The following is a 115,343-nucleotide window of genomic DNA, read 5'->3' as shown; positions in this document are numbered from 1 at the left end:
AGAAGCTCAAGATCTTGGCGTTTTAGACGGAGTAACCACCAACCCTAGCTTAATGGCTAAAGAAGGTATTTCTGGGGAAGAAAATGTAATCAATCACTACAAAGCTATTTGCGATATCGTTGATGGAGACGTAAGTGCAGAGGTAATTTCTACAGATTACGAAGGCATGATCAAGGAAGGCGAGGCATTAGCAGCGTTAGACAGCAAGATTGTTGTTAAAGTTCCGATGATCAAAGACGGTATTAAAGCGATTAAATATTTCAGTAAAAAAGGCATCAAAACCAACTGTACGCTAGTTTTCTCTGCTGGTCAGGCGCTATTGGCGGCTAAAGCAGGCGCTACTTATGTATCTCCATTCATTGGTCGTCTAGATGATATTTCTGTTGATGGCTTAGGATTAATCGAAGAAATCCGTGAAATCTACGATAATTACGGGTTTGAAACACAGATTTTAGCGGCATCAGTACGCCATAGTGCACATATTTTAGGCTGTGCTAAGATCGGTGCAGACGTTATGACTGGTCCTTTATCAGCTATTTTAGCTTTATTGAAGCATCCATTAACTGATAGCGGATTGGCTCAATTCTTAGCTGACCACGCAAAAGCAGCAGTTAAATAGTCTACTATTTGCTGATAAAATATAAGGCCTCCAATGTGAAATTGGGGGCTTTTTTTATACCCAATTTAATTGTGTAAATTTATACCATGAAAGCGGATATGAGCACGGAATTGGATCCGGAAAAACTAGAAGAATTCAGCCAGGTATTAAAGGCAAATCAACTTAAAATCACCCAACCGAGACTAAGGGTTTTGGATATTATTTCCACCAAACTTTCAGCAATTTCACAACCCGAATTGGAGAAGATTTTAGGTTCAGAAATAGACCGTGTAACCCTCTATAGAATCTTGGCAAGCTTTGAAGAAAAGGGTATCCTCCATAAGGTTTTCGACCTGAATGGAACTGCGACTTATGCCTTCTGTTCGACGAAGTGCTCAGCGGACCATCACCATGATCAGCACGTTCATTTCATCTGTTCAGTCTGCAATTCTGTCTACTGTCTGGAGGAGATAGCCTTACCCAAAATCAACCTTCCAACCGATTTTTCTTTGCACTCCATTGCCATAAACGCTGTAGGAATCTGCGACATTTGTAACGAGAAATCCTCGTAAATATTCATATTTTTTTTATAAATTGCTCTTGAAATTTCATGACCCAAAGAAATTTCAAGAGTATTTTTTTTACTCCAAAACCTTAAGCTAAATCACTTTTTATTTCTTGCTAATATTTAGTATTTAATTATATAGATGTTTATTTTATAAGCATTTACGTATTCGAACATTCTACAACAGTTCAATATATTCATTTTAGCACAAAGCAAGGTTTTACCCACCAAAACCCATTTACAACTAATATACAACAACTTACGAATACAACCCGTAAAATATGTTTTAGCAAAATTCATTTACCATGTTATTTATCAGCTATTTATGATAGATAAAATACACATTAAATTAATATACAAATGGGATCAAAAATAAAACAGCCATTTTCAACCCTATGAACCAATAACCGACAGTTTTCAGTATATTAGATTCGGGTTTCAGAGGAGTACAAAAAATACTGACTGGCAAACCATTTAGTTCCACCCTCTCCCCTCTCCTTCCCTTAAAGATTTTCAACGGAAGGAACAGACAAAACGACAGACTATGAAATCAAAAAAAGAGAATCCTTACAAAGAAGTTTTAACCCAACTGATCGTAGACATTTTTGAAAAATCCGGAAACACCTCACTTAACTATAAGCAAGTAGCTGCCAAACTTAACATAACCGACAGCGACTCGAAAGCCACCATTTCAGACATCCTTTCGGATGGTTCAAGACTAGGTCTTTTCCACCAACCTGAGAGAGGAAAATTCCAACTTAAACAACTGCATGTTTATGTCACTGGAAAGGTTGACATGACTGCCGATGGATCAGCCTATATCGTTCCTGATGACGACAGTGAAAGCGACATCTATGTAGCCCCTCGAAAACTGAGACAAGCACTGCACAATGACATCGTGAAAGTCCATGTCTACGAAAGGAAGAAAGGAAGAAAACGAGAAGGCGAAGTGGTGGAAATCTTGCAACGTGCAAAGACAGACTTTACCGGTACCATAGACATTTCAAAATCCTATGCCTTCTTCCAACCGGACGACCGAAAAATGCTGCACGATATTTTCATCCCACTGGACAACCTGAACGGGGCGAAAAACGGAGAGAAAGTTTTGGTGTCTATTTTGGAGTGGCCAAAGAATGCAAAGAACCCTATCGGTATTGTAAAAAGCGTCCTTGGTAAAAAAGGCGAAAACAACACCGAGATGAACGCGATCTTAGCGGACTTTGGATTCCCCCTCGAATTCCCTAAAGCAGTAGAAGACGCAGCGAATTCAATTTCGGACTCCATCTCTGCAGAGGAAATTTCAAAGCGTCACGACTTCAGGTCGACGACCACCTTTACGATCGACCCTGCGGATGCAAAAGATTTTGACGATGCGATTTCATTCAAGAAACTGGAAAACGGAAACTATGAGGTCGGCATACATATCGCTGACGTTTCGCACTACGTGACTCCTGACTCCACTTTGGACAAAGAAGCATTTGAACGCGGAACTTCGGTTTACTTGGTTGACCGCGTAATCCCTATGCTTCCAGAGAGACTTTCTAACAACCTTTGTTCATTGCGCCCTAATGAGGACAAGCTATGTTTCTCAGCCGTATTTGAAATGGACGAGAAAGCAAATGTGATCGACCAATGGTTCGGAAGAACGGTTATACATTCAGACAGAAGATTCAGTTATGAAGAAGCGCAAGAGATCATCGAAGGAAAAGAAGATGAATTATCTGAAGCAATCTTAAAGCTGAACGAACTCGCCTTTATCCTGCGCGACCGTAAATTTAAGGCTGGAGCGATCAGCTTTGAATCCGAAGAGGTAAAATTCAATCTCGATGAAAACGGAAAACCTCTTGGCGTTTACACCAAAGTGAGAAAAGAAGCCCACAAGTTGATCGAGGACTTCATGTTGTTGGCCAACCGCAAGGTCGCTGAATTCATCGGGAGAATGGGAAAAGGAAAGAACAAGCTTCCTTTCGTTTACAGATTCCACGATGTACCCAATCCGGAGACCCTGACCAGCTTTTCTCTGTTTGCCTCTAGGTTTGGGCACCGCCTGAGCATCAAGACCGACAAAGAGACCGCAAAGTCCTTAAACGCGCTGTTGACAAAAATCGAAGGCTCCAAAGAACAGAACCTTCTGACCTCATTGGCGATCCGATCGATGGCAAAGGCCATCTATACTACCAAGAAGACTTCTCACTACGGGCTGGCATTTGATTATTATACGCACTTTACCTCCCCTATCCGTCGATATCCAGACGTGATGGTACACAGACTGCTTCAATTCTATCTGGACGGTGGTAAAAACGTGAATGCGGAGCATTATGAAAAAATGTCTGAACATTCCTCCCAAATGGAAAAGAAAGCTGCAGAGGCAGAGAGAGCTTCCATCAAGTACAAACAAGCCGAGTTCTTACAGGATCAGATCGGCATAGAATACACCGGAATCGTCTCTGGAGTGACCGAATGGGGTATGTACGTAGAGATCGAAGAGAACAAATGCGAAGGGATGGTACGTTTGAGAGATATCACTGACGATTTTTACACCTTGGACGAAAAGAATTTCGCCATTATTGGGCAGCGAAAGAAAAAAGTTTACCAATTGGGGGATGAGGTTCAGATCAAGGTCAAGAAAGTGGATCTTGAAAAAAGACAGATTGACTTCACGTTATTGAGCTAGACCTTAGGAATATCCTATCAAAATAAAATACTTGCCCTTTAGTTTTCTAGAGGGCATTTTTATGTGGATCAGACGGGGTTACGGAGATTTAACAATAAATTTTTGACAAATAGGCATTTATTTCAAAAAACTTAGCACACAACTCTTTACAGTTTAGATTATTCTTTATATCTTTGCGGACTTAAAAACATTTTTTAACAAAAACAAAAAAGAAAAACAGGTAAATGCCTACTATTCAACAACTAGTTAGAAAAGGTAGAGTAGCTCTGGTAGACAAGAGTAAGTCACCAGCGTTGGACTCATGTCCACAGCGAAGAGGTGTGTGTACACGTGTATACACTACTACCCCTAAAAAACCAAACTCAGCAATGCGTAAAGTAGCTCGTGTTCGTTTAACAAACGGTAAAGAGGTGAATGCTTACATCCCAGGAGAAGGCCACAACTTACAAGAGCACTCGATCGTATTAATTCGTGGCGGTCGTGTTAAAGATTTACCAGGAGTTCGTTACCACATCATTCGTGGTGCATTAGATACTTCAGGTGTTGCCGGTCGTAACCAACGTCGTTCTAAATACGGAACAAAACGTCCTAAACCAGGACAAGCAGCTGCTGCACCAGCAAAAGGTAAGAAAAAATAAACGGAGGAAAAGAAAATGAGAAAAGCAAAACCAAAAAAGAGAATCATTTTACCTGATCCAAAGTTTAACGATGTTCAGGTAACTCGTTTCGTAAACAACATGATGGTAGACGGTAAGAAATCTATCGCCTATTCAATTTTTTACGATGCAGTTGAATTAGTAGAGCAAAAGACTCAAGAGAATGGTCTTGAGACTTGGAAAAAAGCTCTTAACAATGTAATGCCAGCCGTAGAGGTTAAATCTCGTCGTGTTGGTGGTGCAAACTTCCAAGTACCTATGGAAGTTCGTCCTGAGCGCAAGATCGCTTTAGGTATGAAATGGTTAATTTCTTATGCTCGCAAACGTGGTGAAAAAACTATGTTTGAGAAATTGGCAGGAGAGATCATTTCAGCTTCTAAAGGTGAAGGTGCTGCTGTTAAGAAGAAAGAAGATACGCACAAGATGGCGGAAGCTAACAAAGCGTTCTCACACTTCAGATTCTAATTTTGAACAAAAAGAATCAAATATGTTTACACCGACTTTAGATAATGGAATTTTCAATTATCAAAGTCGGTGTATTTATTTCAAAGGAAATAACAATCAGCCAATAGGCAAACTGCAATAAAAAACATGGCAAAAGATTTAAAATTAGTAAGAAATATTGGTATCGCTGCACACATCGATGCTGGTAAAACTACAACTACAGAGCGTATTTTATTCTACTCAGGTGTTAACCACAAGTTAGGAGAAACTCACGAAGGTTCTGCTACAACTGACTGGATGGCACAAGAGCAAGAGCGTGGTATCACCATTACCTCTGCTGCTGTAACAGTATTCTGGAACTACCGTAACAAAAAATACCAAGTAAACGTAATTGATACACCGGGACACGTTGACTTTACTGTAGAAGTAAACCGTTCATTACGTGTATTAGACGGATTAGTATTCTTGTTTTCTGCTGTTGATGGTGTTGAGCCTCAATCAGAGACTAACTGGCGTTTAGCTGACGGATACAAAGTTCCTCGTATTGGTTTCGTCAATAAAATGGACCGTTCTGGTGCTGACTTCTTAAAAGTAGTTAAGCAAGTTAAAGATATGTTAGGTTCTGAAGCTGTAGCGCTTCAATTGCCTATCGGTGCTGAAGACAACTTCACTGGTGTTGTTGACTTGATCAACAACCGTGGTATCGTTTGGAATGAAGCTGATAAAGGTATGACCTTTACTGAAGTTCCAATCCCTGACGATATGCTTGAAGAGGTTGCTGAATACCGTGAAAAATTATTAGAAGCTGTTGCTGGATATGATGAGTCATTGATGGAGAAATTCTTCGATGATCCAGATTCATTAACAGAACGTGAAATCTTAGACGCTTTACGTAAAGCAGTATTGGATAACGCTATCGTTCCTATGGTTTGTGGTTCATCTTTCAAAAACAAAGGTGTACAAACAATGCTTGACTTCGTTATGGAGTTATTGCCTTCTCCATTGGATCAAGAAGCTGTTAAAGGTACTGACCCACGTACTGGTGAAGAGATCTCCCGTAAACCTTCTGAAGCTGAACCATTCGCTGCATTAGGTTTCAAAATCGCTACTGACCCATTCGTAGGTCGTTTGTGTTTCACTCGTGTATATTCAGGATTCTTAGATGCTGGTTCTTATGTATTGAACACTCGTTCAGGAAACAAAGAGCGTATCTCTCGTATCTTCCAAATGCACGCGAACAAACAAAACCCGATCGAAAGAATCGGAGCTGGTGATATCGGTGCTGTTGTTGGATTCAAAGACATCAAAACTGGTGACACCCTTTGTGATGAGAAAAACCCAATCGTTCTTGAGTCTATGGTTTTCCCTGAGCCAGTTATTGGTTTGGCGATCGAGCCTAAAACTCAAGCTGACGTTGATAAATTAGGTATCGGACTTAACAAATTAGCTGAGGAGGATCCAACCTTCGTAGTTAAGACGGATGAAGATACTGGTCAAACAGTTATTTCAGGTATGGGTGAGCTTCACTTAGATATCTTGATCGACCGTTTGAAACGTGAGTTCAAAGTAGAGGTTAACCAAGGTGCTCCTCAAGTAGCTTACAAAGAGTCTATCAACGGAACTACTGAACACCGTGAAGTTTACAAAAAACAATCAGGTGGTCGTGGTAAGTTCGCGGATATCAAAGTGGTTATCTCTCCTGCTGATGAGGATTGGGATGTAGTTAAAAACCCTCTTCAATTCGTTAATGAGATCGTTGGTGGTTCTATTCCTAAAGAATATATCCCTTCAGTTCAAAAAGGATTTGAAGTTTCTATGAAGAATGGTGTTTTAGCTGGTTACCAATTGTCAGGTATGAAAGTTCGTTTGATTGATGGTTCATTCCACGCAGTCGATTCAGACTCTCTATCTTTCGAATTAGCAGCTAAGATGGCTTACCGTCAAGCTCTTCCTAAATGTTCTCCAGTATTGATGGAGCCTATCATGAAAGTGGAAGTATTGACTCCAGAAGAAAACATGGGTGATGTAATGGGTGACTTGAACCGTCGTCGTGGTCAAATGCAAGGTTTGGATTCACGTAATGGTGCGCAAGTAATCAAAGCATTAGTACCTCTTTCTGAAATGTTCGGATATGTAACGCAATTACGTACCATCACTTCAGGACGTGCTACTTCTACAATGGAATTCGATCACTATTCTGATGCACCTCGTAACGTTCAAGATGACGTAATCGCGAAGTCTAAAGGAAAAGTTAAAGGTATCGAAGACTAATAATTCATACGAATAAAAACAAACCGATCCCTGGTTGCAAATAGCTCTAACCAGGGGTCATCTTAAAAACAAATTCATATAATGAGCCAAAGAATCAGAATCAAATTGAAATCATACGATTACAACTTGGTTGACAAGTCAGCTGAGAAAATCGTAAAAACAGTAAAACCTACAGGTGCAGTTGTTAGTGGTCCTATTCCATTGCCTACTGAGAAAAAAATCTATACCGTTTTACGTTCTCCACACGTTAACAAAAAAGCACGTGAGCAATTCCAATTGTGTTCTTACAAGAGATTGTTAGACATCTACTCATCTAACTCAAAAACAGTTGATGCGTTGATGAAATTAGAATTACCTTCAGGTGTTGAAGTTGAAATCAAAGTGTGATAGATTTCTTTTGAAAAAAACAAGAAAGCCCATTGAAAAATGGGCTTTTGTTTTTTTCAAGATTTGAGATATGAGAAATGAGACATGAGAAATTTGAAAGAATTTTTAGACTCCAATCTGGATAATAGCATAAAACCAACCCATTGCTCTTAAGCTGTACTTTGTTCCCCTTAATATCTCAAATCTCATATCTCACATCTCAATACTATCAACGCTAAAACTGAAATCCTACACCAAAGTTCAACGTTCTGCTTGAGAAATCTTTGGATTTACTTGCTGCATTCAGGTTGCTTAAACCTAAGCCATAGCCAGCTTGGATCAAGAATCCATTGGAAAGCTTATACCCTACTGCAAAATTTACCCCAGCGTCCCAACGATTCATCATTTTATTATTTCCGCTGAACTCTACATCCCGTGAACTGGCCGTCTTTAAATTACGCGTTGAATTTTTCAATTTTCCACTGAGGTTATAGCCTAAATAAGGACCTGCAGAAAGGAAAACATCGCCAGTCCCAACAGGAATGTAATAAACTGCATTGACTGGGATTTCGATCGACATCACATTGAGACTAGAGGTATTGAGGTCAGTTGCGGTTTGATCCCAATTGGGAATGGCGTCTACAAATTTAGTCCCTTTGCTTTGTAGGGAAATCCCGGGTTGGATAGAAAATCTACCAGATAACGGTATATCTGCGAAACCTGTCACAAAATAGGAAGGATTAAATTTTTGGGAATCATAGCTCGTGATTTTCCCAAGGTTCATTCCGGCCTTAAGGCCATAGGAAGTTTGGGCATTTGCTGCACAGATTGACAATCCAGCGATGCCAAGTAAGGATAAAAATGTTTTCATACTTAATATTTTTAGTTTATGAATCAAAACTAAACAGCATCGACCAAGTTAATTGTTATCGTTTAGTTAATTAACATTATTTCACAATTACATTATTTTCTTCATATAAGAATTTAAAGCAAAATAATAGGCTCCATTTTAAATTAAATATCAACCCAAATGATACAACAAAAAAAGGCAGCCCAACAGGACTGCCCAATAATTTATTCACTAAGGCTGTTAAGCCTTTTCAATTTCGACTAGAATTGGAAACCTAATCCAAATGATAATGTACGAGTAGAGAATTTATCTCCATTCGAATTAGGGTTAAGATTAGTTAATCCTAATCCATATCCAGCGTTAACCAATAAACCGTTGTTGAATTTGTAACCAGCCATAAAGTTAGCACCAGCATCAATTAGGTTCATGTCTTTGTTATCACCAGAGAATTTCAGATCACGTTCTCCTTCAGCACCAAAATCACCTAAATTACCTTTGTTTTTAGCTTTTCCAGAAACGTTGAATCCTACATAAGGACCAGCGCCTAAGAATACATTACCTGAACCTGCAGGAATATAGTAAACTGCATTTACTGGAATCTCAACTGACATTAAATTCGTAGTTGAAGAACCATCCAGTCCATCACCATCAAATTTGTATTTATTTCCTTTTCCTTGTAGGGAAACTCCTGGTTGAATGGAGAACTGAGGAGCTACAGGTAGATCAGCAAAACCAGTTACATAGAATGAAACATTATTAGATTGGTAGTCTTTCGCTAGATCAGATTGATTAGAGAATTTACCTAAGTTCACACCAGCTTTTAAACCATAACTAGTTTGAGCTTGAGCTCCAGCTGCTAATAAAAATGCAGCACCAAATGAAAGTAATAATTTTTTCATAGTCTTATTATTTTATCTTTTTGTTATGCTCCCCCTAACACATGTTATCGAGAGACACCCAAGTCTTGCAAAGTTTAGACCAAACTCTATTTTAGCAAATTTATTTCGCGCAAATAATTAATAATCAAAGTATTAATTTTAAAAAATTTATGAAACATCCATTTCCTTCAAAGCTAATTTTTAAGCATTAAATTCAAAATCAAGGCTTTAAGGGGGCTAAAAGCAATTAGAAAAACAAAAAGCGAAAAAGGTTTTTTTATTTTAAAATTTAATCCTATTTTTGCATGCCTGTAAAGGTAAAAGGGTCGGATGGCCGAGTGGCTAGGCTGAGGTCTGCAAAACCTCCTACAGCGGTTCGAATCCGCTTCCGACCTCGTTAATAACAATTAAAAATATTTGATCACAATGGGAGTTACACGTTTAAAAAGAAAAGATAGAAGAAATAAAACTGTTGCACGCGTTGAAGTACAGTTTTTAAAACTTGGCCGTAATATTGAACCAGGTTCAAAAAGCAAAATGCCGAAGAACAGCCAAATCACTAAGAACAATGATATCTTAGATAAACTTTCAGCAGACGCTAAATAAGTTTAGAAAACATTATATTAAAAAGCCTGTAGACATTCTACAGGCTTTTTATTTGCTCTACGATCTGCTCGACCTTCTCTTTCGAACTATAGATTTCATCCTCGTCCATCCCTGTTACCGAGTCCGATCTATATTCCATCTTTGATCTTACCACGACCTTTGCTGAAGAATGTATGCTATTCGCCTTTGTGTATTTCAATATTTCCTTCACATTGCCTGCATCAACCCCCGACCCCGGCATAATCTCTATCCGGCCGGCAGCCTGTGCTATCAACTCTTTTAAAAGGTCACGTCCTTGCCATGCTGTATTTTGCAGGCCAGAAGTCAATATTCGGTCACAGCCCAAGGCAATGATATCTTCCAATGCTTGTTTAGGATCCTTGCAACGGTCGAAAGCCCTATGGAACACGACACACATGGGTTTGGCCTCCTCCACTAAAACCTTCATCCTTTCCATGTCTACAGAACCATCTGCCCTTAATATCCCGATAACAACCCCATCACAACCGACCTCCTTACAGTAACGGAGGTCCTCAACAATTTCCTGAAACTCTTCCTCGGTATAGAGAAAATCACCTGACCGCGGCCTGATCAATACATGGACTCCAATTTTTAGGGACTCCCTGGTCAATTTGATCTGCCCATATGAAGGCGTTGTACCGCCATTTTCCAGATTTTGGCACAGCTCTACCCTACTTGCACCACCGGCCTGGGCTTGCTTTGCCGAGTATATCGAATTGGAGCATATCTCCAATTGAATTCCATTTATCCTAGCTTCGTTCATATACCCAAATATATTCTTTTTGCTGCTGTAATTAGCTGATGATTTTTTAATTCACAATAAATCAATAAATTATTAAAACAAAATTGGGGTTACACTTGTTGAAAATTTTGCGAGCATCCAAATTCCATCATTATGCCACTTATTTCAAAACAACGAGAGGTACAGATTCATTTATCATCCATGTATGATAATTTGCAAATCAGTGTCGAAAAAATGAAAAAGGAACTCAAGACGCACCGGTCAGAATATGAGGACGCCTGTCATATGCACATCAAGTCGGGATTTCAATTGGAAAAACTTTGGTTGAGGGCAGATCAGAACTATCAGAACAAGTTCCGTGAGTTCGAAACCCATTGTTTTCTACTGGATATCCTTACCGACTATCGCGATGAAGAAGGCAATTTTATCCATCTCGAGGAATTCATCCTAACCCTAGAAACCCTTCTGCAACAATTTGTCCTTCAGGAGGCTTACGAGACCTGTGCCGTGATCAAGAAATGGCATGATCACATAAAGGGTAATCTTTTTATAAATCGGTAACGCTTTAAATCCTTAATTAGCTGGACTGACTTCATTAAAAATCTTATGGAGGATTTCCCAATTCCGGTTCTCTTCACTGAGGAGATCGCGTGCCGAAATCCCATAATTATTCTTAAGGTCTGGGTCAGCTTGATATTGGAATAAAATGTAAATAATATTGACATCAACATTGTCCATCATCGCACGCCAAAGTGCGGTATTTCCAAAATGATCCTGAAGATCAACGGCTACCCCCTTTTGCAACATGAAGGAAACTAACTGGTATTGATTTCTTTCAACTGCGATATGCAAAGCACTTAAACCCTTTTTATCCTGATGGTTGACATCGGCATGTCGGTTAATGGCCCATTTAGCTAATTCAATTTCACCGTACAAAATAGAATTCATCAACAAGGTCCGGTTGAATCGATCCGGCTTGTTGATATCCACGTTGCTATAATAGTCCTTCACTATTTCTATCTCACTTTTCTTAATAGTCTCAAGAATGCTATCTATCCTTTTTATTTTTAAACTCAAAGCCAAACTCCTTTCTTTTATGCTCTGTAAATAGTCCAAATACTTCGATTGGATCAGATTTAAGCCTTAGCCGTCTATAAATAAGTTAAGAAATAATTGACAAACATCAAAATAACACATGCTTAATAAGGATCGTGGGGGCGAACGATTCCTGCATTTTCTCTTACTACCACATAGTAATCCTGACGCAGAAAGGATCTCAGAATAATACGAAAATCAAGTTTTAATCATAAAGGTTTGCATTGGCGAAAGGTTTGTGCACTTTTTGCCTTGATGACATGTTGAGGCACGAAACATCTCGGAACTTAACAGTCATTTTGTTTTAATAAATCAATAAGGATTTCAATGGCGTACAGTTCCTGCACCTTAGGTGCAGCGTGGCAGGACCTGTTGGAAGAGAACCGTACAGATTCCTCAAAATAGTTCAGAAGAAAAAGCGCTAAAGAGGGATTCAGAGTGAAACGAAGAATCTATTTTTTGATTTTTTTTGAGGTGTTTGTCATTCTGTTAACGTAAGATGAGGAAACCATTTCAAATGTAGTATGTATAGTTCCGAGCCCCTTCCGGAAACGGTCAGGGTGACACGAAAAGGTTACAGAACAGAAAGACCCCACCCCAACTGGATAAATACCTGATTTCAGGGATGTTCCGAAAATTGAAACATCCCTACATTTGATTAACCTTTCATCACACGGGTTAATATGCCTTAAAAGGTTCAAATTTCAATCATAAACAAAATCAAAATAGCATGAAAAATATCGGTTCAATTTTATTTATTTATGGCATATTGGCCATCATTATGAATTTCTTCAATGCAGTACCTCGCATCCTGCTTTGGATCTACAATTGGGGAGAAGGAACAGCATGGTTAATTAAAATAGCATTCGTACTCGTAGGAGCTGCAATATGGTGGTTTTCCGGTAAGGATGAAGTCAAGGATGAGACACCAACAGATCAGCCAACTCAGCCATAGCGAAGAAAAAAATGGATTTCTATAAAGGTGGTTGGAAGAATTACGACCACCTTTACTGTCCATTTACCTGACAGGAAACTCTTAGAGATTTATCTTACATTTTCATATTAACCTTGTTCGAAATTCACTTAGCACATTGTGATTCTGAACGATTTTGAAGAATCTGTACGGTTCTCCTCCAACAGGTCTTGTCATTCTGTACCGAAGGTAGAGGAACTGTACGCCAATGCAATCTTCATTGAATAATAATGATACGCATGTATTCTTCGAAGATATTTCGTTCCTCAAAACGAAAGGAAAAGGGAAAAGTTGAAAGAACTGTTTACAAATGCAATTGAAAATAATAACATCAATATCTTCCCCACTTATTTATCCCCTAAAACAATGGTCCGTTTCTCCTTCGCAGATTTCATTGCTGCTTCCAAGATCTCCACAGCAGTTACATTGACTTGCAGACCATATTGATCCAATGGATCCAAAACAACCGAATCATTAACCACCGCAGCAAGCAATGAAAAAGGGTCATTGAATGGTGCTGGTCTAGCATCCAATTTTACGATCTCTTCTGGCTGATTTTCTTGCAAGCGCGTTTTTAAGGTTTTTGCATCGGTGGCTATGGCATAGCCTTTATTTCCATAAACCTCCATATCCTTACGTGAATAGGTCCAATTCCAAGATCCTTGAATGACACATTGGGCTTCGGGATATTGCAGAATGATGGTAGCCTCATCATCTACCTCTCTATATATCTCGGGCTTATTCTGTTGCACTACCGCAGTCACTGAGGTAGGTCTTTCGCCATTCATCAACCAAGTCATCAAGTTGGCACCATAGCAACCAAAATCAACCAAGGCTCCTGCCCCATTTTTCGCAGGGTCAGTCAATATCTCGAAGAACTCCTTGCTTACTCCTATCTCTTTAGGTCCCTGATGACCATCATTGACCATGACTTTCCTGATCTCTCCTAATTTCCCTTCAGTCAAAAGACCTTTAATCCTTTGATTACTTTCATACCAAGAAGTTTCAAAATTGGTCAGGACATGGATATTGTTATCCTTTGCCAAGGTTTCAATTTCTTTGGCATCGGCAAGGTTGGTCGCTAAAGGCTTCTCTACCATAACATGGACTTTTTTGGGTGCACAGACCCTTACTACCGTGATATGCTCTGAGATCTCTCCAAAAGCCGAAACCGCATCCGGTTTGACCTTGTCCAACATCTCGTCCAAATTCGTAAAGAACAAGGATCTATCCAATTTATAACGTTTGATATATCGCTCAACCAATTCCGGATTGGTTTCATAGATCCCAACAACCTTCATATCCTGCTTATCCTTTCGATTGAATACCCAATCCACATGTCCATGGCTCAATCCAGCTACCGCCAACTTTAATGGCTTTTGCGCAAATAATGGAGCGGAACAAACGATTATGAAAATACTGAGCAAGAATGATTTCATGTTTTCTAAAGTTTAGGTGATGGTCTATGAGACGAATATTTCCCATCTAATTTATATAAAATCAACAACAATAATCCCTACCCATTTCATATTTATCCATTGATAACAAAATTGTTCCATAACATGGGAGTGGCAATCTTAAAATATCCTAGATTAATTTTTTAACTTTAACAACAGTGAACCAAATATAAATTTTATGGAACTACCATGGGCAGAGCCCTATAAAGTAAAGATGGTTGAAGAAATCTTTATGTCTAGCCGAGAACAACGTGAACAGTGGATCGAAGAGGAAGGAAACAATCTATTTAACTTAGCAAGCGACCGTGTTTTTATTGATCTATTAACGGACTCCGGAACGGGAGCAATGTCTGACCGACAATGGGCAGAAATCATGATGGGTGATGAAAGCTACGCTGGATCTCAATCCTATCTGAAGCTCCGTGAAGTCGTACGGCATACACTTGGATTTCCCTATTTCTTGCCAACACACCAAGGAAGAGCTGCCGAGAATGTACTTTTCAGCATCCTCGTGAAAGAAAACAATGTGGTACCTGGAAACTCTCATTTCGACACGACTAAAGGACATATCGAATTCCGCAAGGCTCATGCAATTGACTGCACCATTGATGAAGCATTTGACATCAATAATCTACATCCTTTCAAAGGCAATATAGACCTCCAAAAACTCGAAGAAGTCTATAAGGCCCATCCTAAAGAAAACATTCCGTTCTGCATGATTACGGTTACCTGTAACTCTTCTGGGGGTCAACCGGTATCTATGCAAAACATTAAGGATGTCAAGGCCCTATCTGAGCAATATGGAATCCCGGTATTCTTTGATGCAGCTAGATTTGCCGAAAATGCATATTTCATCAAGGAGCGCGAAGCTGAATTCAAAGACAGAACTATCAAGGAAATCGTGAAAGAAATGTTCTCCTATGGGGATGGATTTACGATGTCTGCCAAAAAAGATGGTTTGGTGAATATAGGTGGGCTTTTAGGGATGCGAAACGAACAGCTTTACCGTGCCTGTGGAAATATGGGAATTATCTACGAAGGATTTATCACTTACGGAGGTCTTGCAGGAAGAGACTTGGCAGCGTTGGCACAAGGGCTTTTGGAATCGACCGAGCTCCCCTATTTAAAAGCTAGGATCGACCAAGTAGAGTATCTAGGCAATAAACTTATTGAATACGGAATCCCGATCCAAAAACCTATTGGAGGACATGCTGTATTTGTGGATGCCTTAAACTTCCTGACCCATGTACCGCGCGAGGAATATCCTGCCCAAACTCTAGCGATCGAGCTCTATAAGGAATCCGGTGTTCGCGGAGTTGAAATTGGGACCTTGCTTGCAGATCGAGACCCGGAAACAAGAAAGGATCGTTTTCCAAAGTTAGAATTACTCCGATTGGCAATACCAAGAAGGACCTATAGCTACAAACATCTGGATTACGTCGCAGCGGCCCTAAAAAACATCTTTGAAAGAAGAGAAGATATTAAATCAGGTCTAGAAATCGTGTGGGAGTCAGAGATCTTGAGACATTTCACTATCTTGCTGAAAAAGAAATAAAAAGCATAAAAAAGAGTGAACATTAAGGATATATCCCATGTTCACTCTTTTTTGCATATAAACCAAGCCTTACTTATTTATAGAAATTGATTAGAATATAAAGACCAATACAAATAATTGTTGGAATGAGGATTGATCTTGACCTGTACTCGAGGTCTTTCGGAATAAAGTTCTTATTGAACAAGGAAATGATAGCCAAACCGAAGGCAGAAACCAAAACCCCAACAATAAATCCTAAAATATCATTTGACAAAGAGACCTTCGTCATGAGAAAGCCAATAAAATAACTAGAAATAGAAAATGCAGTAATACCGATTGCCAATAACAAAAAAGCTAAACCATACTTTTTCAGGATTATATAATTTATCATGGCCAAGATAAAGCCATATAAAACACCAAATATTATACTGATGACGAAGATGAAAAAATTGGTATACAGTGCCACAGCACTTTGATCATCTGTCAACTGCTTATCCATTGCTTTTCTTCTGGTTAGATCTTCTTGGTATTCGGTTTGGATCTGCTCTTCGATTAAACTTTCAACCTTGATTTTCTCCTCCTCTGAAAACATGCGTCCTCTTTCAACCAAAATTTCATAAGCCATCTTTTTCGCCTCAGGAACCTTTCTCGAGCCAGGTTGAATAAATCCTTCAAGCTCCTTGTCTGAAAGCTTTTCTAATACACTTTTTTTAACCATAAAAATCCAATAACCATCAAGCCTGCTTGATATGAAATCATACAACCAACAAAGATATAATCCAATAGAAATAGAATTAAATTATTGTTACATTGTTAATAAATAGGTAAATATAATTCTACAAAACTTATATCAAAGAGATCAATAAGTATTTTCCTCTTCGATTTCGTTCCTAATACGTTCATTTACATTCAGCTTTGCACCTATAAAAGAAAAGATGCCTGTTCCATATTCCCTTGCATAGGGGTTGTCAATTGAAGCAGCTAAATGTGACCTCTCAAAGAAGGCCCCAGTTTCGGCTAACTCTTTCTCAACTTCGGAAGCATTCTTAATACGTATGATGTTTCTATAAGGGATATCCAAATCAAACCAATTCAGATAGTCGGCATTAAAAGAAACGGCTTGGATGCCTAACCTTGAATAATAATTTATTGCTCCGGCCTGTCCATAATTATCGCATAATACTAGGGTATTCTGAGCTTCAGGCATTGTTTTATACAAAGAATCTACCTTACGAGCTAATTCAGACCAGCCCAGCATATCGGCAAAATCCTGTGGCAATTGATGCTCTTGCCCATCTTCCCATCGCAACATTCCAAACTTTCTGTAATATTCTGGATGTTTCACTATATATTCAGGGGTTTTATTCGGAAAGGCAATAAAAAACAAAGGAAGGAATAGCACAAGACATAAAACTAAGATGACTGGCTTTAACACTTTTGTCCAAACTTTCTTTTCTAATAAATTCGATAAGTATACTGCTCCAAAGGCAAAATAAATAGGATAAAGTCCTAATGCATAATAATCCTTGGCCTTTAAGAACAGGAATATGGCGAGGACAAAGAAAAAGGTCCAAAAGAAAACCTTGTATTTTTTAAACGCTGGATATTTCATCAGGCCATAAAGCCCAATAAAAAACAACAGAAAGGTACCTGGAAAGAACATCAATTGAGAACGGATAAAGCCCCACCTGTCCACATGAACGAGTTGGGTTTCGGACAATTCCTTCATATGGCGCAAGACAGGGAGATCATTACTGTATTGCCAAATGATATTGGGAAGGACCAAGAGGAATGCCACAAGGATACCGTAATATAAAATACGGTTCCCAAAGATTCTCCTTTCTGGCACAAGCATTAAGGCTGGGATCAATCCCAACACAAGAAATAGGATATTGTATTTGTTCAAGAAACCTGCAGCAAAGGATAGGCATAGGTAAAAAAGCCATTTGATTTCATTTCTGTTCAGGAATTTGATCAAGAAATAGAACATCAAGGTCCAACAAAGCACATCCAATGAATTAGGCTGATAAAGGCTATTCAATCGCAGGTAAACGGAGAAGGTGACACAAGTAGCGCCCAATATCAGTGCAAATAGATTTCCTTTTAATTCTTCTATGGCTTTCCAAACTACCAATACCGTCAATGCTCCAAAAAGTACAGGAAAGAACCGAACCCAAAAGACTCCATTCCCCAAGAACTTTATGATTAGGGAAATCCAAGAAGTCATCGGTGGTACAGACTGGAAACCCCATGCCAGATGATTGGCTTGATCTAAATGTAAAAACTCGTCACGTTGGAGGTCATAGATTGGGTGAACCAAAGAATATTGCAGGATAAACTTTAATATAATAAAGCTGATTAGGATAATAATGTTAGTCTTGGTCATAATTCAAAGACAGAATAGCAATGCAATTTATTACATAGCAATGCAAAATAATCTGAATGAGTTTATTGACCCAAGTTACTAAAATTTAAGATTAATTTGAGGTAGTATATTGATTTTAAATAAGTTGCAAATAGAATTATAATTTACTCAACAACTTGATAGACTCCCTTTTCAGGACCGAAGGTAACTGTATTCGGTACAAAATAAGGAATGCCCATATAGATCAATTCAGTGCCTTTACCCGAAAGATATTGATCGTTTTTGGCCAGTAATGCAAAGGCTTTACGTTTTTTATCACGCCAACCAAACGGGGTATAATAGAGGCTTCCCAACAATGTATCAGCTTTGATCTCGCCCTCGACCTCCCCAGTTACGAGATAATCACCAGGACCATTAACTGTATACTTCCCTACAAAACGCTTCTGATGTAGCATCAAATCAATCGTGACGGTATCTCTACCTTGATAAGAGATTAGTTTTTTTTCAATTAAATCCTTTTGTTTCGATTCCGAACAGCCTTGTAGGAAACCGACTGAAAAAGCAATAAAGATGGATCCTAAAGATATTAATGTGTTTTTCACTTCTTAAATATAAGTTAATTTTAGGACTAGTTCCTTTAAAAACAAACGAATAAAAATAAGACGGCAATTTCTTGCCGCCTTAATTATTCTCCATTAAAACTTTACTCCTTGTGCATTCTTACAATCTTTGGTATAAACTTTCCCTGGATATCGACTAGTTCCTTTTGTGCCAACATAACCTGTTCAATATCCTTGTAAGCCAAAGGATTCTCTTCCACCGATCCCCCGATCAGTTTAACATTTGCATTGGATATCAGCTTCTTCATAGCAGAATTTGTCATATTATCCTTTGCTTTTTGGCGACTCATTGCACGACCAGCGCCATGGGAAGCCGAATTTAAGGCATGCTCATTTCCTCTGCCCGAAACTAAATATGCCGCGGTTGTCATACTTCCAGGGATGATTCCTAACTCTCCTTGATGGGCAGGGGTTGCACCTTTTCGATGTACTATGATCTCCTTTCCATTAGAAAGACTATCCTTCCAAGCAAAATTATGATGGTTCTCCACCAATGCCATCGCCTTCAGTCCCAAGGCAGATAACAGGTTTTTATGGATTCGATCATGACAAGCTTTGGCGTAATCACCGGCTAAATTCATGGCTAGCCAATATTCCTGTCCTGCTTCAGTATCTATATCCAACCAAGCTAATTGCTGTGCATGCCGAGGCAATTTACAGGTTTCCATAGCGATATGGGTGTACTGTTTGGCAATTGCGGCTCCTAGCCCTCGGCTACCAGAATGCGTTAGCAAAGCGGTGTAGACCTTGGGCTCCAGGCCAAGACTATTATTTTCCAATAACTCGATTTCTCCAAACTCCACAAAATGGTTGCCATTGCCTGAAGTCCCCAATTGTCTGGCGGCCTTTCCTCGCAAAGGCTTGAGAAAAGGAATTTCATTGAATAGCGGATGGTCGAGGATTTCATGATCCTGCCTGATTGCCAAGCCTCCTTCCATACCAAAATGAGTATGGTTTTTCATGGCTTGCATGATCTGGAACTCATTCCTTTTGGTAAATCCTTCTGCAGCATCTAAAATGGAGAGTGCCATGCGGCATCCAATATCCATCCCCACAGCGTATGGAATAATGGCTTGATCTGTTGCCAAAACCCCACCTATCGGTAAACCAAAACCCATGTGGGCATCCGGCATTAATGCAGCCTGTACACTTACTGGCAACATGCAGGCTATCTCCATCTGCTGTTTGGCGGAAGACTCAATCCCCTTACTACCATAAACCTTGCAGGAGCTTGGTTCTTCTCTTAGTTCATAAGCTTTAAAACTTACCTCCTTCAATTTTCCGATAACCTTTTCTGCTATTTTACGAGTCTCTTCGTTTTCTAAAAATGCCTCTGGATCATTTTTAATATCCACAAGCAAATCAAGCAATTCTTGTTTACTGTGATGCTTGAAATTTTTGCTGGCTATGTTAATGACCAAGCTTCTCAGCTGATCATTGTGATAACCTATCTTACTTAAATCTTTTGTTCTTAAATTGCCCATTGGCTCTAAATATCTAATTCCAGGAATCGTTCTTTGGAACTGTACCTGGGAATGTTTTTAATCCTGTTTTTATACTTCGGTTTCTCGTCAAGAAAGCGATTACCTCGATAGCCTTTACCGGAAGTCAAGCGATCGATCCTAGGCCATAGAAAATTCCTATTGATATGATTATTGACTAATGCCAACTCACGCTCTACTTCAACATCGAGCTTTCTTGCATGCGTCACAAAATGTGGAGAAACTTTCAACTTATAGCGCCACGGTTCAGTAAACACATAGCTGATACTCGTCCGTTTCGCATATACATTGTAGGTTTCCACTTCCATGAAATAGGCTTTCTCTTCTTCAGTCAACTTCATTTTATTTTCAAGCCATTCATAAGAAGCGAACTCACGAAGGTATTGTCTTCTATATTCATAACCTGAACGCTTTCTTTTTCGTTTCTTATACTTAAAATCCTTATCATGATGGTATTCCACCGTGTTGATCTTTTCCAATAATGCTTCGTAGAAATCCTTTTTCGGATTATACCTTAAATCATCTTGCAACACAAAATATCGCTTCCAACCACGTTGATAAGGCTGTTCAAGTTCGACGAAAGGCAAGCTCCATTTGTATTTACTGAGTTTGCTATAACGACGCCACAATGCAATCAACCTTCTGTCTCGGTCTTTCCTGACAAGTTGCTTTTTGCGTCGTGCAGATTTCATACCGCACGACCAATCCAAATTGCTCATCGCAATGAATTACATGTTTTTGAATTTGATTTTCTGATTCTGTTCGTCCTTGATTAGGATATACCCTTTTGAAAATGCTCAGAAAACCCAAGGATATTAAGGCAGCAGCATTGTTGATAAACAATACTCACTATATATTAAAATATAAGGGATTTGACTGCCTTTTTAGGCAATGAGCGAAAGGGATGATATGTTGTTGTGCTCTGTCATGATTTCTTTAGATTAATGGATGATTGAATCAAAGAATTATGGGCAAAAGTATGTAATTGTTTAAAAGTCTGCAAATTAAACTTTCAAAAAGACGCTCTATTAATCAAAAATGCCCATTTTCTTTAAACTCAGCTACAATTTATCCCTTTAAAAAATAATCATTATTTTTTTTCCTTGTGTAACTACTGTAACCTAGAATCACTTCGCCATATCTGAATTTTGCATTATTAATTAAATACGATCAGGTATGTATAAAAGATTTATAGTACTAATTATTATCCTTTCTTCATGGAGCTCATATTTATTGGCACAGCAGCCACTAAGCTTAGAAGAAGCGATCAGCCAAATGAAGCAGAATAATTCGCAGCTTCGGGTACAACAAAAAGATATTGATTTTTCAAATGCAGAACTGGAAAGTACGAAATCTGGATTTCTCCCGAAGGTTTCTGTGAGCCACACGGCGTTTTTTACCAATGACCCCTTGAATTCTTTCGGGTTTAAGCTTCAACAAAAAGTTTCCGGTTGCGTATTTCGAGATAGGTATGGTAAAAGTTTCCCAAATCAATATTAAAGGCATTTTCAAAATATTCCGCTATCAACCTAATATCCGTATTGCCATTATCGAGAACGCTTTGGTAGTATAGGGAGTAAATGAGTTCTGTCAAAGCAGCTTTACTACCTGTCCAGTTCAGCCCCGAAATAGCAGTTCGTTTTATAAACAAACGCTTGTAGGTGCAGTAAAGCTGGTCTTCGAGATACACCTGTATCAAATCATTCGCCATTATCTTGGCTACCTTATAATCGTGGGAAGTAGAAAAAGATTGGTCGGACTGAAAATAATAGGTATCCAGCCACAGTTTTATATCGTGCTTGCCCCGAACAAACATTTTCTCGTCAAGAAACGAGTTGTTGCTTCGGTAATATTTATAAAAATCAATGTTATTGTCGAAAAACCTTTTTAGCTTCTTCAATTCTTTTTTAAGATATTTTCTAATGCGCTTAGCCCCGTAGGGCTTCCTCGTCTCGATTTTGTAAATGGCATTATAATAAATCAATTTTGAAACAATGACTGGCTTTTGATATTTAAAAAATCGGATTTCTTCATCAACATTTGTAAATCCTCGTTTCAAAACATAATCTTTAATTTCGGACAGACATTCCACAATCCGGTATATAATGGCTTCTGTCCGTTGTACCGGGTTATCGTTTTCAATCTCCAGTTCTTGGATTTCTGTTTCCAATTTAAGATATGTTTCATTGTAAAATTTATCCATTCGTTTCATTTTGATAAATATGATACTGATTAATATAGAAATGCTAATACTGCTCGTATTAGCCCATGCAACTACATGAAAGAACAACCAGTATGATGCTGGTGGTGGAACTGTTGTATTGTCTGATGGGTTGTAGTATGATGCAGGTTAATCCAAACGAATTATACCCCGCATCACCCACTGTATTTTGCCGTAATTTTACGGTTTGCAGTTTACAACCATCCGGTATTTTATTTTAATATGTCAATGCAAGCCCTACACCAAATCCCATATCACTATCATAGTGGGTACGTATACCTATATTTTTATTGATGATATACCTAAGCTCCCCCATATATTCTAAGTCGGTATTTACCATGAAGCCACCTCTTAATCTTTTTGAAATTGGAATATCTTCGCGCATTAACTGCAATCTTACAATTCCATCGTGATATACTTCTGCCTGGAAATTGACCAGCATAGGTAACGTATACATAAACCCTAAACTGAACGCCTTGCGGGTGTCTTTCTTGTTGGTTTGTCCAAATATGTTCTTTTCGTGCTCATCTTCTCCCATTTTCCGGTAACGAAAATCAAAACCTACAAAGGGCATGAACCATTGCATCTTTCCAATGTATCTACCTAAGTGAGTTTCTACTTCATACCCGTGCATACTATTATAGCCTAAGCGCCATTCTGTTCCTAATTGATAGCGTGCATTCATTAGCATAGCTTCTCCATCATTACCATTGGTTGCAAAATCGTTTTGTGCCATAAAATGGGGCATATTACTTTCTCTTTGCAATTCTTTATAGGCTTTTGCCTTGTCAGGTAAATAGGGGTTATTGTAGTCTCCAACTTCAAACACCCTGTTCATTCCCGCCATCATGTGATATAATATATGGCAATGAAAGAACCAATCACCTTCCTCATTTGCTAAAAACTCAATGGTATCCGTTTCCATAGGCATGATATCCAACACATTTTTAAGCGGCGATTTTTCGCCTTTTCCGTTTATCACCCTAAAATCAAATCCGTGAAGATGCATAGGATGCCGCATCATCGAATTATTATAAATGGTAATCCGTAGGATTTCTCCTTTTTTTACAGGTATTTTGTCCGTTTCCGAAAGTATTTTATTATCCATGCTCCATACATAGCGGTTCATGTTGCCAGTAAGTGTGAACTTCAACTCTTTTACAGGCGCATCTTTTGGAAGGGAGGTGTTGTAAGGCGATTGCAACATAGCATAATTTAATGTTTTGATGTCTCCCAAGGCATTAGCGTTGTAACGGTTAGGGTCGTCATCCATGTTCATACCTTCATGCTTGCTGTGGTCTGATTTCTTTGCTGCATCTCCGGTAATTTCGGGATACATCACTACATTCATGTCCATTTGGTTCAGGCTCATCTTCATGCCCATATCGTCCAAATCGCCATTCATTTTCATCATATCGTTCATCATCTTCATCCCCTCGAAATACTTCAATCGTGGGAGCGGGGAAATAAGCTGTTTGACCCCATCACCTATAAAGTAGCTTGCTGATTGTGTTCTGTCCTCGGTTGTTGCTAAAAACTCATATGCTAACCCATCTTGAGGGATAGTCACTACAATATCGTAAGTTTCAGAAACTGCAATGATTAATCTATCCACTTCTACAGGCTCAACATCATTTCCATCATTCGCTACTACTGTAATTTTCCCTCCAGCATATCTTAGCCAGAAATACGAAGACGCCCCGCCATTGGAAACGCGTAATCTGACTTTGTCACCTGCTTTTAGCTTTTTACCACCAATTGTTTTCAAATCGGTGCTATGGCTACCATTTATTAGGATTTTATCATAGTAAACATCACTGACATCCATCGCCAGCATCCGTTTCCACTCATTTTTTACCTTTACGCCTAATTTTCCCTCCTTAATAGCTTCAACGTACGATTGCGTAGCACCTTTCTTAATGGCCGCCCAATCATTTGCATTGTGTAGCATACGGTTGATGTTATCCGGGTTAAGATTTGTCCACTCACTTAATATAATCGGGACGGTCGGCAAATCGTCAATTCCTTTTCTAAAGGTTTTATCGTCGCCTCTTTTTTTCATGATAAAACTACCGTACATGCCTATCTGCTCCTGCAAGCCTGAGTGCGAATGATACCAGTGCGTGCCATGCTGGATAATCGGAAAACGGTAGGTGTAGGTTGTACCCGGTGCGATGGGCTTTTGCGTAAGCCAGGGCACACCGTCTTCTTTATTGGGCAGGAACACACCATGCCAGTGCAGTGATGTGCTTTCTTTCAATTGGTTGTGCACCACTATTTCGGCAGTGTCGCCCTCGGTAAAGGTAAGGGTGGGCATGGGGATTTGCCCGTTTACGGCAATCGCCCTTTTTTGCTTACCTGCATAGTTGACAAGTGTATCTTTTACATACAGCTCGTAATGCACTACTCTCTGTGCAAACAGCGTTTGCGTGCAAAGCAGCATCAGCACTGTTTGCAATATTCTTATGGGTATTTTTTTATATCTGTTCATTCGTTGAAAAATTTTATTTAATGCTGTCTTCCATTGTGCCAAACCACGCTATCAAAACCTGCTTATCCTCCGGTGACAATACTGCATTACGATGAATTAGCGTATATGACGACAATGGCATTTCCCCGTCCTTAACCTGCCCGGCCATAGCCCTGAACTTGTTTCGCTGCCTGCGGACAGAATAGTCGCCAAATTCGCTAAAGTTGAGTTCCTCTTTCCCCTTTTTTATATGCTCTGCCATGTACCATGCGCCGGGCTGGATACGGCTGTACCACGGATAATGGGTATTGTTGCTATGGCAGTCATAACAGGACTGAACAAGGATAGCCTTTACATTTTGGGGTACGGTGTACACCCTTTCGATATGGGTGGCTGGCACTTCAACCGCCTGGTTCCGTAAGGGCTGAAAGAACTGTATGGCAATCAGGACGACAGCCAGCCCCAATATGATTTTCTTCTTTATGGTCATAATTATTTTATTGTGGCTTCATCTTTTTGTGTCTACTGTTTTTTCACATACTTGGCATAATTCTCCTTGTTTTCAAAATAAGAAACTTCACCGTTATTTCCTGTCACAGCAATCACCGCATTAGCTTTGTCTACCTGCTTATGGGAATAGGGGTCTATCGCCATCCGCACGGTCGCATCTTTTGGAATACGTTCCTTACACATTTCGCAACATCCGTAATAGGTTTTACCATCAAATTTTACGTCAAACTGCCTTTTGCCCATATAGGCATCGTTGACCATGCAGACTTCATCCGATGGAACCAATTCACCTATTTGGGTAGTATGTCCGTTGCTTTCCGGAGTTGCCTGCGAATGCTGCTGTTCCGCTTCATCCTTATTTGACCCCGCCTGACCGCAAGCGGTGAATAGCAGGGTTAATAAGGAAATAAAGCCAATTATTATTTTGTTCATGTCCAAACTTGTTTTTTTAAATTTTATTATTTACTTTCTTCAAACTCTTTTAGCTTGCGCTTCATTAGTTCAATTTCTTCCGCTTGGGTTTTAAGTATATTTTTTTGCAGCTCTATCAGTTCCGGGTCGGTCAGGTGTGCCTTTTCGGACATCAATATGGCTGCTGCGTGATGGGGTATCATACCCTTTGCAAACTGCTTGTCCCCGACATTGATTTGTTCCCTGATACCAAACCATGAAAAGATGCCAACAGCAACCGAGATGATGGCTATCGCCCAATTCATCTTCCTGTTGGGGTACATTACTTTCATTATCGCTAATTCGATAAGCAGCATTGCCGAGGTCATCAGCAGGGTCATGTACAAATTGTTGATATTGGGTATCAGGTTCTGCCACCCGTCAATCATAGCGTACATGATAAAATACATCACTGCGAACATGGCTACAGCCATCACCGCAAAGCGTTTGTACATGGCCGAAGCATGTTTTGTATTGTGCGTGCCATGCTCCGAGGAATGACCCGCATGGTGACTGTTTTGCATATTTTCCATAACCCTGAATTTTATTTGCTGTTAATTGTTTTTTCCACCTTACCGCAGGTCAGCATTTTAGAACCGTAGTAAGGGTTTTTGATTTCCTTGTTTTCGCTGAACCAAACAGCACCCTTACCGTCATTGAACATCGGGCAATGGTCCTGATACAATGTTTGCGATGTACCGAACAAATCAATCAGGTCTTTCAAATCTTCGCCAAGCGAGGCCAAATGTTCCCGCTGGTGGTGGATGTTGCCGACATTTTCCCCGATATGTTCTGCGTGTTCTTTAGCATCGTCCGCTATGTCCATGTACTTTTTGTGCTTATCGGCAGGAACGGCTTTCATGTCCACTTTATTCAGGGTAGCTAACAGCTTTTTCCCTGAACTGGCGGCAGCTTTGTCATCGTCCGAAACAAGGGCGTTCTTTAAGGACAGATAATCGGTAACTATGGGCGCAATAGAAAAGTTTTTTGCTTCTTCTTTTCCTGTTGCTTTTGCTTCCTGACCGCTCGGAGTTTCACTCACAACGGGCGCAGCTACCGTATCATCCTCTTTTGGTTGGGAAGCTGACTGTTCTTGTGATACAACAGCAGTATCACTTGAAGACTGCTCGTTTTTGTTGGATGCCTGATTGCATGATACTGTTACAAATGCCATGATAACAGCAATGATTGATAATGTTAGATTTTTCATTTTTATTTATTTTTTGATTTTTAAAAAACTTGCGTTAATAGCCACTACAATGGTGCTTACACTCATCAGCACAGCACCCATAGCGGGACTTAAAACAAAATTCGGATAGAGTACGCCTGCCGCAAGGGGTATTGCCACCACGTTGTAGCCAACCGCCCATATCAGGTTCTGTACCATCTTTTTGTAGGTAAGTTTGCCGAAGTCAATCAGTTTGACCACATCCCTCGGGTCGCTGTCTACCAATATGATATCCGCTGTTTCGGCAGCCACGTCCGTACCGGAACCCACGGCAATGCCCACATCTGCCTGTGCCAGTGCAGGTGCATCATTTACACCATCACCAGTCATTGCTACGATTTCGCCTTTTGCCTGAAACTCCTTTACTTTCTCCTGCTTGTTGTGCGGAAGCACATTAGCCAAATACCCGTCCATACCCAATTTTCCGGCTACGGCAGCAGCAATCCTGTCGTTGTCCCCGGTGAGCAGAAAGGACTTGATGCCCATTTTTTTGAGTTCCTCAATCGCCTGTGCCGACCCCTCACGGATGCTGTCTGCCAAAGTAATGATGCCGATTACCCGGTCATCAATGAGGACAAAGTTGACCGTTTCGGCTTCCTGATTGATTTCGCTTGGTATTTCCGGCAGGGAAAGGTGGTTTTCGGTGAAATAATTCGGGCCGCCAGCTACGACATTTTTCCCGTTCACAACACCTTTAACACCTATGCCCTGCATATAGCTGAAGTTTTCAGACTTCCATAAGGCAAGGCTCTTTTCTTTCAATGTAGCCATAATGCCTTTGGCGATATGGTGTTCCGAATTTTGCTGTACTGCGGCAGCATACTGGATAACCTCATCGGCATTATATTCGTCTGTTAACGGTATAACCTTTTCTACGGCATGGGAACCTTTGGTGAGCGTTCCGGTCTTATCAAAAATGACGGTGGAAAGTTTTCGGGTGGTTTCAAATGCCGTACGGTTGCGGATGAGCAGGCCATTGGTCGCCGAAAGCGTTGTGGAAATGGCGACCACCAACGGGATAGCCACGCCCAATGCGTGCGGGCAGGCCGTTACCATTACCGTCACCATTCTTTCAAGCGCAAAGGCAATATCTCCACTGCTTGCATACCAATAGGCAAATGTGCCTATGCCCACGGCAATGGCAATAAAGGTGAGCCATTTGGCAACTTTGTCCGCAAGGTTCTGTGTATTAGACTTAGTAGCCTGCGCTTCCTGCACAAGATTGATAACCCTGTTCAGGTAGCTGTCTTTTCCCACGGCTGTTACCTTAACTTTCAGCGCACCATCGCCATTGATAGAGCCTGCGATGACCTTTCCGTCCTTTTCCTTTTTTACGGGAACACTTTCCCCGGTAAGCATACTCTCGTTGATATACGAAAGCCCCTCCAGTACCAATCCATCGGCTGGAATTTTTTCTCCCGGTTTTATGATAGCCGTTTCACCGCTTTGCAGGTCTTCGAGCTTTATCTTTACAGCTTCTCCGCCACGTTCCACGGTAACATCGTTGGGCAGCAAAGCCACCAATGACTGTAATGCCCGTGAAGCAGCCATTTGGGAACGCATTTCCAGCCAATGCCCTAACAGCATGATGTCAATTAGGGTTGCCAGTTCCCAAAAGAAGTCCATACCCTGCAAGCCAAATACAACGGCTACGGAATAAACATAGGCTACGGATATGGCAATGGCAACAAGTGTCATCATCCCTATGGCTTTGGCTTTCACCTCGCCAATCATTCCCTTTAGGAACGGTAAGCCTCCATAGCAATAAATCACCGTACCCAATGCCAACAGCACATATTTATCGCCATTGAAAGCAAGGGAGAAACCCAACCATTGCTGTATCATGTGCGACAGGAGCAAGATAGGGATTGTAATGACAAGGCTTATCCAAAAACGTGTGAGGAAATCGCCTGTATTATGCCCCTCATGTTTATCAAAGTTTTCGTCATCATGGCCATGTTGAGAATGCCCGGAATGCTCATGTTCTGGCGTGTGTTCATGAGAAGCTGACGTACCGCCACCGGGAACCAATGCCATGCCACAAAGAGGGCATTTGCCCGGTTCGTCTTTTAGCACCTGCGGGTGCATGGGACACGTGTATTTTTTCATAACAAGGGATTTTAAAAGTTATGTTGCATTTAATTTTTTTACCATCTCATGGGTCATTTCTTCAGCATAAGTACCATAGGCATCAACAAGTACCCCTTTGCTCTTACCGTCATTGGACGATATGGCATAAATCACGGCATTGTTATCAGGACTGCTGTCGAGGCTTTCAAACCTATGAGTTTCCGTAACCGTAAAATCCTCCGGTTTTAGTTTCAGGCTCTTTGACGCACAGTAAAGGCAGTCCGGCAACAGACTAAAATCAATACTGTACCCACGTTGTCTTAGGTCTTTAAGAGCCTGCACCATATCACTATACTGTTCCATAGCTTTCCGACCTGTTATTTAATGGTTTCGACCGTACTGCCGCAGGTAAGCATCTGTGAGCCGTAATATGGGTTTTTAATGGCATTCTCTTTACTTAGCCAATTGGCCCCCTTACCTCCATTGTACATAGGACAGTGCTGGTAATAAACTGGTGTATCCTGTTTAGACACTTTAGCCAGTATGTAGATGCTTCCCGAAAGTGCCGCAAAAGCACTTCTTTGTTTTGCAACGTCTTTTGATTTTGAAATGCTTTCCGCATTAGCTGTCAAGTCCTGCATTACTTTCATCCAAGCCGTATGTTCCTCTGCCGAAAGCTTGTTCATATCGACTGCTTTAAGGGATGCAGCCAATTCAGCGGCTTTGGCAGATGCAGTTGCCTCATCGGTTTTTATCAAAGCATCTTTCACTGAAAAGTAGTTGTCAAACACAGCTTTTAGCTGTGATTGATTTTGAGCTGCATCCTTGTTAGCGGGTGCTGCCATTTCACCGTGGTTGTGATTGCCATGTCCGACTTTCATGTCCATTGCCGCCCCTTTGTTTTGGGCAATTGTCTTCAAAGGTCTATCGTACTGGCAGCATTCAGCCAGTTTCGCATATACGTCATCCGGCGCACGGAACTTCTCACTATCATAACCCGCCAAAGCGATACGTTTCAGGATTTCATCCTGATTTGTTTTCTCGCTGTCATACGTGAGCGTAGCCATCTTGGTATCTTTGTTCCAGTCCACGTTGGCTACCTTTTTTATGTTACCTGCTTTTTCGATGGTGGTTTTACACATACCACAATTGCCGTAAATCTTTACGGTTTCTGTTTTCGCATTTTTGATTTGTGCGAAACCATTCATTGAGGATAGTAATACGGCGATTACCATCACTATTTTTGATAATGATTTCATAATAATTACTTTTTAGAAATGAAGTATTGAAAGCCCATTTCTGTTTTAAACTTTAAATAAATGATACAAATAAGGGATTTGCAAAAAGCCGAAGCGGCTTCTGACAGGACATACCTATGGCTGGCAGGCCATAAATTTAGCTTATTTTAGGCGGTAGCCAAATGGAAAAAAAGCCCGAAGAATAATAGGCTTCTTTGAAAGCGAATTTTTGCTTTTTAGCTGCTGCTAAGTGATCTTTTGCCTTTAATTCGATTACGGTTGGGACATTTAGGGAAGTGGTTGAAGCACCGCACCTGCAAGAGCTGTGGGAACAACCGCCCCCGCATTTGTCACTTTTGCATTTTTTACAGGATTTGCTCTTGCAACCTTTTGTATGTTCTGATTTTTTGGATTTCTCCTTTGAGCAGGAAGACTGCTCGGTCTTTGTTGAATTTTTGGAACAGGCATAGCTCTGACTTGGTATCATAAAGAAAACCAAACAGAACAATGTCAAAATGCCTATATGTATTCTATAATTTTTCAACGCAACAAAGTTACAAATTAGATTGGTTTTTTATATCGTTTTACGTTTTTTTTGCTATATGGAAAAATAATGCCATATACGCAATAACCTATCGCCTTTTTTCAGAATTGATAAAATGCCCTTTTTCATCAACCCAACCTCATGGAAATTCGGTCGGAAAAAGGGCATTTCAAAAAGTTGCTGGCTTAGGCATCCAAAGGTTCTATTTTGAAGCCTGCCTTTTGCACGGTCGATATTACTTCATGCTCGGTAATGCCCTCGGACTTCACGGTAAGTACTTTGTCCTTGTTGGCCGTGTCCACTTCCCAATGGCAGATGCCCTCTGCCTTGTCCAAGTGCGGCTTTACAGATGCGATACAGCCGCCGCAATTGATGTTCGTCTTGAATTGAAATTGTTTATTTTCCATTGTTTACAAATTTTAGAGTTATCTGATAATGCAAATTTCCGTACTATTCAGTTAGTTATTGTTGTGTAATTTCTTGTTTGATTTGTGAGATTTACTGTTTTATTTCTTCCACTTCAACCGCAGGCTGTTACTGACCACGCTCACGCTGCTCAATGCCATTGCCGCACCCGCAATCATCGGGTTGAGCAGGAAGCCGTTAACAGGGTAAAGGATGCCTGCCGCTACCGGAATGCCGATTACGTTGTAGATAAACGCCCAGAACAGGTTTTGCTTGATGGTGGCTACGGTCTGTTTGGACAAGCGTATTGCCTGCGGTATCTTGGTCAGGTCGGACGAAATGATGGTCATCTTGGCTACGTCCATTGCGATGTCGCTGCCTTTGCCCATTGCGATACTTACATCGGCTGTTGCCAATGCGGTGCTGTCGTTGATACCATCGCCCACCATTGCCACTACCTTTCCTTTACTTTGCAGTTCTTTCACAAAGTCGGCTTTGTGCTGTGGCAAAACTTCGGCTTTGTAATGCTTGATGCCTGTCTGCTCCGCAATGGCTTTTGCAGTAGCTTCATTATCTCCGGTCAGCATATACAGGTCAATGCCCATTTCCTGCATTTCCCGGATAGCCCGCACCGATGTTTCCTTAATCTTATCGGCGATAGCGATTACAGCAAGAGCCTTTTTGCTGTTTGCAAACCAGATAACGGTTTTAGACTGTTTGCCCCATTCTTCGGCCTGGTCTTGTAATTCGCCGGCAATGGCAATGTTGTTTTCTGCCAATAGCTTTTTGTTGCCTACATAATAGGTTTCGTTGTCATGGTCTGCTTTTGCGCCTTTGCCCGTAATGCTGTCGAACATGGATAAAGAGGTGGTCGCTACATCGCCAAGATGCTTCACTACGGCTTCTGCCAATGGATGCTCGGATTGCTTTTCGATGCTCAAAAGGATTTCTTTTGCAGTGTCCTCATTGTTCAGCCATTTAATGCCCGTTACCTGTGGTCTTCCCTCGGTGATGGTTCCGGTTTTGTCCAAAACGATGGCATTTACTTTTTTGGCCAGTTCCAAACTTTCGGCATCCTTTATCAAAATGCCATTTTCAGCACCTTTACCAACGCCTACCATAATAGCGGTGGGTGTCGCTAAGCCTAAAGCACAGGGGCAGGCAATGACCAATACCGTAACGGCTGCCAACAGACCTTGAACAACCCCGTTTTCGCCTCCCAAAATCAACCATAGCGTAAATGTCAGGATGGCAATACCTATCACTGTGGGAACAAAGATGCCCGCAATCCTATCGACCAGTTTCTGTACGGGTGCTTTGCTTCCCTGTGCATCCTGCACCATTTTGATGATGTGGGCAAGCATGGTTTCTTTGCCCACTTTTACCGCCCTGAACCGGAAGCTGCCTTTTTGGTTAATCGTTCCTGCAAATACTTTTTCTTTTTCTTTTTTCAATACAGGTACAGGCTCACCGCTTAACATGCTTTCGTCCACATACGAATTGCCCGATATGACCATGCCGTCTACCGCAATCTTTTCACCGGGCTTTACGAGTATCACATCGCCTGCGCTTACGTCTTCGATAGCGGTCTGCTTTTCCGTTCCGTCCGCATGTACCACGATGACCGTTTTTGGCTGCAAGCCCATCAGCTTCTTAATGGCTGAAGAGGTGTTGCCTTTGGCTCTTTCTTCCAGCAGTTTTCCCAAGAGGATGAATGCGATAATAACGGCAGCCGCTTCAAAATATACGTGAGCATGCAGTCCCCGTTGATGCCAAAAGTCGGCAAACAGCATATTGAAAACACTGAACAGGTAGGCAATACCTGTACTCAATGCCACCAGCGTATCCATATTGGCGGAACGGTGCTTTGCCTGCTTCCAAGCGTTTACAAAAAAATCCCTGCCCAACCATATTACAACGGGCGTGGAAAAGAGCCACATTATCGGGTCTGCATAGGGCATATCCATAAAGAACATTCCTATGATTACCACGGGCAGGGAAAGGATAATTGCCCAAATGGTCTTGTTTTTCAAGGTTCGGAATTTCTTTTCGTGGATGGCTTCGAGCGTTTCCTGCTGCTTGGTTTTGTCTTCAATCAATAGGTCGTAACCTACTCCCTGAACCGCTTTTTGCAGGGTGGAGGCATCGGTCATATTGGGCAGATATTCCACGGTAAGATTGCCCGTTGCAAAGTTCACGGAAGCATTAACTACTCCCGGTTGGTATTTAACAATGCTTTCGGCACTGCCCGCACAGGATGCACAGGTCATGCCCAATACCGGAAAAGCACTTTTAACCGTAGGAACTCCGTAACCTAAATCTTTAATTGCCTTAACAGCTTCGCCTACGGTTTCATTGCTATCTACTGTAATCGCTGCCCTGCGGTTGTTCAGCTCTACTTTATGGGTTTCTACGCCTTTTACCTGTGCCAATCCCTTTTCAACGATTAATGCACAGTGTTCGCTTTCTACATCCTCCAACGGTATGTATATATTTTCTCTGTTTGTCGCCATATTTGCCTGCTTTAATTTACAATGCAAAATTGGCTATTATAATTATGGGTACTGTTGTGAAATTTTGGATTTGATTTGTAAGATTTATTGAAATCCTGTATAGGTGAGCCACTTCATCAGATGGTTATCGCCATAAAGCCAGTTTTAGATGGTCTTTAAAACCACAAAGCATTGCGAAAGATAATCGCAATGCTTTATTGTTTGCTTAAAAAGCTGTGGTCTTAAAATACTGACGGATGCCCGGTCTTCTTCTTGGTGCGGGGTTTATTCAACTTTAGAATTAAATTGAATATCTACGTCAGTTGATGACTTAGGGTCATTAATCAAGTCCGTTTCAATCTTTCCTCCCTGTGGATAATGGCGCAGCACAACCCTGACCGTACCAGTGGAAGCGGTCGTGGTTGTCCAAACGCTTTCCAGCCCTAACGTAACGTTGTTGTCATCCTTATCCAAATTTGTGATTTGTATATTTGATGTGGAAGATGGCACGTAATAAATACGGTGGTCTATATTTTCCTCACTTACTTCTTCGGTAATGTCTTCACCATTTACCTCGTCAAGAAAGGATACGCTGACATCATAGGACTTACCCGGTTGCAGTGCAATCTGGTCTATGACCGGGGCGTTTCCTCCGGCTCCGTCAGCACCTTTCCAAGCATAAAGAAGTTCGTTCGTGGTTCCCTGTTCCTTAAAACGTAGCTGTACCGTAGTGATTACCTCGTTGTCGTTTTCTTCGGGGATAGGGTCATCGTCTTTGCTGCATGAGGTTGCGAATAGTACGATTGCCGCTACGGCAATCGAAGAAAAATGTTTGAATTTCTGTGTCATTGTTATATAAATTTAATTGTTGAAAAACGTGTTTGTCAGAAAACGTACTTTAATCTAACGGAGATGTTTCTGCCCATTTCGTCCGTAAAATACCTGAAGCTGTTCAGGTAGTTTCTGTACCGGGTATTGAACAGGTTGCTCACTGCAAGATTGATGTTCAGTGACCTGCCCAAGACACTGACCACTGTACCAGCGGATATATTTGTCAGGAGATAACCATCAGGGGGCAGCTTATAATCCTGCTGGCCGTGTATGTTTTCATCAGGTACTCTTGTCTGTTTTAAGACCAGCGGAATTTCCATCCCGATATAGGATTTTTGGAAAGACCTTATATCGGGCAGTTCGTAATTGAACCCCAATGAAAACCTGTCCGATGGCATGGAAATCAGCCAGTCGTTTATCGTTTTATTGTACGCCCTTAGCAAAGATGCCTTTCCTATGATGTCCAGTTTCTGTACAGGCTTGTAATTGATTAATAAATCCGTTCCCGTGAGATAGGCATCAGCCTGTTGATAGACGAATTTGGGAAATGCACCTGCAATGGTCAATACAGGCTCTCCCGGGCGGGGCTGTAAATAGATAAAGTTGTTGATGGAATTGTAGAATACAGACCAGTCTATATTTACTGATTTTTCTTCATTGCTATATGAAAGCCCCAAGACCGTGTTTACAGCCTGCTCTATTTTCAGGTTTACGTCCCCAAGTTCATAGGTGGCAGTACCTTGATGTATGCCGTCAATGAGCAGTTCGTTAACGTGGGGAGCCCTATTGGCAAGGCTGACCATTCCGTTTATCCTGATATGGTCTGAAAGATGGTAGATGGTATTGAATGATGCCCCGATTGTTGAAAAATCAAAGTCATGCTCCACAGGCTGGTTATTGTAAGGGTATCGTACCGTACTGATTTGCTTAAAATCATACCTGATACCGCCCTGAAGCTCCCATTTGTTCTTCTTCCATTTTTCAATCCAGTATGCACCGTATGTTTGGGAATTGTAGGCAGGGATGAGATACCGACCTTTGTAGGTATTGTCCTGCTGCATAGCGGATATGCCGATACTTCCGTTAAAGTTTTTGAATGTGGGATGCTCCCAAGAAATTTCTTCGGAAATCGTGCTGACATTCAAAGTCATTTGAGGCGTTGTAATTTCGCTGTTCCTGACTATATCAAATTCTTCCCTGTTGTTGAATTGTGCGGCAATCTGTATGTTCAGTTACCCGGCTTTCTCTCCGGCAAATATCTCCGGGTACTGGATAGGTTAATGGAAGAAGATTTAGTCCACAAAGTGGTAAACGTTGACGGGGGTGTAGGATATGCAAGTTGCCATAACTGTGAAGTAGTCCACAATCATAACCAATTGCATTTCAGTTGTCAAAAATGTAAATCGGTAACTTGTATAGAGGATGTGCAACCGTTATTTAAGTTGCCTAAAGGATATAAAATAAGTGAAGTCAATTTTACGGTGTCAGGGCTTTGCCCGCAGTGTTCCTGAATAGCGTAGCCGTTCCTATACTTTATCCAACGGCTTTCTCTTATCTTCCCGGACTTGTTTGAAATAGCTCGGGGTAAGCCCCGTTACTTTCTTGAACTGGTTGCTCAAATAGGCTACGCTTGAATAGTTGAGGCGCATGGCAATCTCACTTAACGACAGTTCATCATACACCAGCAGTTCTTTTACCTTTTCCACCTTTTGGGCGATAAAGTATTTTTCAATAGTTGTACCCTCTACTTCTGAAAACAGATTGGACAAGTAATTGTAATCGTGGTGCAGTTTATCGCTCAATACATCGGAAAGGTTGGTTTTTACATCACTATCCTGATGATGTACCAGGTCAATGATAATGTTCTTTATCTTTTCTATTATCCTGCCTTTTTTATCATCAATTACTTCAAACCCCAATGGCTCTAAAGTCTTGACCAAAGCCTCTTTCTCCGTAGGTGTAATTTCTTTGGTAAGGGTAACTTCGCCCAGCTTTACATTTTTAGCATCTAAACCAAGTTTATCCAATTCGTTTTGCACCACCATAATACAGCGGTCGCATACCATATTTTTAATAAAGAGTGTATTCATATCTTACTAACTGCTATATTAAGCACAATAAACAAATTTACGATTTAAGTCGAACTACGCTCGTTGCTTCCTGTCTAAATCAAGTTATCTGATTGCATTGTCTGCATAGGCGCTTTTAATTTGGGTTTTTGTTAACCTGAAGCCTCGGCCCAGGCTTCTAATTTAGTTAATTGAAACCTTGCGAAAGTTGTATTCCGCAAGGTTTTAAAACAGTGATACATCTGCCTTTGCTAATGGTCTGCATTCACCCTACAATATTAAATTATAGCAAATACTGGTACAGTTCGGCTATTGCATCGTTGTACTCTTTCTCCGCCTGCAAATAATTATTGGTAGCGGTATAAAAGTAACTTGCCTCCAAAAAATATTGGATAGTGGTTATCTCTCCGAATGATAACGCTTTATCCAATAGTTTAATACTGTTGATACTGCTTAATACTTTCTCATATTCTGCTACCGTCTTTTGCAGGTTGATATACTTTTCATACAGTTGCTTCAAATGATAATAATGTTCGTTCTTGTGCCGTGCTACCTGTACTTCTGCCACCGATAATTCAGCCTGCTTTTGCTTCACCCGATTTTTGTTTTCACACAAAGGAATGCTCACGCCTACTTTTGCACCGTAAAACTGCTGCCCTAAAATACCCTGATAATGAAAACCCACTTCAAATTTTGGCAGGGTCAATGCCTTAGTAACTTCAATATCCTTTTGGGCTACTACGGTCTGTTGTGTCAAATATTTTCTTACCGGGTCTTTGTATTCAATTGTTTCTTCCAATTCTTCAAATGCAGGAACGGGCTTATATTCAGGGTATATGGTATCGTTAAAGACTATCTCTATACCGCCGTTAAGTTCCGTCAGTTTTTGATGAAGTTGGTTGATAGCGGAAATGTTCAACTGATAATCTTTATTAATCTCAATCAATTGAAGTTTAGCCTTATTCACGTCCAGCACATTACCTTCGCCCTTATCCAGTTTGGTCTGAAAGTCGGTCAGGAACTTTTCGGTTTTTGTTTTCCGTTCTATAATTCTTTCCTGAAGTTTATTGCGGTATATCAGTTCAATGCAAATCTTTTTCGCTCCCAATAATATTTCCTGCCTGTTGGCTGTTAGCGAAAAATCTGCCTGCTTACTCTGCTCGCCAGCCAATGCTTTCTTTTTACTGTAAACCGTGGGAAAGTCGAAACGCTGCAAGACGTTAATGTCCGTTTGGTTGCCCGCAATGGCATAGGGTGAGCCACGCATAAAATCGTAGCTGACCACAGGGTCGTACAGCGTATTGCCCGTATGGTACAATAACTTCTGCGCATCCCAATATTTGCTTTGGGTTTGCAGCGTTTTATTGTTCTTGGCAACATCAGACAAGACGGTTTCCAATCCTGACTGTGCCTGCAATTGTATGGTAAAAACGCACATACAGATTGCCGTTAAAAATTTTATGTTCATGCTTTAGCTGCTTTTTTGTTAGATAAATAGTACACCGCCGGAACAATAAAAATGTTGAGCAATGTAGAAGTAAGCAAGCCGCCCAATATCACTTTTGCCATAGGACTTTGTATCTCGTTGCCGGGCAAATCGCCCGCAATAGCAAGCGGTATCAATGCCAGCCCTGCGGTAAGTGCCGTCATCAGGATGGGGCTTAACCTGTTCTTTGAGCCTTGTATAACCGTATCGTACAAATCCAACCCCTCATCACACAATGTATTGTAATGCGATACGAGCAGGATGCCGTTACGGGTAGCCACTCCAAACAAGGTGATAAAACCGATAATGGCAGGAATGCTCAAAATGCCACTGGTAAAATAGATGCTGAACACACCGCCAATCAATGCCAAAGACAGGTTGATTAAAATGATGGCGGCTAACTTTACCGTTTTGAACTCCCGGAACAGTATCAGGAAAATAATCAGAATGGAAAGCAGGGAGGTCGCAATCAAGGTCTGCGATGCTTCTGCCTCCGCTTCAAATTGCCCACCGTATTCAATGTGGTAATCTTCGGGCAGCTTTATTTTTTCGCCCACTATCTGTTGGATTTCCTCAACGGCACTAACGATATTGGTTAAGCGAAAACAAAATGTAACCGCAACAATCTACACCAAAGCAATCAGCAATCAGCTACAATTGGACATAAAACGGTACAACAGCCAATACCTCCCGATTGAAATTAAGGTTTTCTCCGATACCCACGACCGATTTTTGATAATAGACCAAGCGGAGCTTTACCATATAGGGGCTTCGCTCAAAGACCTGGGCAAAAAATGGTTTGCATTTTCCCGAATGGATATTGAGGTGGGCAGGATGCTTCACATCTTGAACAAACAATAAACGCTCCGGATTCAGAGGGTTTAATTTTAGTTTCTTGACAATTCTAAAATCCCGCTAAGTTATTTACATCAACTTAGTATAGTTTCTTCTTCAACCATAAACTTGCCCTTACCAATAGTATCAGTACAGGCACTTCGACCAATGGTCCGATAACGCCAACAAATGCCTGTGGAGAATGAATACCAAAAACCGCAATGGCTACGGCTATGGCCAATTCAAAATTGTTCCCGGTGGCTGTAAATGCTATGGACGCGTTCCTGTCATAAGGAACATTCAGGGATTTGCTTATAAAAAAGCTCACGAAAAACATCAATACAAAATAGATGATTAGCGGTATGGCTATCTTAATCACGTCCACTGGCAACTCCAATATCTTGTCGCCTTTCAAACTGAACATCAGTACAATGGTAAACAATAATGCGTAAAGTGTAATAGGTGATACTGCCGGTATGTATTTTCTATTGTACCATTCAATGCCTTTTGATTTTATAAGAACATATCGGCTCACGAAACCTGTAAAAAAAGGAATACCCAAGTATATCAACACGCTTTCGGTAACGTCTTTCATTGATACATTTACATTGAAATTGGCTAATCCTAATTTACTCGGCAATACGTTGATAAAAAGCCAAACCAAAAAACTGTAACTCAATATCTGAAAGACACTGTTCAACGCTACCAATAGTGCCGTATATTCCCTGTTGGCTTTTGCCAGGTCGCTCCATACAATTACCATTGCGATACATCTTGCCAATCCTATCAAAATCAATCCCGTCATATAATCGGGTTCATTCCTTAAAAACAGAACGGCTAACCCGAACATCATTACCGTACCGATTACCCAATTGAGGAATAAAGATATTCCAATTACTTTTTTATCCTTAAACGCTTTGGGCAATACTGTATAATCCACCTTTGCCAATGGCGGGTACATCATCAGTATCAAACCTATTGCCAGCGGGATATTAATGGTTCCTACGGACAAGCTGTCTGTTACGTTAGAAATGTTGGGAAAGAAATATCCTAATCCTACGCCAAATGCCATAGCAAGGAATATCCATAGGGTAAGGTAACGGTCAAGAAATTTTAGTTTTGGTTGCATTGGTTATTTTTTAATCATTGAAAAAACATAGAACATTTCAGTTGCTATCTCCAAACTCCTTTCCGCATATATCTTTGTCTGCTCTGTTGTGCCGTCTGAAATCTTCGGGTCTTCAAATGTGATAGGTATTCTCTTTTCTGCACCTGCAATAAAAGGACAGCCATCGTCTGCCTGTGAACAGGTCATAATGGCAGTGAATGCCGATACAGGATTGAAAGGGCTATCGTACTTTTTTGAAAAACCGATAATCGGCAAAGCATTTTCACTGTACTTAATAGCATAAACAGGATTGTCCGCTTCCGAAATTTTGAAAGCAGAAAAACCCTGTTCATTCAATGTTTCCACTACTTTCGGAAATAATGCCGTTTCTTCCGTACCGCCCGAATAGCAATATACATTCGGGATATGGTAATATACACTTGCCACCTGTGCCCAAACCTGCGATAAATGGCTTCTTCGTGAATTGTGTGTACAGATGAAATTGAGATTTATTACCTGTCCGTTGCTTACTTTTTGTTGTACGAAGTCTATCAAGGGTTGCAATATGGTTTTACGTTCTTCGCTTACGGTCTGAACATCAGATATTCCCTTTATGGTTTCAGCTAAATTCTTGTACATTACGATTGGTTTATAGGGTTTAACAACAGTCCGAATTAGGCGAACAGCAAGCACTGTTCAGCTCTGATAATTCTACTTTTTGTTTTTCGGCAGGAATACCGCAGGCATCACTTGCCAAACAAGCGGTTTGTTTGTTTTTCAGTACAAAATGGTTTCCGTTAAAATCCAGATTGTATTTGCCAATGGTTTCGCTTTGGTATTCCACTTCTATTTCGGCATCTTGAATATCCAATTTTTCTTCGGACAGTTTGATGATGTTCAATAGTTTGGTCGGCTTTAGCCTGTGTTCAAAATCGTTGGCGTTCCACAACTGGAAGTTGACGACCTTTTCATTTCTGATCGTTCCGCCACAATCAATAAAATGTTTTGTAACAATACCTACCTCCGTAACGTGGAAATGTTTGGGGACAAATGTTCCGTCCGCTAATTGAAATTCAACATTGTCCAATGTTGGTAAGATTTCTTTGATGTTTGATAGTTTCATTGTTTTTGAATTTTGAAATGATTTATTAAAATATTGTATCGTAATATAGCGATGTTAAATATTAAAAAAACACGGCTAACAGCACTTGTTTACCTTTACTTCCTGATCAAAGAATGAATTAAAATCTGCTTGGATTTTTTTCCAAACATTTTTATCGATGCAATAACAAACAGATTTAACCTCGATTGTGCCTTGAATGATGCCGATACTCTTTAACTCCTTTAAATGCTGAGAAATCGTAGCCTGTGCCAATCCCAATTCCTCGACCAGATCATTACAGATACAGGCTTTCTGGTTAATGATATATTGAAGTATGGCAACCCTTGCAGGGTGTGCCAGAACCTTAAATAGAGAAGCTAATCTGTTTTGCTCGTCCGTGAATATTTCTGATTTAGTAAGTCCCATGCTTTGTTTTTTATATATCGCAATATTACGATAATAAATTTAGATATAATATGGTTTGTAAAAAAACAATCAATTCTTTTAATAATCTTATGTGTGGTAAAACCCTACCTCTCAAAGCCAAACTCTGCCACTTTCAGTCGACCTTTTCTTCTCGCTGATACCTTAGCCGTTGCAAGAAAAAAAAACGAACAGGAACAATGATTGGGTTTTTATTGGAATGGGATATATTACACGGGCAAATGCAGAAATCGTCCTACTGTTCACAAAGGGAAAACCTCTTGAAAGACATGCAAGAGATGTTCCACAGGTGCTTATATCTCCCCGTGGAAGACAATCCGAAAAACCTGACAAAATCAGAAAGCGTATTGTTCGGCTTTTTGGGCAAGTTGACAGACTGGAGCTTTTTACAAGACAAAGTTCCCAAAACGATGATGATGATTTTGATGGGTCGGACGTATATGTCAATGAAGTGGACAACTCTATAACGATATCTGAATAAACACTGTTCTGCCAAATCCTGCCTCCCGAAGCCAAACCCTGCCACTTCTTCAAAGGCTCTTGCTCCCTGCTCTAATTTTAGGTTTTACGCAAAATTCTAAACAAAATTTAATTATGAGTACACAGCAAAAAGACCTGTCGTATTTCCGTTTACGACTACAGGAACTCCTGAACAGTAGTTTCCCTGAAAAAGCCAGCAACCAAAAATTTATTGACCAGCGTTCCTCGTGGGCTGCCAATGCCTATGAGGATGCGTTCCGTTCCGGCAATGCCATTGAGCAATGTAATGAGATAGCGAATTACATACTCTTTGAGGGTTTGCACTTCTCCAAGTTTGATATGGTTTTTCAGGTAGTATGCAATGAGTTCGATACCCTAATGGCAGACGAGGAACTGCGGCGGTTCGCTCTGAAAATGTTCCCTGTTTGCGAGAATGTTTTCGCCCAATATGAACTAGCCGATGATTTTGCCTACGGTTATGAGTTTGACCTGCTCTATACCGAGATAACCGGAACCATCGCAATATGGATTGAGGAAAATGGGCTTCAGTAAACGGCAGCATCTCTTGGACAATATCGAAGCCCTGCGGATTGCCTTTACATTGGAAAAAGAGCAACGAAACGCTACCGTGGGTGAAAGACTGTCAATGAAACAATACAGCGGATTTGGCGGTCTTAAATTCGTATTGAACCCCATAGCAAATGAAATAGATATCAACCATTGGAGGAAAACCGAACACGATTTATTCCCCATTACGCTGGAACTCCACAAACTGCTCAAAGAAAAGTCCGAAGACGATAAGCAATACCGCCGATACGTGGACAGTATGAAAAGCTCCGTGCTGACGGCTTTTTATACACCTCCACAGGTAATTGATGCAATTTCCGAAACCCTGCGGGAAAGCGATGTAAATATTCAGAAATTCCTTGAACCCTCCGCAGGTATCGGCTCGTTTATACAATCCTTTTCCGAAAACCAACAAACCAAAGTAACTGCCTATGAAAAAGATTTGCTGACAGGCAAAATCCTAAAACACCTCTATCCCGAAAGCAATATCCGTGTGAGCGGTTTTGAGGAAATCCCCGAAAAGGAACAAAATAGCTATGATGTTGTTGCAAGCAACATTCCGTTTGGCGATACTTCCGTGTTCGATCTTACGTTTTCCCGAAGCAAAGACCCCGCAAAAATACAGGCTGCCCGTAGCATACACAATTATTTCTTTTTGAAAGGAAACGATATGCTCCGTGAGGGTGGTTTGCAGGTATTTATTACTTCGCAAGGAATTTTAAACAGCCCCAACAATGAGCCGATACGTAGGGCGTTAATGAAAAGCAACCATCTGGTGTCGGTTGTCCGATTGCCAAACAACCTGTTCACGGAATATGCAGGTACAGAAGTCGGAAGCGACCTGATTATCCTGCAAAAGAATACGGCAAAACAACCTCTGAGCGAATTGGAAGAGCTGTTTTGCCAAAGCAGGCAGACCAAATACGATACTTCAAGCAATGCTTTTTTCCGTGACGGTACGAGGGTCATACATACCGACCGTAAGATAGATACCGACCCATACGGAAAACCTGCAATTATCTATACGCATAAAGACGGTGTTGCGGGGATTGCCAAAGATTTGAAGCAAATGCTTTCCGAAGATTTTGGAAAGCACCTGAATTTTGATTTGTACAAAGGCGAAAGCAACGATGAACCTATCGTACAAATTCCGATTACGCCAACGCCGGCACCTCCGGCTACTGAACCCGAAATCATACAACCCGAACGACCGCGTTTTACTGCACCAGCCATTGTACAGGAAAGCCAGCAGGAATTAAAACAGCTAAGCATTTTCGACCTGTTTGAAAATGTAAATGAAACCGTAGCGGTTATTACCCCGCCAAAGAAAACCACCCAAGCCAAAAGACAAACGACAAAAAGAAAACGTACCCCAAGAGGTCGGCAAACCGACCTCTTTAGCGGAGCGATGCAACAGTCCTATACATCTCCAGCATCAAACGGCACGGTCAATAAAACCTTACAAACCAATGGCACAAAACAGAAAACAATCGGCGATTTATTTTCACAGGCAAACAGTAATGGCCAAGCCGATAAGTCAGCCGGTACCGTACCTGCTACTGTTCCCGAACCTGCTCCGTACAGTGACGAACTCCAACAGTTTCACCGTAACGATTGCCTTGTCGTAGATAACGGTTGGGTCGGCTATTTGCAGGAAGTGGATAAAAGTGATGCAAGGGCAATATTCCACCCGTTGCAGTTACCGTCTTTGCAAAAAGCAAGAGCCGAAGCATATATCCAAGTTCGTGATACCTATATCGACCTCTACCAAAAAGAAGCCGAGAAACATTCAGAACACAAGGAAGAAAGGGAAAACCTTAACCGCTTATACGATGCTTTTGTCAAAAGGTACGGAAATCTCAACAGTGCGGACAATATCAAGCTCATCAAAACAGACAGTGTAGGCAAAGAAATGCCCTATCTGGAGCGTGTCGTTGGTGGTGTAATCCATAAGGCAGATATATTCAGCCGTCCTGTAAGTTTTTCTACCGCAACCATTGCAACGGACAATCCCGAAGAAGCGTTATCGGCTTCGCTGAACAAATACGGAAGCGTGGATTTGGACTTTATGTCCGAAATCAGCGGTATGCCTGCTGATGCTTTGAAAGAAGCCTTACACGGTCTCATCTACTACAATCCATTGCAAAAGGAATATGAAATATTCGAACGCTGGGTTGCGGGCAATGTAGTGGAGAAAGCCAACGAAATAAGAGATTACCTCGAAAGCAATCCCGATGATACCCAAGCTAAAGAAAGCCTTACCGTTTTGGAAGAAGCCCGACCAAGACGTATCGAATTTGAGGAACTCGATTTTAATCTGGGCGAACGCTGGATACCCACTGGCATCTACGCCCGATTTGCATCGCATCTGTTCGACGCAGATGTGAAAATCCACTATTCGGACAGTGCCGATGATTTTTCCGTCACCTGCAAACAGAAAAATGTCCATATATGGGATAAATATGCGGTCAAAGCCCAAAGCCGGACGTATGACGGGATTGCCCTGCTCAAGCACGCCCTTGTCAATACCACACCCGATATTTCCAAAACGGTACAGGTTGACGGAAAGAATGTCAAGGTACGGGATATGGAAGCCATACAAATGGCGAATACCAAGATTGACGAAATCCGAACCTCCTTTAACGATTGGCTCCACGCCCAAAACGATGAGTTCAAGATAAGGATGACTGACCAATACAACGACACCTTTAACTGTTTTGTCCGACCGCACTACGACGGTTCCCATCAGGTGTTTCCGGAATTGGACCGAAAAGCATTGGGTATTGAAGACCTGTATTCAAGCCAAAAGGATGCTGTCTGGATAATAAAGCTCAATAACGGTGCTATCTGCGACCATGAAGTAGGTGCCGGAAAGACGTTGATAATGTGCACGGGTGCACAGGAAATGAAGCGTTTGGGACTGGCTCACAAACCGATGATTATCGGGTTGAAAGCGAATATACCTGAAATTGCCGAAGCCTACCGCACCGCCTATCCGCACGCTAAAATACTCTATCCGGGCATTGATGATTTTACGCCCCAAAAACGACTGCGGATTTTCGGAGATATTAAGAACAACGAGTGGGATTGTGTGATATTGACCCACGACCAGTTCGGAATGATACCCCAATCGCCCGAAATACAAAAGGAAATCCTGCAATCCGAACTGGACAGTGTGGAGGAAAATCTTGACGTTTTGCGAAGTCAGGGCGATGAAGTAACCCGGGGTATGCTCGCCGGAGCAGAGAAACAGAAAGAAAACCTCGAAGTCAAGCTGAAAACCCTGCAACACGACATTGAAAACCGCAAAGATGATATTGTGGACTTCAAGATGATGGGTATCGACCATTTATTTGTAGACGAAAGCCACCAATTCAAAAACCTGATTTTCAACACAAGGCATTCAAGGGTTGCAGGATTGGGCAATCAACAGGGAAGCCTAAAGGCACTGAATCTTTTGTTTGCTATACGGACTATACAGGAACGTACCGATGCGGATATGGGGGCAACTTTCCTTTCGGGTACGACTATCAGCAATTCACTGACCGAATTGTACCTGTTGTTCAAATACCTGCGACCAAGGGCTTTGGCAAAACAGGGCATTAACTCGTTTGATGCGTGGGCGGCAATCTACGCAAAGAAAACAACCGATTATGAGTTTTCGGTCGCCAATAATATCGTGGCAAAAGAGCGTTTCCGCTACTTTATCAAAGTGCCGGAACTCGCTCAATTCTACTCCGAAATCACGGATTACCGTACCGCCGAAATGATTGGAATAGACCGTCCCGAAAAGAACGAGATATTTTACAACATACCTCCAACTCCAGACCAGGAGAAGTTTATTGAAAAGCTGATGGAGTTTGCCAAATCAGGCAAAGGGGAATTACTTGGCAGAAAACCGCTATCTAAAAAAGAAGAAAAAGCAAAAATGCTTATCGCTACGGACTACGCTCGAAAGATGTCTTTGGATATGCGAATGGTAAGCCCCCATTACCAAGACCACGCCGATAACAAAGCTTCCCATTGTGCAGATAATATTGCTAAATATTACAATAAATTCAATGCACAGAAAGGCACGCAGTTCATCTTCTCGGATTTGGGAACATACAAGCCAAATCAGTGGAATATCTACTCCGAAATCAAACGTAAGCTCGTGGAAGACCACGACATACCTGCACACGAAATCCGCTTTATACAGGAAGCGAAGAATGACAAGCAACGAAAAGAGCTAATCAAAGGAATGAACGAGGGCAAAATCCGTGTCCTTTTCGGTTCTACGAGTATGCTCGGTACAGGTGTGAACGCACAGAAAAGAGCCGTTGCCGTACACCATTTAGATACGCCGTGGCGACCGTCCGACCTTGCGCAAAGGGACGGTAGGGCTATCCGCAAAGGCAATGAGATTGCCAAGCATTTTAACGACAATAAAGTGGATGTAATCATCTATGCCGTTGAAAAATCGCTGGATAGTTATAAGTTCAACCTGCTGCACAACAAACAGCTATTTATTGACCAATTAAAATCCAACAATCTTGGTAAACGGACGATTGACGAAGGTGGTATGGATGAAAAGTCGGGTATGAATTTCTCGGAATATGTAGCTATCCTTATGGGCAATACCGACCTTTTGGACAAAGCTAAAATAGAGAAACAGATTGCCGGATTGGAAAGCGAAAGGCAATCGTTCAATCGTTCAAAATCAAGTGCCAAGTACAAACTGGAAGATTATGAGGCAGAACTTGGAAAAGCCCAATCCCGCTATGACCGTATGAGCCTTGATTGGAATAATTTGCAGGGACGTATCCAAAAAAACACTGACGGTTCCGTTGCCAACCTTATTAAATTAGACGTTTTGTCGCCCAATGCGGATATAAAACAAATCGGTGCAAAGCTCAATCAGCTTGCCGACAAATCCCGAACGGGTGGGGATTATGAAGAAATCGGTAATCTGTATGGCTTTCAACTTTTGGTAAAAACGGAAATGTCACAAAAAGAGGGGGTGGATATTCGTGTAAACCGTTTTTTTATTCAAGGTGAGGGTACTATCAAATATACATTCAACAATGGTGTAATGGCAAAAGATCCCGAAACAGCTTCACTAAATTTTATTAAAGCATTGGAAAAGCTGCCCACCTATATCAGAAAAGAACAGGAGAATATGGCAGATTTCCAAAAAAACATTCCAATACTTAAGGAAGTAATCAATGGTACGTGGACAAAAGAAAACCGACTTAGCGAACTCAAAACGGAGTTGGCGGCAATTGAGCGGAAAATACAGTTATCTAACACTCCGGAACCAATAGAAAATTCTACAGAACAAGTCGAAAAGCAGCAAGAAAATCCAAAGGCTATGGAAAGCGTAGTACCGACAAAAAGTATTTATATGTCACGGGGAGTATTGTAAAAACATTTACCCATTCATACATTTTCCTAATCACAACATCTCAGGTTCGTTCAATTTATTTCTGGACTGTGATTCATTTCAAAATTGATGAATAAATAGTAGCATAAACCACTACATTACAGAAATAATCTTACACCCACATATCTTATCTGTAGCTCGTTTTGAATCCAAAAAATCAAACAAATTGAATTGTATGTTGTTCTGTCTATGTGTTCTATCAAAAAAAGTCTTTAACATTTCATTATTAAAAGAGAAAAGGAAATTGATAATAATAATATACATCTATGAAATTAGCGATAAAAATAATGGCAATAGCAGGAATACTGTTATTTATCCAAGCGTGCGATAAGGACGATATCAACAAAATCAAAATCCAGAATCACGATGACAATGAAATGATGACTATCATGCACAACATGATGGATGAGATGATGGCCATGCAAATGCCCCCCGACCCTGATAATGCTTTTGCTCTGATGATGCGAATGCATCATCAGGGAGCGATCGACATGGCAAATAAGGAACTGCAATCCGGCGATGATGCGCAAATGAGGGAGATGGCCCAGAAAATAATTAAAGACCAGAAGGCTGAGATTCAAGAATTAACCACATTTCTCAATGGTCACGTACCGCATCTAAATGTTCCCGAATTTGTTACAGAGCAGATGAAAAATATGGAACGCTCAGGCAGAGTGACAGATCTCCAAATCATTAATGGAGACACGGATCACGATTTTGCCATGTTGATGATTCAGCATCATCAAAATGCAATTGGAAACGCAAAATTGGAACTTATTTACGGACACGAAAGTGCTATGCAGACAATGGCAAAAAATATTATTGAAAAACAGGATCAGGAAATCTCGGAGATTCAAACCTGGTTATTAGCTAATAAGAATAGATAAATAATTTCTCACTTTAAACAATAAAATTATGTCACATCAACAATTTCAAAAATGTATTGACGAATGCTACGCCTGTGCTGTAGCTTGTAACCATTGTGCAGCTTCTTGCTTGCAAGAGGACAATGTAAAAATGATGGCTCGATGTATCCAGCTTGATCTGGAATGTGCAGCCATATGTAGAGCCGCAGCCGAACTCATGAGTTTGGGAAGCCAATATAGCCGTCACCTTTGCAAGCTATGTGCGGAGATTTGTAGAGCGTGTGGAGATGAATGTGCTAAGCATGATATGCAACATTGCAAAGAGTGTGCGGATGCTTGCTACAAATGCGCAGAAGCTTGTGAGCAAATGGCAACGGCGGTATAATCTCATTATTGGTAGAAGTCTAAAAACCTCCAATGAATTCAAACTGGGTAAAGAATTTCAGGACCGTTTCCATTTGTAAACGATAGTTAGGGAAAGAGGAAAATGGACTGGCTCCTTCGCCGAATAATGATCGACGGGAGTGTAAAATAAACTGTGTCAATGGTTGAATTACCGCCCCGCGGGGCGGTAATTCAACCATTTTTCTTATTGCAAATCTAACACCATTCTTCCCGGAAACCAAATTGCTAATTTCTGTGCTGTTGTTCCCCAATTGGCTAGTGGCATCGTCCATTTCTTCTTAATGTTGTTATGTGCTAAATAAATCAATTTCAATAACGCTATATCGGAGGTGAATGCACCTTTAGTTTTGGTGACCTTACGCACTTGGCGATGAAATCCTTCGATCGTGTTAGTCGTGTATATCAACTTTCGGATGGATTTATCGTATCGGAAATAGGTGGTCAGACGATCCCAGTTGCGTCGCCAGGATTCAATGACCACAGGATACTTTTCACCCCATTTATCCTGAAGTTCATCCATCCGAAGCTCGGCTAGATCCAACGTATCGGCCCTATATACGGGTTTTAGATCGTTCATGAACTCCTTTTGATCCTTACTGGCTACATACTTTAGGCTGTTTCGGATTTGATGTACTACACAGGTCTGTACTTCGGTGTCGGGAAAAACACTCTGTATCGCTTCGGAAAACCCTTTTAAATTATCGATACAAGCAATTAAGATATCCTCTACGCCTCGATTTTGTAAATCAGTCAATACGCTCAACCAAAAGTTAGCTCCCTCATTCTCCGAAACATACATCCCTATCAGATGCTTATGTCCATTTCGATCAATGCCAAGAATATTGTATACTGCCCGCGAAACAAACCGATGGTCTTCTTTTACTTTGTAGTGCATGGCGTCCATCCAAACAATCGTATAAAGCGAGTCTAGACTTCTTGATTGCCACTCCTTGACCTGGGGAATGATCTTATCGGTAATCGAAGAAAGCTAAAATCGTCTCACGTTTCTTAATAAGCTGGGGTTCGAAGTTAGACCGACGGTCACGCGGAGTATCGATCTCGATAGTGCCATCTGAGGTGCGAATCTGCTTGCTGGACTTGCCGTTACGACGATTACCACAAGAGCGTTCAGCTTCATCCAGATGGCTCTCAATCTCAGCTTCTAGCGCTGCTTCTAAAAACTTTTTCATTAAAGGAGCAAAAGCTCCGTTCTTGCCATAAAGTGATTCACCACTACGTAACTGTTCTAGGGCCAGGTCCTTCATGGACTCAAAATCAAAATCGCTTTCCTTAATACTCATAATTACTATGTCAAAAATAATACTTCTGTTTATTATCCTTGACACAGTTTATTTTACAGTCTCTGATCGACAAAATCGTCTTTTGATTTTATATTTCGTCCTGTTCTTCCATTTTTTTAATCAAAGCATCACGTAAGCTGTCAAGGAATTTCGTTCGGTTCAGCTTTCTTGCTTTGAGTTCCAAAAATGTATGGTAAAAATCGCCCAAATCAACATTAAAACTGTTTTCAAAAAATCTGACTATGGTTATAATATCTGTATTCCCATTATTGAAGACGGCTTGAGAATGCAGTCCGTAAATCAATTCCGTTAAAGCCGCTTTGCTTCCCGTCCAACTTAATGTTGGTAGGTCTATTGATTTATCTTTATAGATTATGTTGTGAAGTTGGTCTTCAAGATAAACTTGAATCAGGTCATTGGCAATTATTTTTGCCGCCTTATAATCGTGGGATGTAGAAAACCGGTGGTCGGTTTCAAAATAAACCGTGTCCAAACTTAACTTTATATCGTGTTTGCCCCGAACAAATAACTTTTCATCTACAAATGAACTGCCTGTTCGGTAATATTTATAGAATTCAAGGTTACTCTCAAAATACCGTTTGAGTTTCCTTAGCTCACCATTAATGTATTTCCTAATAGCTTTTATATCATTAGGTTTTTTTGTCTCTATTTTATAGATAGCGTTATAGTAAATGAGTTTTGAAACAATGACTGGTTTTTGATATTTGAAAAAGTGGATCTCTTCATTTATACTATCAAAGCCATTTTTTAGTGTATATTCCTTTATTTCGGAAAGTCTCGATAATATCAACTCGATAATAACTTCATACAAAGCTATGGAACCATCCAGTTCAAGAGACACCTCTTTTATTTCATCTTCTAGTTTCTTTATTATTTCCTCGTAATAATTGCTCATTAAGTAACATTTTTAATTCATCAAAAGAGGTCGGATTCTAAATCCGACCTCATAGAAAGTCAAACTTAATAGGACAAATTCAATCCGAACCCCCAGCCCATATCGCTGTCATAATGGGTAGTAGCGGCAATGTTTCTGGTCAAAATGTATTTTAGACCACCCATATACTCTTTGTCTGTGCCATTTTTGTACTTCTCATTTTTGCAGTTTCACCTACAGGAATATCTATAACAACGTGCGTGGAACCCGCCGCTGCTTTTTTTGAGAGTACCGAAGCAATTAGCTGTCCCTCGCTATCTATATCGAGGGCTTTTTCGATTTTTATCAGCAGATCATCTGCCGGGCTTAACTGGGCTGTTCCACCCCAAACGATACACCCCCCTTCCTTATGAACCACTTCTTTTATTTTTTCAGGGGAAAGCGTTACATTGGTAAATACTTCCATGGTATCTGCAGTACCGGCAGGCGAGGTAATGGCACGGGAAGACGTTTTGGGCATTGTAAGGCCAAAGGCAGTAACAATGGCAACTACCAACGGTGTTGTTCTATTGCCTGGTAACCCTCCGATGCAATGCTTATCAACAACAATCTCCTTGTTCCAGTGCAATTGCATACCAGAAGCAATCATGGCTTTTGTAAGATAGGTGATTTCATCAAGATCCATTCTATTTCCGGCACAGGCGGTGATAAATGCTGTGAGGTCGATATTGGAATAATTGCCCTGAACTATATCCGTAATGATTTCATTGTACGCCAAGTAATCCAGTTTCTGATTGTAGATTTTTGCCCGTACGTGGCTTAAAGATTTAATAGGTTCCAAATGTGAAACATACAAAGTTTCATTTGGGGAAACATTCAGTTTTTTTGCTGCGGCGTCCGATAACCCAATTTCATCAGTCAATAGAAGATTGGATGAAATTACATTAAGACTTGCTACGATTGAGTCCGTTGCAGTGGATATTCTAATTCGGGTAAGTGCCTCAAAGCCTTCTGAAGCACAAACGTGGCAGTTTTCATGCATATATACTACATTCTCGTTTTGAGTGTAGATTCCGAGATGTTTGTATTTTAAGATATTAGATTGGTTTTCCACTTTTCCTGTTATTAAAATTTACGTTTTGAGTCTATTTCCGAAGGAACCGTCTGTACTATTAACACTCTAAACTTATTCATTATCCATCAACGAGTTAAAGTATTCAACTAACAGCTTCTTATCTTCCATGCTTAGACGAGCACCCCCATGCATCCACGTATATGAACTCAACGGCATTTTACCTTTCTCGATTTGCTCAATAATCTGGCTAAACTTTGAGTTTATCCTTCTCGGGCTGTAATTTGGCAAATCATCAAAGTTCAATTTCTCTTTTCCTTCGGTTATATGATCTGCCATGAACCAACCCAAAGGCTGAACATTAGTGTACCAAGGGTATTGGGTATTATTGCTATGGCAGTCATAGCATGATACCGACAGGATTGCATTAACTTTTGCATCGACCTTAAATGAATCAACAAAAACCTGGCCCGCAGGAACCGGGGATAGGTTCCTTTGGGGGGTTATAAATTGCATTAACACAAACACACTTAACAGAACTGTTAAAATTACTTTGTATGCTTTCGTTCGTTTTCCGTTTTTTTTCATGATCTAATATTAATCAAGTACCATTATCCCCGGTCATAGAGACAGCAACTCGGTAAGTCGTCATAAACCGCCTTGGGAGCCTTGTCCAGCTCTGTATCGTGACCAACATTAGCAATAGCTTTGCTTATGGCACTTTTTGAGGTTACTTTTGAATCGAAATCCAAATGGATAACTTTGGCATTAACATCCCAGTTTGCGGAAATCACCCCCTTGACACTTTTGGCCGCTTTCTCAATCCGGCTTTTGCACATTTCACAATTTCCTGATACTTTCAACATATCATGGGTCTTATTGACATTGGTTTGAGCATCGCCATGCTGATGTCCGGCAGCCGATGCTGCGCCATCGTTATTCATCATACTGATTTTACCTTCCAGCTGGGCACTTGCATCAACGGTGAAAGCTCCCTTGGTCACGATTTCCTCGCCATTTTCCAGCCCCGACATAACAACATATTGGTCGCCCAATGAGGGGCCCAAGACGATCTCCCGAAGTTTAAAAGCAGGCGTGGATGTATTTGGCTGTTTTACGTAAACTATGGAGCGCTTCCCTGTCCATAAAACCGCCGACTTGGGAATGACCAACTCATCGTTGTAGCCCTTTAAAGGAGCAGTGATCCTTGCTGTTGCATACATTTCAGGTTTGAGATTGCGATCCCGGTTATCGGCTTCGACCCTGATTTTTGCCGTTCTTGAATTGGCATCAAGGATAGGGTTAATAAAGGCAATCCGCCCATTATAGACTTTTCCGGGCAAACTCCGTAATGTATATTCCAGCTGATCTCCCACCTTTAGAAATGGCAGATCTGTTTCATACGCATCAAAAACCGCCCATAACTTGGAAAGGTTTGAAATGGTGTACAAGACGCTCCCTTGGCCGATATAATCGCCCGGGTTTACATTTTTTGCTATGACAACACCACTTGTATTCGCATATATATTGACGTAGGGTGAAACTTCGTTGGATGTCAATATTTTGCTTATCTGATCCTCTGACACCTTCCATAAACTCAGCTTCTCTTTCGCGGCATCCAATAGGAGGGGCTGCATATCCTGCAATTTTGCAGCTTCGAGCAATTCTTGCTGCGCCGTCAATAAATCAGGCGAATAGATTTTGGCTATCAGTTGTCCTTCTCTTACCGACTCGCCAGTAAAGGTTACGTAAAGATTTTCAATACGGCCATTGACATGCGATGTTTGGGATTGTTGTAAACGTTCGTCCACCTGAATAGTCCCATACAGTTGGACATCTTTAACAGCGTCTTGGTGGCCGACAATCGAAGTCTGGATATTCGCCAATGCTATGGCTTCTTCTGACATCTGGATGGCGTCATCGTCAATTACATCATCACCTCCCCCGGATGATTTCAAGGGAATTAGATCCATTGCACATATCGGGCATTTCCCCGGTTTATCCATTCTGATCTGGGGGTGCATGGAGCAAGTCCATACTGTTTCCCCGTCCTCGGTCACTTCCATTTCAAGGTCATGGCTGTGATCATGGGACGAATTCCCGCCAAATATCGCCCAGCCAAGCAGTAGTCCGGACAATAATATAACCCCGTAAGTTACCGCCTTATTTCTAAAAATATTTTTCAGTTTATTCATTGCTAAGAATTTCAAAATAATTGCATTATTTATGGTCTGCTAATAATTTTTTTATTGACACAACCATCGTATTATAGTTGGCAAGGGCCTCAGCTTTCCTAAGCTGATAATCCAATAATTGCCGCTGCACCTGAATAACGTTGGTCAAGTCACTTTTGCCTGTAACGAACTCTTTTACGATCAGGTTATATGTCGTTTGGGCGAGCGTAGTTTGTTTTTCGTACAGCTCGATGGCACGCTGAGCATCATCCAGTTGGCTTTTGAGACTGTAAAACTCGCTTTTCAAAGTGTTGAAGGTGTTTTTAAAGTTCTCTTCGCTTGATTTTCGCCATAGCCTGCTTTCGTTTTGCTGGGCATTGTATTTTTTACGGAAGAGTGGCAGGCTCACTGAAACCATAGGCATGACCATATCCTTACCGTTCATCCCGTCCATGGCCAGCATTGAATTATTCGTCCTTCCCACAACCATGTATTCCACACCGATACCAATCATGGGATAACTCATTTTCCGATCCATTTCCGCTTTTGCCTTAAATGCCAAGCCTTCTTCGGCAATCATTTCAAGCATGGGGTTGTTTGCCTCAATAACCCTTAGTGCCTCTTCCTCGCTATATAAAAAATTCAGCTTGTGGATCTCTTGTCCCAGCATGACCTTTTCAGTTGCTTCCCGATTCAACAATGCATTGAATTTTGCTTTTTCGGCTTTAATCTGAGCATGTAAACTTTCAATGTTATTTTCAATTTCGACAATTTCCAATTGGATACGAAGCACCTCTGACATACCCGATCCGGAGCCACCTTCCATTGCTCCCATGCCACCACCGGACGGCATACTCATATTCTGATTAGTAGCAGGAGCTGAATTGCCTCCTCCCATACTCATCCCTCCCATACCCGATGAAGCACTAGATCTGGTTGGTGAGGAAGGCGTATTACTGCTTACGACGGGTGCTACACTTGATTGTGAGGTGCTTGAGGGCGCAGAGAATTTCCGTATTGCCAATTGTTCCAATTGTTTTAGAAACACTTGGTTTTCCTGATTATTCTTGAGTTGCTCGTTCAATTTTTGCATCGTGTACCACTGTGTGCTGACCTGAAGGATCAGATTATTTATGGCTTCCCGATACTGTTGATCTTGCATATTGGCCATATGTGTAGCCTCTGTGCGAGCTGCTTTTCTCGTGCCGAACCATGGAAACATTTGCATCAAGCTCACATTTCCAATAGAACGCCCTCCTATAATTTCCATAGGCATCGTATATGCTTCCATGGACAATTCGGGGTCTTGGTATGCTCCGGCTTGCGGAATTTTTTCAAGGTATGCCTCATGCGCATACTTTTGTGATTTTACACCCGGATTATTTTCGATTGCGACTTGTATATAATAGGACAGCGAATCGGTGGGGTAGTCTTGGGCTAAAGCTTGCGAAAAAATGCTTAAGCTTGTTAATACAGCCACGGTTATATACCGATTTATCTTATTCGTTTTCATTCGCTATATTTTTATTATTTTTTCTATTTTCTTTTTTAGTGGCAGATTCCCTCCACCAGCACTGGAATACTGGAACCACAAACATGGTCATGGATTGGATCAGCATGCCGCCGAAAGTCGGGATGGCCATTGGTACCATGATTTCCGCACCTTTACCGGTAGAGGTCAGGACAGGCAGTAAGGCGATCAGTGCTGTAGCAGTGGTCATCGCTGCCGGTCTGACACGCTTTAAGCCTGCGTATATGACTGCTTCCCGTATTTCATCTTTTGTTCTGGGGTTCCGTGCTTCAAATGTATCGTGGATGTATGTTCCCATTAATACACCATCACTCGTCGCCAGTCCGAACAGGGCGATAAATCCTACCCAAACGGCAATGCTGAGATTGATGCTGTGCATCTGGAACAGATCCCTCATATTTGTCCCTCCGACAGAGAAATCCATAAACCAAGGCTGTCCGTAAAGCCACAACAAAATAAAACCTCCTGCAAGAGCTACAAAAACACCGGAAAAATGAATTAACGATGCTGTAACCGTTCGGAACTGAAAGTAGAGAATTACTAAAATGGCTAACAAACTCAGTGGTATAATAAGCATTAGCCTTTTTGCGGCACGTTCTTGCTGTTCATAATTTCCGGCAAACTTATACGTCACCCCGTTGGGTAAATCCAGTTCTCCAGACGCTATTTTTTCCTTTAGGAGTTGATCCGCTTCGTATACTACGTCGACTTCCGCTATGCCACTTTTTTTATCAAAGATTACATAACCCAACAAAAAGGTATTTTCACTTTGGATCATCTGAGCGCCCTTGGCATATTCAACATCCACCACATCCCCCAATGGAATCTGAGCTCCTGTAGCTGTCGGAATGATTATTTTTCGCAACGCATCCGGGTCATCCCGTAATTCTCGTGGGTAGCGCAGGCGAACGGGAAACCGTTCCCGGCCTTCGACTGTAGTGGTCAACGTCATACCGCCGACTGCCGCACTGATTACTTCCTGAAGCTCGGCAACGGTAATACCGTATCTGGCCATTCTATCCCGGTTCAGATGGATTTCGATATAGGGTGCGCCAACAGCCCTGTCGTAGAAAACGGTCGATGGCATAACAGATGGAACATCCTTTAAGGCTGCTTCCAAGGCCTTGCCACCGATTTCAATCGACTCCAGATCCGGACCCGAAACCTTTAGCCCCATCGGAGCCCTCATTCCCGTAGAAAGCATTACCATTCTCGCTTCTATCGGTTGCAACTTAGGAGCGGAAGTCAATCCGGGCAGATGGGAAACATTGACGATCTCTTGCCATATATCGTCGGCCTTTTTAATTTCAGGACGCCATCTGCGGAAAAATTTTCCGCTTTTATCTTCAATCAGACTGTCCCGTGGTATGGAACGGAAACCATCGGAAACAGCATAGGTCTTGTCACCTTTCAACACGAATTCTCCGGAACTGTTTACCTTGAACCTTTCACGATGCCCGTCTTCATCCAGATAAAATTCCGGGATATAATTGATCGTATTTTCAAACATCTGTGTAGGAGCCGGATCAAGTGCAGAATTCACACGGCCCCATTTTCCTACGATAAGTTCGACTTCCGGTATGTTTTGAATACGTTTATCAAGTGTTCTGATCAATTGCAGGTTTTGTTCAATCCCAGTATGCGGCATACTGGTGGGCATCAAAAGGAAAGAACCTTCATTGAGGCTTGGCATAAATTCCTCCCCGATACCGGGAAATGTTTCGGTGGATTTTTGCCAGAAGGCAGTCTCCCGAAATGATTTCCAACCTGTCTTTTCGAAGCCATTTGCAACAAAACCAAAACTCTTCTCTACGCCCATCCATGCTAACATTCCGAATAATAAAGTAATGATAGGGATGGCCATGAATTTCCACCGGTTGGAAAGTGACCATCGAAGAATCTGTTCATAATAGATCACCAATGCCCATAACATTCCCAGGATGGAACCAATGGCAAAGAATACGAACACAAAGTTAAGTGTGGTGCTTGCCTGCGTGCCGAGTGGCAGCCACTCAACCGTCAGGTAATACATCGCTACAAAAAGTGTGATAGCAACATTAACGTAGTTGGCAATTTTTTCTCCTTTCCATCTTGGTGTAAACAGGTTGTTGACTCCGATCAAAGTCAATGCGAACGCGACAAAAACACCTGTATAGATCCAAAGAGCGATACCGGCAACTACCAAAACGTAGTTGGCTATCCGGCGAACTTTACTCCCATTGATACGGATTGAAAATATATAATAAGCCAGTGTTGGCAAGATAATAATGCCTAACACAAAGGCTGAAACCAAAGCAAAGGTTTTGGTGTATGCCAAGGGACCGAACAACTTACCTTCTTGTGCTTCCATCATAAAAACAGGTAAAAAGCTGATGATCGTGGTGAGCATCGCCGTTGACAAAGCACCCGACACTTCCGCAACAGCGGTGGAAATCAAGTTTACAAAGGCTTTCCCCCGACTCTCAACACCCTTGGCTTTTTCTTCATCCATATGGCGTAGTATGCTTTCGATAAAGACAATCCCCACATCCACCATGACCCCAATGGCAATGGCGATTCCCGAAAGGGCAACGATATTCGCCTCGACCCCCATTTGTTTCATGATTATGAAGGTCGCCAGTACGCCAATGGGCAAGATACTGGATATAAGAATCGATGCTCGCAGGTTGATCACCAGCACGATCACAACGATAATACAGATCAGGATTTCGTGTGCTAAAGCATTTTCCAGCGTCCCGATGGTTTCCTGGATTAAACCCGAGCGGTCATAAAACGGAACGACGGTGACTTTTGAAATAGTCCCATCCTCTAATGTTTTTTGAGGGAAACCTGCCTCCATTTCTTTGATCTTCGCCTTGACATTATTGATGACTTCCATGGGGTTGGTTCCATGCCGGGCAACTACTACACCGCCAACTGCTTCCACGCCTTCCTTATCCAATCCACCGCGTCGTGTGGAGGGTCCCAAATTGACAAACCCAACGTCTTTTATCTTTACGGGAACATTATTGCGCACAGCCACTACGGCATCTTCAAGATCCTGGACACTTTTAAGGTAGCCCAATCCACGCACCAGATATTCCGCTTTGTTTATTTCGATCGTCTCTGCACCGATATCCAGGTTGCTGTTTTGGATAGCCGACATGATATCCATTACGGATACATTGTATGCGCGCATCGCATCTGGATTGATATCGACTTGGTATTCTTTTACGAAACCTCCGATGGAAGCCACTTCGGAAACCCCTTCCGATGCTGCCAAATTATATTTGGCATAGAAATCCTGAATCGTGCGCAGCTCATCGGGGTCCCAGCCTCCTGTAGGTTTTCCGGTTTCGGGATTGCGTCCCTCCAGTGTATACCAAAAGACCTGCCCCAAAGCAGTGGCATCCGGCCCGAGCGTGGGCGTTACATCGGATGGTAATGTGCCGGCAGGCAATGAATTCAGTTTTTCCAGAATACGGGAACGGCTCCAATAAAACTCAACATCCTCTTCAAAAATGACATAGAGGAAGGACATGCCGAACATCGAACTGCTCCGGATTGTTTTTACGCCGGGGATGCCCAGTAAGGAGGTCGTGAGTGGATAGGTAATCTGCTCCTGTATATCTTTGGGAGACCTCCCCATCCATTCGGTCGCAACAATTTGCTGGTTCTCCCCAATGTTCGGAATCGCATCGACCGGCACAGGATCGCTCGGCAACGCATTTTGATGCCAATTAAAGGGCGCTGTAATCAGCCCCCATATAAGGACAACCACAAGTAATAACAGTGTTATTACTCGGTTCTCCAAAAAATATTTGATAATTTTTTTAAGCATAACATATACATTGTTTACATTTTAATATCAGATACCAGGCTACAGAAATCGACCGGTACCTGATATTTGAATTTCAAATCTTAATCAGCGTTTTTACTTCAGTTCTTCCTGAACTTCACCACATGTTAGCATATCTTCACCATAGTAAGGGTTTTTGACCTCTTTGCTATCGCTTAACCAATATGCTCCTTTGTTGTCATCGTACATCGAGCAAAAAATCTTGTACATGGGCTTTTCGGTGCCGAATTCTTTTGTTATATCATAAAAATCCTTGCTCAAGATCACTAAATGTTCTCTTTGATGAGCGATATTGCCTATGTTATCACCTATGTGCTCCGAATGTTCCTGAATATCAGCAGCGATGTCATCGAAGGTGCTTTTCTGTTCTGCACTAAAGCCCTCGGTATTAATCTTGGGGAGTGCTTCCAGCATGCCTTTAGCTGCATTTGCGGCTTCTTTATCATTATCGGAAGACAAAGCAAAAGTCAGGTGCTGGTAATGGGAAAAAAGTTCCGAAAAAGTTCCCTGGTCGCTTGCAGCGTTGCTTTCGTTGGATACCGTTGTTTCAGTATGGACGTCGCTTTCTGATTTTTTTTCAGAAGCGCCATTGCATGCTGCCAAGGTCAATACGGATGAGGCTAGTAAGCCTACAAATAAATGTTTCATTGTCATGATTTCTGTTTTTAATAATTAAAATTGATTTATGTAATTTGTATATGTAGTATTATTTTCAAAATATGATACTTCCCCGTTGTTGCCGGTAATTGCTATTATAGCAGTCGCTTTATCTATCTGCTTTTTGGAAAATGGATCTATGGCAACGCGTGTAGAAGGATCTTTTGGAATACGTTCTTTACACATCTGGCAACATCCGTAATATATTTTTCCTTCAAAATTTACCTCAAATTGTTTTTTGCCCATGTATTCATTGTTGACCATGCATACCTCTTCCGACGGAACTACATCGCCCATTTCAAAGGCATTGTGGCCACGGGTATTTGTATTTGAGCTTTTTGAAGTATATGTATTGTCTTGCACCTTTAGTGTAGGGTTATTGTTGCATGAACTAAATATGACTACAATAGAAGTAACGATCCCAATCAATAGACATCTCATAATGGCTGACTAATTTAATTTTTCAATAGTACTACCGCAGGTCAGCATTTTTGAACCGTAATACGGGTTTTTGATATCCGTACTTTTACTTAACCAAGTTGCACCTTTGCCATCGTTGTACATCGGGCAGTTTTGGTAGTACATAGTTGTTTTTTGCTTTGATGCGTTTGCCAATTCATAGACATTCTTAGAAAGTAGGGCAAATGCCCTCCGTTGCTTTACGACGTCTTTCGATTTCGAGATGTTTTCTGTGTTTAAAGACAGTTCCTTCATGACCTTCATCCATACGGTATGCTCTTTGGGAGAAAGTTCACCCATATCCACTGTTTTAATAACTGTGGCTAATTCAGTAGCATTTGAAGATGCTATATTTACATCTGCGTTTACCAAAGCATCTTTTATGGAAAAATACTTGTCAAATACGGCATGTAATTGTGATAAATTTTGTGATGGAATATTCTTTGCTTGAGCTGTTCCACCATGGTTGTGATGTTGCTCGTTCTGGTTTTGCGCAAAGCTGTTTGCTGCGGATAGTAATACGGTGATTACCATCAATATTTTTGATATTGATTTCATTTGGAACCTTATTAAGTATTAAAAATGGTAAATAATCAAAAGCCAGATCTGGCTTTTAATAAAACATGTATTGCGGATAGGTGCAAAATCAACCGATTTCGCACACCTATGGCTATACAGTACTAATTTAACTTATTTTAGGCGGTTGCCAAATGGAAGATTCCCCTGTAGAATAAAAGGGTTCTTTGTATAAAGGGTATGATTTTTTACTTTTAGAAAAAACAGGATTTTGAGCGTTCCTAAAAAATGGGGGTGTTGCAGAAAAACTATTAGAAGAGCTGTGGCAGGACGTAGGTCCACAATTTCCAGAGCATTCATTGCTCGTGTCATCCTTAGACTTACAGCAGTCTTTCTCACATTGATCTTCTGAATGATGCTGCTTGTTGGCACTGCAACATGACTTCTCCTTGATAACAATTTCTTTGGAATGCGATTTACACGCATAGGATTGCATTGGGATTATAAAAAAGCCCAATAAGCATATAATCATTAATATGTTTATCCTTTTTAACATGTAAAAAACAAAAAAACTATTGCAAAGATAATGGTATTTTTCAAACCGGTTCGTTTTTTTTGAAATAAATGGCAGATAAGTTTCTCTTATCCGCCATTTATTTTTATTCCATGAGCATTATAGTGTCAGTTACATTTCCTGCTAGCGTTCTTTTAAATCTTTCACTCAATAATATCGAATCAGAAATTCATTATTAATTTAACACTGATATTTCGTCCCATATTGAATACACCCATACGCCCGGTTACGGGGTTTTCAGAAGCATACTTCAACCTACTTAAATGGTTCTTACATCAACAAGGTTGTCGTCACTGATGTCCAAAGACATTAAGTCGCTTCGGTTGAATACCTTTATATATTTCTTTTTGCGTATTTTCTGTTTTCTTTTCAATACTTATAAATTGACGTCCTTTAAAATTTCATCCGCTGTATTCGTACCGCATTAAGAATAGCCAATAACGCCACGCCCACATCAGCAAAAACGGCTTCCCACATTGTAGCCAATCCACCTGCACCAAGCACCAATACAATTCCTTTTACCACAAATGCCAATGTGATATTTTGCCAAACGATTTTCTTTGTCTTTTTTCCAATATTGATTGCCATTGGGATTTTGCTCGGCTTATCGTCTTGTATGACCACATCTGCCGTTTCAATAGTGGCATCGCTTCCCAAACCGCCCATTGCGATACCTACGTCGCTCAACGCCACAACGGGAGCATCGTTCACGCCGTCGCCGACGAAAGCAACGCTTTCGCCTTTGGCTTTAATTTCTTTAACCCTGTTTACTTTATCTTCGGGCAATAAATCCCCAAAAGCATTATCTATCCCCAACTGCTCCGCTACATACTTTACCACTGTACTTTTATCTCCGCTAAGCATAGTTGCTTTCACATTGAGTTTATGCAATAAACGGATGGTTTTCTCTGCATCTTCTTTGATACTGTCGGCAATCGTAATGTAACCGACAAATTTGTTATCGTAAGCAACGGCAATGGTCGTATAAACGATGCTGTTCGGATCTAAGTCGTATTGTATTCCAAACTTGTTCATCAGCTTGAAATTTCCAACCAACAAGTCTTTACCATTTACGGTTGATTTCAGCCCGTGTCCAGCAATTTCCTCTGTATTTTCTAAGCGGATTGTATTATCCAGTTCCCCCACGTATTCGTGAATAGCTGTCGCTACGGGGTGCGTACTGTGGCTTTCCAATACATTGACCAATTGCAAAATTTCATCTTGATTGAACGCTTTGTCAAATACCACTTCTTGAACCTTGAAAACACCCTCTGTCATTGTACCCGTTTTATCCATTACCACATTTTGGATATTGGAAAGGCTATCTAAAAAGTTACTTCCTTTGAACAGTATTCCGTTTTTGCTCGCTGCTCCAATGCCACCGAAATAACCCAATGGAATACTGATTACTAAGGCACAAGGACAAGAAATAACTAAGAATACCAAAGCCCTGTACAACCAATCCCTAAACTCATAATCAGCTACGAAAAAGTAAGGCAGCACACAGATAGCGACCGCTAACAGTACCACTATAGGGGTATATATTTTCGCAAACTTGCGGATAAATAATTCCGTTGGTGCTTTTTGTGAAGTAGCATTTTGTACCAATTCCAAAATTTTACTCAACTTACTATCCATATATGCGGTTGTGACCTGCACTTGTGCAACGGTATTAAGGTTTATCATACCTGCCAAAACCGTTTCGCCTTTGGCTTTGGTGTCGGGTTTGCTTTCGCCTGTGAGTGCTGAGGTGTTGAACGATGCCGTTTCAGACAATAATTCTCCGTCCAAACCTAATTTTTCTCCCGGTTTCAATTGTATTATTTCGCCGATATTCACGGTTTCCGCCTTTACAGTTAGGGGTTGGTCGTTTCTTAAAACCGTTACCTCATCAGGTCTTTGGTCGAGCAATGATTTGATATTTGCTTTGGCTCTGGAAACCGCCATTGTCTGAAAAACTTCTCCAACAGCATAAAACAACATCACGGCAACGCCCTCGGGATATTCGCCAATGGCAAATGCCCCGATGGTGGCAATGCCCATTAAAAAGAACTCTGAAAAGATTTCCCCTTTTCTGATGCTTTTCACGGCATCTGTCAATACAGGAAACCCAACGGGAGCATACGCAACCACATACCAAATAATCCTTACCCAACCCGTAAACCATTGCTGTGGAAGCCAATGATCAAATGCTATGGCAGCAAGCAACAATACCAATGATATTATACTCGGCAAAAACATTTTAATTGGACTACTCTCACTATGACTGTGGTCGTGTCCTTCATCATCGCCGTGGTCGTGTTGATGCTTTTCATTTACCAGCTCTTTTGCACCTGCTTCGGTGTAAATTTTTTCTTCCAGCGTGCAACAAGTCATTTTGCCTTGTGCATCATACGTATGCTTATGATTTTTGTCTGTATTTGTCATAGCCTTTAATTTTTTAGGTTCGTTACACTTTTATTTCTTATTATTTCTACGTTATTATTCATTATATACCTCACGATATACTGAAAAACAAATCGCTTTAACGCATTTAGCTTTTGCTGATGCTTAGAATAAAATTCATCGGGTGTATCAAAAACGCCAAAGTCCTGATTGATGCCCTTATCCTGAATAAACGTATTGTTGAGGTTCCATTCAATCGGTGGGTTCTCAAAATTATCGGTATAAACCCCGAAACCACAAAATGTGGTTTTGCAATCGCTGTTCTGCTCCTGCAATTTGGTGAGATAGGGTTTATCCAAAATCACACCTTCTAAAAAATACCACTGTTCATTTACCCATACTTCTACCCAGCTATGTAAGATGTTTTGAGGCGAAAGTTTGTACCAAATACCCGTAATAGCTCCTTTTTGCAAGGCTTTGTCAATGGTAAAACCGTGAATGCGGTTAGGTATTCCCGTTGCTCTTAATAACGTCATTAGCAAAGTCGCTTTGGTATTGCACTGTCCATAGCCATCCTGCAATATTTCTGATGCAGGTATATCGTCCGAAACATTGTAGCCAAATTTTATTTCATCCCTGACAAAATTGTAAATGGCTTTAACTCTTGAAACATTGCCCAAATCTTTCCACCCTCTTTGTTCCAATAGCTCTTGTATAGAAACGTTTGAGTAGTCAAGGATTTTTGTTTCTTTAAGATAGTTATCCATAACACATTTATATTTATGACAAAGATACACAGGAAGAGCCTGCAATGCTATTGCAAACTCTCCTTTAAACAGTTCTCGCAAATACCTTTACCAAATAGTTTTATTTCGTCAATACGGTAATTTTGGTTTCCATTCTGCGGTATTATAAAATCCTCCTTACAGGTTGTCTGTTTACAGATTTTACAATAGAAATGTAAGTGCCAATCTTTGTGTGTTTCTTCATCACACCCATCGTGACACAAAATATACTTAACGGTAGTGTTCTCCTGAATACTGTGTACAATGCCTTTTTCCTCGAAAGTTTTCAAAGTCCTGTAAATCGTAACCCTGTCTGCTTTATAGAAATGACTTTCGATTTCAGATAAGGACATCGCTGTCTGCTGTTGCTCCAAGAAATCATATACCAATATCCGCATACTGGTCGGATTGGTGTTCTTTGACAACAGCTTTTGTTCAATGCTTTTTTTCATTATATACCATTTTAGTGAGCGTGACCGTGTTCTCCGGTATCATTCATTTTTGCATTCACAAAAAACGCACCTTTTATCACGATATGTGTACCGTGTGGAATTTCATTTACAGGCGTTATCGCCGTGTAACCCAATTGAGAAGCACCTTTAACGACCTCCATTCTTGTAAATTGAGTTCCATTTTCCGAACCGTGGTCGTGAGCCTCATCTTCTTTATGGTCGTGCGGTTCTTCTTCCTGCTCCTTGACCAAAAAGATGTAATATTTCCCGTCTGCATTGACAACCGCTTCGTTGGGTACAGCCGTACTTAATACATCATCTAAACTTACATTTCCGGTTATGCTCATTCCGTCAATCAATCCTGTTTTATCTCCGGTAATTCTGCTGTGAACGGCAATGGTTTTGCTCTCTCCGCTAAAAGATGAACCTATACTATAAACTTCGGCAGAATGGGTCTTATTGGGGTTGTTGGTTACGACAAAATCTATTTTCTGACCTATTTTGATTAGGGGAATATCTTTTTCATAAACCTGTAAGTCCAAGTGCAATGCTGTGTTCTCTATTATTTCGGCAATAGGCGAAGACACATCTACATAGCTTCCGATTTTGGCAAAAACGTTACTTACCGTACCGCCTATCGGACTTGTAACGACCAACGAGGATTTAAGGCTGGAATTTGACAGGGAAGCCGGATTAATGCCCATCATTTGGATTTGTTGTTGTAACGATGCTTTTCGTGTTCTCAACGTGTTCAATTCAGATGTGGCACTTTGCAGGTTTTTCTTTGCACCTGCATTTCCCTCGTTCAGCTCTCTTTGTCTTGCAACTTCCTGCTCTGCAAATTCTATCCTGCTATTGATGCTTAGGTATTCTTCCTGTAATTGTATGAATTCCGGATTGGAAATAGTGGCGATGACCTGACCTTTTTTTACGAAATCGCCTATCTCCACATTGAGGGATTTGATAACGCCGCCAAACATTGAAGTTGCATTTGCCTTGTTGCTGTTGGGTACTCTCAATCCACCGTTGGCTTTCAATGTTGCGGACAATTGTTTCTGTTCAATCATCCCGATTTCGATACCTACAGCTTTTATCTGTTCATCGGTCAGTACCGCAACGTTTTCTTCTTCGTGTTCGTCCGTTGTTGCTGCTGCTTCGCTACCGTGATTATGTCCGTCGTCCTCCGTATGTTTATTTGTACAGGCGTTCAAAGCAAAGATTGCTACGAGGACAAAAACGCTGAAAACTATATTATTGATGATACGTTTCATATTTTGTATTATTTGCTGATTAATGAATGAATAAGCGTTACAGCCTCATTGATTTGCTGTATGCTCTTTAGATAATTAAGCTGAATATCGGTTGTTGTCTGCAAGGCAAAGAGGTACTCCACATAAGAAATATCTCCGGTACTGTACCCTAACTTTGCCGCATTGATGATTTCATCAGCATTCGGAAGTGCCTGCTCCTTGAAATAGGTAAACTGTGAAACATTCTGTTCATATTGTTTCAGGGCATTTGCCAACTCCGTTTTTAGCTGCTGTTGTTGCCATTGGGCATTCAGTTCCAATGATTGTTTTTGATAATCAAGGGAACGGATTTTCGCTCTGGTCGTAGTAAAGAGTGGAATGGTTATGCCTACATCAACAAAACTGAACCGCTGTCCTCTGCCGTAAAATTGTTCCACGCCGTTTCTACTGTGCATTCCTATCAGCGATATATTATTATAACCGAACGTAAAATCAGGCAGGCTGTTTGCCCGTTCCAACTTCTTGTTCTGTTCAGCGATTTTAGCCTCCTGATACAATAGCTGGATGCTTGGGTGGTTTTCAATAGCTGAACTGTCTATGAAAGAAGTCAAAAGTAATGGTTCATAGTCTGATTTGGGTTCAATGGCAAAATCTTCCTTTGTCTGCATCAGGTTTTTAAGATTCTGATAGGCATTTTGCCTGAAGACCTCATTTTGCTGGAGCAATATATTGATTTCCCCCTTTTTGGTAACAGCCGTACTGACTTCTATCCGCCCTATATCTCCTGTTTTATAACGCAGCTCCGCCACACGGATAAAGTCTGCATAAATACTATCCAAATACTTCAATACCGAAGCATTATGTTCCAGATACGCTAACTGATAATAATATGTTCTTACCTGCTTTCTTAGCTCATTTTCTGTCAGAGCCTTTGACCATTCTTGCCCTTTGACTTGCTCTTTGACAAGGTTTTTCTTTACCCCAAAAAGTGTTGGAAAGGGTATAGTCTGCGAAATTTGGAAACCGTCATTGTACTCAAATCCATCTGTATTCCCATATTGGAAATTTAAATCGGTTTTCGGTAGCTCATATGCTGTCTTACTCAAACTTTGGGTAGATTGAATCTCCAATTTTTTGGAACGGAGCTGAGGGTTATTTTCCATAGCTATTTCGATAGCTCTATCTACGTTTACAGGATTTTGTGCATTACTGGTTTGAGAAAAGCCTAAGAACGTAAACAGTAACAATATAGGTGTTATGGCTTTCATTTTATTATTTTTTGTAGGCTTATGATTTCTCATAAATACGAGGTATAGTAAAGGCAGTACGAATAACGTCAATGCCGTTGCTGACATCAATCCGCCGATAACGACCGTTGCCAACGGTTTTTGTACTTCTGCACCCGCACTTGTACTCAATGCCATCGGTAAGAAACCTAAACTTGCTACCGACGCTGTCATTAATACGGGTCTTAGTCTTGTTTTAGCCCCCTCGATAATTCTCGGGATAATCTCGTTCCAACCCTCTTTTTCCAATCTGTTGAATGTGGAAATCAGTACAATCCCGTTCAGAACAGCAACACCAAACAAAGCGATAAACCCTACACCTGCTGATATGCTGAATGGCATATCCCTCAACAATAGGGCAAACACACCTCCAATGGCACTCATCGGGATAGCTGTATAGACCAAAACGGCTTCCTTGAACGAATGAAACGTGAAGTACAATAAGATAAAAATCAAAAGCAGGGCGATAGGTACTGCAATCAGTAATCTGTCAGTAGCTTTTTGGAGGTTCTCAAACTGACCGCCATAGGTAAAATAATATCCTGTCGGTAGCTTAACCTGTTCAGCCAACTTATCCTGAATTTCTTCTACAACACTTGCTACATCCCGCCCTTGTACATTAAATCCGACATATATCCTTCGTTTTCCTCCTTCACGGCTGATTTGTGCAGGACCTAATTTATAGTCAATGTTGGCAACCTGCGAAAGTGGAACCTGCTCTCCGTTTGGAAGTGGAATAAACAGATTGCTCACATCCTCAATAGAACTGCGGTGTTCTTCATCAAGCCGTACCACCAAATCAAATCTACGCTCATTTTCATAAACCACGCCTGCTGATTTACCTGCAAACGCAGTACTGACAATATCGTTTATCTCCTGTACATTCAAGCCATAGTTGGCTATTCGGGTACGGTCGTATTCGATATTAATCTGTGGAAGACCTGCTATCCGTTCTACCTGCGGAGCGGTTGCACCCTCTACCGTTTGAATAATGGCATTGGCTTTATTGGCATAAATCAACAAACTGTCGAGGTTCTCTCCGAATATTTTCACAGCTACATCTTGCCTGATACCCGTCATCAGTTCATTAAACCTCATCTGTATCGGCTGGTTGGCTTCAAAGAATACACCGGGAATAACTTCGAGTTTCTCCATCATTTCATTGGAAAGTTCGTCATACGATTTCTTTGTTTTCCATTCGTCCTGTGGTTTAAGAATAATCATCAGGTCGGTCGCTTCGGGCGGCATCGGGTCTGTCGGTACTTCGGCAGCCCCCGTTTTTCCTACAACCATTTTTACTTCGTCAAACTCCTTGATTATCTTAGATGCCTGCATAGAGGTTTCCAGACTTTGGCTTAAGGATGTTCCTTGCGGCAAAATACAATGGAAAGCAAAATCGCCCTCGCCCAATGTTGGCAGGAACTCTCCGCCCATCCGTGAAAAAAGGAATATACTAATGGTAAAAAGTCCGACGGCAACCGCAATAATCACATATTTTATCCGAATGGCTTTTTCTAACAAAGGCTTATAAACCCCTTGAAGATAGTCCATCATTTTGTCTGAAAAATTCCTTTTGGTAATCGGTTTTTTAGACAGACACAAGGCACTCATCATCGGGATATAGGTAAAGGACAAAATCAAAGCTCCCAAAATGGCGAAACTTACGGTCTGCGCCATTGGCGTAAACATTTTTCCTTCTATGCCGACCAAAGTAAGGATAGGAATATAAACAATGAGGATAATGATTTCTCCAAATGCTGCACTCGTACGGATTTTTCTTGCAGATTCATACACCTCCTCGTCCATTTCTGCCTGCGTAAGTTTTTGAGTGGATTTCCGTAAGCCCAAATGGTGCATTGTGGCTTCAACAACGATCAGCGAACCGTCCACTATCAATCCGAAATCAATAGCTCCCAAACTCATCAGGTTGGCACTTACGCCAAATAACCTCATCATTCCCAATGCAAAAAGCATTGATAACGGTATAGCTGATGCGACGATTAAACCTGCCCTGAAATTCCCTAAGAAGATAATCAATACAAATATTACGATTAATGCACCTTCAATTAGGTTTTTTTCGACAGTACTTATCGCTCTATCTACCAGGTTCATTCTATCCAAATAAGGTTCTATGACCACATCATCGGGTAGAGATTGTTGGATAACCGGTATTTTTTCTTTGATGTTTTTTACGACCGTAGCAGTGTTTTCTCCCTTGAGCATCATTACAATACCTCCCACAGCATCTACTTCGCCGTTATAGGTCATTGCTCCGTATCGGGTAGCGTGACCAAATTGTACTTTTGCTACATCTTTGATGAATACCGGAACACTTTCCGTATTTTTAACAACAATATTACCTACATCTTCCAGTGAAGTGACTAAACCAATTCCCCGAATGAAGTATGCATTGGGTTTCTTATCAATATAAGCGCCTCCGGTATTTTGGTTGTTGTTTTCGAGTGCAGTAAAAATATCGGAGATACTGACGTCCATCGCTTTGATGCGGTTAGGGTCAACGGATACCTCGTATTGTTTGAGCAGACCGCCGAAACTATTAACTTCTGCAATTCCCGGAGTACCGTAAAGTTGTCTGGCGACAATCCAATCCTGCATTGTCCGTAAATCCATTGCAGAATATTTATCTTCGCTTCCTTGTTTGGGATGGAGAATGTATTGGTACACTTCGCCAAGACCTGTACTGACAGGAGCAAGTTCAGGCGTTCCAACTCCATCAGGTATCTGGTCTTGTGCTTCTTTCAGCTGTTGGCTTACCAACTGTCTTGCAAAATAAATATCGACATTGTCTTGAAACACTACGGTTACAACAGATAGTCCAAACCTCGAAACACTTCTTATTTCTTCTACTTTGGGAAGATTGACGATACTTTGCTCTACAGGAAATGTAACCAGTTGCTCCACCTCCTGTCCTGCTAATGTTGGTGACAGGGTAATAATCTGAACCTGATTGTTTGTAATGTCAGGTTGGGCATCAATGGGGATTTTCGTGGCACTCCATACCCCCCAAATGATGAGTAATAAGGTCATTAATCCTATAATGAACTTATTCTTTATAGAGAATTTTATAATGTTATTTAACACTTTTTGTGATGATTAATGATGGATAAATAATGATAAAATCATAATGATTATGTTTTTAGGGAATATAAATACCCTAAAAACCAAGCTAACGCTGTTAGCATTAAGCTGTAATCATTTAAACATTAAAAATTATGCATTAATCTTTGGCGGTTGCCAAATTTCTCCCAGATAGAGGGATATAAAGATAGATTTATAGTAAACTTTGGCCTTAGACAAGTCAAAGGTCTTCTTAACTAAGTTATATACATTCCATTGAAGCACTATGCCCGACACCATTCCACAACAACCGCATAAACAAAACGGACTGCACATATCAGGTTTTTCCTGATGGTCGTGGCTTGCTTTATGGGCTAATTCTTCTGAATGGTTATGGTTTTGAAAACTCTCCTTTTCATACATATCGGTACAAGGCATTAAAAATACCGCCATCATATAAATTGCCAATATGGAAAAAAAGACTTTCATATTCTTTTGCAAAGTTAGTAAAAAAGTAATGCAATGGCATTGCATTGTTTTGAATAATTACTATTTTATATAATATCCTTTTTCATTCTGAATATTTGTTTTACATACTGTTCAAAACAATATTGGCGACACTCCATACTAAATTTAAGAAGAAGTATCGCCAATATTTTTTAGTCTATACTAAAAATTTCCACTTGTACCTTTATTACTCTTGCTGTATCAAATGCTGTAAGTTCGGGTCATTCTTAATCCGTTCCATTTCACTTTCGACGATATGCAGAATATCTGATTTTATCTGACGGTAATTGCTTTCAATTTCCTGCTTCATTTTATCCTCGCCTTGCTCATCTACAAAGGATAGGATTTGCGGTATCTTTTGATAGGCTTTTGTTTCGGCGGCTACCTTTTCATTATCGACCACGATTTCTGCGTGAAATATCTTTTGTTCGATACGATCGTCAAAATTATCCGATACAGAACCGACAAACATACCCTGCGTTAAGGTTGAAATTTTGGAAGCCGGAATAAGGCTGTCTAATTGTGTAGAAATAGAAGTTGATTTATCATTACGGTTTATCGTCATACTTTGACGTTTCTGTAATACTTTTCCAAAACGTTCCGAAAGGCTTTTTGCCGTTTCTCCTACAACCTGTCCACTGAATACATTACCTACGGTGTTTTGAATAACTTTAGCTTCTTTATCGCCGTAATCACGTATCAACTGCGAAAAGTCCTGAAAGCCCAAGCACACAGCCACCTTATTACTTCTCGCCGTTGCGATAAGATTGTCCAACCCTCTAAAATAAATCGTGGGCAACTCATCTATAATAACCGAACTCTTTAATTGTCCTTTCTTATTGATGAGCTTGACAATTCGGGAGTTGTACAAGCCCAAAGCTGCGGAGTAGATATTTTGACGGTCGGGATTGTTACCCACGCACAAAATCTTCGGCTCGTTCGGGTTGTTGATGTCCAATGAAAAATCAGCGCCTGTCATAACCCAATACAACTGCGGTGATATCATTCGTGACAAAGGGATTTTAGCCGATGCAATTTGTCCCTGCAACTGGTCTTGTGCTCCGCCTTGCCAAGCATCCATAAATGGTGAAAGATAGTTTTCCAAATCAGGATACGAAGTTAAAATGGTAAATACATCCGAATACTTTTTATTCAGCAATTCAATGGCGTGTGGAAAGGTGCAATACTTACCATTCTCGTAAATTTTTAAAAACCAGATGATAGCCGCTAAAAGAATAATTGGAGATTCGACAAAGAAATCTCCTTGTTTTTGTATCCAGCTTCTGTTGAGGTTCAACATAATCGTGTAAGCGGCTTCGTAAGCATCGGATATGTCAGTCATAAAATCTGGATTGAGCGGATTGCAACGATGGCTCTTGCGTGGATCGTCAAAGTTGATGACGTAGAACTTTGGTTTTATTTCGTACTTATCCTGATGTTTCAATAAATGATTATAAGCAATAGTAGAAAGGTCGTCAAACTTGAAATCGTAGATATACATCGAAAAACCTTTTTCAATTTGTTGCTTGATATAATTGTTAACGACGGCATACGATTTACCAGAACCCGGAGTCCCCAAAACAATCGTTGCTCTGAAAGGATTTACTATATTGATCCAGCCCTTGTGTTCCTTTTTATTGTACCAAAATTTAGTAGGCAGGTTTACGGAATATTCATTTTCCATCAATTTGGTTTCCTGCATAAAACTTTCGTTCTCCATATTGAAAACATCATCCATCAGGTTGTTTTTCAATAACCTGCTTATCCAAACCCCAGCCATCAGCAAAGCAATATAACCTAGTCCGATAGTCAGTATATAAAAGAATGTGCCAATGATGGGCGACAACTTTAACAGTGGTGTATTCAGAAAGAACAGCAAAAAACCAATTCCCAAAGCCACGTAAATCTTTGACCAGGTTATCTTCTCGTTCTTCACGCCTTTGGTTCCCAAACAGCTTAAAGCCAATAACACGATTGCAAATACTTTGGTATATAAAGTATGCGAAAACAAACCGGCTGTTCGGTCAAAATTCCCTAATATTTTATTGATTACTTCTAGTGTCCAGCCACGTTCCATAAAGAAACCATAACAAAACCAATAAAGATGCATCAGTACTAATAGAATACTAACTGCTCTCATAAAAGCCATTATTTTGGCTAAACCTCTTAAATCGTCTTCTCCTTGCATTATTTTTAATTTTAATGTTCGGGCGTGAATTTAAAGACTATAAAGATTGGCTTTGGAAAAGTGGTAGTGGATGGCGGTGAGTGGCAGGGTTCGGCTGGGTCTAAGAGGTATAGCTTCTATACCCCTTTTATATAGTAATATTTATAGGTAGTAAAATAAAAATACTTTAGTTATATCGACCTTCTTTTGTTTTATACCCGTTAGCAACATTTTTTGTTTTGCTGAATAGGTGGACAAGGAACATTTCCATAACTACAATAAACACAACAGTCGCCTTGCTTTGGTTTAAGAACATGTTTGCACTTTTCACATTCGTAAAAATATTGGCAAGCATCTGTCGGCATTGTTTCTTCTTTCTTGTGTCCGCAGTTGGGGCAAGTGATTATTGATTGCAATTTGATTTCCATTTTAATTTTAATTTTTCGCGGTTACAGAATACCCTGTTGAGTTTATTGCTTTTTCAATTTCAGAAATATTTGTTTTCGAGTTGTCAAACTCTACGATTGTATTTCCATTTTCATAAGAAGCTTTTAGATTGACAATCCCTATCAATTTATTCACTTCGTGATTTATGTGTTCTTCACAACTTGCACAAGTCATTCCGCTAATCGTAAATTCTACTTTTTCAATATTGGATTTGTCCACTATTATGATTTGCTTTTCTGTCTTTGGGTAGAAAACACTTGAATAATATGGAAAAGCAAGCATTACTATTGCAAATGATGTTACAATTCCTAAAAACGTTTTCGACTGAATGAATTTTGGTTTTTCTGCTGTTTCACAATTGCAATCAATTTGCTTTTTAGGCTTTAACTTTTGATACCAAGCAAAACCAAGAACCAAAATTGTCAAACCGATAAAATACGGTCTGAAAGATTCAAGCCAAGAAAAAGTGGAGGCAAGTCCGCTTGTTCCTGCAATGAGAGCCAAAACTGGTGTAACGCAACAAAGTGAAGCTGCAATTGCAGTCAAAAGTCCTGCGCCGATAAGTTTGTTGTTTGTTTTCATATTGCTTCTATGACTTTGTTTTCATCAAGTATTTTAAAAAACGGTTTTAGCAATTTTTCATATTCCTTGGTCAATGAATAAAAAATAGTTTGGGCCTCCCTGTCTGTTTCTACTAGATTACGGTCTTTAAGTTTTCGTAAATGTTGTGAAACTGCCGAGATTGTCATTCCAAGAACGTCGCTTATATCGCAAACACAAAGTCGTTTTTCTTCGTAAAGTAGGAAGAGAATTTTAAGTCTTACGGTATTTCCTGCCAATTCAAGCCCATTCGATAAATAATCAAACGAATCGTTAAGCTCTAAAACCCGGTCTTTACAGCGGTTTATTTGTTCAATGTCTGCTTGTTGACGTATACAAGAATTATTACCCATAGTGCAAATATAGTTAATTCGTTTATTTAAGCAAATGCTAAAATACAATTTAACAAATCGTTTTAAAAGCAGATTTTAATTCCAAAAGATGACTTACTATAGTCTTCTTTTCTTTTTCTTCATCCTATTAGCAAAATCCTGTTCCTCGTAATCTTCCCCCTGTGCTTCAGGTATGAGCAAACCTCCAAAGGCTTCTATCAAACCGTCTTCGTGTTTTTCAGTATTTAAGAAGTCGAACAAATGATGTGGTTCTTCCGCAGGTAAATCCTCCGTATCAGTCGGTTTGGACAATTTTGGTAGGGGTGCAACTGGCTCTTTAATCTCCGCTTTGATATTATTGTTCCAATAATCATTAAAGGTATTGGCAGAAAGTTCTTTTGCCAATCGTGAACCGTTCCAAACGCTTTTAGAGTTGTGGTCAATGAACGACATACCGTAAATTCGTCCGGTATCGTTTCTGCGTATCACTACATTGATACCTTGCTCGCCTAACTGTTTTTTAAAGCTCAATTCGTCAACCGTTGATTGCAGGGCAATGGTAACGGCTGATTTTAAAGTCTGTTTGGTTGCGGTATCTTTCAGGGTTGTTTTGCATTTCGCAAAATGCAATTCCAAAGCCGGAAGCCCTGCGTTCTTTCCGAAAAACGAAGCCTTGAACGGATGTCCTGCTTTTTCGCCTTTCTCATTCAATGGAATGTACAATAAACCCTGCTGTGCCTTTCCGTGTAATTCTCCCTCCACTTTCTCGGTGGTAATATTGAACAGGGAAAGCAAAGCATTGTATTCTCCCAAAGTTTGGTATTGATAATAGTTCGGCAAGTGGCGAATGACCGAAGCAATCTGACTTTTTATATCACTTGCCCGATAATCCACCGGACGAAAAACCTTATCATTGTGATTACGTTCTTTGTCCGTTGCGGGTATCAGACCGTGTTTTCTTTCCAGTTCACGGCATACACTCATAGACCGCATTTTCTCAAAACTATCCGAAATTTTCACGCCCTGTTCGTCCACGCAGACCGATACGATATGGATATGACTACGGTCAATATCGGTATGTTTGAAGACCACAAAAGGCTGTTCGCCGTAACCCATTTCACGCATATATTCTTCCGCCATTTCCCTAAACTTATCATCATCTACATTATCCTTGGGATCAGGATTGAGCGAAATATGCAACGTATGTTTCTCGGTATTGCGGTTGGCGATGAGATAAGGAGCAAAAGATTGGGCTAATTGTGCTACGGAATAATGTCCGTTAGCAGTTTCAATTATCTTATTGGCGAACAAAATTTGTCCATTTTCGTTCTCCACTTTGAGCTGATTATATGCCAAGGCTCCGTATAAATTTGCGCTTCTACCAATTTTCGCAATCATTTCTGCTGTTATTTTTTCAGATATTTTACATCAAATTCTTCCGTTATCTGGACAATTTCTTTAAACAAGGCGGTCATTTCAGCCGTATGTTTTTCCAATTTATAGAGATATGCTGCTGCCTTTTTCTCCGAAAAGTTCTTATACAATAGCTTTACGACCTGATTATAATTCACGCCAATAGATCGAAATTGACTGTGAAACGAAGTCAATCGCATATAAAAATCAATTGTTCCTTTGTCTATTTTAACAGATTTTATCGTCTTATCGAAGATGCAAGAGGTTATAAAATGTGCCTTAACCTGCATACCGGACTTTTCAAATAAGTCAAGAAAACGGGCATGCTCTTCCTCATTAAAGGAAATCGTGTACCGGATTTTAGCGGGATCGTTTTTTAGAGGACGCCCGCCCTTTTTTAACTGCTTTCTGCTGTTTTCATTCATCACTAATCCATTTTTAATTCATACAAAACGCCGACTTCGGAGGACGTTTTCTGCCCCCGGCAGGGCAAGTTGTTTTGAGCATCGGAAATCTTTTCGAGATGCTCAAAACACAACTTGCCGTGTTCTGGTGAACACAAAAATCCGCCCTTCGGGACGGATTAAATGTAGCAGGGATAAACGGCTTGATGCCGTTCTGCTTTTGTCCAGTTCCTCAAGATGCCTTTGCATAAATCTGTTAATAAAATTCTATATACAAAGTAAGACACTACTTATGAGAGCATCACAATCAGACACATAGCCAAACACTGCCTTTGGGTGCCAAAGACTACCACCCATCAATAACGAGCCGATTCAATCGCTTTATTTGCCGTATAGTTTTAGTGCAGGTAATAAAAAATGTAATGAGGATAAAAAATAAATTGGGTTTTAGTACAGAAATTTTGGAATAAAAGCATAGGGTTTTAAAAACATAAAACTGTAAAAGCATAAAAGCGGTAAAGCAATTTACAAGTTGTAAGGTTTTCCAGTTGCTAAAAATGATTACCCACCAAGCGGTAATAAAAGCAAATAACAATCAAGAAAATTTCCAAAAGGGGAATACAGGCATATAGGAAATAGGTACTATTTAAATAAACCAATATTCAAACCTGCCAAACAAATAAAATGTGTAACAATAAATCTTTAAATAATGGAAACAAAAAAGAAAACTTTAAAAATTAGTTTTTCAACGCCTAAAGGCGGTGTTGGAAAATCTACTATGACCGCATTACTTTCAAGTGTATTGCATTATCGTTTAGCTTTTAATGTCCTTGTAATGGATTGTGATTTCCCACAACACAGCTTAGCCAATATGAGGGAAAGGGATTTGAAAACTATTATGCAGAATGATTACCACAAAAGAGCTGCAATGAAGTTGTATCAAAGTATCAATAAAAAAGCATATCCGATTATCAGTTGTAAACCGGAGGATGCCTTGTCAAAGGCTTTAGAATACGTAAATCAATCTGCAATAGAGCCTGATATAACTTTTTTTGATCTTCCCGGAACAGCTAATACAAAAGGTGTGCTCACGACCTTAAGAACAATGGATTTTATTTTTTCTCCAATTAGTGCTGACCGTCTAGTTATGGAAAGTACACTGAGCTTTACTAAAGCATTCCTTGGCTTGCCCGAAACGGAGGAGAGTAATGAAGATCAGAAAATGTGGATGTTTTGGAATCAGGTAGATGGTCGAGAGAAAACAGGAATATACGAGGCTTATCAAAGCGTTATTAACGAACTCGATTTATCTGTGATGAATTCTCGGATAATGGATAGTAAACGTTTCAGAAAAGAGACGGACGATACACCGAACAGTGTATTTCGGTCAAGTCTGTTACCTGCCGAACCTCAACTAATGAAAGTAACGAGACTGGATTTATTTATTGAAGAATTTTTAAAAATTGTTAATCTCTAAAATAGTTAAGTATGTCAACAGATAAGAGAAGAAAAGATTTTGATAAGCCCGATGTTGATGAAGAATTAATCATGAATATCATGAGTGGTAATCAATCTGTTACTATACCCGAAGTTATTCAACAACAGAAAATACAGAAGGAAACAAAACCAAAAGCCCGCAATAGCTCCCTAAAGAAGGTGGATTATGAGGAGACATTTCTGGTCAATCGTTTTCCTTCAGGTCGAAACGGAAAGGTCGTTTACATTCGTCCAGAATATCACGAAAGGTTGTTACGTATAGTACAATTAACAAGAGAAGAAAAGACTACACTCTATTCTTATATCGACAACATTCTTGAACACCATTTTAGAGAGTACGGGGACGATATTACAGATTATTTCAACGAACGTTTTAAACCAATTTTATAGTTATGGAAATTGTAATAGTAATATGCCTGCTGATCGTCATTGTCCTGCTTTTGCAGGATAAGATTATCATTAAGAAAAGGTCAAAACAAAAACCTCCGCAAAAGAAAGTCAATCCGGATCTGCCCGATATTATGGGACAGCCCAAACCCGTAGAACGCCTTTCAGTGCCAAACACTGCCAATGAACGCCAGATTGAGGAACCAGAGGTAAATCCCGATAATTTAGACATTGAATACGACGAAAATGAAAACAGGAGTATTCAGATTCCGCAGGAAGAGCTGGATGAAGTTTTTAGCAATCAACCTGATTTTGAAGAAGAGGAAGAAGAATGGAACAGGTACGGAATATCTGGTGGCGATAATGGTTTTGCCCAAGGGGTTACCTTTGAAGAACTAAGCTCCGTGGGGATGTTGCTTCAGCAAGAAAAACTGGAGTCATCTCAAAAGGAAACAGCGATAGCAATCGTTCAGAAAATACAGGGAACCGAATTATTTAGTCTGCTGGAAAATTCTATAGCGGGTGCATCCAGTAAAATTGCCAAGCTATTGGATAGCTCACTCTCATCTGAAACGGAAATCAGTTCTTCCACTTTGCGGAACAATGATTTAGATGATTTTGATATTGGGGAGTTTGTCTGAAACGGAATTATTTTAATTGAGCCTGAAAAACTAAATTTCAGGCTCAACTTATTTTTACATTTACTTTGCCAACTTCAATATTCTGTAAGCCCCTCTTGCTACAATTACAAATACAATAGCTCCAATAATCAAATCTGGATAACTTGAATTGAGCCAATTAACTAAAAGACCAGCAACAATAACTCCCGAATTGATAATGACATCATTTGATGTGAATATCATCGAAGCCTGCATATGCGCTTCTTTACTTTTGTTCTTTTGTAAAAGATAAAGGCAAAATACGTTTGCAATCAATGCTAAAACTGAAACGACAATCATTGTCTTGAAATCGGGCATAGCTTCAATTCCCATACAACGTCTGATTACTTCAACGAAACCTATAATAGCCAGTAAGACTTGGAAGTATCCTGCAAATCTGGCGATGTTGTTTTTTAAAGCGATTGTTCCACCCACGGCGATTAATGCCAATGCGTAAACGACACTGTCGGCAAGCATATCCAAACTATCGGCTACCAACCCCATTGAGCCTGAAAAAACACCGAATAACATTTCCAATCCAAAGAACAGGAAGTTGATAATCAATACGATCCAAAGTAATTTCCGTTGCTTGTTGCTTGTATCTGTTTCAACAACGAAATTACTTTTTTCGGTTGAAACCAATGTCGTATTTAGATTCAGTGTTCCCAGAGCCAAAAAAATTGGCTCTGGGTTTCCATCGTGATAAACGTCTAATTTTCTATTGGCTATATCGAATTCCAATCCTTTTACCGTATCAAAGTCTTGCAGTTTCATACGGATTAATTGCTCCTCGCTTGGGCAATCCATTTTAGTTATATTGAATATGGTTTTTTCCATTTATTTTAAAGCTTAAATTTTATTCCTCCGTTAATCACAAATCCGTCCAAAGGTGCATAATTGTCTTTAAAAACTGGATTGGTTATTGTTCCTGTATAAATGCTGTCAAAGCGTGTTTGTCGGGTGTCGAGGAAGTTTTCAAAGTTGATGTACAGAGAAAATCTTTCCCAAATCTTTTCAGCCATAAATCCAGTAATAAAGTAATCTTTGCCCGTAGTTCCATTATTCAGTTTTTGGCGACTGAAATAATAGGCTTCCAGACCAATTTTCCATTTGTCTTCTATTTCATACATCAGGATGGAATTAATGCGGTGTTTTGGTGTTAAAGGGCTTTCTACAGTCGTTCCATTATGGTGTAATCGGGCATCTGTATAGGTATAACCCAAAAACAATTTCAGGTCATCATAACCAATTTTAATATTGGTTTCTGTTCCTTTGGTATGGATGTAGCCAGGAGAATTAACAAACTGATACAGATTTGCCGAGGAGTTTTCAAGTAACAAGGGATTATCCAAATAGGTGTAAAAGAACAATTGATTTATGCTAAATGACCAATCTTCCCCAATGTAGGTGCGGTAATTGATGTCTGCATTTGCTCCATAACTTTTTTCCAATTTATTGGTCTTGTCGTCAATGGGCATTACATTTTGATATTGTAGGCGTTCGCTTTCTTCCGTAAAAATGGTAGGTGTTTTATAGCCAAATCCACCACCAACTCGTGAAGTTAAGCCCTCGGCAATGTGGAATAGAGCCGAAACTCTCGGTAAGAATACCACCCCATAATCCACAACATAATCCGTTCTAAAACCTGTTTCCAATTGAAACCAATCCGTAGCATTAAAAGAATTTTGTACAAAAGCACCGAATGTAGTCTGATTATAATCTCTCAACGGAGATGCCATAATCTGCTTTTCTTTGAAATTATCCGTCCAAATATTAATACCTGTGACCCATTCCGATTTTTCAGTACTGTTGGTGTAGTTGGCTTCGGTAAAACTTGCTGTTTGTGTTCCCTCAAACTTATAGTTTGGAATGGTAGTATTTCGGTTAAAATAACTTACACTATTTTTGACTTGAACAGTACTGTTTTCATTGATGATATGGTCGAAAATAAATTGTGTGGAATAGCGTTGTGTTTTATTTTCCTCAAAATATTGGTTTGTATTATCTCCATTTCCTTTGATGTAAAGCATATCACCTCCCAAACGGCTCTCGATCGTTGTGTTGATACCGAAGTTCAGTTTCGTCTTTTCATTGAAATAAACGAAGAGCTTCGGATTCAGTACATAGCGTTCGAATTGTGGAATAGCGGATAGTCCGTTCTTAGCAGGATCATAAGCTGCGTTACGGTTATGGGAAGCAAATATAGTTGTTCCAATTTTATTAAACCTTTGTCCATAAAAGCCGTTTATATCCAAACCCCTGCCGGATGTTCCATTGAGGTGAAAACCTAAATCTCTCTCATAGGTCGGCGTTTTGGAAATCAGATTGACCAGTCCAGCTATTGCTCCGCCTCCATATAGTGTAGATGTAGAGCCTTTGATGACTTCTACTTGTTTGAGGTCAAGTGGTGGTATCTGTAACAAACCCAATCCACTTGAAGCACCTGAATAAATGGGGAAACCGTCTTTCAGGATTTGTGTATATCTTCCATCAAGTCCCTGAATACGAATACTTGCATTGGCACTGGTAGGCGAAGTGGTTTGTACGTGAATACCTGTGCTTTCCGCTAAAAGCATACGAATATCTCCCGGTTTCATGTTCCCTTTTTCGCCCAGTTCTTCACTTCCAATAAATTCAATACGGGTAGGGATATTTTGTATACTCCTTGTGCTTCTTGTGGATGAAATGACAACTTCCTCTAACTCCTCTGAACTTTCTTTGAGTAAGATTTCAATAGGACTGTTGTCAGCTAATGGAAATTCCAATGTATCTATATAGTCGTTAAAACCGATATAGCTAAAATGTATTTCCTGTATCCCATCAGGAATATTTTCTATTATGATGAGACCGTTTTCGTTTGATGTAGCGGCAAGCGAGGTTCCTTTTATAGATGCTGTCACTCCAATCAAAAGATTTTTGTTTTCACTGTTTCTAATAACAGCATTTAAAATGTTTTGTGCAAATACACAGAGATTTAGTGTCATAAAAAATGACACAAAGACTATTTTTTTCATTGTATAAAAAAACATTAATGTTTGAAAAATGAGAATTGACGGTTTGTAGCACCGTAATCTGTTATTGTGCCGAAGACACTAAAAACATTAATTAATCTTAGGGGGTTGCCAAATGGAAGAGAGGAAGTCTGAAACAGCTGACGCTGTTATTACACCTAATTTCTTTTTAGGTTGTTGGACATAATTGGATGTTAAAGCATAAAAGGAAGTAATTACAAATCCAGTACAGGTATTGCATTTAGAAAAAGGCGAGCAACATTCCATACCGCAATCGTCGCTATCTTGTTCTTGACTATTTGTTGTTTGATTCACTAGGTCAAAACATTTATCTTCCATAAAGCTTGGCAAGGTCGATAAGACCAAAACCATTAATGCTAATATGTACGACAAGGATTTCATTTTACGAAGATAGTAAAAACCTCTCTCTTCCTGTCAACACCTCTCTATTTTCTTTAGCAATTCAGCCACCCACAGCCAAACAATTCCTCTCACTGCCACTTTGTTATCACGCCTTGATTTCTAAAACACCTTTGTCCCGAAAGTCCGCAAGGTGCGGGATAACAGTAACAAATTAATGTGTTTCAATTATGAAAAAACAAAGTAAAAAAGTTTTGCTGGCAGCCGTAGCAATGCTGTCAGGAATGGGTGCGTTCGCACAGGGAAACGGGTCGGCAGGTATCAACGAGGCTACCCAAATGGTAACGTCTTATTTCGACCCTGCCACCCAACTCATTTATGCGATTGGGGCGGTTGTCGGCTTAATCGGAGGTGTTAAGGTGTACAACAAATTCAGCTCGGGCGACCCCGACACATCGAAGACGGCGGCTTCGTGGTTCGGTGCGTGTATCTTCCTGATTGTTGCGGCTACTATCCTGCGTTCATTCTTCCTGTAAACCTCTGCCTTATGAACAGTTATAACATTAACAAAGGCATTGGCAGGACAGTGGAATTTAAAGGGCTGAAAGCCCAATACCTGTTCATATTCGCTGGTGGTCTGCTCGGTACGCTCATCTTCGTGATGATATTGTATATGGCTGGCGTAAGTAATTACGTCTGCCTGTTTCTCGGAGCTGGCGGTGCTTCGCTCATTGTATGGCAGACCTTTTCGCTGAACCGAAAGTACAGAGAACACGGACTAATGAAAGTAGGTGCGAGAAAACGACACCCTCGCTACATTATTTGTCGTAAGCCTGTACGCAGGTATTTAAAATTCACTCCTAAACCGAAAGCCGTATGAGAAATGTAGCCAAAACAACCACATTGGAACATAAGTTTCCACTCTTGGCAGTAGAAAACAACTGTATCCTGTCCAAAGATGCGGACATAACCGCCTGTTTTGAAGTACGATTGCCTGAGCTGTTTACGGTAGCATCGGCTGAATACGAAGCTATTCACTCCGCCTGGCATAAGGCGATTAAGACATTACCCGATTTTACAGTCATTCACAAGCAAGATTGGTATATCAAAGAAAGCTACACTCCCGATTTGGCACAGGAAGACCAGAGTTTTCTTTCCAAAAGCTATCAACGGCATTTCAACGAACGACCATTCCTGAACCATTATTGCTACCTGTTCCTGACAAAAACGACCAAGAACAGAATGCGTATGCAAAGCAATTTCAGTTCGCTTTGCAAGGGTACGCTTATTCCAAAGGAAATCAATAAGGAAACGATACATCAATTTATGGAAGCGGTCGCACAGTTTGAACGTATCGTGAATGATAGCGGTTTTGTAAACCTGCGACGTTTGACCGAAGACGACATCATCGGAACAGACGAAAAACAGGGATTGCTGGAACAATACCTTACACTTTCGAGAGAAGCCGGAACACCAATGCAGGACATCGCATTAGGAGCGGAAGAAGTGCGTATCGGCAACAAAAGGCTGTCTTTGCACACCTTGTCCGATACGGACGACCTGCCTGCAACTGTTTCGGCTGATACCCGCTTTGAAAAGCTATCTACCGACCGGAGCGACTGCCGTTTGTCGTTTGCTGCACCCGTAGGGTTGTTATTGAGCTGTAACCACATTTACAATCAGTACCTATTCTTGGATAACAGCGAGGACAACCTGCAAAAGTTTGAGAAATCTGCCCGTAATATGCACTCTTTAGCCCGTTATAGTCGGGCGAACCAAATCAATAAGGAGTGGATTGAGAAGTATCTGAACGAAGCACACAGCTTCGGGCTATCTTCTGTAAGAGCACACTTCAATATTATGGCTTGGTCGGAAGACCCTGCGGAACTCAAACAGCTAAAGAACGATTGCGGTAGTGCGTTGGCACTAATGGAGTGTAAGCCCCGCCACAACACGACAGACGTTGCCACATTGTATTGGGCTGCAATGCCAGGCAATGCTGGCGATTTTCCGAGTGAGGAAAGTTTCTATACGTTTATAGAACCTGCCTTGTGCTTCTTTGCAGAAGAAACGAATTACCACAATTCGCCCTCTCCGTTCGGTATCAAAATGGCGGACAGGCTTACAGGAAAACCAATCCATTTGGATATTTCCGATTTGCCGATGAAACGTGGGATTATCACGAACAGAAACAAGTTCATACTTGGTCCGTCAGGTTCGGGAAAATCTTTCTTCACTAACCATATGGTACGCCAATATCACGAACAGGGTGCTCACGTTCTACTCGTAGATACGGGTAACAGTTATCAGGGATTATGCGAACTCATCAAAGGAAAAACCAAAGGCGAAGACGGTGTTTACTTCACGTACACCGAAGATAACCCGATTGCGTTCAATCCCTTTTATACCGATGACGGCGTGTTCGACATCGAAAAGCGGGAAAGTATCAAAACTCTGATACTCACTCTTTGGAAACGGGACGATGAACCGCCGACAAGGTCGGAAGAAGTAGCATTGTCCAATGCTGTTTCCGGTTACATCGAACGTATCAAACAAGATGATACTTATCCGTCATTTAACGGCTTCTATGAGTATGTAAAAGACGACTACCGCAAAGTATTGGAGGAGAAACAAGTCAGGGAAAAAGATTTTGACATTGCCAATTTCCTGAATGTTCTCGAACCCTATTACAAAGGAGGAGAATACGATTATTTGCTCAACTCCGATAAGCAGTTAGACCTTCTTTCCAAACGCTTTATCGTGTTTGAAATTGATGCGATAAAAGACCACAAAATCCTCTTTCCCATAGTCACGATTATCATTATGGAGGTGTTCATTAACAAAATGCGCCGACTGAAAGGTATTCGCAAACTTATCCTGATTGAAGAGGCTTGGAAAGCGATTGCAAAAGAGGGAATGGCAGAATACATCAAGTATTTGTTCAAAACCGTGCGTAAGTTTTTCGGAGAAGCCATTGTCGTAACACAGGAGGTCGATGATATCATCCAGTCGCCCATTGTGAAAGAAAGTATCATCAATAACTCCGACTGTAAAATCCTTTTAGACCAACGCAAGTATATGAACAAGTTTGATGATATACAGGCAATGTTGGGGCTTACCGACAAAGAAAAAGGTCAGGTACTTTCCATCAATATGAACAACGATGCAAGCCGCTTGTACAAAGAGGTTTGGATTGGTTTAGGTGGTACGCACTCGGCAGTCTATGCCACCGAAGTTAGTTTGGAGGAATACCTCGCCTACACCACAGAGGAAACCGAAAAGATGGAAGTGATGCAGCTTGCTGCGGAACTCGATGGTAACGTAGAACTCGCTATTAAGCATATCGCAATGCAACGGCGGGACAATTCAAATCAATAGTCATTAACAATTTAAAAAATCAGAACAATGAAAAAAGTAATGTATCTGGTGTGTACGGCACTGATGCTCGCCGTAGCACCGTCAGCAAAAGCCCAATGGGTTGTAACCGACCCCGCTAATTTGGCTTCAGGGATTATCAACAGTGCGAATGAAATCATACAGACTTCTTCCACCGTGAGTAATGTGATAAAGAACTTCAACGAAGTAAAGAAAGTGTACGACCAGGGCAAGGAGTATTACGACAAGCTGAAAGCTATCAACAACCTTGTAAAAGATGCCCGTAAGGTGCAGCAAACCGTACTCTTGGTGGGCGATGTGTCCGAAATGTACGTGCAGAACTTCGGCAAGATGATGAACGACCCCAATTTTTCGCCACAGGAATTGGTCGCTATTGGCAACGGTTATTCGGCACTGCTCAATGAAAGTACCGAACTGCTGAAAGAACTAAAGCAGATTGTAACCTCTTCAAGCCTTTCGCTGAATGACAAAGAGCGTATGGACATTATTGACCGTGTGTACAAAGAGGTAAAGGATTACCACAGCCTTGTACGCTACTACACCACTAAGAACATTTCTGTGAGCTACCTAAGAGCGAAAAAGAAAAACGATGCCCAAAGAGTGCTTGAACTCTACGGAACTGCTAACCAAAAATACTGGTAAACTATGGAATGGGATAATCTTCACGAACTCCTGCGATCGCTTTATGACGATATGATGCCGCTTGCAGGCGATATGGCGGCAGTAGCTAAGGGTTTGGCGGGATTGGGAGCATTGTTCTATGTAGCATTAAAGGTTTGGCAGGCTTTAAGCCGTGCCGAACCTATTGATATGTTCCCTCTGCTGCGCCCGTTCGCTTTGGGGCTGTGCATTATGTTCTTCCCGACTATCGTACTGGGAACCATCAATGCAGTGTTAAGCCCGGTGGTTGTAGGAACCCACCAAATACTCGAAGACCAGGTGATTGACCTGAACAAGCTGCAACAGCAGAAAGACCAGTTGGAATATGAGGCAATGGTCAGAAATCCTGAAACTGCCTATATGGTATCAGACGAAGAGTTTGATAAGAAACTGGACGAACTGGGTTGGTCGCCGTCCGACATTGGTACAATGGCGGGTATGTATATGGACAGGCAAGCCTACAAGATTGAAAAGGCGATAAAGGACTGGTTTCGCAATCTATTGGAAATACTCTTTCAGGCGGCGGCTTTGGTCATTGATACCATACGAACGTTTTTCCTGATAGTCCTCTCCATACTCGGACCAATAGCCTTTGCTATTTCCGTATGGGACGGCTTTCAGTCCACGCTCACGCAATGGCTCACGAGGTATGTAAGCGTTTACCTGTGGCTTCCCGTTTCGGATTTGTTCAGCTCAATGTTGGCAAGAATACAATCCCTCATTTTAGAACGGGATATAGCAATGCTTGCCGACCCCACCTACATTCCTGATACGAGCAATACCGTGTACATCATTTTTATGATTATCGGCATCATCGGGTACTTCACTATACCGACAGTAACAGGTTGGGTAATCCAAGCCGGAGGCGCAGGGAACTTTACCCGCAATGTAAACTCCACGGCAATGAAAGCCGGAAATATCGCCGGAGCAGGCGCAGGTTCGACAGTTGGAAACATCGGCGGTAAACTGATGAATAAATAAACAATTAATCATTCTAAAAAATGGAATTTAAAACGCTAAGAAATATCGAAAACAGCTTTAGGCAGATAAGGTTATATGCCATTGTGTTTGCGGTTCTCTGCACCAGTGTGGTAGGATACGCCGTATGGCGTTCCTACCGCTTTGCAGAAGAACAACGCCAAAAAATCTATGTACTGGATAATGGTAAATCCCTGATGCTTGCCTTGTCGCAGGATGCAAGCATCAACCGCCCGGTTGAAGCAAGGGAACACGTCAGACGTTTCCACGAACTGTTCTTTACGCTTGCCCCCGACAAGAATGCTATTGAAAGCAATATGAGCAGGGCATTCAACCTTGCCGATAAAAGTGCTTTTGATTACTACAAAGACTTATCGGAAAAGGGCTATTACAGCAGGATTATTTCGGGGAACGTGCAACAACGCATAGAGGTAGATAGTGTCGTGTGCAACTTCGACAACTACCCGTATGCAGTGCGCACCTATGCCAAACAGTTCATCATCCGGTCAAGCAATGTAACCAGACGTAACCTGATTACTTCCTGCTATCTCGTTAACTCCGTTCGCTCTGACAACAACCCGCAAGGTTTCAATATTGAAAAATTTGCAGTCGTGGAAAACAGGGATATCGAAGTCATCGAACGCTAAAAACAATCTTATGGAAGCATTATCAGATTTAAAAACGTTCGCAAAAATCCTTACAGACAAAGGATATAACGGCTATTTCCATACGCAGGGTGCGTATGCCAGAAAGCTGAAAGACAGTATCAGCGAATTCCTCAAAAGCTGCCAAAAAGGTGCAGACAATTTACCTAAACAGGATTTATTTCTGACAGGCTACCTACAATGGTCGGGTGATGACAAGCCCCGTGTAGAATGCAGTATGTGGGTAAAATACCTGAATGGCAAATTTTCGCTTAGCCGTATGGAAATAGCCAAGAAAGACGGCTTCGGGCAGTTGCTTAAAAAATCAGAACTGGCAAACCTGTCCGTCATATCTGCACCCAAATTAACGGAAGCGGTCGCACTGGTCAACGATGAGCCAAAGCAACAGGCGGGTAAAAGTCCTAAGCGTTTCAAGCTGTAACAACAAATAGTAAGGCTATGAAAAAATTAAGAGCAAATATGGACAGGTACTTTGACCGGCTCGATGAACGTTGGCGGGCGTTGCCTTTGCGCAAACAGCGCCAATATACGCTGTACTTCTTTGTGGTTTACCTACTGCTCACCGTAGTGGTCATTGGCAAAGTGATGTACGACACCTCAAAGTCAGGTAACAATATGGTCATTAAACATATTGAGAACCCTGTCCTTAAAAATGGAAATCCTGCAAGGTTGCCGGATAGTGTATCAACAATTTTAAAAAATCAGATTTATGAAAGAAAATGAGAACAAAAAATCGGTTGTTCGGGTAACGGAGGGGAACCCGAATGAAACTGCTGATGTGTTGCAAGACGGCGCACAGAACAAAGCCGACAAACTCAAAAAGCCACTTATATTCCTTTTAATGGGAGTGGTATTTCTCGGCTGTATGTACCTGATATTTAAACCGTCGAAAGACAAAAAGGCGGTGGAGAACATCGGATTAAACGATGCCGTACCACAGGCTACCGGGGCAGGAATGCCTGCCGATAAAGGCAAGGCGTATGAACAGGAAATGCTCGAACGCAAAGAGCAGGAAAAGCGCAATGCACTGACCACGCTTTCTGATTATTGGAATACTGAAGACAGTGCATCTGCTGACAATGAAGAAGGTTTACCTGAACAAGATGAAGAAAGCAACGGCTTTGGCGGTGGCGGCAGAAATTCGGGAAGAAACGGTAATCATGGATTGAACAGCTACAGAAATATGCAAAGCACATTGGGTTCATTCTATCAGGATAATAATTCTGAAACAATGGAACTCCGCAGGCAACTGGACGAAATGAAAGAAAAGCTGGCCGAGAAAGATGTGCCACCTGTGGCCACCGTTGACGACCAACTCAAATTAATGGAGAAATCCTATGAAATGGCTGCAAAGTATCTTCCGCAAAATGCTAACACCGGAAATGCTGCTCCTGCCAACGGTGCAACTACTGGGGCTGCGGGTGCTAACCAAAAAGAGCAATTTGTATCGTTCACACCAACAAGAAAGAACATTGTATCAGCCTTGTACCGTGAACCGTCGGACAGTGCCTTTGCAGCCGATTGGAGCCAAACAAAAAGCCGCGGGTTCTATACCGCAGGTTCTACTGAAGAGGTAGTACAGCCTAAAAACAGCATCAAAGCCTGTGTAAACGAAGCCCAGACAGTAGTTGGCGAAACGGGTGTGCGCTTACGACTATTAGAGCCTGCTAAAACCCCGCAACGTACCATTCCCAAAGGAACAATTGTAACGGCTAATGCAAAATTTCAGAATGGCAGGCTACAATTAAAAGTTACCTCCGTAGAACTGGAGGGCAACATCATTCCGGTAGATATAATCATTTACGATTTGGACGGGCAGCAAGGCTTGTACGTTCCGTATTCGCCGGAAATGAATGCACTTACCGAAATGGCGGCCAATATGAGCCAGACAGGGGGAACAAGCGTAATGCTCACGCAGAATGCCGGACAGCAGGTAGCGGCTGATTTAAGCCGTGGCGTGGTACAGGGTATCTCAGGCTATTTCGCCAAGAAAGTAAGAACGCCAAAGGTTACACTGAAAGCGGGCTATCAGGTCTTTCTTGTATCTAAAAAATAATGTTGAACTCAAATAAATAAAACAATGAAAAATCATTTAAAAACCTTTTGGGCTTTTGCCCTGATACTCGGCTTTGCCGTAAACTCTTACGCACAGGACACCATCAGAACGCCGCTTGCCCTGGGCAAGATAGAACCGTACCGTATGGAAGTAACTTACGATAAAACTTCGCACTTGATTTTCCCGACCGCCATTCGTTATGTGGACTTGGGCAGCGAATACCTGATAGCAGGAAAAGCCGAAGATGCAGAAAACGTGTTGCGTGTGAAAGCATCTGTAAGGGACTTTGAGCCTGAAACCAATTTTTCCGTTATCACGAATGACGGTCGTTTTTACAACTTCAACGTGTATTACAGTTCCTACCCGGCGGCAATGAGCTATGACCTGCTCACGATGCAGAAAGCGGTAGATAAAGCCAATGGTAACGATGTGCTTTTTGAAGAATTGGGCAACAATTCGCCCTCGCTGGCAGGCTTGCTACTGGAAACCATTTACAAGAAAGACAAACGCATTGTAAAGCATATTGGAGCTAAGAGCTTCGGCATTCAGTTTATGCTCAAAGGCATTTACATCCACAACGGCAAATACTATTTGCATACGGAATTGAGAAACCGTACCAATGTGCCATTTCAGATTGATTTTGTGAATTTCAAGGTAGTGGATAAAAAGGTAGCCAAACGTACCGTAGTACAGGAACGTCCGATGATACCGCTACGCACTTACAAACCATTGGACGAGATCGGTGGAAAAACCATCGAGCAAAACGTGTTCATGTTAGACCAATTTACCATTGCTGATGACAAGGTATTACTGATTGAGATTTTCGAGAAAAACGGTGGCAGGCATCAAACACTTCAGATAGAAAACTCTGATTTAATCAAGGCTCGTTTGATTAACGATATGCACCTGAAATTTTAATAACCCTTTAAATAAGATAGCAATAAAATGAAAAAGTATATCTATACCGTGATGCTTGTTTTAATGGGCATCACAATGGCACAGGCACAACGAATGCTGCCTAAACAGAAAGGCTTGGAAATAAGCACAGGCGTATTATCCAATGATAAGATTGGCAATGATTATTACATCAGTGTAGCGATGACTGTAAATGGTAAAAACGGCAATTACCAGCTTTGGGCATTGGAATATACACACCAATACCACGACTATAAAGACCTGCGCATACCGCAGGAAAGTTATAGTGCCGAAGGCGGTTACAGTTTCTACTTGTTGGGCGATGCCCGAAAAAACATCACGCTGAATTTAGGAATAACAGGCGTAGTCGGTTATGAAAGCATTAACCGGGGCGAAGCTATGTTGTATGACGGATCGAAGATACTGAGCGAGGACAATTTTATCTACGGAGCTGGTGGACGGCTCACATTTGAAACGTACCTGTCCGACCGATTTGTATTAGTCCTGCAAGGGCGTACAAAAGTCCTTTGGGGTAAAGACTTAGAACAGTTCCGACCGTCCGTAGGTATGGGATTAAGGTTTAACTTTTAAAACAGAAAACAATGATAGCAATATTCAATAATTTCAGAATAGGATTACTGCCGATATATGTATTCCTGGCAATCCTCACAGCTTCGGTTACGTTGGTATCTTGTAGCAAAGATGATGAACTCGAAATACAAAAGGACTTTCCTTTTGAGGTCAAAGTGATGCCAGTGCCTAAATATGTTGCCAACGGCCAGACGGTAGAGATCCGCATTACAATACAGCGAACTGGAAATTATAGCAGCACGCAATATTTCCTTCGCTACTTCCAGTTTGACGGAAAGGGCACACTTAGGTATTACGATGAGCCGCCGTACCTACCTAATGATCTGTATGAGTTACCAACCGAGCAGTTCCGTTTGTACTATACTTCGGCATCTGCAGTATCTCAATCCTTTGAGGTTTGGATTTCGGATAACTTCGGGAACGAAAAGCAGATAACTTTTCAGTTTAACAGTAGTGATTAATACAGCATGTCAATTCATAAAAAACGGCTTATTGGATTGGTAAGCCGTTTTTGTATTGAATACGCATCGTTCAGGGGCTAAACAAATATTTTTTTGTAAATTCAAATAGTGGAAATAAACTATGGTTGCATCACTCGTTATAGGTATCATATTTTTGGTTGCAGGCTTGGTACTTCGTTACTGGATTAACCGTAGAAAGTTTTACAGGCGCAGCTCTATGGGAACTGAGGGGTTCTCATCTTATGAAAGTTCGATTTTCATTAAATTGATTGAAAAGGTTGGCAAATGGATAGCTTATGCGTTGATTATATTTGGGCTGTTGTCGTTATGGGTTTATTCCCTTGAAAAAAAGGAAAAACAGCAGCCTGACGTAACAACCGAACAACCTGCCCAACGCAGATAATTATTACAGAATTTTAAAAGCAAATCGGATAGCCCAAAAGGTTATCCGATTTTTTATGACTACAAATCCGTACAAATAAAAGAAGAGAGCCTTAACGGCAAATATATTTCATCTGGGCTATGTTTTATATAATCTTCTTTAACATCATCCCACATAAAGCCTGGTCTAACTAGCGTAAAGTCATTTATTTTATTTACTGATTGAACATAGCTGTAACCCCACGGAGATTTGTAAATAATTTGACCTTGAACTGCCAGTGTATCGAAGTTTTTTTCTGCAAGTTGCTTCATAACTTTTTTAAATGCTGGACAAACTTTGTAATAAAACACCATCAGATTCTGTTCAAGTCCTTTGGTTCGCTGTTTTAGGTCAGAAATTCTAAGATTGATTTTAATTTGCAAATCATCAAAATTATTTTCAAAATCATCAATATTTTTCCACCCTAAATAATGAAGCGTGTTTAGAAGCATTGAAAAAAAGTAATGCATCTCGCCATCTTTCCAATAATTGTTTATCAGGCAAACAATCGTGTTTACAAGTGCATCGGCTTTTAATTCCTCAACTTTCTTTTTTGTATAATCAAATTCGTATTCTTTAAAGCCTGTTCTTGCTAACATTAAAAAGTCGCCTATTAAGTTTAAACAACAACCTTTCACATTATTGTTGTCATAATTGTTGCTAAACGGAAGATAGCTAAAGAAATGTTGCTTTTCTTGCTCGTCGTATTTTTCTGTTTTGCCTCCATATTCAAGTATCAGCTCAAGCGTTATCAAATATTTGGTTAAGTCTGTTAATGTGGGTTTATAGTTTTGGGGTCTATTGTTACCATAAAGAAGTTCTTGCTGATTATAATACAGATTATCAAAATAGCTTGTCAATTTTCTTTTTTCAGACTTTAGCAACGCAAAAGAAAGATTACGAACTATTTTTACTTCGTTTTTCTCATTGCCATCAATGTTACCTAAATTTTCTTCCTGTTCATCAATGCTAATATCAATCTGTCTGTTTATGGACAGAGATTTTGAGTGAATGAATTTTAAAACATCTAAAACCCGAAGCGAAAGAGAAGAAAGCAAAAGACTTTTCTCATACGCAGAATGCTCAATTGGTTTGTAAGAAGAAAGGTCATACAGCTTTTCGGGCTCGTTGTTTCCGTCTCTTTTTGCATCTGTAGTTTTACGGCTATTCAGAATACTTGCACTTTCTTCGTTTTCCGTTTCATCAATTATCGCATAATGCAACAAGTCGAGAACTTTGCTTAGTTCTCCATTTTGGATTTCGCTGTAAATCCTTTCTATGTCTTCAGTTTTAGGATTTGGATGGGTTTTGGCAAGATGAAAATAATCAGACACCAAAAGTTTGTTTGATACAAATTCATCCTCCATATTAGCCAATTGAACGTACTGAAAACTACCTAATTCTGCATTGAGTTTTACTTTTAGTTCTTGCTCAAACTTCGAGAATGTTTGGGAATGAAAATATCGGTTCTCTTTATCAAAAAGCATAAATTTAAACGGTTCTGAGAAATTGCCATTTAAGTGAATTGTAAGCTCATCATAAATCAATTCTGCGCTAAGAAGTTGAACCTGAAATTTATTATTCTTGATTATCGTTTCATAAATGGATTTATGAGCTGTAGAAGTAAAATCTGAAAGTTGTTTTTTGTTGCCAACTTTCAATTTTATGCCTAATTTATTAAGCAAGCCACCTTTTTCAGATCGTATAAGAAGTGAAACTTCTGCATTTGCATTTTTTCCTGCTAATGCCAAGCCCTCCGGTGTTATATTGGCACTTCCGAAAAGGCAAAATTCTTTACCATCTTTTGTTTTAATATGGATAATCTTTCCGTGAAGTTTAGAGTTTGAATTATCAGATTTCGAATATTGAACTCTACTGATACCAGCATTGCACCAGTCGTAAAATGAAAATGTTTTACTTAAATCCATTGCCGATGGAATAAAACCACTTTCTTCTAAAACCACATTAATATCTGCTTTTGGGAAAAGATTTTTAAGCTCTTGCAGTACCTTTCCTTTGCTATCATAAAATGGAGAAATGGTAGTAATTTCAACAATTTTTTCGTTGCTAATATGTTTTAATAGCTCATTCCAAATCGAAGAGGTTTCGGAATTGAATAAAAAAGCAACTTTCTCTTTTTGTGAAGTATTTAAAAATTCAAACGGTTTTACTGCTGGTAATTCATTAAGCCATTTTGAATGTTCAATTATCCACCTTGTGGTCTTTTCATTCATCTGACCTTTAACTGTTGATGAAAGCATCGATAAATAATTCCAAGCAGATGAAAATATTGGGGCGTTCTCGGTCGAACGAATATCAAAATGATATGCTCCCCAAATTTCATCGTTGTTTCCATTTCCCGAATTGGTAAGATTTCCTGAACCAACAATTAATAAACCCTCCTTATCGCCAAATAGCATCCAGATTTTTGGATGAAATACTGAATTTTGAAAAACAGGATAAAGTGAATAACCGGCAGTAAGTTGCATTTCTTCGCCAGTGGCTTGTCGCATCAACTCTGAATAATAGTAGCCGTCAATAAAAACATTAATGTTTCTCACACCACACGAACGCAACCATTTCATTGCTTTCATTTCAAAAAAGTAAAAGTCAAAGCTGAAAGTGGTAAGAATACAAGAATGGTATCTTCTGCTTCCAATTAAAGTCAAAATGTTTTCTCTTTCTAATGCCATTAGTCAACCAAAAGTTTTGTGTGAAGCGGAGACAAAACCTTTTCCTCGTCGATTACCTGCAAATCAAACATTATGTTTTGCAAAGCATTCATTCTCGGCGATGTATTTCTTGGTGGAAATATGTCGATGAAACGGATGTATTGTTCTTCTATAAAAAATTTATGCGTGGATTGTGAGCCATTACCCATTTTTCTAAGGGCAACCATTGTGTGTCTGTAAATTATTTTGCGTAAAATAAATTGTTCAACAAAATCTTTAAGAATTTCTTTCTCTGCTTTATGAACTGTAAGGATGCCATCAACCATATTTCCATCTCTTTCTGTTCTCTTTCTACTCATAAATTCTTTCAAAGGATGCAATTGTTCTCTATTATTTTTGAACAGCTGAAGTAAAAGCATGAAACCGTATTTACCAGCAAGAATTGGGTCGTTGGTTTGGTTGATTGCTCTTTTCGTTTCCTCTTCGTCGTTCGTATCTGGAATGAGTGATAAAATTTCTGAAACTAAAGATGTGGGCTGTATTGATTGGTTAAAATCTTTGCAAATTTCTTTTGAGATGCTATCCGAAAACTTCTCAACAAAAGACGGCAAATATTGGTCTTGTTGAAAATCGTAAAGATGTTGCAGCAATGCCCAAAATATTGTTCCGCAACTGTATTGCCAATATTCATTTAGTTGATAGCAATACCAACCGATGTTTGTTTCTGTTTCGGGTTGAGTGCTTGAACCTAATTTTTTATGATAGCTTTCGAGCAAAAATTTATACCAATTATAGTCATTATCGTTTTGAACCGCTGTTTTTATTAGCGATAAAATGGTTTCTCTTCTATGAAAAGTCACCAATTCTTCAACTTCTTGGCTTGGCTCATCTTTGTCAAGGAGCATTTCCATATACAATTGCCATTCACTGCTTTCAGTTTCTATAGTCTCAATCGCAAAATATTTGATTAGTTCTGGTATATCCGATTGGTAAAGCTTTCCTTTTTTTATGTTGCTGTAAAATAACTCTTTTATTTGGGGGGATAATGATATCTCAAAAGCATTAGCTAATTGTTTTCCTGAAACTTTTTGTCTGGGATGTGGTTGGCTTATATTGTAAACAACGTCTCCAAAATCATTTACCGCAGTAATAATTAATGAAAGAGCTTGCATCGCCCCATAATAATATTGCCCAAAAGCACCGGACGGATATTTCCAATACACATTTTTGTCTGTACCGTCTTTATCAGCCCCCTCAGCTAAATCAAAATAATCATTTTCAATCGTGTTGAGTAGGTTTGATGCGAAATTACTTCCTGTAATTTGCTGAACTGCTTTCCGCTGACTTTGCATTATGATAGCAATCATTAACTCAGCCCTGCGAATAAAGCGGTATTGCTCTTTTGAATTTCCCTTTTTCTCTGTTTTAAAGTAAAAATCTAATAACCAGCAATAAAAGCCATAGTACCGCAGTCGATTAGTCAAGTTAGAAATTCCGGGCAACATCGTTGCATAAGTTGCCTCTGAAGTTGTCTGAAGCCCTAATGGGTCAAGTCCTGTAATTAAATTTATTGATGCTCCCCAAAACGGATAGTTTGATTTGCCTTTTTGTAATAATGCCATTTAAAAATTCTTATTGAATTTGTTATTAACCTATAATTTTCAAATTTACAAAATAAACTATGCTGAAATTTATCGCGGAGCCAAACACTACCTTTCAGAGCCAAAGCCTGCAACATTTTCTAACGCTATCATAAGCATTTATAAATTCGACTTCCATAGTAAAATTGAGCAAACAATGGAAGTAATTGCAATACAAAAGTCGGCACTAGACGGAATGAAAAATGAGCTAAAAGCACTTTTGGAATTGACCGAAAATGCCACACAGAAATATACGCCCATTTTTAAAGCGGAACAATGGCTCGATAACCAGGAAGTATGTCTGATGATGAACATTACCAAGCGGACTTTACAGACCCACAAAAGCAAAGGACTATTACCGTATTCAAAACTGAACCGTAAAAATTATTATAAACGCTCAGATGTACAGGCTTTGCTCGAAGCCGGACAGCTGGACAATACTACTGAAAATGGATTTATTCACGAATGATAGTGACGATATCATCGCCCACAGGGAAATGATTACACAGCTACGAAATCGTATTGAACAGATATTAAAAAACTACCGTCCTGTAATGAACGGTGAAATATATCTTTCGGGCGAAGATGTGTGCAAGCTGTTACATATCAGCAGACGGACTTTACAGCAATATCGTGATGACCAAATACTCCCATACATCCAGATAGGCGGCAAAATCATTTTTAAGCAAACCGACCTTTTACGGATACTTGAACAAAACTATGTCTGCAATGGACAAAAGAACAAGTAACGGATTTCAAGCAATCATATTTCTATATCGAAACGAGTTTAGTATCTTTGCTATGTAAAATATAGAAATACTTAAAGTGTTTTTGCTTTAAGTCCCACATTGAAAACTGGTAATTTTTAGACAACGGGACGATAAGGAAGAACGCTCATGCCATAGGCGTGGGCGCTCGCTTATTCGTTGTCGGGTATACCAGTACCTCAATGTGCGGTAAGTGTAGTTGCCTGCGCTTTCTTTTTGTGCAGGAACTTCATCTAACTCAAAAAAAGGTAACGTATGAAAACTGGTACTGTACAAGAAACAATCTCCCTGTCTTTTATCAATGACAAAAGCCCTGTAACCGATAACATCTGCAAAGATCTCGCTGCATCTGGAATGGAAATACTATCTCGGTCAGAAAGCATTGAAAATGGGCTAACACAGTTGTCTTCATTGAATGAACTCCCCAAAGTCTGTATTATTGACTTGGATTTTTACGACCAAAATGTGCTTAAACAGCTTCAAGAATTAAGGAAAGAGTACCCTGCAATCAAACTGGTTGCCCATAGCGATATTGATGATGAGAAAGTTGGGAAATCTCTTTTAGAGATTGGGTTTTCAAGTTATCTACTACTTGGAAGCGATGTTGATGATTTTAAGAAAGCTATCTTCAGTGCTTAAGACTATATTTCATCATCATCGTCTCCATACCAACTTGAAGTATCCACATCGTAGTCATCGACCTCAAACTTAGAGGACGGAAAATCCTCTTCAATTTGATAGCGTATCTTCGTTTCAAAAGGGAATGTTTCTGGCAAGTCTAATCCATCACCTTCACGTCTTTCTTTATTAGACCCATATTCAAGAATCACATGTAAATCTCCAAAGACGTCCACTACAATTTCATATTCATTAATTTCTGAAATATGATATTCTGACACTTCACTATATTCCAGTGAATGGTGAGGTGCAAGTCGATCAACATTCTCAAAAAAATTAGTTACAACGGATGATACCATATGCTCTTCGATATGTCCATCAAGGAATTGTTTAAGATCTTCACGATAGTTCTCAATTGTTTCTACCAAACTAATAAAAGAGTTAAGTACATCTTGGCTCATACGCTCAATTTCAGAATCGCTAATATTAAACACCTCAGGATTAATATGGGTATACTTGCTTAAAGTATTGATTGTTTCTTTTACATCCTTTATCATGTCTTTGAGTTCGTCAACCTCAAATCCCCAACGATCTAAAAAAGTGTCGTCTATTCCACCTTGGACTGCGTATTTAATTCTTTGGTTTCTTGTAGGTTTTCCGTCTGCAGTTTCGGGGCTAAACCAAACACAATTTTTCACACGTTCTTCCGGAGCAAGGTTATATAAAAAATGTCGTGACAACTCCCTTATAGAGCATGCAAAATTATTAAAGCGAAGTTTGTTTGTTCGATCATTTAAGCTAGCAATTGAAGCTTCAAATAAATCCAACTCAAATTGGTTGGATAGTAATTGTTTTATTTTTTCGGCTTTCTCCATAGTCTCTACATATAAAAGCTGTATTTAAGCTGCATACTATCTTCTTGGTTCAAATATTTTAATATTTCTCCAACATTTCTCGCACATTCAATTGTAATAGGCATCTGCCTATCAAATTGTGTATTATTCCAATTCATTTTGGTTAATGCAAGGATTTCATCGCAAATGATGTTTGGAGATTCATCATGTTGTGCTAATTTTATTTCAATGGCTCGAGGGATATATCTACCTGGATACGTTTCGTAGTACGGCACAGATCCTCTTGTATATAGCAAGTGGTGTTTATAACTCATAGCGAAATGTGTTCCCCTCATCGGCGGATAATTGCCATTCCTGTATAATCTTAAATCAGATGTTTGTATAGAAACTAAGTCAACTTGATTTATATGCAAATCACGAGCTGCTTGGGTAAACCCGTAAACTTCATCTTCACTGAAGTTAGAGGTCTTATGGATTACTAGTCTTTTCGGAAAAATTTTTACGGCTTCATAATATTCAGTTAGGGACTGCTTTAGAAGATTGAATGCTTGTTCTTCACTTAGATGTGGTGTTCTATCGTTTTTTTTCAAAGTAATTTCCTCACCTCTTAAAATGACACCTTTCCCTAACTCATTAAATATTTGGGCAATACTTGTTTGTGTTGAGCTTCTATCTCTACTTTTAAAGAAGCTTATACCGGCATAACAAGTAGTTTCAGCAGTGTCTTTTCTGATCAATGCCCAAGGCGTTCCTGAAGCTTTATAGTATAATGCTGTAAAAAAATTCCAAGCAACCGTTGCAGGATCTTGCATCTCTTTGGTTGGTTTTGCAACTCTATCCCTAATGATTTGGATAGGCACATTATATTGCATTGCCTTTGCTTTAAGATTTCTCCTGAAATTCTGTTCTTTTGAAGAAACCTCATCTTCATCAAAATCACGTTCATGAACTTCAGTTTCTTCTTCATCTTCACCAGAAGCTTTTGCCTTAGCTTCGGTAATATGTTTCATTAAATTTTCAGGCAAAGCGCAAAGAATTACATCTGGTTTTTTGTTTTTAGATAAGAATTTGATTTCAGCTAAATAGAGTTCTGTAATTTCTGCAATTATCGTTTCCAGGGAGTTGCTTTTCTTGACGATTTTCTCTAAATCAGAGTTATTTAACTTTCTTAGGTATGTATCATCATAATTGATCTCGCACTTAAAGCCTATACTTTTATTGAAACCGCAAAAATTTAGAAAAAGGTTGGGATGTGGGGTTTTACTTTGTTTTCCATCAATATGGGTTTTGCATGATTCTATCCATTCTAAAACTGCATCAACACTGTCAGATTTTCCAACTACTCCAATGGTGATTTTTTCAGGTCTAACTTGATCAATATCAAATGGATTAAAATTGTAAATGCCACTTTTAGGACAAATCTGATGTCCTAAGCCAAATTGTAATGATGGTTCTTCTATATATCTTAATTTCATTGATCAGAAAAAATTGAGTTGGTTAATTCGTTATCAAGGCTTATTTCCGTTGGAGTAAACTCAGATGTTTCTTCAACGATTTTAACGGGTATCCATTTTTGTTCATCTAGGCTGGGAGATAAACTTAATGGCTCATTTTTCGAGGTCTGCAGGTATGGATATTCAGTAACAAACAGGTCCGTATAAGATAAGTAGTACGCAAAGAATCTAAAGTAATTGTAAACAGAATTGTTATTCTCAAGTCGTTTTATTCCTGCCATATATGCTGATTCAAATCGACTTTCCCTATATCCACCCGGATTTGTAAAGCTCCATGTTGGATTTATGACCAAATACCAATCTATTTCAAAATTTAAAAAAGATGCTTTGAATGCTAAGTGTCTATAACAGATTATGTGCCCCTCCTTCTTATTTGTCATTTCGAATATTACTGTCTTGGTAGACTCTTTTTTACCCTTCCATCTAATTTGCTTTGCTTTAGGAGGTCTTGAATTGGCAAATCTGAAAATTCCTCTTGGCGGGAAGAATTCTATTCCTTTATAATAGCAAAGTTGGATCAGAGATTTTCTTAAAAGGTTTTTGAATACTTTGTTACTCGCTTCATCTTGTTCGTAGAAGTCTTTACAATCCAAAGTAGTTATTGTGCCAGCATCTATAATTTTTCTCAATGGTTCGTTGTTTTTAGATAAATCCCGAAAAGTATAAATAAACTTTTCATGTAAAATCCAGTCTTCAAAATATACTTTATTTTGTTTTAAAGCCTTTTTGACCAGTGTGTTTGGCTTCAACTTTTTCACTTTCCTTTTTCCAATACTCTCCAAATAATCGTTTAGATTTTCGAGGATAGCTTCTTCATTAATAAACAATTCTGCCTTATACAAAACCTTCGGAAATGATATTTTAACCATGTTAGGCGAAATATCTTCTGGCTCGTTATTCAAGTATCCATTTTCGAACTTAAGCTGGCGCTGTTCAATCTGTATATCCGAAAACTCATGCTCGTATAATTTAGAAATCGCTTGAATTTTGGGCGTTGAGCTTATAGCATTTATTTTCTGAAGAATAACGTCCTTGTCTATAATATGGTCACTTGACTCAAACCCAAAACTATCGGGTATTACATCTTTCAGTTTTGCATCATTGTATTGCGGCTTCTTTTCTGTGAGAATATATAAGTAGAGTACATCAAACTCATTTTGTAGGTCATACTTTGAGAATGTTTCGAGCGTAGTCCTAATTTTATCAAGAGAAGATGTTGACGTAATTTGAAAAGCCACCCTATTCTTAAAGTCGGCCAGATCAATTGCTGGAAAATTTTTCTTTTTTGTAGAATTAAGATTTTCAAGTTCCAACCCGAAAACCTCATTTAATAACGGTACCAAAAAATTCTCTGCATGGATATTAATATGATAATTTCCTATTGCATTAAACCCTTCCACTTCGTGGACAAATCTCGCTGCACAAGTAGTGATCTTGTTGATGTATTCAATCCTGTTCAATTTTTGAAATATTTCGAGGTTTATTATTTAGTTTGTGACATATACTTTATCTTCTTTTCGGCAACTCTAAGAGTTTTATCCGCCAACGATTCGTCTTTTAGCTCAATTGCAATTTTCTCACTGAGGTATTGAATAAGTAATTCTTCTCGTTCTATGCCCAAAATATCTGCGAGTTTAAAAACCTGTTCCTTATTGATATTTCTTTGCCCTCTTTCAATTTTACTCAGAATTGCTGTATCCATTTCGAGCAAAGCAGCAACTTGCCTTAAGAGAAGCCCTTTCTCCTCTCGTTTAGCACGTAATATTTCTCCAACTGTTTTTTTATAATCCATTTTGTGTATTTGAAATATTCTACTTGACAAATAATGTCAAATATACGTTATTCCTTTAACTATTAATCGCATTGAGCAGGCAATATATTATTAACCAGTTATTGTGGCTCTTCAAGGTAATTATCTGATAAAATTAATAACTGTGTGGCGGTAAATAATGCGGCGTTCTTTTGCTTCTTTTCTTTGGTCGCCAATGTGGCAAGAAAAGAAGTTCCCTAAAACAACAAAAGGGATAATGAACATCCCTCAAATAATGTCGCAACCTGTTTGGTAAAATGTGCCGGAATGAATGGTGGGTAGGCATCCCATTTTGCCAAAGAGGTTGCTCCGATTTATGCAAAAAGACTGTCCCGACCATCGGGAGGGAGTGTCTTTTTGCCGCCCGATTTTCCAATCAGGCGACTTTTATAGGATGGGTTCGGAAATCTTTCAGGTTGTGAAAAAATCCCCTGTATGGTGTCAAACCATTTTTAAACATACCCCATAACAGTGAACAACCCATCTGAACCAATGAGGAATTGATATACAAGTCCTGCTTTTCCAACGCTTCGGCAAGGGAACAGCTCGGTGTATCGTCTTCCAGTTCGGATTGTTTAAGCAGTTCGCCAAATTCATCCGTAACCATTGGCAGGCTTGCCACCGTTTCATATTTCTCTGAATTGGGTTGGCGAATTTTTCCTATGGTAGATAGTAAAACTTGTCCTGTATGTTGACTGTTGCCGAAGTCCAACCAATAACGTGGGCGGTTGGAATAGGGTCTTCCATTGCTCAATTCACTTAATATTTCCGCAATTTCAAATCTTGCTTTTACGCTATCCACACAGGAAATATAAATACTTCCTCCTGCATTTTCGGGGAAACTGTCGCTATTGTCTTTTTCAAATTTCCTTGCTTCCGCTTTCCAGTTCGTACCTGAGAAGCGATTTATACGGTTAATGATAGCAACAGATTTGTACAAACCGACCTCACTTTCTGCAAAACGCTGTCTTCCTAAATTGGCTTGGGTAATTACATCATCATCCCAAAGACGAATAAACAACCCTGCGTGTCCTAACTCGTTTAGGCTGTGGTTCATCTCAAGCAAGGCAGTCATTACTTTTGAGCCTGTACCACCTGCACCGATTACGTTTACCGTTATGGGATTGGTAGGATTTATCAAATCGCTGTCCGTAAAATGGACTTTTAAAATTTCTTTGCTCATTACAATATCGTTTTTATGGTCTTGTTTGTCTTTTTCAATATATCTTTAGGAAAGGCTTTGTCTGTGCCGATGAGGTCTTTCCAAAGGCTTACACAATTTCCTTTTATGGGGTTGTGTTCGTTTACCAAGTGACTGAAATAGCTGTTAAAAAAGTAGCTTTCCCACGCTTGCATAAATTCTTCAACCGAAGCAGAATTTTTGATATTGATATCTACAGTTCCCATACATACGTGTCCGTCCTCGTAAATATTGAAAAATGGTGCGTGAAATAATACGGTATTCTCGGTAGGTCTTCGGTCTTTTTCTAGGGCGAAAACAATAAGGCTCTGTTTGCTTGCATACCAAAGCATTGCAGGTACTTTCGCCGTACCGTTTGGTATTTCAAGACTTTCAGTAAAGAACATTTTGACTTTTCGTGCTTTGGTGTACCAAAGTACCGTACCGTTTTCACTCGGATTAATGTGCAGGACGTTGGTAGGCAGAATGCCGTTAGATTTTAAAAATGCCTTGCTCTTTTCCTTTTCCGTATTGAGTGCTTTTGCCAATTCTTTAGCTTCTCTCTCGGTCAAAGGATGGGCGTTGATTGGATTACCGTTCCTATCCATATCAAAATGCTCTACATAGGTGGTTCTATTACTTCCTTTGGTTTGGTAAAAAACCAAAGCCGATAAAGGGTGGTAAAGCGTTCCAAAGTTTTGTGTTATATCTTTCATTTTAGAGTATCTAAAAGTTATTCAGTATGTATATCAATTCCTCAATTAAGGCAAAAACACGGTTTTCAAATTCAAGGGTATTTGCAGTAATATCACTACCATCAAACCTTTTCACAATGGTGGGTTCTTCCATTTGTCCGTATTCTTGCAACTCGGTGTTCACGCTCTCAAAAAGTGTTTGAAACAAAATACCTTTTGCATCGGCACAGAACGAAACGTACTTTTCCACACCTATACTATTTTCCATATCTTCTTCGCTTGCTTCTCCGCTTGGCAGGGCATTACGGTTTATGGTAGCATTCGGGTATTGTTCATACAAGGCAAAGGCTTCACTTGCCAGTTTGTAGCAATCTTGGTCAAAGCTGTCTTTGATTTTAAAGGAGTTTAAACGGACTGCAAATCGGCTCAAATTGTGCTTGTTGTAAATTTTCTGCTCCATACGTTCGCCTATCTGTTCTGATTGCCTAATCTCGCTTAAATACGTTGTCGTGTCCTCATTCTCGTCATCGCTTACAATCCACTCTGTTACCATTTCATACATCCAATACAGATAACTGTTTTCCTGTCGATAGTAAGGAACATTTGCAATGTGGTATAGGTACGCACACACGGATTGCAATAGCTGTACGGCTTGCTTGCGATTGGGATGCTTAGATAGTCGGTACAATGGCACTACGGGAATGTAATACAGGGTTGCACCTGTACTGTACCGTTCTTCACTTACGAAATACGTTTTCTTACTATCCTGTATCAAACGGAGTTCTTCCCAATCACGAAACTTCTTTCTTAACTGTTCCTCTGTGGAATCCAAAGCTAAAGCGATATTGTAGGGATAGCCGTACTGCCTGGACTGCATAGGTTGTATACCGTAATGCCCTGCCAATTTGGAAAGGGACTGATAAAAATCCCTTTCCGTCTTTTCCGATTTTCCACAAGCCTGTACGGTTTGTGCTTCTTGCAGTTTAGGCAGAAATGAGCATTTTAGAAAACCATTGGTAGTACCGTTATCGGTACCGATTTCATTTTGTCTTTTCTTATTTCGTCTGCGTTCTTTGGTCTTTGCATCCAATCTGCGAACTCGCCCAACTGTTTGTGCAAAGTCTTCTGTTTCGGTTGCTGTAGGGTTTTGATGATGCCCGATATGATATTGCGTTGCATAATTCATTTTTTTTGATTTTTGATTTAACCTTTCGTTCCCATTACACTCTCAAATCGGTACTGTATTGTATCGTCACGGATAACAGGGGCAGATACTTTGGCAGTGGTCAGTATCGGATAAGAATTTGCATAGAAATTCATTACGGCTTCCACGCTCCAACGTGGTTCGGGGTCAGTCAATGGAATATCCTGTCCTTTATCTTTGAGTATGAAAATTCTCGGTAATACTGTTGCTAATAACATAATGTTCGTTTTTAATTGTTAATATTCTACTTCTTCGTTTGTTGTATTTATTGGGCAATAGGTAGCAACCTCCTCCGTTTTTGGCGGTTCGGGTTGCTCCTCCGTTACTCCACCAAAAAGGCTCGGTGTCCCGAACTTGTCGGACAATGACGTTTTGCGTTTGCGTATCTCGTCCGCTTTTTCGGGAAACTCCGTAATGTCGGGTACTTTCATCCACGCTTCACGGAACTTGCCCTCTTTCTCCAACTCGTCCACCTTTGCCATACCGTCTTTGTACTTCTTGTCTTTGGTTTCTTTTTCCTTTTTGGCTTTCTCGGTTTTCTGCTTCTCCATTTCGGATTGCAGTTTGACGGTTTCCATTTGCTTCATAAAGGCTTCCATATCCACCATTAAACCCGATATGGCTTTAATTGGTGCGTTTATCTGCTCAAAAAATCCCTCGTCAAACTCCTGCGAAGTGGCGTTAAAAATCAATGGGGGAATGAGGTTTTTCGCACTATCTCCGCATTGCTCATTGTTGAGCAATACTGTTACGATTAGTTTGTTTTCTATCCCCTTAGAAATGTTCAGTTGCAATATTCCTGTAAAATCCAACTGCTGTACTTGATTGAAAAAATTTGTGTTCATTGCTGTGAGTTTTAATGTGTTGTTACTTGTTCTTTGATGGCTGTAAGTTTCTCGTACATATCCGCCCAATAGGCTTTTTGCCTCTTGTCGAACTCGGAAAAACGCTCGTCCTCGTGGCGGTATTCTTTGTACCGCCCTGCTATTTTTATGGCTTCCTTTAAATCCGTTACTTCGATTTGGCAACCGTTTAAATCTGTTACGTACATCATTAATCGTCTTTTAGGATTACCATCGTGTTATGATTAAAGGCATAGTCAAACGCACCGTTTGATACCCTATGCCTTCTTCGCAGTTCCACGCCCTCATCATCCCAACCAAAATCGGGAAGACCGTTTATCCTTGCCACAAGCTGTGCATTGGTCAAGTGCTTAAATCGCTCCCTGCAAAACTTTTCAAGGTCTGTTTCTTTGGTAATTCTATCTGTTGTTTCCATCTTTGATTGCTTTAAGTGTTAATGACTGATTTCTGCTATTTGGTCAATCCTGCCATAGATTATACTCCGTAGGCTCGTTTTGTCGGGTGCGCTGTATTCCTGCCAACTGTCGTACTGCTTCACTACATAGGTTTTTAGAATATCATCAAACCCAAACCGATAACCCATTAGGGGAACTGCCCCGTTAAAAAAGGCGTTTCGGTTTACCGCTTCCGCAATCCAATTTTTCTCGGCTCGGCTTAGCTTCTCGCCCTTGTTCAGTTTTTCCCTTAGCTGATAGACCTTTGAGGTTTTCAGCGTTTCCAATTCGGGTACTTCGTGGCTGACAAATTTTATCGCTATGGCGTTCGTTTCCATTGTAACTGCTTTTGAATGTTATGCGTTAATCTTCGGTGGCATAAACCCCATTTACATAGTAGCCGTGTAATTTTTCCCAAAGGCGTACTAAACCGTTCGTGTCTATATAGAAATGCTCTGTACGATTGCAGTAAATGATAAATACGCTTTCGCCTTTGTGCTTCTTTTCAAGGCTCTTGGCTCTCGCCAAATTTTTGGCTTCCTCTATTGTTATCGCTTTCATAAAACTTATTTTTAACAGGCTACCACCGATTGTGGCGGTAGCCTGTGATTATCTAATTGAGGTTTAGGATTTCCGCACCGTCTGTCGCAAAGGCTGTACATAGGTCAAATGCTTTTTGTCCTTTCATTTGAGCCGTTCCACCCAATACAATACTCTGTAACTTGGCTTCGTCATCCCTGTAATTGCGTACATTTTGGAAGTAGCCTGTAACAGCATTGTATGCTCCGAACAATGTGCCTTTTGTAGTGTCCATTTGTTGCGTATCACTCGTCATTGCATAGGCAAACGCATCGTTCACGGCATTTTTAAACATTGTTGATATTTCGTCTTCAGCACCTTTTTTGATGAGCTCAAGGGTTTCTTTGTTCGGGCATAGTGCCAATTGGATTAGCTTTCTGACCTCTTGGTCTGTTGCCCTTATCGTTGTCCAGTCATTGAAAATACCCTGTAGCTGGTCGCTCAATGTGTTGGCTAACCCCATTATCCTATGTGCATTCTCGATACGCTGTTTTGCTCCCGATGTGTGCTTGATACGGACTACATTGGTCATATTCCGCAATGAAGCGTTAAGGGTGTTTTGGCAAACGATACGGATAGGCGTAAACGCTGCGGTAATACTTCCGCTTCCGTCGTGGCTTGTGGTAAGGAAGATGTATTTTTCCGTAACATCATCGCCATTGCCTACACGGATATAGTCGGGCAATTTGGCTGTGATAAAAATGCGTTCGCCTTTGCCCAATGCCCCTGCGGTTTCGTACAGAATACCCTCGCCACCTCCTACGATAGCATCAAAGAAACTGAACGCTTCACGGTTTTGTACGATGTGGTAATCTTTACCCACTACGCCCAATACGGCATTGTTATCGGTGCGTATGTTGGCGAAACAGTTAGGTACTTCCAGTTCGTTACTGCCTATCTCGATACCGTCTGCGGTTTCGGTAATGCCCGAACCTTTGGTAAACAGAGGGGATTTGACTACCTCGTAATCTAACCCTGCGTGTCGGATAGCTTCCTCGCTTGTGGGGTACTGCTCTACGATTTGCCCCAGACCGTGCCACGCTTTTTGCTGAACGCTAAAGAATGAATAACGTCCTGTTTTCTCGTTGTAATTGATGTTATGTGCCATAATGCTAAAATTTTGATGTTGAAAAACGATTGAATATTCGTTGTTAAAATGGGAGGTCGTCCTCGGTTGATATTCCTGCAATGCTGTTGTTTTCTGCTTTTGCAGTAACCTGTACGGTTTCGGCTCTATTGCTACCTCCGTGCAATTTGATTTGTGAGGTATGGAAATTAAGTCCTGCTCTTGGTTCTCCGTCTTTGTTTACCCACGCTCTCGGACTTACACGCCCTGTGAGTTCTACCAAAGTGCCTTTTGTCAGTAGCCTTGCCACGTTTGGAGTTATCCAGTAGGCACAATCGAAGTAGGTGGTTTGCTCTACTCGTTCGCCCTGTTTGTTACGGTAGCTGTCGTTTACCGCTACTGAAAAGTTTACCACCTGTTTTTCGTTCGACAATGTGCGTACTTCCGCATTTCTTGTCAGTCTGCCTGTGATGTTCATTTTCGCTGATTTTTAGTGATTGATATTTGATTTAATTTTTCTGATTTATTCGGTAATGAGAGGAGGTGCTGTTTCGTTTCATTACCATTTTTAATGCTTATAATTTTCATAACTGACATTTTTTTTATTCGTCCAAAGAGCCGGAGTATGCTATGTTTCGTTTCACGAGCATAAAAGGTTCGTGTTTAGCCGACACAAGGTTTTGAAAAATAAATACTACCCAGCGGGTGGAGATTTTTTTTCAAACTTGCTTGACCTTTTGGCGGTGTTAAGAACACGGAAATACCTTTGCTCTTGAAATGGGACAATAGTGCATACAGGCTTCTTTGAATAAAAGAAATGTGGAAGCCGAGAAAATTGCATTAGAAAATGGTCTGTTTTGAATTGAAATAATACTTCCAATTCGTCGGATTGATAAATGTTTTCTTAAGGTGTGATTCTCAAAACCACAGAACAGGGATTTTAAAAATATCTGAAAATGGGAATAGCGGAGAGGTTTTTTTTAAAAATTTCTGTTTCAGAAATAGCCGGAAAGCTCTTTTACTGCGAGGATATTGCTATGGGAGGTAAATGTGCTTTGGCTGCAAAAAGTACCGGCAAAAAAAAAGCAGGATCGTCAAATCCTGCTTGATATCATTTATTTTTTAATATTTTAATCCCTAACTCCCATCAACACCATCCATTAGTTTCCGGATATCTTCATACCGATAATACATCAATCCACCGATTTTCGTGAACGGTAACGTTCCGTTTAGCCGAAGGTTTTGGAGTGTCCCCGCTGAAATCCCCAATAATTCTCGGATCTCGTAACTCTTGAGCCATTCCCGAGGCTCCTTTTCGGCTTTTCTCGGATGTGGTCTATTTCTCCTGATTTCTTCAAGAAGTTCCTTTTTAAAGCTATCTAAGTCTTCTTTAGTGATAAGTTCTACTTTCATTTGCGCTGCTTTTTAATGTTTCTAAATTCTCTCCTCTAGAACAGAATTGATTTATGGTCTTTTCTGTCTTTACGGATACAAATGAACCAAAAGTATCTACGAATTTGATCAACATGGCAGTCAGTGGTTGCATTTGGCGTCCAAAGGCACACATATAGTATTGCATCCATTAAAATTACAACCTTACCTCGTTTCATTTCAATAATGATCTAGAAGTATCTAATCCTGGGAAGCCATTCTAACCTCTAACTTGTGCATATCCTCACTTAGCTTATGTTCCAACACCTTAGCATAAATTTGGGTGGTACGTATAGATGCATGGCCAAGCATTTTACTCACCGATTCAATTGGCACACCATTGCTTAATGTCACCGTTGTAGCAAAAGTATGCCTTGCGAGATGGAACGTTAAATTTTTATTGATGCCGCAAATTTCTGCGATCTCTTTTAAATAACCGTTCATTCGCTGGTTGGATATGACAGGGAAGATCGTTCCATTCGCCTCAGCTACCGGATGCCCTCTGTACTTCTTAAGAAGATCTGAAGCCTCGGGCAGCAAAGGAACTCGAACCGTTGTATCGGTCTTTTGTCTTTTTGTCGTCAACCAATCTTTTCCGTCGATTCCTTTTGAAATATTTTCGGGGGTCAGGTTAAAAATGTCGATGTAAGCAAGACCTGTATAGCAACTAAAAATGAACATGTCCGACACGGATTGCAGACGCTCTATTGAAAAGGATTTATTAAGCAAAACAGTTAGCTCCTCTTTTGACAAATGGCCTCTTTCTACCTTTTCAAACCGAAGTTTGTATTTGGCAAATGGATCCCTAACCAGCCAATCCATCGTAACAGCCAAATTGACCATCTTCCGCAAACGTTCCATATGTTTCATCACCCCATTATTATTTATGGGCTTATGATGATCTTTAGGTTTGTAGTCATTAAGGAAGTTTTCAAAATCCAAAATGAACCGATAGTTCAGTTCATCCAACGGTATGTCTTTTTTTCCATATTTTTGTTTTATAAATTTTTGAATATAGGTTTCGGTGGTATAATAATTTTTCATGGTACCGGGGGCAAGTTTACTTACTGCCACTTGTTTATGGTATTCCACTAGCTTTAGAAGAGTCATTGTTTCCTCTATGTCCTCGCCTAGGTAGACAGATTTAACCGCTTCAATGGTAACGGTTTTATTTTGCTGCACCAACTGGTGATAACAATCGAAAATAAGGGAGCGTACCTGCTCCATGTGGCTGTTCAGCTTTACGATTTCTTGGCGTTTTCCTTTTGCTCTTCCTTTTACTTCGTCCCAATTGTTGATCGATACTTTGCTTTTTAGGGAAATTTCAGTTCTACGGCCGTTTACTGTAATCCTTGCATAAACAGTGGCCATTTCGTCTTTCTTGTTCTTGGGCAACCGTAACAGGAATTGAATCCCAAAAGTGTTTTTACTCTTCATATCCATTTATTTTATGTTCAACTGATACACTTTAGTGCAGTTCTCTCAATCCAACTATTGGATATGATGCAGTAAAGAAGTCAAACAATAATAAATAGCATCAAAATAAATGTTGTAAATAAATGATTTACAATTATTTATAAGCTATCCGGTGAGTAAATATAAAACTTAAAAAGACTCACCGTTTAACTCACATTTAGATTGATATTTATTGGGGTTTCCTGATATAATATAAAACAAAAAACCCTCAAATTCATAGAATTTGAGGGTTTTTGACCTTACTTAGTGTAAGTGTTGTCGGGGTGGCAGGATTCGAACCTACGACCTCCACATCCCAAATGTGGCGCGATACCGGGCTACGCTACACCCCGAGAAGGTATCACCTTTTTTCTTGTGTGGCACAAATATACAATCTTTCCCCACAATCTTCCAAATGATAAAAGCAACATTAAATTAACCAATTGATTATTATGCCAATAAAATAAAAATTCCTCGACACATTATCCCCCATTTGAACGTTTATACTTATAAATAGGATTTAAATACGATATTTGGGGTGGAATTCATCTTCCATCACACATAATTATCAAAAAAATTATGACAAAAATTTTTAGAAATTGCTTGATCTTCTCCCTATGCTTGACGGCCTGTGTCTCCAACAATAAGGAACAACAAAACTCCGACAGTACCACGGTGGAGAATCCCGAAGAATACAACCTGACCAAAGCGGAGGCCCTGGAGGATTATATCTTGGCTCTCGACTCCACAGACATTGAAAGCGTGGGAAAAGCAACCTCTAAATTCAAGGAACTTTTTGAAAAGAAGGAAAGCCCAGAAAATGATAAAGGGGTAGCCCTGATCATGGACTATATCGACAAGGTATCCATGTATGCGCACCGCTCGGCTTTTGATGATGAAACAAACTACCGCCCATTGGTCAACATTGAATTCGATGGCGGCAAAGCGGCCGTTCCAAGTGATCTGGAACAAGCGTACGACAAGATCAACCGCAACGGTTTCCGTGTCCGCGAAACAGAAGGGATGTTCGACCTAGAAGCTAACCCGATCTATTTCCAGGAAAACTTCTACCCTTATATCACTTCAGACCTGGAAATCTTATTGCAACAGATCGGCCGAGATAATATGGAAGGCTATGCAGACGATGCGGCCATTGCGATCCCTTTCCAGTCATTGGTACAACGAACCGTTTGGTATGAAGACTTCGCCAATAAAACTAAGGGTTCCATTGCAGGCGAAAAAGCACAGAAAGAATACGAGAAATACTTCACGACGCTAACCATCGGTATGGACAATACCCCGGCCATCGAAAGTCAGCAGATCTCCCCCTACTTCCAGGAAGCATACAGCTACCTCAAGGATTTTTCACCCAACTCTGCCACCTACAAAAAACTGGAACCTTACATTGCCCTTCTTCAGGAACAAAAAATCGACGAAGCCAAAGCCATGTTACCAAGTTTAATCGGCAGATCCATCAATTAATCCTTAACTTTGCCCCATAAGAAATAAGAGATAAGAAATAAGTGATAAGTATTAAAACGGTCAACTCTAATTAGGGATGGACATATCTCATATCTCATATCTCATGTCTAAATACTAAATACTAAATACTCTTTAATGTCCCTATCCAAGCCCCCCAAAACTGTCGACCTGCATGCCGAAGCATTCTTGGCCGATTTGGACAGTTATGAACTGGATGAACTATTGGCTGAAACGATAGATTACCTTAGGGAACAGCTGGACGCTGCGATTTATTGGGGCTATCCGGAAATCAAGTTTATCCATGGAAAAGGCAAAGGAGCCCTTAAAAACGCGGTCTACGAGGAATTAAAGATCTACAAGCAATCCAATGCCATCAGTCATTTCCATCCCTCCTATGCCAATGAAGATATTGTAGTGGTGGTAATCGGGCTATAAGACCTTCACCCGATAGACCTCATAAGGATATTGTACCAAATCCTTCCCTCCATTCCATTGCGGCAACAACTGCATTTGCGCACATGAGAAATACAGGTAGCCATCCGACCCAACTCCTAAGGAATCTGGCCAAAGCAGGCGCGGATCCTGAACCACGATTTCCAATTTACCTTCTGGAGTCAACCGACGAATCGAATAATCAAGGGAAGTCGTCAGATAGATGTTTCCTTCCTGATCAGCGACAAGACCATGCGTAATCCCGACTTCACCCATATCTTCCACCTTGGATTTTAGGGCTTCATCAGTCAGATTTGCATCCGCCAGGTACTTGGTTTCAATCCTATACAGGTTCATCGCATTGATCGGTTTAAAATAAAACCACTTATTGTCCTTGGTCAGTGCAATACCATTGACATTTGATCTGAATGGATTACCATCCTTATCCCGCATCTCCTTTCCATGATAAGCTAGAACCACATCTGGTTTTGCCAAGGTAAAGCTACTATTGCTCAAGAGCTTTCTACTTTTCCCGGTCTGGAGATCTAGAACGATTACAGATGCCTGACCAGGGTCGGATAGGTAAGCCAATTTTTTATCTGTATCAACACGAACATCATTTAAGCCCGATTTGCTCTTGTCCAAATCTTCAAACGTAAATACTTGCTTTACCTGATTGCTCTTCAAATCTATCTGAACCAGCTTAAACTGTCCTTCTTTCTTATCGCTTCCCCCCTCTTTTCCAAAGATGGAACCTGAAGGAGCAGGTTTGGAATCTAAAACCCACAATTGATCATCGGTATCCACATAGATATCCTGCACATTGACAAAATGCTCCTTATAGTCGCCTTCCACAGCATTCCATTCTGCATTTGGAAAGGCTTTGCGTTCGCCATTGACGATCTCGGTCAATCCAAATAGATAGGGATCCTTATGTGGAAAGGAAACAAATACTCGGTTATCAGAAGAAACAGAGACACCGATGGGTTGCGACTTCCCAAAGGAAGC

The 115,343-nt window shown here is 40.4% G+C and carries 113 protein-coding genes, 2 tRNA genes and 2 pseudogenes (2 of these 117 cut by a window edge); 41 read left to right on the top strand and 76 right to left on the bottom strand.

The window, feature by feature from the left end; translation table 11 throughout:
- From fsa to rpsJ, 7 genes are all read left to right on the top strand, one after another.
- Positions 1–619, top strand: partial view of a fructose-6-phosphate aldolase gene (gene fsa, locus NLF99_RS11250; RefSeq protein WP_254528265.1) — the 3' portion only. Its footprint begins 41 nt before the window's first position; the window shows 619 of its 660 coding nt (coding positions 42–660); its start codon lies off the left edge, out of view; it ends in the stop codon at positions 617–619.
- An 86-nt stretch (positions 620–705) separates the two neighbouring features.
- Positions 706–1,170: a Fur family transcriptional regulator gene (locus NLF99_RS11245; protein WP_185213585.1), complete on the top strand. Its 465-nt coding sequence runs from the start codon at positions 706–708 to the stop codon at positions 1,168–1,170.
- Between the two features lie 537 nt (positions 1,171–1,707).
- The gene (gene rnr, locus NLF99_RS11240; protein ID WP_254528262.1) at positions 1,708–3,837 is read left to right on the top strand and encodes a ribonuclease R; all 2,130 of its coding nucleotides are present in this window, start codon (positions 1,708–1,710) and stop codon (positions 3,835–3,837) included.
- Positions 3,838–4,061: 224 nt separating this feature from the next.
- Positions 4,062–4,475, top strand: a complete 414-nt coding sequence (rpsL, locus tag NLF99_RS11235; protein WP_002993550.1) for a 30S ribosomal protein S12 — start codon at positions 4,062–4,064, stop codon at positions 4,473–4,475.
- A gap of 15 nt (positions 4,476–4,490) precedes the next feature.
- Positions 4,491–4,958 carry a 30S ribosomal protein S7 gene (rpsG, locus tag NLF99_RS11230; protein ID WP_093095001.1) on the top strand — a complete coding sequence of 156 codons (468 nt, stop codon included), beginning with the start codon at positions 4,491–4,493 and terminating at the stop codon, positions 4,956–4,958.
- A 126-nt stretch (positions 4,959–5,084) separates the two neighbouring features.
- On the top strand, positions 5,085–7,208 hold the full coding sequence (gene fusA / locus NLF99_RS11225; RefSeq protein WP_093094999.1) for an elongation factor G: 2,124 nt from the start codon (positions 5,085–5,087) through the stop codon (positions 7,206–7,208).
- Between the two features lie 81 nt (positions 7,209–7,289).
- On the top strand, positions 7,290–7,595 hold the full coding sequence (gene rpsJ / locus NLF99_RS11220; protein WP_013667229.1) for a 30S ribosomal protein S10: 306 nt from the start codon (positions 7,290–7,292) through the stop codon (positions 7,593–7,595).
- Positions 7,596–7,809: 214 nt separating this feature from the next.
- On the opposite strand, the gene NLF99_RS11215 is transcribed toward rpsJ, so the two are convergent.
- Complete coding sequence (locus tag NLF99_RS11215; RefSeq protein ID WP_254528253.1) at positions 7,810–8,445, bottom strand: porin family protein; 636 nt, start codon at positions 8,443–8,445, stop codon at positions 7,810–7,812.
- A gap of 239 nt (positions 8,446–8,684) precedes the next feature.
- On the bottom strand, positions 8,685–9,323 hold the full coding sequence (locus NLF99_RS11210) for a porin family protein (RefSeq protein WP_185213582.1): 639 nt from the start codon (positions 9,321–9,323) through the stop codon (positions 8,685–8,687).
- Positions 9,324–9,626: 303 nt separating this feature from the next.
- Here NLF99_RS11210 and NLF99_RS11205 point away from each other — a divergent pair.
- Together NLF99_RS11205 and NLF99_RS11200 are read left to right on the top strand one after the other, a co-directional pair.
- A tRNA-Cys gene (locus NLF99_RS11205) sits at positions 9,627–9,697 on the top strand.
- A 31-nt stretch (positions 9,698–9,728) separates the two neighbouring features.
- Positions 9,729–9,908 carry a spore protein gene (locus NLF99_RS11200; protein WP_185213581.1) on the top strand — a complete coding sequence of 60 codons (180 nt, stop codon included), beginning with the start codon at positions 9,729–9,731 and terminating at the stop codon, positions 9,906–9,908.
- A 37-nt stretch (positions 9,909–9,945) separates the two neighbouring features.
- On the opposite strand, the gene NLF99_RS11195 is transcribed toward NLF99_RS11200, so the two are convergent.
- Positions 9,946–10,692 (bottom strand): copper homeostasis protein CutC, encoded by a 747-nt coding sequence (locus NLF99_RS11195; RefSeq protein ID WP_254528251.1) that lies wholly within the window; start codon positions 10,690–10,692, stop codon positions 9,946–9,948.
- A gap of 132 nt (positions 10,693–10,824) precedes the next feature.
- Between NLF99_RS11195 and NLF99_RS11190 the strand changes: the two genes are divergently transcribed.
- Entirely contained in the window at positions 10,825–11,232 is a 408-nt protein-coding gene (locus NLF99_RS11190; RefSeq protein WP_254528249.1) for a hypothetical protein, read from the top strand.
- A gap of 12 nt (positions 11,233–11,244) precedes the next feature.
- Here NLF99_RS11190 and NLF99_RS11185 read toward each other — a convergent pair whose 3' ends face one another.
- Positions 11,245–11,787, bottom strand: a complete 543-nt coding sequence (locus NLF99_RS11185) for an ankyrin repeat domain-containing protein (protein ID WP_185217263.1) — start codon at positions 11,785–11,787, stop codon at positions 11,245–11,247.
- 709 nt (positions 11,788–12,496) lie between these two features.
- Between NLF99_RS11185 and NLF99_RS11180 the strand changes: the two genes are divergently transcribed.
- Positions 12,497–12,721, top strand: coding sequence for a hypothetical protein (locus NLF99_RS11180; RefSeq protein ID WP_185217264.1), 225 nt, complete (start codon positions 12,497–12,499; stop codon positions 12,719–12,721).
- Positions 12,722–13,086: 365 nt separating this feature from the next.
- Here the strand turns inward: NLF99_RS11180 and NLF99_RS11175 are convergent, their stop codons facing one another.
- Positions 13,087–14,178 (bottom strand): Gfo/Idh/MocA family protein, encoded by a 1,092-nt coding sequence (locus tag NLF99_RS11175; protein ID WP_254528246.1) that lies wholly within the window; start codon positions 14,176–14,178, stop codon positions 13,087–13,089.
- 196 nt (positions 14,179–14,374) lie between these two features.
- Between NLF99_RS11175 and NLF99_RS11170 the strand changes: the two genes are divergently transcribed.
- Positions 14,375–15,751 (top strand): tryptophanase, encoded by a 1,377-nt coding sequence (locus NLF99_RS11170; protein WP_254528244.1) that lies wholly within the window; start codon positions 14,375–14,377, stop codon positions 15,749–15,751.
- Positions 15,752–15,824: 73 nt separating this feature from the next.
- Here NLF99_RS11170 and NLF99_RS11165 read toward each other — a convergent pair whose 3' ends face one another.
- The 5 genes from NLF99_RS11165 to NLF99_RS11145 all read right to left on the bottom strand — a co-directional run bounded on the left by NLF99_RS11165 (position 15,825) and on the right by NLF99_RS11145 (position 20,936).
- The gene (locus tag NLF99_RS11165) at positions 15,825–16,448 is read right to left on the bottom strand and encodes a CvpA family protein (protein WP_254528241.1); all 624 of its coding nucleotides are present in this window, start codon (positions 16,446–16,448) and stop codon (positions 15,825–15,827) included.
- Between the two features lie 141 nt (positions 16,449–16,589).
- Positions 16,590–18,116, bottom strand: a complete 1,527-nt coding sequence (locus tag NLF99_RS11160; RefSeq protein ID WP_254528238.1) for a glycosyltransferase family 39 protein — start codon at positions 18,114–18,116, stop codon at positions 16,590–16,592.
- Positions 18,117–18,259: 143 nt separating this feature from the next.
- The gene (locus NLF99_RS11155) at positions 18,260–18,697 is read right to left on the bottom strand and encodes a hypothetical protein (RefSeq protein ID WP_254528235.1); all 438 of its coding nucleotides are present in this window, start codon (positions 18,695–18,697) and stop codon (positions 18,260–18,262) included.
- Positions 18,698–18,798: 101 nt separating this feature from the next.
- Entirely contained in the window at positions 18,799–20,199 is a 1,401-nt protein-coding gene (locus NLF99_RS11150) for an RtcB family protein (RefSeq protein WP_254528232.1), read from the bottom strand.
- A 5-nt stretch (positions 20,200–20,204) separates the two neighbouring features.
- Positions 20,205–20,936, bottom strand: coding sequence for a hypothetical protein (locus NLF99_RS11145; protein ID WP_254528227.1), 732 nt, complete (start codon positions 20,934–20,936; stop codon positions 20,205–20,207).
- A 457-nt stretch (positions 20,937–21,393) separates the two neighbouring features.
- Between NLF99_RS11145 and NLF99_RS19815 the strand changes: the two genes are divergently transcribed.
- Positions 21,394–21,717: a TolC family protein gene (locus NLF99_RS19815; protein WP_368041469.1), complete on the top strand. Its 324-nt coding sequence runs from the start codon at positions 21,394–21,396 to the stop codon at positions 21,715–21,717.
- Here the strand turns inward: NLF99_RS19815 and NLF99_RS11140 are convergent.
- The 16 genes from NLF99_RS11140 to NLF99_RS11065 form a co-directional block, all read right to left on the bottom strand.
- Entirely contained in the window at positions 21,644–22,420 is a 777-nt protein-coding gene (locus NLF99_RS11140) for an RteC domain-containing protein (RefSeq protein WP_254528225.1), read from the bottom strand. The two genes, NLF99_RS19815 and NLF99_RS11140, sit on opposite strands and share 74 nt — an antisense overlap.
- Positions 22,421–22,655: 235 nt before the next feature.
- A complete protein-coding gene (locus NLF99_RS11135; protein WP_037459500.1) occupies positions 22,656–24,929 on the bottom strand; it encodes a multicopper oxidase family protein in 2,274 nt (757 codons plus the stop codon).
- Between the two features lie 13 nt (positions 24,930–24,942).
- Positions 24,943–25,374: a heme-binding domain-containing protein gene (locus NLF99_RS11130; RefSeq protein WP_254528222.1), complete on the bottom strand. Its 432-nt coding sequence runs from the start codon at positions 25,372–25,374 to the stop codon at positions 24,943–24,945.
- A 56-nt stretch (positions 25,375–25,430) separates the two neighbouring features.
- Positions 25,431–25,850 (bottom strand): hypothetical protein, encoded by a 420-nt coding sequence (locus NLF99_RS11125; RefSeq protein WP_002993270.1) that lies wholly within the window; start codon positions 25,848–25,850, stop codon positions 25,431–25,433.
- Between the two features lie 26 nt (positions 25,851–25,876).
- The gene (locus tag NLF99_RS11120; protein WP_002993268.1) at positions 25,877–26,401 is read right to left on the bottom strand and encodes a DUF305 domain-containing protein; all 525 of its coding nucleotides are present in this window, start codon (positions 26,399–26,401) and stop codon (positions 25,877–25,879) included.
- Between the two features lie 11 nt (positions 26,402–26,412).
- Positions 26,413–27,078: a DUF3347 domain-containing protein gene (locus NLF99_RS11115; RefSeq protein ID WP_002993266.1), complete on the bottom strand. Its 666-nt coding sequence runs from the start codon at positions 27,076–27,078 to the stop codon at positions 26,413–26,415.
- 6 nt (positions 27,079–27,084) lie between these two features.
- On the bottom strand, positions 27,085–29,205 hold the full coding sequence (locus tag NLF99_RS11110) for a heavy metal translocating P-type ATPase (RefSeq protein WP_002993264.1): 2,121 nt from the start codon (positions 29,203–29,205) through the stop codon (positions 27,085–27,087).
- Between the two features lie 18 nt (positions 29,206–29,223).
- The gene (locus NLF99_RS11105; protein WP_002993263.1) at positions 29,224–29,529 is read right to left on the bottom strand and encodes a hypothetical protein; all 306 of its coding nucleotides are present in this window, start codon (positions 29,527–29,529) and stop codon (positions 29,224–29,226) included.
- 14 nt (positions 29,530–29,543) lie between these two features.
- The gene (locus NLF99_RS11100) at positions 29,544–30,425 is read right to left on the bottom strand and encodes a DUF3347 domain-containing protein (RefSeq protein WP_037459498.1); all 882 of its coding nucleotides are present in this window, start codon (positions 30,423–30,425) and stop codon (positions 29,544–29,546) included.
- Between the two features lie 708 nt (positions 30,426–31,133).
- Entirely contained in the window at positions 31,134–31,355 is a 222-nt protein-coding gene (locus NLF99_RS11095) for a heavy-metal-associated domain-containing protein (protein ID WP_002993257.1), read from the bottom strand.
- A gap of 99 nt (positions 31,356–31,454) precedes the next feature.
- Positions 31,455–33,866, bottom strand: a complete 2,412-nt coding sequence (locus NLF99_RS11090) for a heavy metal translocating P-type ATPase (protein ID WP_002993255.1) — start codon at positions 33,864–33,866, stop codon at positions 31,455–31,457.
- Positions 33,867–34,130: 264 nt separating this feature from the next.
- Positions 34,131–34,694 carry a hypothetical protein gene (locus NLF99_RS11085; protein ID WP_002993254.1) on the bottom strand — a complete coding sequence of 188 codons (564 nt, stop codon included), beginning with the start codon at positions 34,692–34,694 and terminating at the stop codon, positions 34,131–34,133.
- Between the two features lie 35 nt (positions 34,695–34,729).
- On the bottom strand, positions 34,730–35,827 hold the full coding sequence (locus tag NLF99_RS11080) for a TonB-dependent receptor (protein WP_094258254.1): 1,098 nt from the start codon (positions 35,825–35,827) through the stop codon (positions 34,730–34,732).
- A gap of 375 nt (positions 35,828–36,202) precedes the next feature.
- A complete protein-coding gene (locus NLF99_RS11075) occupies positions 36,203–36,766 on the bottom strand; it encodes an AraC family transcriptional regulator (RefSeq protein WP_002993247.1) in 564 nt (187 codons plus the stop codon).
- Positions 36,767–37,028: 262 nt separating this feature from the next.
- Positions 37,029–38,213 carry a TolC family protein gene (locus NLF99_RS11070; protein ID WP_002993245.1) on the bottom strand — a complete coding sequence of 395 codons (1,185 nt, stop codon included), beginning with the start codon at positions 38,211–38,213 and terminating at the stop codon, positions 37,029–37,031.
- Positions 38,210–38,788, bottom strand: a complete 579-nt coding sequence (locus tag NLF99_RS11065; RefSeq protein WP_002993243.1) for an efflux RND transporter permease subunit — start codon at positions 38,786–38,788, stop codon at positions 38,210–38,212. The genes NLF99_RS11070 and NLF99_RS11065 overlap by 4 nt, the downstream gene beginning before the upstream one ends.
- A 25-nt stretch (positions 38,789–38,813) precedes the next feature.
- On the opposite strand from NLF99_RS11065, the pseudogene NLF99_RS11060 reads away from it, so the two are divergent.
- Positions 38,814–39,092 (top strand): annotated as a pseudogene (locus NLF99_RS11060) (ORF6N domain-containing protein); the annotation flags it as partial.
- A gap of 73 nt (positions 39,093–39,165) precedes the next feature.
- Here the strand turns inward: NLF99_RS11060 and arsB are convergent.
- The 4 genes from arsB to NLF99_RS11040 form a co-directional block, all read right to left on the bottom strand.
- Complete coding sequence (gene arsB / locus NLF99_RS11055; RefSeq protein ID WP_002993239.1) at positions 39,166–40,194, bottom strand: ACR3 family arsenite efflux transporter; 1,029 nt, start codon at positions 40,192–40,194, stop codon at positions 39,166–39,168.
- A 3-nt stretch (positions 40,195–40,197) separates the two neighbouring features.
- Positions 40,198–40,812, bottom strand: coding sequence for a hypothetical protein (locus tag NLF99_RS11050; RefSeq protein ID WP_002993237.1), 615 nt, complete (start codon positions 40,810–40,812; stop codon positions 40,198–40,200).
- A 19-nt stretch (positions 40,813–40,831) separates the two neighbouring features.
- Complete coding sequence (locus tag NLF99_RS11045) at positions 40,832–41,296, bottom strand: DUF6428 family protein (protein WP_002993236.1); 465 nt, start codon at positions 41,294–41,296, stop codon at positions 40,832–40,834.
- A 75-nt stretch (positions 41,297–41,371) separates the two neighbouring features.
- Positions 41,372–41,701 carry a helix-turn-helix transcriptional regulator gene (locus NLF99_RS11040; protein WP_002993233.1) on the bottom strand — a complete coding sequence of 110 codons (330 nt, stop codon included), beginning with the start codon at positions 41,699–41,701 and terminating at the stop codon, positions 41,372–41,374.
- 169 nt (positions 41,702–41,870) lie between these two features.
- On the opposite strand from NLF99_RS11040, the gene NLF99_RS11035 reads away from it, so the two are divergent.
- The 5 genes from NLF99_RS11035 to NLF99_RS19810 all read left to right on the top strand — a co-directional run bounded on the left by NLF99_RS11035 (position 41,871) and on the right by NLF99_RS19810 (position 49,439).
- On the top strand, positions 41,871–42,200 hold the full coding sequence (locus NLF99_RS11035) for a hypothetical protein (protein WP_002993231.1): 330 nt from the start codon (positions 41,871–41,873) through the stop codon (positions 42,198–42,200).
- 113 nt (positions 42,201–42,313) lie between these two features.
- Positions 42,314–42,751, top strand: a complete 438-nt coding sequence (locus tag NLF99_RS11030; protein WP_002993229.1) for a DUF1896 domain-containing protein — start codon at positions 42,314–42,316, stop codon at positions 42,749–42,751.
- Complete coding sequence (locus tag NLF99_RS11025; protein ID WP_094280390.1) at positions 42,738–48,170, top strand: N-6 DNA methylase; 5,433 nt, start codon at positions 42,738–42,740, stop codon at positions 48,168–48,170. Before NLF99_RS11030 ends, NLF99_RS11025 begins: the two co-directional genes overlap by 14 nt.
- Before the next feature lie 284 nt (positions 48,171–48,454).
- A complete protein-coding gene (locus NLF99_RS11020) occupies positions 48,455–49,075 on the top strand; it encodes a DUF305 domain-containing protein (protein WP_002993226.1) in 621 nt (206 codons plus the stop codon).
- A gap of 28 nt (positions 49,076–49,103) precedes the next feature.
- Entirely contained in the window at positions 49,104–49,439 is a 336-nt protein-coding gene (locus NLF99_RS19810; protein WP_002993225.1) for a four-helix bundle copper-binding protein, read from the top strand.
- A 204-nt stretch (positions 49,440–49,643) separates the two neighbouring features.
- Here NLF99_RS19810 and NLF99_RS11010 read toward each other — a convergent pair.
- The 22 genes and pseudogenes from NLF99_RS11010 to mobA form a co-directional block, all read right to left on the bottom strand.
- Positions 49,644–50,760, bottom strand: a pseudogene (locus NLF99_RS11010) (IS256 family transposase).
- 88 nt (positions 50,761–50,848) lie between these two features.
- Entirely contained in the window at positions 50,849–51,676 is an 828-nt protein-coding gene (locus NLF99_RS11005) for an RteC domain-containing protein (protein ID WP_094258252.1), read from the bottom strand.
- Positions 51,677–51,827: 151 nt separating this feature from the next.
- Positions 51,828–52,769, bottom strand: a complete 942-nt coding sequence (locus NLF99_RS11000; RefSeq protein ID WP_002993220.1) for a thymidine phosphorylase — start codon at positions 52,767–52,769, stop codon at positions 51,828–51,830.
- Between the two features lie 72 nt (positions 52,770–52,841).
- Positions 52,842–53,315: a heme-binding domain-containing protein gene (locus NLF99_RS10995; protein ID WP_002993219.1), complete on the bottom strand. Its 474-nt coding sequence runs from the start codon at positions 53,313–53,315 to the stop codon at positions 52,842–52,844.
- Positions 53,316–53,338: 23 nt separating this feature from the next.
- Positions 53,339–54,865: an efflux RND transporter periplasmic adaptor subunit gene (locus NLF99_RS10990; protein WP_254528219.1), complete on the bottom strand. Its 1,527-nt coding sequence runs from the start codon at positions 54,863–54,865 to the stop codon at positions 53,339–53,341.
- An 82-nt stretch (positions 54,866–54,947) separates the two neighbouring features.
- The gene (locus NLF99_RS10985; protein WP_002993217.1) at positions 54,948–56,414 is read right to left on the bottom strand and encodes a TolC family protein; all 1,467 of its coding nucleotides are present in this window, start codon (positions 56,412–56,414) and stop codon (positions 54,948–54,950) included.
- The gene (locus NLF99_RS10980; protein ID WP_002993216.1) at positions 56,401–60,252 is read right to left on the bottom strand and encodes an efflux RND transporter permease subunit; all 3,852 of its coding nucleotides are present in this window, start codon (positions 60,250–60,252) and stop codon (positions 56,401–56,403) included. The genes NLF99_RS10985 and NLF99_RS10980 overlap by 14 nt, the downstream gene beginning before the upstream one ends.
- Before the next feature lie 93 nt (positions 60,253–60,345).
- Positions 60,346–60,918, bottom strand: coding sequence for a DUF3347 domain-containing protein (locus NLF99_RS10975; protein ID WP_227694340.1), 573 nt, complete (start codon positions 60,916–60,918; stop codon positions 60,346–60,348).
- Positions 60,919–60,942: 24 nt separating this feature from the next.
- Entirely contained in the window at positions 60,943–61,368 is a 426-nt protein-coding gene (locus NLF99_RS10970; RefSeq protein WP_254528217.1) for a hypothetical protein, read from the bottom strand.
- A 9-nt stretch (positions 61,369–61,377) separates the two neighbouring features.
- Positions 61,378–61,944, bottom strand: a complete 567-nt coding sequence (locus tag NLF99_RS10965) for a DUF3347 domain-containing protein (RefSeq protein WP_232046363.1) — start codon at positions 61,942–61,944, stop codon at positions 61,378–61,380.
- Positions 61,945–62,869: 925 nt separating this feature from the next.
- Positions 62,870–64,903 (bottom strand): heavy metal translocating P-type ATPase, encoded by a 2,034-nt coding sequence (locus NLF99_RS10960; protein ID WP_094258249.1) that lies wholly within the window; start codon positions 64,901–64,903, stop codon positions 62,870–62,872.
- A gap of 5 nt (positions 64,904–64,908) precedes the next feature.
- Positions 64,909–65,709 carry a transglutaminase family protein gene (locus tag NLF99_RS10955; RefSeq protein ID WP_237219449.1) on the bottom strand — a complete coding sequence of 267 codons (801 nt, stop codon included), beginning with the start codon at positions 65,707–65,709 and terminating at the stop codon, positions 64,909–64,911.
- Positions 65,676–66,098, bottom strand: a complete 423-nt coding sequence (locus NLF99_RS10950; RefSeq protein WP_094258248.1) for a Fur family transcriptional regulator — start codon at positions 66,096–66,098, stop codon at positions 65,676–65,678. Before NLF99_RS10950 ends, NLF99_RS10955 begins: the two co-directional genes overlap by 34 nt.
- A gap of 11 nt (positions 66,099–66,109) precedes the next feature.
- Positions 66,110–67,369 (bottom strand): efflux RND transporter periplasmic adaptor subunit, encoded by a 1,260-nt coding sequence (locus tag NLF99_RS10945; protein WP_094258247.1) that lies wholly within the window; start codon positions 67,367–67,369, stop codon positions 66,110–66,112.
- A gap of 8 nt (positions 67,370–67,377) precedes the next feature.
- The gene (locus NLF99_RS10940; protein ID WP_094258246.1) at positions 67,378–71,736 is read right to left on the bottom strand and encodes a CusA/CzcA family heavy metal efflux RND transporter; all 4,359 of its coding nucleotides are present in this window, start codon (positions 71,734–71,736) and stop codon (positions 67,378–67,380) included.
- Positions 71,737–71,865: 129 nt separating this feature from the next.
- A complete protein-coding gene (locus NLF99_RS10935) occupies positions 71,866–72,201 on the bottom strand; it encodes a DUF6660 family protein (protein WP_209023052.1) in 336 nt (111 codons plus the stop codon).
- 205 nt (positions 72,202–72,406) lie between these two features.
- Complete coding sequence (gene mobC / locus NLF99_RS10930; RefSeq protein ID WP_254528651.1) at positions 72,407–74,410, bottom strand: conjugal transfer protein MobC; 2,004 nt, start codon at positions 74,408–74,410, stop codon at positions 72,407–72,409.
- 197 nt (positions 74,411–74,607) lie between these two features.
- Complete coding sequence (locus NLF99_RS19715) at positions 74,608–74,814, bottom strand: GDCCVxC domain-containing (seleno)protein (protein WP_002993202.1); 207 nt, start codon at positions 74,812–74,814, stop codon at positions 74,608–74,610.
- Positions 74,815–74,821: 7 nt separating this feature from the next.
- Positions 74,822–75,415 carry a mercuric transport protein MerTP gene (gene merTP / locus NLF99_RS10925; RefSeq protein WP_002993200.1) on the bottom strand — a complete coding sequence of 198 codons (594 nt, stop codon included), beginning with the start codon at positions 75,413–75,415 and terminating at the stop codon, positions 74,822–74,824.
- A complete protein-coding gene (locus tag NLF99_RS10920; protein WP_002993197.1) occupies positions 75,412–75,786 on the bottom strand; it encodes a metalloregulator ArsR/SmtB family transcription factor in 375 nt (124 codons plus the stop codon). The genes merTP and NLF99_RS10920 overlap by 4 nt, the downstream gene beginning before the upstream one ends.
- A gap of 96 nt (positions 75,787–75,882) precedes the next feature.
- Positions 75,883–77,163, bottom strand: a complete 1,281-nt coding sequence (mobB, locus tag NLF99_RS10915) for a conjugal transfer protein MobB (RefSeq protein ID WP_002993196.1) — start codon at positions 77,161–77,163, stop codon at positions 75,883–75,885.
- A gap of 8 nt (positions 77,164–77,171) precedes the next feature.
- Positions 77,172–77,603, bottom strand: a complete 432-nt coding sequence (gene mobA, locus NLF99_RS10910; RefSeq protein WP_002993194.1) for a conjugal transfer protein MobA — start codon at positions 77,601–77,603, stop codon at positions 77,172–77,174.
- Positions 77,604–78,291: 688 nt separating this feature from the next.
- On the opposite strand from mobA, the gene NLF99_RS10905 reads away from it, so the two are divergent.
- The 3 genes from NLF99_RS10905 to NLF99_RS10895 are packed head-to-tail and all read left to right on the top strand — an operon-like array spanning position 78,292 to position 80,107.
- The gene (locus NLF99_RS10905) at positions 78,292–79,059 is read left to right on the top strand and encodes a ParA family protein (protein ID WP_002993188.1); all 768 of its coding nucleotides are present in this window, start codon (positions 78,292–78,294) and stop codon (positions 79,057–79,059) included.
- A gap of 11 nt (positions 79,060–79,070) precedes the next feature.
- On the top strand, positions 79,071–79,469 hold the full coding sequence (locus NLF99_RS10900) for a DUF3408 domain-containing protein (protein ID WP_002993187.1): 399 nt from the start codon (positions 79,071–79,073) through the stop codon (positions 79,467–79,469).
- Positions 79,470–79,471: 2 nt separating this feature from the next.
- A complete protein-coding gene (locus NLF99_RS10895) occupies positions 79,472–80,107 on the top strand; it encodes a hypothetical protein (RefSeq protein ID WP_002993186.1) in 636 nt (211 codons plus the stop codon).
- 60 nt (positions 80,108–80,167) lie between these two features.
- Here NLF99_RS10895 and NLF99_RS10890 read toward each other — a convergent pair whose 3' ends face one another.
- Both NLF99_RS10890 and NLF99_RS10885 read right to left on the bottom strand, forming a co-directional pair.
- Positions 80,168–80,962 (bottom strand): cation transporter, encoded by a 795-nt coding sequence (locus NLF99_RS10890; RefSeq protein ID WP_094280386.1) that lies wholly within the window; start codon positions 80,960–80,962, stop codon positions 80,168–80,170.
- A 5-nt stretch (positions 80,963–80,967) separates the two neighbouring features.
- A complete protein-coding gene (locus tag NLF99_RS10885) occupies positions 80,968–83,139 on the bottom strand; it encodes a TonB-dependent receptor plug domain-containing protein (RefSeq protein WP_094280385.1) in 2,172 nt (723 codons plus the stop codon).
- 587 nt (positions 83,140–83,726) lie between these two features.
- Here NLF99_RS10885 and NLF99_RS10880 point away from each other — a divergent pair.
- The 13 genes from NLF99_RS10880 (at position 83,727) to NLF99_RS10820 (ending at position 93,621) form a co-directional block, all read left to right on the top strand.
- On the top strand, positions 83,727–84,032 hold the full coding sequence (locus NLF99_RS10880) for a DUF4134 domain-containing protein (RefSeq protein WP_002993181.1): 306 nt from the start codon (positions 83,727–83,729) through the stop codon (positions 84,030–84,032).
- An 11-nt stretch (positions 84,033–84,043) separates the two neighbouring features.
- Entirely contained in the window at positions 84,044–84,376 is a 333-nt protein-coding gene (locus NLF99_RS10875; protein WP_002993179.1) for a DUF4133 domain-containing protein, read from the top strand.
- Complete coding sequence (locus tag NLF99_RS10870; RefSeq protein ID WP_002993178.1) at positions 84,373–86,874, top strand: TraG family conjugative transposon ATPase; 2,502 nt, start codon at positions 84,373–84,375, stop codon at positions 86,872–86,874. The genes NLF99_RS10875 and NLF99_RS10870 overlap by 4 nt, the downstream gene beginning before the upstream one ends.
- Before the next feature lie 27 nt (positions 86,875–86,901).
- The gene (locus tag NLF99_RS10865) at positions 86,902–87,534 is read left to right on the top strand and encodes a DUF4141 domain-containing protein (RefSeq protein ID WP_002993177.1); all 633 of its coding nucleotides are present in this window, start codon (positions 86,902–86,904) and stop codon (positions 87,532–87,534) included.
- 3 nt (positions 87,535–87,537) lie between these two features.
- The gene (gene traJ, locus NLF99_RS10860; protein ID WP_002993175.1) at positions 87,538–88,533 is read left to right on the top strand and encodes a conjugative transposon protein TraJ; all 996 of its coding nucleotides are present in this window, start codon (positions 87,538–87,540) and stop codon (positions 88,531–88,533) included.
- 20 nt (positions 88,534–88,553) lie between these two features.
- Positions 88,554–89,177 carry a conjugative transposon protein TraK gene (gene traK / locus NLF99_RS10855; protein WP_002993173.1) on the top strand — a complete coding sequence of 208 codons (624 nt, stop codon included), beginning with the start codon at positions 88,554–88,556 and terminating at the stop codon, positions 89,175–89,177.
- Between the two features lie 10 nt (positions 89,178–89,187).
- Positions 89,188–89,616, top strand: a complete 429-nt coding sequence (locus tag NLF99_RS10850) for a hypothetical protein (RefSeq protein ID WP_094280382.1) — start codon at positions 89,188–89,190, stop codon at positions 89,614–89,616.
- A 17-nt stretch (positions 89,617–89,633) separates the two neighbouring features.
- The gene (locus NLF99_RS10845) at positions 89,634–89,918 is read left to right on the top strand and encodes a hypothetical protein (RefSeq protein ID WP_002993171.1); all 285 of its coding nucleotides are present in this window, start codon (positions 89,634–89,636) and stop codon (positions 89,916–89,918) included.
- Positions 89,905–91,251, top strand: coding sequence for a conjugative transposon protein TraM (gene traM, locus NLF99_RS10840; protein WP_002993170.1), 1,347 nt, complete (start codon positions 89,905–89,907; stop codon positions 91,249–91,251). Before NLF99_RS10845 ends, traM begins: the two co-directional genes overlap by 14 nt.
- Positions 91,252–91,275: 24 nt before the next feature.
- Positions 91,276–92,169, top strand: a complete 894-nt coding sequence (gene traN / locus NLF99_RS10835) for a conjugative transposon protein TraN (RefSeq protein WP_002993169.1) — start codon at positions 91,276–91,278, stop codon at positions 92,167–92,169.
- Between the two features lie 27 nt (positions 92,170–92,196).
- Complete coding sequence (locus NLF99_RS10830; protein WP_002993168.1) at positions 92,197–92,757, top strand: conjugal transfer protein TraO; 561 nt, start codon at positions 92,197–92,199, stop codon at positions 92,755–92,757.
- 11 nt (positions 92,758–92,768) lie between these two features.
- A complete protein-coding gene (locus NLF99_RS10825) occupies positions 92,769–93,218 on the top strand; it encodes a DUF3872 domain-containing protein (RefSeq protein WP_002993167.1) in 450 nt (149 codons plus the stop codon).
- A gap of 121 nt (positions 93,219–93,339) precedes the next feature.
- Positions 93,340–93,621 carry a molybdenum ABC transporter permease gene (locus NLF99_RS10820; RefSeq protein ID WP_099372366.1) on the top strand — a complete coding sequence of 94 codons (282 nt, stop codon included), beginning with the start codon at positions 93,340–93,342 and terminating at the stop codon, positions 93,619–93,621.
- A gap of 59 nt (positions 93,622–93,680) precedes the next feature.
- Here NLF99_RS10820 and NLF99_RS10815 read toward each other — a convergent pair whose 3' ends face one another.
- Positions 93,681–96,332 (bottom strand): hypothetical protein, encoded by a 2,652-nt coding sequence (locus tag NLF99_RS10815; RefSeq protein ID WP_002993164.1) that lies wholly within the window; start codon positions 96,330–96,332, stop codon positions 93,681–93,683.
- A complete protein-coding gene (locus NLF99_RS10810) occupies positions 96,332–97,933 on the bottom strand; it encodes a hypothetical protein (protein WP_002993163.1) in 1,602 nt (533 codons plus the stop codon). Before NLF99_RS10810 ends, NLF99_RS10815 begins: the two co-directional genes overlap by 1 nt.
- A 175-nt stretch (positions 97,934–98,108) precedes the next feature.
- On the opposite strand from NLF99_RS10810, the gene NLF99_RS10805 reads away from it, so the two are divergent.
- From NLF99_RS10805 to NLF99_RS10795, 3 genes are all read left to right on the top strand, one after another.
- On the top strand, positions 98,109–98,420 hold the full coding sequence (locus tag NLF99_RS10805; protein ID WP_037459849.1) for a helix-turn-helix domain-containing protein: 312 nt from the start codon (positions 98,109–98,111) through the stop codon (positions 98,418–98,420).
- Positions 98,353–98,700 carry a helix-turn-helix domain-containing protein gene (locus NLF99_RS19805; protein ID WP_306427041.1) on the top strand — a complete coding sequence of 116 codons (348 nt, stop codon included), beginning with the start codon at positions 98,353–98,355 and terminating at the stop codon, positions 98,698–98,700. Before NLF99_RS10805 ends, NLF99_RS19805 begins: the two co-directional genes overlap by 68 nt.
- 273 nt (positions 98,701–98,973) lie before the next feature.
- Positions 98,974–99,357 (top strand): response regulator transcription factor, encoded by a 384-nt coding sequence (locus NLF99_RS10795; protein WP_002993158.1) that lies wholly within the window; start codon positions 98,974–98,976, stop codon positions 99,355–99,357.
- 2 nt (positions 99,358–99,359) lie between these two features.
- On the opposite strand, the gene NLF99_RS10790 is transcribed toward NLF99_RS10795, so the two are convergent.
- From NLF99_RS10790 to NLF99_RS10720, 15 genes are all read right to left on the bottom strand, one after another.
- Positions 99,360–100,211, bottom strand: a complete 852-nt coding sequence (locus tag NLF99_RS10790) for a hypothetical protein (protein ID WP_002993157.1) — start codon at positions 100,209–100,211, stop codon at positions 99,360–99,362.
- 5 nt (positions 100,212–100,216) lie between these two features.
- Positions 100,217–101,665, bottom strand: a complete 1,449-nt coding sequence (locus tag NLF99_RS10785) for a hypothetical protein (RefSeq protein WP_002993156.1) — start codon at positions 101,663–101,665, stop codon at positions 100,217–100,219.
- Positions 101,662–103,164 carry an SMEK domain-containing protein gene (locus NLF99_RS10780; RefSeq protein ID WP_254528214.1) on the bottom strand — a complete coding sequence of 501 codons (1,503 nt, stop codon included), beginning with the start codon at positions 103,162–103,164 and terminating at the stop codon, positions 101,662–101,664. The genes NLF99_RS10785 and NLF99_RS10780 overlap by 4 nt, the downstream gene beginning before the upstream one ends.
- A 23-nt stretch (positions 103,165–103,187) precedes the next feature.
- Positions 103,188–103,496 (bottom strand): helix-turn-helix domain-containing protein, encoded by a 309-nt coding sequence (locus NLF99_RS10775; protein ID WP_002993154.1) that lies wholly within the window; start codon positions 103,494–103,496, stop codon positions 103,188–103,190.
- A 394-nt stretch (positions 103,497–103,890) separates the two neighbouring features.
- Positions 103,891–104,697 carry a PRTRC system ThiF family protein gene (locus tag NLF99_RS10770; RefSeq protein ID WP_094280378.1) on the bottom strand — a complete coding sequence of 269 codons (807 nt, stop codon included), beginning with the start codon at positions 104,695–104,697 and terminating at the stop codon, positions 103,891–103,893.
- Positions 104,697–105,410: a PRTRC system protein B gene (locus NLF99_RS10765; RefSeq protein ID WP_002993152.1), complete on the bottom strand. Its 714-nt coding sequence runs from the start codon at positions 105,408–105,410 to the stop codon at positions 104,697–104,699. Before NLF99_RS10765 ends, NLF99_RS10770 begins: the two co-directional genes overlap by 1 nt.
- A 10-nt stretch (positions 105,411–105,420) precedes the next feature.
- Complete coding sequence (locus tag NLF99_RS10760; RefSeq protein WP_099372363.1) at positions 105,421–106,575, bottom strand: hypothetical protein; 1,155 nt, start codon at positions 106,573–106,575, stop codon at positions 105,421–105,423.
- Between the two features lie 17 nt (positions 106,576–106,592).
- The gene (locus NLF99_RS10755; RefSeq protein ID WP_002993150.1) at positions 106,593–106,811 is read right to left on the bottom strand and encodes a PRTRC system protein C; all 219 of its coding nucleotides are present in this window, start codon (positions 106,809–106,811) and stop codon (positions 106,593–106,595) included.
- An 18-nt stretch (positions 106,812–106,829) separates the two neighbouring features.
- Positions 106,830–107,438, bottom strand: a complete 609-nt coding sequence (locus tag NLF99_RS10750; RefSeq protein ID WP_002993149.1) for a PRTRC system protein E — start codon at positions 107,436–107,438, stop codon at positions 106,830–106,832.
- Positions 107,439–107,449: 11 nt separating this feature from the next.
- Positions 107,450–107,647, bottom strand: coding sequence for a hypothetical protein (locus NLF99_RS10745; protein WP_002993148.1), 198 nt, complete (start codon positions 107,645–107,647; stop codon positions 107,450–107,452).
- Positions 107,647–107,871 (bottom strand): hypothetical protein, encoded by a 225-nt coding sequence (locus tag NLF99_RS10740; protein WP_254528211.1) that lies wholly within the window; start codon positions 107,869–107,871, stop codon positions 107,647–107,649. Before NLF99_RS10740 ends, NLF99_RS10745 begins: the two co-directional genes overlap by 1 nt.
- 18 nt (positions 107,872–107,889) lie before the next feature.
- Positions 107,890–108,228, bottom strand: a complete 339-nt coding sequence (locus NLF99_RS10735; RefSeq protein WP_002993145.1) for a hypothetical protein — start codon at positions 108,226–108,228, stop codon at positions 107,890–107,892.
- A 25-nt stretch (positions 108,229–108,253) separates the two neighbouring features.
- Complete coding sequence (locus NLF99_RS10730) at positions 108,254–108,451, bottom strand: hypothetical protein (RefSeq protein ID WP_002993144.1); 198 nt, start codon at positions 108,449–108,451, stop codon at positions 108,254–108,256.
- 52 nt (positions 108,452–108,503) lie between these two features.
- The gene (locus NLF99_RS10725; RefSeq protein ID WP_002993143.1) at positions 108,504–109,577 is read right to left on the bottom strand and encodes a DUF932 domain-containing protein; all 1,074 of its coding nucleotides are present in this window, start codon (positions 109,575–109,577) and stop codon (positions 108,504–108,506) included.
- Positions 109,578–109,620: 43 nt separating this feature from the next.
- Complete coding sequence (locus tag NLF99_RS10720) at positions 109,621–110,013, bottom strand: single-stranded DNA-binding protein (RefSeq protein ID WP_002993142.1); 393 nt, start codon at positions 110,011–110,013, stop codon at positions 109,621–109,623.
- 478 nt (positions 110,014–110,491) lie between these two features.
- Here NLF99_RS10720 and NLF99_RS10715 point away from each other — a divergent pair, with 478 nt between their 5' ends.
- Positions 110,492–110,644, top strand: a complete 153-nt coding sequence (locus NLF99_RS10715; RefSeq protein WP_002993140.1) for a hypothetical protein — start codon at positions 110,492–110,494, stop codon at positions 110,642–110,644.
- A gap of 28 nt (positions 110,645–110,672) precedes the next feature.
- Here NLF99_RS10715 and NLF99_RS10710 read toward each other — a convergent pair whose 3' ends face one another.
- The 4 genes from NLF99_RS10710 to NLF99_RS10695 form a co-directional block, all read right to left on the bottom strand.
- Positions 110,673–110,948: a helix-turn-helix domain-containing protein gene (locus tag NLF99_RS10710; protein WP_002993139.1), complete on the bottom strand. Its 276-nt coding sequence runs from the start codon at positions 110,946–110,948 to the stop codon at positions 110,673–110,675.
- Positions 110,926–111,114: a hypothetical protein gene (locus tag NLF99_RS10705; protein WP_144034608.1), complete on the bottom strand. Its 189-nt coding sequence runs from the start codon at positions 111,112–111,114 to the stop codon at positions 110,926–110,928. The genes NLF99_RS10710 and NLF99_RS10705 overlap by 23 nt, the downstream gene beginning before the upstream one ends.
- 53 nt (positions 111,115–111,167) lie before the next feature.
- A complete protein-coding gene (locus NLF99_RS10700) occupies positions 111,168–112,403 on the bottom strand; it encodes a site-specific integrase (RefSeq protein WP_306473174.1) in 1,236 nt (411 codons plus the stop codon).
- Between the two features lie 297 nt (positions 112,404–112,700).
- Positions 112,701–112,774: transfer RNA gene (locus tag NLF99_RS10695), tRNA-Pro, on the bottom strand.
- Positions 112,775–113,000: 226 nt separating this feature from the next.
- On the opposite strand from NLF99_RS10695, the gene NLF99_RS10690 reads away from it, so the two are divergent.
- Positions 113,001–113,903, top strand: a complete 903-nt coding sequence (locus tag NLF99_RS10690) for a hypothetical protein (RefSeq protein WP_254528209.1) — start codon at positions 113,001–113,003, stop codon at positions 113,901–113,903.
- 135 nt (positions 113,904–114,038) lie between these two features.
- On the top strand, positions 114,039–114,338 hold the full coding sequence (locus NLF99_RS10685) for a Smr/MutS family protein (RefSeq protein ID WP_254528207.1): 300 nt from the start codon (positions 114,039–114,041) through the stop codon (positions 114,336–114,338).
- Here the strand turns inward: NLF99_RS10685 and NLF99_RS10680 are convergent.
- Positions 114,333–115,343, bottom strand: the 3' portion of a protein-coding gene (locus tag NLF99_RS10680) for a major royal jelly family protein (RefSeq protein ID WP_254528205.1). 96 nt of this gene lie beyond the right edge of the window; only the last 1,011 of its 1,107 coding nucleotides appear in the window; the start codon falls outside the window, past its right edge — the gene reads right to left on this strand; its stop codon occupies positions 114,333–114,335. The two genes, NLF99_RS10685 and NLF99_RS10680, sit on opposite strands and share 6 nt — an antisense overlap.

Source organism: Sphingobacterium sp. LZ11T8 (assembly GCF_024261425.1).
Lineage (GTDB): Bacteria > Bacteroidota > Bacteroidia > Sphingobacteriales > Sphingobacteriaceae > Sphingobacterium.
Note: the sequence above shows the minus strand (reverse complement) of the source record. Positions and strands in the feature narration are given on the sequence as shown.

Bases quoted from the DNA above. Each gene is read 5' to 3' on its own strand.
- NLF99_RS11080 (WP_094258254.1), bottom strand. From the start codon at position 35,827: ATGACTTTGAATGTCAGCACGATTTCCGAAGAAATTTCTTGGGAGCAT.
- NLF99_RS10735 (WP_002993145.1), bottom strand. From the start codon at position 108,228: ATGGAAACGAACGCCATAGCGATAAAATTTGTCAGCCACGAAGTACCC.
- NLF99_RS10830 (WP_002993168.1), top strand. From the start codon at position 92,197: ATGAAAAAGTATATCTATACCGTGATGCTTGTTTTAATGGGCATCACA.
- NLF99_RS11195 (WP_254528251.1), bottom strand. From the start codon at position 10,692: ATGAACGAAGCTAGGATAAATGGAATTCAATTGGAGATATGCTCCAAT.
- NLF99_RS11120 (WP_002993268.1), bottom strand. From the start codon at position 26,401: ATGGAAAATATGCAAAACAGTCACCATGCGGGTCATTCCTCGGAGCAT.
- mobA (WP_002993194.1), bottom strand. From the start codon at position 77,603: ATGAATGAAAACAGCAGAAAGCAGTTAAAAAAGGGCGGGCGTCCTCTA.
- traN (WP_002993169.1), top strand. From the start codon at position 91,276: ATGAAAAATCATTTAAAAACCTTTTGGGCTTTTGCCCTGATACTCGGC.
- NLF99_RS10890 (WP_094280386.1), bottom strand. From the start codon at position 80,962: ATGGAAAAAACCATATTCAATATAACTAAAATGGATTGCCCAAGCGAG.
- NLF99_RS10875 (WP_002993179.1), top strand. From the start codon at position 84,044: ATGAACAGTTATAACATTAACAAAGGCATTGGCAGGACAGTGGAATTT.
- NLF99_RS11030 (WP_002993229.1), top strand. From the start codon at position 42,314: ATGAGTACACAGCAAAAAGACCTGTCGTATTTCCGTTTACGACTACAG.
- NLF99_RS10815 (WP_002993164.1), bottom strand. From the start codon at position 96,332: ATGGCATTAGAAAGAGAAAACATTTTGACTTTAATTGGAAGCAGAAGA.
- arsB (WP_002993239.1), bottom strand. From the start codon at position 40,194: ATGCAACCAAAACTAAAATTTCTTGACCGTTACCTTACCCTATGGATA.
- NLF99_RS19805 (WP_306427041.1), top strand. From the start codon at position 98,353: ATGTACAGGCTTTGCTCGAAGCCGGACAGCTGGACAATACTACTGAAA.
- NLF99_RS11245 (WP_185213585.1), top strand. From the start codon at position 706: ATGAAAGCGGATATGAGCACGGAATTGGATCCGGAAAAACTAGAAGAA.
- rpsJ (WP_013667229.1), top strand. From the start codon at position 7,290: ATGAGCCAAAGAATCAGAATCAAATTGAAATCATACGATTACAACTTG.
- NLF99_RS10880 (WP_002993181.1), top strand. From the start codon at position 83,727: ATGAAAAAACAAAGTAAAAAAGTTTTGCTGGCAGCCGTAGCAATGCTG.
- NLF99_RS11125 (WP_002993270.1), bottom strand. From the start codon at position 25,850: ATGAACAAAATAATAATTGGCTTTATTTCCTTATTAACCCTGCTATTC.
- NLF99_RS10755 (WP_002993150.1), bottom strand. From the start codon at position 106,811: ATGTTATTAGCAACAGTATTACCGAGAATTTTCATACTCAAAGATAAA.
- NLF99_RS10945 (WP_094258247.1), bottom strand. From the start codon at position 67,369: ATGAAACGTATCATCAATAATATAGTTTTCAGCGTTTTTGTCCTCGTA.
- NLF99_RS10985 (WP_002993217.1), bottom strand. From the start codon at position 56,414: ATGAAAACGAATAAGATAAATCGGTATATAACCGTGGCTGTATTAACA.
- NLF99_RS10970 (WP_254528217.1), bottom strand. From the start codon at position 61,368: ATGAGATGTCTATTGATTGGGATCGTTACTTCTATTGTAGTCATATTT.
- NLF99_RS11095 (WP_002993257.1), bottom strand. From the start codon at position 31,355: ATGGAAAATAAACAATTTCAATTCAAGACGAACATCAATTGCGGCGGC.
- NLF99_RS11180 (WP_185217264.1), top strand. From the start codon at position 12,497: ATGAAAAATATCGGTTCAATTTTATTTATTTATGGCATATTGGCCATC.
- NLF99_RS10720 (WP_002993142.1), bottom strand. From the start codon at position 110,013: ATGAACATCACAGGCAGACTGACAAGAAATGCGGAAGTACGCACATTG.
- NLF99_RS10825 (WP_002993167.1), top strand. From the start codon at position 92,769: ATGATAGCAATATTCAATAATTTCAGAATAGGATTACTGCCGATATAT.
- NLF99_RS10870 (WP_002993178.1), top strand. From the start codon at position 84,373: ATGAGAAATGTAGCCAAAACAACCACATTGGAACATAAGTTTCCACTC.
- NLF99_RS10900 (WP_002993187.1), top strand. From the start codon at position 79,071: ATGTCAACAGATAAGAGAAGAAAAGATTTTGATAAGCCCGATGTTGAT.
- NLF99_RS10795 (WP_002993158.1), top strand. From the start codon at position 98,974: ATGAAAACTGGTACTGTACAAGAAACAATCTCCCTGTCTTTTATCAAT.
- NLF99_RS10965 (WP_232046363.1), bottom strand. From the start codon at position 61,944: ATGAAATCAATATCAAAAATATTGATGGTAATCACCGTATTACTATCC.
- rpsL (WP_002993550.1), top strand. From the start codon at position 4,062: ATGCCTACTATTCAACAACTAGTTAGAAAAGGTAGAGTAGCTCTGGTA.
- NLF99_RS11175 (WP_254528246.1), bottom strand. From the start codon at position 14,178: ATGAAATCATTCTTGCTCAGTATTTTCATAATCGTTTGTTCCGCTCCA.
- NLF99_RS11075 (WP_002993247.1), bottom strand. From the start codon at position 36,766: ATGAATACACTCTTTATTAAAAATATGGTATGCGACCGCTGTATTATG.
- NLF99_RS10885 (WP_094280385.1), bottom strand. From the start codon at position 83,139: ATGAAAAAAATAGTCTTTGTGTCATTTTTTATGACACTAAATCTCTGT.
- NLF99_RS10750 (WP_002993149.1), bottom strand. From the start codon at position 107,438: ATGAACACAAATTTTTTCAATCAAGTACAGCAGTTGGATTTTACAGGA.
- NLF99_RS10845 (WP_002993171.1), top strand. From the start codon at position 89,634: ATGAAAAAATTAAGAGCAAATATGGACAGGTACTTTGACCGGCTCGAT.
- NLF99_RS10950 (WP_094258248.1), bottom strand. From the start codon at position 66,098: ATGAAAAAAAGCATTGAACAAAAGCTGTTGTCAAAGAACACCAATCCG.
- NLF99_RS10765 (WP_002993152.1), bottom strand. From the start codon at position 105,410: ATGAAAGATATAACACAAAACTTTGGAACGCTTTACCACCCTTTATCG.
- NLF99_RS10995 (WP_002993219.1), bottom strand. From the start codon at position 53,315: ATGAAAAAAAACGGAAAACGAACGAAAGCATACAAAGTAATTTTAACA.
- rnr (WP_254528262.1), top strand. From the start codon at position 1,708: ATGAAATCAAAAAAAGAGAATCCTTACAAAGAAGTTTTAACCCAACTG.
- NLF99_RS10705 (WP_144034608.1), bottom strand. From the start codon at position 111,114: ATGCAATACTATATGTGTGCCTTTGGACGCCAAATGCAACCACTGACT.
- NLF99_RS10725 (WP_002993143.1), bottom strand. From the start codon at position 109,577: ATGGCACATAACATCAATTACAACGAGAAAACAGGACGTTATTCATTC.
- NLF99_RS11115 (WP_002993266.1), bottom strand. From the start codon at position 27,078: ATGAAAAATCTAACATTATCAATCATTGCTGTTATCATGGCATTTGTA.
- traJ (WP_002993175.1), top strand. From the start codon at position 87,538: ATGGAATGGGATAATCTTCACGAACTCCTGCGATCGCTTTATGACGAT.
- NLF99_RS11040 (WP_002993233.1), bottom strand. From the start codon at position 41,701: ATGGGACTTACTAAATCAGAAATATTCACGGACGAGCAAAACAGATTA.
- NLF99_RS10685 (WP_254528207.1), top strand. From the start codon at position 114,039: ATGTCCCTATCCAAGCCCCCCAAAACTGTCGACCTGCATGCCGAAGCA.
- NLF99_RS10760 (WP_099372363.1), bottom strand. From the start codon at position 106,575: ATGAATTATGCAACGCAATATCATATCGGGCATCATCAAAACCCTACA.
- NLF99_RS11085 (WP_002993254.1), bottom strand. From the start codon at position 34,694: ATGACACAGAAATTCAAACATTTTTCTTCGATTGCCGTAGCGGCAATC.
- fusA (WP_093094999.1), top strand. From the start codon at position 5,085: ATGGCAAAAGATTTAAAATTAGTAAGAAATATTGGTATCGCTGCACAC.
- NLF99_RS10820 (WP_099372366.1), top strand. From the start codon at position 93,340: ATGGTTGCATCACTCGTTATAGGTATCATATTTTTGGTTGCAGGCTTG.
- NLF99_RS10895 (WP_002993186.1), top strand. From the start codon at position 79,472: ATGGAAATTGTAATAGTAATATGCCTGCTGATCGTCATTGTCCTGCTT.
- NLF99_RS10710 (WP_002993139.1), bottom strand. From the start codon at position 110,948: ATGAAAGTAGAACTTATCACTAAAGAAGACTTAGATAGCTTTAAAAAG.
- NLF99_RS11105 (WP_002993263.1), bottom strand. From the start codon at position 29,529: ATGGAACAGTATAGTGATATGGTGCAGGCTCTTAAAGACCTAAGACAA.
- NLF99_RS10975 (WP_227694340.1), bottom strand. From the start codon at position 60,918: ATGAAACATTTATTTGTAGGCTTACTAGCCTCATCCGTATTGACCTTG.
- mobB (WP_002993196.1), bottom strand. From the start codon at position 77,163: ATGATTGCGAAAATTGGTAGAAGCGCAAATTTATACGGAGCCTTGGCA.
- merTP (WP_002993200.1), bottom strand. From the start codon at position 75,415: ATGAAAACAAACAACAAACTTATCGGCGCAGGACTTTTGACTGCAATT.
- NLF99_RS10775 (WP_002993154.1), bottom strand. From the start codon at position 103,496: ATGGATTATAAAAAAACAGTTGGAGAAATATTACGTGCTAAACGAGAG.
- NLF99_RS10790 (WP_002993157.1), bottom strand. From the start codon at position 100,211: ATGGAGAAAGCCGAAAAAATAAAACAATTACTATCCAACCAATTTGAG.
- NLF99_RS10920 (WP_002993197.1), bottom strand. From the start codon at position 75,786: ATGGGTAATAATTCTTGTATACGTCAACAAGCAGACATTGAACAAATA.
- rpsG (WP_093095001.1), top strand. From the start codon at position 4,491: ATGAGAAAAGCAAAACCAAAAAAGAGAATCATTTTACCTGATCCAAAG.
- NLF99_RS10960 (WP_094258249.1), bottom strand. From the start codon at position 64,903: ATGACAAATACAGACAAAAATCATAAGCATACGTATGATGCACAAGGC.
- NLF99_RS10740 (WP_254528211.1), bottom strand. From the start codon at position 107,871: ATGGAAACAACAGATAGAATTACCAAAGAAACAGACCTTGAAAAGTTT.
- NLF99_RS10805 (WP_037459849.1), top strand. From the start codon at position 98,109: ATGGAAGTAATTGCAATACAAAAGTCGGCACTAGACGGAATGAAAAAT.
- NLF99_RS11150 (WP_254528232.1), bottom strand. From the start codon at position 20,199: ATGGGCAATTTAAGAACAAAAGATTTAAGTAAGATAGGTTATCACAAT.
- NLF99_RS19815 (WP_368041469.1), top strand. From the start codon at position 21,394: ATGTATAAAAGATTTATAGTACTAATTATTATCCTTTCTTCATGGAGC.
- NLF99_RS11020 (WP_002993226.1), top strand. From the start codon at position 48,455: ATGAAATTAGCGATAAAAATAATGGCAATAGCAGGAATACTGTTATTT.
- NLF99_RS10935 (WP_209023052.1), bottom strand. From the start codon at position 72,201: ATGAAAGTCTTTTTTTCCATATTGGCAATTTATATGATGGCGGTATTT.
- NLF99_RS11050 (WP_002993237.1), bottom strand. From the start codon at position 40,812: ATGTACAAGAATTTAGCTGAAACCATAAAGGGAATATCTGATGTTCAG.
- NLF99_RS19810 (WP_002993225.1), top strand. From the start codon at position 49,104: ATGTCACATCAACAATTTCAAAAATGTATTGACGAATGCTACGCCTGT.
- NLF99_RS10785 (WP_002993156.1), bottom strand. From the start codon at position 101,665: ATGAAATTAAGATATATAGAAGAACCATCATTACAATTTGGCTTAGGA.
- NLF99_RS11110 (WP_002993264.1), bottom strand. From the start codon at position 29,205: ATGAAAAAATACACGTGTCCCATGCACCCGCAGGTGCTAAAAGACGAA.
- NLF99_RS10700 (WP_306473174.1), bottom strand. From the start codon at position 112,403: ATGAAGAGTAAAAACACTTTTGGGATTCAATTCCTGTTACGGTTGCCC.
- NLF99_RS11215 (WP_254528253.1), bottom strand. From the start codon at position 8,445: ATGAAAACATTTTTATCCTTACTTGGCATCGCTGGATTGTCAATCTGT.
- NLF99_RS11140 (WP_254528225.1), bottom strand. From the start codon at position 22,420: ATGGATAAATTTTACAATGAAACATATCTTAAATTGGAAACAGAAATC.
- NLF99_RS10865 (WP_002993177.1), top strand. From the start codon at position 86,902: ATGAAAAAAGTAATGTATCTGGTGTGTACGGCACTGATGCTCGCCGTA.
- NLF99_RS11135 (WP_037459500.1), bottom strand. From the start codon at position 24,929: ATGAACAGATATAAAAAAATACCCATAAGAATATTGCAAACAGTGCTG.
- NLF99_RS10810 (WP_002993163.1), bottom strand. From the start codon at position 97,933: ATGGCATTATTACAAAAAGGCAAATCAAACTATCCGTTTTGGGGAGCA.
- NLF99_RS11190 (WP_254528249.1), top strand. From the start codon at position 10,825: ATGCCACTTATTTCAAAACAACGAGAGGTACAGATTCATTTATCATCC.
- NLF99_RS10745 (WP_002993148.1), bottom strand. From the start codon at position 107,647: ATGATGTACGTAACAGATTTAAACGGTTGCCAAATCGAAGTAACGGAT.
- NLF99_RS10730 (WP_002993144.1), bottom strand. From the start codon at position 108,451: ATGAAAGCGATAACAATAGAGGAAGCCAAAAATTTGGCGAGAGCCAAG.
- NLF99_RS11045 (WP_002993236.1), bottom strand. From the start codon at position 41,296: ATGAAACTATCAAACATCAAAGAAATCTTACCAACATTGGACAATGTT.
- NLF99_RS11145 (WP_254528227.1), bottom strand. From the start codon at position 20,936: ATGAGCAATTTGGATTGGTCGTGCGGTATGAAATCTGCACGACGCAAA.
- NLF99_RS11090 (WP_002993255.1), bottom strand. From the start codon at position 33,866: ATGGCGACAAACAGAGAAAATATATACATACCGTTGGAGGATGTAGAA.
- NLF99_RS11025 (WP_094280390.1), top strand. From the start codon at position 42,738: ATGGGCTTCAGTAAACGGCAGCATCTCTTGGACAATATCGAAGCCCTG.
- traK (WP_002993173.1), top strand. From the start codon at position 88,554: ATGGAATTTAAAACGCTAAGAAATATCGAAAACAGCTTTAGGCAGATA.
- NLF99_RS11200 (WP_185213581.1), top strand. From the start codon at position 9,729: ATGGGAGTTACACGTTTAAAAAGAAAAGATAGAAGAAATAAAACTGTT.
- traM (WP_002993170.1), top strand. From the start codon at position 89,905: ATGAAAGAAAATGAGAACAAAAAATCGGTTGTTCGGGTAACGGAGGGG.
- NLF99_RS10850 (WP_094280382.1), top strand. From the start codon at position 89,188: ATGGAAGCATTATCAGATTTAAAAACGTTCGCAAAAATCCTTACAGAC.
- NLF99_RS11210 (WP_185213582.1), bottom strand. From the start codon at position 9,323: ATGAAAAAATTATTACTTTCATTTGGTGCTGCATTTTTATTAGCAGCT.
- NLF99_RS11170 (WP_254528244.1), top strand. From the start codon at position 14,375: ATGGAACTACCATGGGCAGAGCCCTATAAAGTAAAGATGGTTGAAGAA.
- NLF99_RS10690 (WP_254528209.1), top strand. From the start codon at position 113,001: ATGACAAAAATTTTTAGAAATTGCTTGATCTTCTCCCTATGCTTGACG.
- NLF99_RS11070 (WP_002993245.1), bottom strand. From the start codon at position 38,213: ATGAACATAAAATTTTTAACGGCAATCTGTATGTGCGTTTTTACCATA.
- NLF99_RS11160 (WP_254528238.1), bottom strand. From the start codon at position 18,116: ATGACCAAGACTAACATTATTATCCTAATCAGCTTTATTATATTAAAG.
- NLF99_RS11100 (WP_037459498.1), bottom strand. From the start codon at position 30,425: ATGAAATCATTATCAAAAATAGTGATGGTAATCGCCGTATTACTATCC.
- NLF99_RS11165 (WP_254528241.1), bottom strand. From the start codon at position 16,448: ATGGTTAAAAAAAGTGTATTAGAAAAGCTTTCAGACAAGGAGCTTGAA.
- NLF99_RS10770 (WP_094280378.1), bottom strand. From the start codon at position 104,697: ATGAGCAAAGAAATTTTAAAAGTCCATTTTACGGACAGCGATTTGATA.
- NLF99_RS10715 (WP_002993140.1), top strand. From the start codon at position 110,492: ATGGGAATAGCGGAGAGGTTTTTTTTAAAAATTTCTGTTTCAGAAATA.
- NLF99_RS10905 (WP_002993188.1), top strand. From the start codon at position 78,292: ATGGAAACAAAAAAGAAAACTTTAAAAATTAGTTTTTCAACGCCTAAA.
- NLF99_RS19715 (WP_002993202.1), bottom strand. From the start codon at position 74,814: ATGGAAATCAAATTGCAATCAATAATCACTTGCCCCAACTGCGGACAC.
- NLF99_RS10980 (WP_002993216.1), bottom strand. From the start codon at position 60,252: ATGCTTAAAAAAATTATCAAATATTTTTTGGAGAACCGAGTAATAACA.
- NLF99_RS11005 (WP_094258252.1), bottom strand. From the start codon at position 51,676: ATGAGCAATTATTACGAGGAAATAATAAAGAAACTAGAAGATGAAATA.